Genomic DNA, 113017 nt, shown 5'->3' with positions numbered 1-113017 from the left:
CGCACACCTCGGTGATACTGACGTCCTGCCCGCCCCACCGACCGCGAGGAGCATCGATGCCGGACGTCACCCAGGTCGAGGTCGGGGACGCGACGCTGTTCGTGGAGGCGCGCCGCCTCGGACCCGACACGGAACTCGAGGGGCTCGGTGACCGCCTGCCCGACCTCTCCGCCGTCACCGAGGCCCTGTCCTCCTTCGCGGGGCAGATCGGCGAGGCGCTCCACCATGCGGCTCCGGACCGCGCGACCGTCGAGTTCGGCTGCCAGCTCGGCCTGGAGGCCGGCAGGCTGACGGCGCTCGTCGTCCAGGGCACCGCGAACGCGAGCCTGCGGGTGACGCTCGAATGGGAGAGGAAGACCCGCTGAATCCGGGGTGACTCCTCGCGTCGGTTCAGAGGCCGCCGGTGGCCGGCACCGCGTATCCGATGGCCGCCGGGGCGCCGCCGACCGCCGGGCGAGCGGGCGCGGCGGTGGCCACGGTGCCGGGCCGTCAGACGCGGGTGCCGCCCGCCGGGTCCGAGGAGAGCCGCTGGGCCGCGTAGATCGGCACGACCGAGAGCAGGACGAGCGCCGCGGCCACCACGCTCACCACCGGGGCCTGCTGAGGGCGGGTCATGTTGTTGAAGATCCACACCGGCAGGGTCTGGACGCCGGGGCCCGCGGTGAACGTGGTGACCACGATCTCGTCGAACGAGAGGGCGAAGGCGAGCAGACCGCCCGCGAGCAGCGCCGACCGCAGCAGCGGGAACGTGACGTCCCAGAAGGTGCGGAAGGTGTGTGCGCCGAGGTCCATGGCGGCCTCCTCGTACGAGCCGGGGAGTCTGCGGAGCCGGGCCACCACGTTGTTGAAGACCACCACGATGCAGAAGGTCGCGTGGCCCACCACCACGGTGAACATCCCGAGGCCCACGCCGAGGGGTTCGAGGACCGTGCCGAAGGCCGAGTTGAGGGCGATGCCGGTGACGATGCCGGGCAGCGCGATCGGCAGCACCACCGCGAACGAGACGGCCTCGCGCCCGAAGAACGAGTGGCGTTGCACGGCGAACGCGATGAGGGTGCCGAGCACCAGTGCCACCGCCGTCGCCGCGAGCCCCGCCTTCACCGACGTCCACAGGGCCGCGCGGGCGCCCTCGTTGTCCCAGGCCGCCGCCCACCAGTCGAGGGACCGCGAGCAGGTACACCACGATGACGGCGACCGGCACGGTGCCGAGCGCGGCGGCCAGCGGCAGGTTGAGGGTGACGTTGGAGTAGACGAGGTTGCCGATCAGCTGGGTCTTGCCGCCGACGATCTGCACCGTGATGTAGTCGCCGAGGCTCAGCGAGAAGGTGAAGACGGATCCGGCCGCCACCGCGGGCCACACCCTGGGCAGGACGACGGAGACGAAGGTGCGGCCCGCTCGCGCGCCGAGGTCGGCGGAGGCGTGCAGCAGGCTGTCGGGGAGCTGGACGAGCGCGGTGTGGATCGGCAGCGCCATGTACGGCAGCCACAGGTACGTCAGGACGAGCACCGTCGCCGTGAGCCCGTATCCCGGACCGCTCAGGCCGAACGGCTTCAGTGCCCAGTCCAGCGGGCCGCCCTCGGACAGGATCAGCCGCCACGCGTACACCTTGACGAGATAGCCCGCCCACAGCGGCATGAGCAGCGCGACCACGAACAGCGGCCGGCGTCGCGGACGGGCCACCCGGGCGGTGTAGAAGGCGAGCGGGAAGGCGATCACGGCACACAGCGCGGTCACCGCGAGGGCGACGCCGACGGTGCGCAGCGCGACGGTCCGGTAGACGGGGGACGTGACCAGTTCCTCGAAGTTCCGCGAGGACCAGACGCGTACGACCTCGGAGGTGAAGCTGTCGGTCGTCCAGAAGGCGGAGAGGAACAGCGCCGCCAGGGAGCCGAGGTAGGCGAGGACCAGCCAGAGCAGGGGTGCGGTGAGCAGGGCCGCGAGCCGCAGCCGGGGGCGGCGGTGCAGGAGTCCGGCGAGCCGCCGGGGGGGGGCCGGGGGCCGCGCGCCGCCCCCCCGCGCGGCCCCCCGGCGGGGGGGGGGGGGGGGGGGGGGGGGGCCCGCCGGCCCCGCGCGGGCGGGGGGCCCCGGCGCCCGGGCCGGGCGGCGCCACCGGTGCCGGTGGCGTGCGGGGAGGGGGAGAGCGTGGTCATGGCGCCGGGATCAGCCCTTGATCTCGTTCCAGGCCTGGACCCACTTCGCGTACGGGACGCAGCGCGCGTCCGTGCGCCCGTCGAGGCACTGCTCGATCGGCGTGGTCCAGAAGTGCACCTGCTTCCAGTAGGCCTCGTCGGTGGCGTGGAAGGTGGCGCAGTGGTTCTTGTCGGCGGTCTCGGCGCAGGACTTCGCGTTGGCCGGGGCCTCGCCGAAGTACTCGGCGACCTGGGCGTTGGTCTTCGGGGACACGATCCAGTCCAGCCACTTGTAGGCGCAGGTGGGGTGCTTCGCCTTGGCCGAGACCATCCAGGTGTCGGACCAGCCGGTGGAGCCCTCCTTCGGGAGGACCGCCTCGATCTTCGCTCCCTCGGCCTCGGCGAGGTTGGCGATGACCTGCCAGCTGGTGCCGACGACCGAGTCGCCGCTCTTGAAGGCGGAGATCTCCTTGAGGTAGTCGCTCCAGTACTCGCCGATGTGCTTGTTCTGCTCCTTGAGCAGGGCGACCGAGGCGTCGAACTGCTTCTGGTCGAGCGCGTACGGGTTCTGGATGCCCAGCTCCGGCTTGGTGGCCTTGAGGTACAGGGCGGCGTCCGCGAGGTAGATGGGGGAGTCGTAGGCGGTGACCTTCCCGGAGTGCGCCGAGGCCTTGTCGAAGACGGCGGACCAGGAGTCCGGGGCGGGCTTGACCTTCTCGGTGTCGTACATGAGGAGGTTGGCGCCGCGGCCGTGCGGGATGCCGTAGGCGACGCCCTTGACGGAGTTCCAGTCCTTGTTCTTGAGCCCGGCGAAGACGTCGGCGTAGTTCGGTACGAGCGCGGTGTTCACGGGAGCCGCGTCGCCGGAGGCGATGAGCCGCAGCGAGGCGTCGCCGGACGCGGAGACGGCGTCGTACGCACCGGTCTTCATCAGCGAGACCATCTCGTCGGAGGTCGCGGCGGTCTTGGTGTTCACCTGGCAGCCGGTCTGCTTCTCGAAGGCGCTGACCCAGTCGACCTTCGGGTCGTTGGAGCCGTCCTCGACGTACCCGGCCCAGGCGACGAGGTTGACCTCGCCCTCGGCCTCGCCGAGCGCGGTGGGCGCCTTCAGGTCCGGCGGGTTGAGGCCGCCGGACTTGCCGGACCCGGCCGGGTCCGCCGAGCCGCAGGCGGTGACGAGGAGCAGCCCCGAGACGGCGGCTGCGGTCAGGAGGGAGCGGTGCGGGCGCACGTGGTTCTCCGTTGCGTGAGGGGACCGGGGGTCCTGGGGAGAGGGGGGTCCGGGGCCTGTCCGGACGGTCGAGCCGGGCGGGGCTTTCCGGGCGGGCCCCAGGGGGTGTCAGGGCGTTTCGGGTACGCGCACGGCGTGGCTCGGGTGCCAGTGGAGGGCGACCCGGGCGCCGCGGAAGCCCGCGAGGTCGGCGGAGGAGGTCTCCAGGTTCTGCTGGACGGCGGTGAGCCGGCCGCCCGTGTCGAGGTCGACCAGGAAGCGGGTCGAGTCGCCGAGGTAGACGACCTCCGCGACCGTGCCGGCGGCGGAGACGAGGCCGGAAGCGGCGGGGACGTCGGGGTCGCCGACGATCCGGATCTTCTCCGGACGGATGCTGTACGTGCCCGGTGACCCGACGACCCGGCGGGCGGTGTCGCCGCTGAGCAGGTTCGAGGTGCCGACGAAGCCGGCGACGAACGGGCTGCCGGGGCGTTCGTAGATCTCGGCGGGGGTACCGACCTGCTCGATCCGGCCCTGGTGGAAGACCGCGATCCGGTCGCTCATGGTCAGGGCCTCCTCCTGGTCGTGGGTGACGAACACGAAGGTGATGCCGACCTCGCGCTGGATCTCCTTGAGCTCGACCTGCATCCGCTCGCGGAGCTTGAGGTCGAGCGCGCCGAGCGGTTCGTCGAGCAGCAGGACCCGGGGGCGGCCGACGAGCGCACGCGCCAGGGCGACGCGTTGGCGCTGGCCGCCGGAGAGCTCGGCGGGCCGCCGCCGGCCGAGCCCGTCGAGCCCGACGCGGGCGAGGAAGGCGCGGGCGCGCACCAGGCGCTCGGCGCGGGGCGTTCCGCGCACCTTGAGGCCGTAGGCGACGTTCTGTTCGACCGTCATGTGCGGGAAGAGCGCGTAGTCCTGGAAGACGGTGTGCACGTCCCGCTCGAAGGGCGCGAGGCGGGTGACGTCCCGGCCGGCCAGTTCGACGGTGCCGGCGCTGGGAGTCTCGAAGCCGGCGATGATCCGGAGCACGGTGGTCTTCCCGGAGCCCGAGGGGCCGAGCATCGAGAAGAACTCGCCGTCCGTGATCTCCAGGTCCACGCCGGCCACGGCCTCGGTCCGGCCGTAGGCCTTGCGCAGTCCCGTCAGCCGGATCGCCATTCCCTCCATGGGCGGGAACCTTTCTGGTGCGGTGGAGCGTTCGTCGGGCGTGGCCGTAAACATATGAAGTCATAGTTCAAATCTCAAGACCCCTTTAAGGTAAAGGCTGAGTCAACGCTCAAGCTCGACGCGCGAGGTGGTTAACCGTGAGACCGAACGGCATGCGGGACGGCGGGGACCGCGCGGCCCGGGCGGGCACCGCCCGCAAGGCCGCCTTCACCCCCGTCGACACCCGCGCGCGCGTGGACACCGTCGTCCGCCGCATCGCCGACGCCATCGAACTCGGGCTCCTCGCCGACGGAGAGCAACTGCCCGGCGAGACCGAGCTCGCCGGACAGCTCGGCGTCTCCACCGTGACCCTGCGCGAAGCGCTCATGGCCCTGCGGCAGCAGGGCCTCGTCACCACCCGCCGCGGACGCGGCGGCGGCAGCTTCGTCACCCTGCCCGACAGCCCGCCCGAGGAGCGGCTGCGCGCCCGCCTCGCCGACTGGTCCACCGAGGAGCTGCGCGACCTCGGCGACCACTGGGCCGCCGTCTCCGGCGCCGCCGCCCTGCTCGCGGCCCGCCGCACCCAGCCCGGCGACCTGCGCCCCCTCACCCGTACGGTCGACGAGCTGGCCGCCGCCGCGGACCCGGCCACCCGCGGCAGGCTCTACGGCCGGTTCCACGTCGAACTCGCCGCCGCCGCGCAGTCCGCGCGCCTCACCCGCGAGGAGATCGCCCTCCAGACGGACCTGGGCGCCCTGCTCTGCCTCGTCCTCGACGACCCCGCACATCTCGCCGTTCTGTCGGATCGTCACCGCGCCGTGATCTCCGCCGTGCAGGATGAGGCCGACGAGCGGGCCAGGACGCTCGCCGAGACATGCGTACGGGAGTCGGTGGAGCGGCTGATCGCGCTGCGCCTCGCCACCCCCGGCCGCGCCGCCGAGCCTCGGTCCGAGGAGGACACGCATGGCCAGGAGCACCGGGCTCGCGGGGCCCGCAGAGGCCACCACTGACACCACGCGCGCCGGGAACGGGACGGCCGGGCCCGGGAGAGCCGCCGCCCGGACGCCGGCCGCGCCCCCCGGCGCCGGCGGGCCCGCACCCGCGCCGGCCGGGCACGCGCACGACGGAGCCGCGACGCCCGACGCGGACCCCGTCGCCGAGGTCGTGCGCCGGGTCCGGGACGCGCTCGAACAGGTCTTCGCCGCCGTCGCCGAGACCGGGGCCGAGACGAGCGCCCTCCTCGCCGACGTGTCGGAGGCGGACCGCGCGCCCGTCGCCGCCGACCTGGCGGCCCTGCGCCCCGGTCTGCACGGCCGCCTGGCCGCCCTCCCGCTCGTCTCCGGCGTGGGCTTCGTCGCCGCGCCCGGCCTCCTCGCCGACGTCCCCGGCTGCCTCGAATGGTGGCAGCGCGGGCCCGGCGGAGCCGTACGCCCGCTCCTCCTCGACCTGGACCCGGAGCACTCCGCCTACTCCGACTACACCCACTGGGACTGGTACACCCTGCCCCGTGAGACCGGCCGGCGGGCCGTCGCCGGACCCTACGTCGACTACCTCTGCTCCGACGAGTACGGCCTGACCCTCTCCGCGCCCGTCACGCACTCCGGCCGGTTCGTCGGCGTGGCTGCCGCCGACGTCTACCTGCGCCACTTCGAGGCCGCCGTGCTGCCCGCACTCCAGCGGCTCCCCGTCCCGGCCCGGCTGGTCAACGCCCGCGGCCGGGTCGCCGCCTCCACCGACCCGGCCCACCTCGCCGGATCCCTGACCAGGGGACCGGACTTCGCCACCGTCCTCGCCGGACCCCAGGCCGAGCACCACGCCGACGGCCTCCGCCTCGTGCCCTGCGGCGGCGCCCCGCTGGTCCTGGTGACCGGCGCGGGGTGAGGGACGCGACGGGCTCCTCGCACCGCCCGGTCATCCGGTCGGTGCGAGGAGCCCGTCGCGTGCGCCGGCCGTCGAGTCCGTCGCCGGCGTCAGTCGTTCACGGCCGTCAGGAGCACCACCGAGTCCTCCAGGGCCGTCAGGCCGTGCCGTTCCTTCGGGATCATGCGGAGCGTGCCCGCCGGCAGCGCCTCCGTCCAGCCGGCCGTCGTCAGGTCCACCCGGCCGCGCAGCACCTGGATGCTCGCCGCGGGCGGCGCGTTGTGCTCGTCGAGGGACGTGCCCGACGTCAGGGCGATGACGCTCTGCCGGAGCGCCCCGTCGTGCAGCATCAGATGGGCGCTGCGCCCGTGCGGAGCCGTACGGGCCGCCGCCATGTGCTCGTCGGCGAGCGCGGTGAGGTCAAGCGTCATGTCTCTCCCTGCGGGGTTCTCTCCGGCGAGGTGTGCGGACGGATAACCCCAGCCTCCCCGTTGGCGTGCGGGACGCAACTCGGGGCCGCCGCTCGCGCCGACCCGGCCGCCACCAGGAGCCCGGCGGCGACGCACGCCAGCGCGGCGACCAGCGCGCCCGTCCAGCCGTGGACCGCGTACAGCCAGGAGCCGAGCAGGGAACCGAGCGCGCCGCCGCCGAAGGTGGCCAGCATGAAGACCGTGTTGACCCGTGCCGCCACCGCCTGGCCGATCGCGAAGATCCGCGCCTGCGCCGCCACCTGGGACGAGCTCACGCCGACCACCAGCAGGTTCGCACCGGCGGCCAGCGCCACGGGGGAGGCGGGAGCGAGGGCGGCCGCCCCGAGCCCCAGCCCCGCGCAGACGAGACCGCCGGCGTTGACCGTCCCCGGCCCGTACCGGTCGGCGAGCGGTCCCGCCGTCGCCGAGAGCAGCGCCGCGGGAAGCGTCAGCAGCCCGAAGAGGCCGGCCGTCCCCGGCCCGTAACCGAGCGGAGGGGCCGCCAGATGGAAGGCGAGCACGGCCCAGAAGACGCTGAACGCGGCGAACGCGCACACCCCGAGCGCGGCCGAGACCCGCAGCTCCCGATGGGTGACGAGGAGCCGGGGAAGACCGGCCAGGAGCCCGCCGTACGACGTGCCGCCCCGTGACCCCAGCCGCTCGGGCAGCCGGCGTGGCAGTACGAACAGCAGGGCCGCCGTCGCCGCAGCGGCGACGACGTAGGCCGCCCGCCAGCTGCCGGTCGCGTCGGCCACGGCGCCCGAGACCGTACGGGAGAGCGTCGAGCCGAGCGTCAGGCCGAGGCCGATGAGGCCCACGGCCCGGCCCCGGCGCGGCGGACCCGCCAGCACCGCCGCCACCGGGGTGAGGACCTGCGGCAGCACCGTCGTGGTGGAGAGCGCGAGCGTCGCGACGGTGAGGGTGACCACGTCGGGTGCCGCCGCGGCGACGAGCAGGGCCGCACTGGTCAGGGCGAGCAGCACGGTGGCGAGGCGGCGCAGCCGTGCCGTGTCGGCCAGTGGGACCAGCAGCAGGAGGCCGAGCGCGTAGCCGACCTGGGCGGCCGGGGCGATCAGCCCCGCCGTCCGCTCCGAGACCTCCAGGCCGCGTGCCACGGCGGCCAGCAGCGGCTGCGGGAAGTAGAGGTTGGCGACGGTGACGGCGCCGGCCAGCGCGAAGAGCGGCACGTTCAGCGGGCGGGCGGGTGCGGGCGGGGCGACGGAACTCGGCTCCACGGACTCTCTTCCGTACGGGGGAGGCGGACCGCTCCAGACTCCCGCCGCACCCCCCGTCGAACAAGATGCGATCATCGAACCGGCGTTGAGCCACACTCAACGATCGCTGGAGGGGCGATGCTCGAACGGTACGAACTGGAGGCGTTCCTGACGCTCGCCCAAGAGCTCCACTTCGGGCGCACCGCCGAACGCCTCGGCGTCTCCACCGGCCGCGTCAGCCAGACCGTCAAGAAGCTGGAGCGACGCGTCGGTACGCCCCTCTTCACCCGCACCAGCCGCAGCGTGAGCCTCACCCCCGTCGGCCGCACCCTGTACGAGGACCTCCTCCCCGCCCACCGGCAGCTCCTCGCCGCCCTGGAACGCGCCACCGCCTCCGCCCGCGGACTCCACGGCAGACTGCGCGCCGGCTTCGGACCCGCCTGGGGCGGCGAACTCCTCACCGCCGCCGCCGACATCCTCCTCGCCCGTCACCCCGACTGCGAGGTCACCGTCCGCGAGACCCCCTTCGACGGCGGGACCCGCTCCCTGCGGGACGGCACGCTCGACGTCCAGTTCGTCGCCTTCCCCGTCCGCGAGCCCGGCCTCACCTCCGGCCCCGTCCTCTTCGCCGACGACCGGGTGCTGCTGCTGCCCGCCGCCCACCCGCTCGCCGCCCGGCCGTCCCTCTGCCTGGACGACCTCGCGGGCCTCTCGCTGATCGCCCCCGAGGGCGACACCCCCGACTACTGGACCGACCACCACTACCCCCGCAGCACCCCTTCCGGCGCCCCCGTCGGGCGCGGTCCGGCCGCCGCCACCTGGCAGGAGCTCCTCTCCCACGTCTCCGCCGGCCGGGGCGCCTCCCCCGGCGCGGCACGCGGCGCCGCCTACCACCCCCGCCCCGGCATCGCCTACGTCCCCCTGCGCGACGCACCGCCCCTCGAATACGGCCTCGTCTGGTCCACCGCCGCCGAGTCCGAGCTGCTCAGGGCCTTCGTGACCGCGGTCGGCACGGCCGCCTCGGCCTGATATCGGCGGGAGACCTCTCAGGGCGCGTCGGACGGCAGCAGCGCCCCCGTCAGATGGTCGTACGCCACGTGCGCGTGGAGGCGGACGCCGGTGACGAGGGTGTCGTCGTCGGCGTAGAAGTGCGGGTTGTGGTTGGTGACGAGCCCGCGCCCACCCGGCAGCGGCACCGGCCGGCCCGCCCGGTCCAGGGTGGCGTCCTGGACGCCGAGCATCACGTACAGGCCGCCGAACCGGCTCACGAACTCGGAGACGTCGTCGTACCCGAGGGTCCCGCCGGTCTCCACCAGGCGTTCTTCGCCGACCACCCGGCGGAGGGTCGGCAGTGCGGCGGCCACCCAGGGACCGCTGTTGTGCACGGGGGGCACGGGCTGGAGGTAGTCGACGGAGGCCGTCGCCCCGTACGCGGCCGCCGAGTGTTCGGCCAGCGTCGTGAGCCGGCGCCGGAGCTCCGACATGTCCGACTCCACCGCGCAGCGGACCGTGCCCCACAGGGTCACCGTCTGGCCGACGATGTTGAAGCGCCCGACGTCCTCCACGTGCCCGATGGAGACGGTGACCGGGGCGAAGGCCGAGACCTGCCGGTACAGCTGGCCGACGCCCGTGAGCACCGCGCCGACCGCGGGCATCGGGTCGATCCCCTCCCAGGGCGTGGACCCGTGCGTCTGCTTGCCGGTGACGACGATGCGGACGAGGACGGAGGCGCCGTACTGATTGCCGATCCGGTACCCCACGTACCCCTTCGGATGCGGCGTCACGTGCAGGCCGAAGGCCATCGTCGGCACCGGGGCGGCGAACGCACCCGCGTCCACCATCGCCCGCGCCCCGCCGTCCTCGGTCACCGGAGGTCCCTCCTCGGCGGGCTGGAACACGAACAGGACGGTGCCCGGCAGCCGGTCGCGCACCCCCGCCAGGACCGTCGTCGCGCCGAGCAGCATCGCGGTGTGGCAGTCGTGACCGCAGGCGTGCGACACCGGGAACGGACCGCCCGGGTAGTCGGCGTCCACCACCTCGGAGGCGAAGTCCGCCCCGCACAGGTCCCGTACCGGAAGCGCGTCCATGTCCGCCCGGAGCGCCACGACCCGTTCACCCGCCGCCCCGCCGCGCAGCACCCCGACGACCCCGTGCCCGGCGATGCCCGTCCGCACCTCGTCGAGGCCGAGGCCCCGCAGCCGGTCCGCGACCAGCCGCGCCGTGTTCGCCTCGCGGTTGGACAGCTCCGGATGCCGGTGCAGATGCCGCCGCCAGGCGATCACCTGCTCCGCCACCACGTCCGCCCGCCGGTCCAGTTCGTCGTGGATCTCCTCGCTGTCCAAACGACGACTCCCTCTCGATACGGTCGACACCGTGGCCACTGGGACGCGTGCGCCACCAGCCTGCCACCGCACGGGATCGTCGGAGAGGAAGGGCACGACACGCGGACGCGCCCGGAGGGAGGGGGAGGGGGGCCGGTCTCGTCACGACCCGCAGCGGCGCGAGGAGACGACACATCCTCCGCCACTCTTAACGTATAGCGCACCGGGGGGCTTGCGGCAAGACCCCCGTGAGGCCGCACAATCTCTCCTCGTAGCCACGACCTGCGGAAACGGGAGACATGCACCTGCAGACCACCAGCGCCTTCGACCTGCCCGACAGCCTCGCTGCCAAGGCCGACCCGGCACTGATCGCCGGAGACGAGAAGCACTTCGCGGCCATCGAGGCCGCCCTGGAGCAGGCCGTCGCCGAACTGTCCGAGCGCCTCGACGCCGAGCGCAGGGCGCCCGGCGGAGCCGGGCAGGCGGCGATGGAGCGGGACCTGGAGATCCACCGGCTGACCGGCCGCCTGCGCGCACTGCGCCGCTTCGGGCTCGACCTGTGCCTCGGGCACGTCGTCGGCGCGGACGGCGAGCACCTCTACATCGGGCGCCTCGGCCTCACCGACAGCGAGGGACGGCGGCTGCTCGTCGACTGGCGTTCCCCCGCCGCCGAACCGTTCTTCGCGGCCACCCACGCCCACCCCATGGGTCTGCGGAGCCGCCGCAGGTACCGGTGGACCCGCGGCCGGATCGCCGACTACTGGGACGAGGTGTTCACCGCCGACGGCCTCGAACGACACGCCGCCCTGGACGACCAGTCCGCCTTCATCGCCGGCCTCGGCGGCCACCGGTCCGCCCGGATGCGCGATGTGCTCGCCACCATCCAGTCCGACCAGGACGCCGTCATCCGCGCGGGATCCCGCGGCGCGCTCGTCGTCGACGGCGGTCCCGGCACCGGCAAGACGGTCGTCGCCCTGCACCGCTCGGCCTACCTCCTGTACGCCGACCCGCGCCTCGGACACCGCCGCGGCGGAGTGCTCTTCGTCGGTCCCCACCAGCCCTACCTGAACTACGTCGCCGACGTCCTCCCCAGCCTCGGCGAGGAGGGCGTGCAGACCTGCACCGTGCGCGACCTCGTCGCCGAGGGGGCGCGGGCGTCGGTCGAGACCGACCCGGAGGTGGCCCGCCTGAAGTCCACCGTCGCCATGGTCGGGGCGATCGAGACGGCCGTACGGTTCTACGAGGAGCCCCCCACCGAGGGCATGACGGTCACCACGGCCTGGTCCGACGTGTGGCTGAGCGCCGACGACTGGGCCGAGGCGTTCCGGTCGGTCGAGCCCGGCACTCCGCACAACGAGGCCCGCGACCAGATCCTGGAGGAGCTGCTCGCGATCCTCACGGACAAGAACGACGCGGACGTCCCGCCCGAGCTGTTCCGCAAGTCCCTGCTCCTCGACCGGGAGCTGACCGGGACCCTCGACCGGGCCTGGCCGCTGCTCGAAGCGGCCGACCTCGTCGGCGACCTGTGGACCGTCCCCGCCTATCTGCGGCTGTGCGCCCCCTGGCTCGGCCCCGACGAGGTGCGCAGGCTGCGGCGCGCGGACCCCCGGGCCTGGACGGTGTCCGACCTGCCGCTCCTCGACGCGGCCCGGCAGCGGCTCGGCGACCCGGAGGCGTCGGCGCGCAAGCGCCGCCACCGGGCCTCCGTCGACGCCGAGCGCGCCCGCATGGCCGACGTCATCGACAACGTGCTCGCGGCCGACGACGACGGCGAGGGCGCCGTCACCATGCTGCGCGGACAGGACCTGAAGGACAGCCTGGTCGACGACGCCGCGCTGCCCGTCGCCGACCCGGAACCCCTCGCCGGCCCCTTCGCGCACATCGTCGTCGACGAGGCCCAGGAACTGACCGACGCCGAGTGGCAGATGCTGCTCCTGCGCTGCCCCTCCCGCAGCTTCACCGTCGTCGGAGACCGGGCCCAGACCCGGCACGGGTTCACGGAGTCGTGGCGGGAACGGCTGGAGCGCAACGGCTTCGACCGGATCGACGTGGCCTCCCTGAGCATCAACTACCGCACGCCGGAGGAGGTCATGAACGAGGCGGAGCCGGTCATCCGGGCCGCGATCCCCGACGCCAACGTGCCGACCTCCGTCCGCGGCAGCGGACTCCCCGTCGTCCGCGGATCCGTCTCCGAGCTGGACGCGATCCTCGACACCTGGCTGGCCGAGAACGCCGAGGGTGTCGCCTGCGTCATCGGCCATCCCGCCTTCCGCGAGACGTCCCGCGTCCGCTCCCTGACCCCGTCGCTCTCCAAGGGCCTCGAATTCGACCTCGTCGTCCTCGTCGACCCGGACGCCTTCGGCGACGGCGTCGAAGGAGCCGTCGACCGTTACGTCGCCATGACCCGCGCGACCCGGCAACTCGTCGTCCTCACCGGCTCCTGACACCGAAGGTCCCCGAACCCGGCTCCACCGCCCGCCGAGGCTTCCGGAAGGCGGCGGAGCCGTGCCACGGGGGACGCATCACCGTGCCATGGGTCAGGCCCCGCCATGCCACGGGTGACGCATCACCGTGCCACAGGTCAGACGCACCGCCGTGCCACAGGTCACGCACCGCCGTGCCACCGGACGGGCGGCACGACGCCGCCCGTCCGGTGGCTCCGGCGGGAATCAGGCCGCGTGCACCGCGTCCGGGGCGCTCCGCGCGATGATCGCGGCCGTGTCGACGCCCGGCGGCAGGGTGCCGAAGGCAAGGCCGCGGTCACCGTCGAGCCGCGAGGCGCAGAAGGCGTCGGCGACCGCCGGGTGGCCGTGGCGCACCAGCAGGGAGCCCTGGAGGACGAGGGCGAGCCGTTCGACGAGCCGCCGGGCCCCGTACGCCGCCGAGGCCTCGTCGCCCAGGCCTGCGAGCTCCTTGCGGAGGCCGGCGACGGCCGTGTCCAGGCGCCGGTCGGCGCCCGCGCCGCGGTCGACCTCCGCGAAGTAGGCCTCGACGGCCTGCGGCTGACGGGCCATGGCCCGCAGGACGTCCAGGGCGGCGACGTTGCCCGAGCCCTCCCAGATCGAGGGCAGCGGGGACTCGCGATAGAGCCTCGGCAGCCCCGAGTCCTCGACGTACCCGTTGCCGCCCAGGCATTCCAGGGCCTCGGCCGCGTGCGCGGGTGCCCGCTTGCAGACCCAGTACTTGGTGACCGCGAGGCCGAGCCGGCGCAGCTCCTCCTCCTCCGCGTCGCCGCGTGCCGCCCGGTCGACGGCCCCGGCGAGCCGCAGGGCCGCGACCGTCGCCGCCTCGGCCTCGACCGCCAGGTCGGCCAGGACGTTGCGCATCAGCGGCTGGTCGACCAGGCGCGCCCCGAACGCCTCGCGGTGCGTGGCGTGGTGCACGGCCTGGACGAGCCCGAGGCGCATGCCCGAGGCGGAGCTGATCGCGCAGTCGAGCCGCGTCATGTTGACCATCCGGATGATGGTGGCCACCCCGCGCCCCTCCTCGCCGACCAGCCGGCCGAGGGCGCCCTCGTACTCGATCTCGGAGGAGGCGTTCGACCGGTTGCCCAGCTTGTCCTTGAGCCGCTGGAGCCGGATCGCGTTGCGGCTGCCGTCCGGCAGGACCCGCGGCACCAGGAAGCAGGACAGGCCGCCGGGCGCCTGGGCGAGGGTGAGGAAGACGTCCGACATCGGCGCCGAGGTGAACCACTTGTGCCCGGTCAGCGCGTACAGGCCGGGCTCGCCCGTCGGAACCGCCCGCGTGGTGTTGGCCCGGACGTCCGATCCGCCCTGCTTCTCGGTCATCGACATCCCGGCGATGATCCCGCGCTTCTGCGTCGGCACCCGCAGCCCGAAGTCGTACGCGGAGGAGGTCAGCAGCGGCTCGTACACCTCGGCGAGTTCGGGCTGGGCGCGCAGCGCGGGCACCGCCGCGTACGTCATGGAGACGGGACACAGGTGGCCCGCGTCGGCCTGTCCCCACACGAACACCTTCGCCGCGCGCGCCACGTGCGCCCCGGGCCGGTCGTCGCGCCAGGGCGCGCCGTGCAGGCCGCTGCGGACGGCGACGTCCATCAGGTCGTGCCAGTGGGGGTGGAACTCGACCTCGTCGATCCGGTGCCCGTACCGGTCGTGGGTGTGCAGGACGGGGGAGTGGCGCTCGGCCAGCCGCCCCCACTCCTGGGCCTCCTCGCCGCCGGCCCGGCGTCCGAGGTCGCGGACCTCGGCCTCGGCCCATCCGGCGCCCTCCCGGCGCAGCGCCTCCAGGAGCGCGGGGTCGGCGGACACGTCGTAACCGGTCAGCGGCGGTACCTGGTTGGTGACCTCATGCGTGGTCGGCATCGGGAACTCCCAGAGCTCGCAGGGTGAAAGTGACGAGTGCGGGTACGGTGTCGGGCCCGACGGCCCCCTCCGCCAGCGGTCCGACGAGTGCCTCGGCGCCCGCCCCCACCAGGGCGGACGCGGTCAGGGCCGGGTCCTGCGGCGGCAGCTCGCCCGTGCGCACGCCTTCCGCGACGCGGGCGGCGAACACGTCGCGGAAGGCGCGCCGGAAGACGAGCCGTTCTGCGTCGACCGCCGGATCGACGGGCTCGGCCAGCAGCGCGTACGCGAGGCGCGGCGACTTCAGGGCCCGCTGCGCGAAGGTCTCGATGACGGCGACCACCCGCTCGGCCGCCGCTCGGTGCCCGGGGTTCCCGGCCGCCTCGGAGACGGCCGCGACCTCCCGGCGCACCACGGTGCGGAACAGCTCGACGGCGAGGTCGGCCTTGCTCGGGAAGTGCCGGTAGACGCTTCCCGTCGCGATCCCCGCCCGCGCCGCGACCGCCGCCATCGTGCATCCCGCGTACCCCTGCTCGGCCAGCAGCCCGAGCGCGGCCTCGACGACGGAGGCGCGCTGGGCGTCGAGCCGGGCTTGGACGGCGGGGGTGCGTCGGTAGGGCATGGAAGGAGTGAAGCAGTGATTCACTCCTTCATCAAGAGATCGCGTCGGTGTCCGCCGGACGTCGGACACCGGACACCGGACGTCATGGGCTGTTGCGGCGCTTGTAAGACCTCGACCGTCGTGAGCCGCGCCGGCGCTCACCGGACGTCGAACGCCGCACACCCCCACGGGTGGGGGCATGCGGCGCGGACGGTAGGGGAGGGCGGTGTCAGCCGGTGAAGACCTCGGTGAGGGACCAGACGGCAAGTGCGGCCATGCAGACGCCGCCGATGCGCTGGACGGTCTTGAGCGGTACGCGCTTGGCGATGAAGCGGCCGGCCACGAGGGCGAGGGCGGAGACGCTCACGAGGGCGGCGAGGGAGCCGACGGCCGTCGACCAGGTGCCGTTCGTGGCGGCGAGGTTGGCGGTGGTGATCTGGGTCAGGTCGCCCCACTCGCTGATGAAGACGGCCATGAAGGCGGTGGAGAAGACGGGCCAGAAGCCGGTGACCGTCCGGCCGCCCGCGTCGGCGTCCTCGTCGTCGGCCCCGCCGCGCAGCAGCATGAAGGCGCCGAAGCCGAACATCAGGGCCGAGACGAGCTTCACGGACCAGCCGGGGAGCAGCCCCAGCAGGCTGCCGGCGCCCACGGCGATGGCGACGTGCGCCAGGAAGGCGGTGGAGGTGCCGATCCACACGTACAGCGGACGCATGCGCGTGCCCATGGCGAGCGACGCGAACATCGTCTTGTCGGGAAGCTCGGCGAGGAAGATCAGCCCGAAGGCGGTGAGGATCGCCAAGGGGTCGAGGTGCATACCGGGGCTCTCTGCTCGGTCCGGGCCCATGGACTTCGCACGGCGCCTCGGGCGACGGGAGGACCACTCGGCCCGGCATGACGGACCGCGCCCACGGGTACGCGGACGCGGCTGTTGCCTGGCCGAAGGTCTCGCCCGTCCGCGTGTCGCACGCGGACCCGGTCACCGGGAGCCCGGGGGCTCCAGTGTGTCGACGACCGGTTCGCGGGGCTACTCCCCTTCGCTGCCACCCAGTGTAACGGACCGGGCCGCGAGGGCCCGCCCCCCTTCCCGGACGTCCAGGCGGTACAGAAGGGAGTAGACACTGTCTACTCGATCTTGGTAGACAGTGTCCATGGACGACGAAACAGGTACGAACCGAGAGCCGGAGACGGCCGACACCGAGGACGGGCTGCGCGGGCGGCTCGTCCGCGTGGGCGTCGAGCTGGTGAACACCGAAGGGGCCCAGGCCCTGTCGCTGCGCGAGATCGCCCGACGCGCCGGCGTCTCCCACGGGGCGCCCCGCCGCCACTTCCCGACCCACCTCGACCTCCTGTCGGCCATCGCCCGCCAGGGCTTCGCCGAACTCGCGGCCCGCGTCACCGCCGAGGACCGGGAGACCGCCGAGCCGCGCGCACGGATCGGGGCCCTCGCCCGCGTGTACCTCGACTACGCCGCGACCCGGCGCGGGATGTACGAACTGATGTTCCGGCACGACCTCCTGGAGAGCGGCCGGCTGGGGCTGCGCGAGACGAGCCTGCCGCTCTTCGCCCACCTCACCGGGCTCGTCGCCCGCGTCCGGCCCGGCGTCGACGCCGCCGTCGTCGCCGGCGCGCTCTGGGCCAACCTGCACGGCATCGCCCAGCTCTGGCACTGGGGCAGCCTCCGGCTCGCCACCGGCGGCGACGACCCGGCGCCCTTCGTCGAGGCCGCCCTCGACGCCCACCTCGGGCCCTCGGAGCCGACGCCGTGACCCGGCCGCGGACCCCGGTCCTCACCTGCAGCATCGTCGGCGCCGTCGTCGTCGCCCTCGACGGGACCGTCCTCACGGTCGCCCAACCCGCCCTCCAGCGCGACCTGCACGCCGACGTCGGCCAGGTCCAGTGGACCAGCACCGGCTACCTCGTGGCCGTCGCGAGCCTGCTGGTCTTCGCGGGCCGCCTCGGCGACCGGTACGGCCACCGCCGGGTCTTCGCCCTCGGCGCCCTCGGCTTCGCCGCCGCGTCGGCCGGCATCGCCCTGGCACCCGGGATCGGCGCGGTGATCCTGCTGCGCGTCCTCCAGGGCGTGTGCGGCGCGTTCCTCCAGCCCGCCACCCTCGGCATGCTGCGCACCGCCTTCCCGCCCGAGCGGCTCGCGACCCCCATCGCCGTGCGCACCGCCGCCATCGGGCTCGCCGCCGCGGCCGGGCCGCTCGTCGGCGGCGCACTCGTCTCCGCGTACGGCTGGCGCTCCGTCTTCCTGCTCGGCGTCCCCCCTACCCTCGCGATCGGCCTCATCGCCCTGACGACCCGCGAACCGCACCCCGTGCCGCCCCCGACCCCCGGCACACCGCGGCTCCCGCATCCTGAGCGGCCGCGCACCGGCCGCACCGCGGACGGCCTCTCCGCGCTCGACCCGGTGGGCGCGCTGCTGCTCGCCGCGGCCCTGGGGCTGCTCGTCCACGGGCTCGTGGAGGCGGCCCGCCCCGGCGGAGCCGGGACCGCCGCGCTCGCCTGCCTGGCGAGCGGCGCGGCGGGCGTCGCCTTCGCGCGGCACGAACGGCGGACCGCGCGGCCGCTCCTCGCGCCCGAACTCCTCGGGAGCGGGCCCGTCGTCGCCGGTCTCGGCGTGCTCCTCGCCGCCTCGGCGGCCCTCTTCGGATCCCTCTTCGTGGCGACGTACTTCCTCCAGGACGTGCAGCGGCTCGACCCCCTCCACTGCGCGCTGCGCGTGCTGCCCCTCGCCGTCCTCATGGTGCTCGGCGCCCCCCTCTGCCCCGCGCTCAAGCGCCGCTTCGGACCCCGGCGCACCGCGACCGCGGGCGCGGCGCTGCTCACGCTGGGGGTCATGCTGCTCTCCCGGCTGGACGAGACCGCGGGCGCCGGCGCCGTCGGATGCGCCTCCGCCCTCCTCGGGGCCGGGTTCGTCACGCTGATGGTCACCGCGACCTCCGTCGTCGTCCACCACGCACCGGAGGCCCACGCCGGAGTCGCGGGCGGCCTCCAGCAGACCGTGATGAACGTCGGACCGGCGCTCGGCGTCGCCACCGCGACCCTGCTCCTCGCGCTGGTTCCGCAGGGCGGATTCGTCCCGGCCCGGGGGATCGCCCTTCCGGCCCTGGCGGCGATCGCGGCCCTCGCCCTTCCCGCCGCGCTCGCCCTGCCGGGCGCCGGGCGCCGGGAGGAGCCCGGGACACGCCCGGGGGCGGAGTCACCCGGGCCGGGGGAACGGACCTGCGTACGATCATGAGATGCCCGCTGCTGGTCACCGGCGCCCCCTCGGCGCGGCGGCGCGCACCCAGTTCCATCTCGGTCGCGCCCTGCCCTTCCTGATCCTGCTCCTGGCCGCCGTCGCCGACCTCTTCACCCCCGACAGGGAGCGCTTCGAACGCCTGCTCGTCGCCGCGCCCGCGCTCGCCGCCGTCACCTGGAGCGTGCGCGGGACGGTCGGCATCGGACTGCTCGCCATGGCGGCGCGCGGGCTGCTCAGCCTCAGCCGGGACGAGGCCGTCGTCCCCGAACTGCTCGCCAGCGAGGTCGTGCTCGCCGCCGTCACCGCCGCCGCGGCCTGGGTCAGCCACGTCCGCATGCGCTACGAACGGGATCTGCGCGAGGTCACCGCCGTGGCGGAGGTCGTGCAGCGGGTCGTCCTGCGTCCGCTCCCGGAGCGCCTCGGCCGCTTCGAGCTGCACCTGCTGTACCTGGCGGCCGCGGCCAAGGCCAGGATCGGCGGCGACTTCTACGAGGCCGTACGCGTTCCGGGCGCCGTCCGGGTCATGCTCGGCGACGTCCAGGGCAAGGGCCTCAGCGCCGTGGAGACCGCCTCCGTCCTGCTCGGAGCCTTCCGCGCCACCGTCAACGACGCCCCGGACCTGGCCACCCTCGCCGACCGCCTCGACGAGGGCCTCGCCCGCTACGGGGGCTGGGACCCGGACTCCGACGCCGCCGAGCGTTTCGCCACCGTCGTCCTCGTGGAACTCCCCGACGACCGCGACGTCGCCCTGCTCCTCAGCTGCGGCCACCCCGCCCCACTGCTCCAGCACGGGACCGCGGTCGAGCCGGTCGCCTTCGCCGACCCCTCCGTCCCCGTCAACCTCGCGGGCCTCGCCGAGCACCACCACCGGATCGAGGAGGTCCCGTTCGGCCCGGGGGACCGCCTGCTCCTCTACACCGACGGCGTGAGCGAGACCCGGGACCGGACCGGCACCTTCTACCCGCTGGAGACGCGCATGCGCGGCTGGGTGCGGGAACCGGCCACCGCACTGCCCGAACTCCTGCACCGCGATCTCGCCGCCTACGGCACCGACGGCCTCGACGACGACGTGGCCGCCGTGCTCGTCGTCCGCGCGCCGGAGCCCGGCTGACCGTCTCCACACCTCCGGGTGCCCGCAAACATCGAGTTCTGGGCGGCTTGTGTCGCTCGCGTCCGGTTCCGTGATCTGTGCGCTGTTCGTGCGCTCTGGTCGCTCTGTGTCCGATGAGTGAGGCTTGCGGGCGTCCGCATGGCCTTCAGCTGGCCGGTCTTCCTCTGGGCGTACACTGTCCTGGCACGCAAGGGCTACCACGTCGTCGCCTACACGCCCCGCGGGCTCGGCCACGCCGGGCTCCCCTCCACCCTTCCTCTCCCACACCTGGCACGAGAGCCTCTTCCCGGTCAACCAGGTCCTGACGGCCTTCCAGGGCCTGGAGGTCCCCAAGCGCCTCAACCTCTGGATCGGCGACCACGCCGCGCCCGAGGGCGCGGGCCTCGTCGGCACGCGGCCCGGCCAGGTCAACCGGCCGCTCGCGGAGGCGTACGCCTGGCTCGACCACCACCTCAAGGGCGAGGCGAACGGGGTGGCCGAGTGGGACGAGGTCTGCAGCGAGGTGATGTTCACCTACGTGACGGAGCCGGTCCTGGGTCCCGGGACGGGCGAACCGACCGGGGAGAACCGCGTCGTCGAGCCCGCGGTCCGCGAGAGCCGCGCCGACTGGGGAGGGGTCACCACCCGCGTCGAGACGTTCGCCCTCACCGGGGACGGGGCGGGCGGCGCCGACGGAGCGCTCGTCCCCGGCGGCGGGGTGACGCCTCCCGAGGGCGTCGGCTGGCGACGCTCGTTCGTCGCGGGCGTGGACACCGAGGCCACCGCCACGGACCTGCCGCTCATGACCACCGGTCAGGCGGAGTGCGCCGGCAACCCCAAGATCGACCGTCGGCACTCCGTGGCATGGACCACCCCTCCGCTCGCCGCCCCCGACGGGGACGGCCCGGTCGGTCGCCGGGTCCGGGGCATCCCGCGCCTGCGTCTGACGGTCCGCTCGACCACCACGTCGGCGTGCCTCGTCGCCCACCTCCTGGACGTGGCCGAGGACGAGACCGCGCGGATCGTCACCCACGAACCGCTGAACGTGTACGACCTGACGCCCGAACAGGACACCACCGTGACCTGGGAGCTCCAGGCGGCCGCGTACGACATCCCCGCCGGTCACCGGCTGATGCTGGTCGTCGACAGCAAGGACCCGCTGTACGGAGACGCCTCCGTCACGTGGACGCAGACCGCCGTGGGCTCGCCCGAGGACGGGCCGTCGTTCCTGGAACTGCCCCTGGGCTGAGCCCGCAGGGCCGTACGAAGGGCGGGGCGCGCACCGGGCAGGGTGCGCGCCCCGCCCGCCTGTCACGCCACCGGCGGCAGCTCCAGGTGCTCCCGCAGCGTCGTCCCCGTGTACGCGGTCCGGTACACGCCCCGCTCCTGGAGTTCGGGCACGAGGAGGTCGACGATGTCGTCGAGTCCGTCCGGGACCAGGTACGGCGAGATGTTGAAGCCGTCGAGGGCGCCGTGCCGGGCGAACCGGGCGAACGTGTCGGCGAGTCCGGCCGGGGTCCCGACGTGCCCGCGCTGCGGACCGAGCTCGATGACGGTCTCGCGCAGCGACCAGCCGTTGGCCCCGGCCTTCGCCCGCCATTCGGCCACCACGGCCCGCGGGTCCTCCACCCACCGGGTGCCGAACCTGCCGGTGTCCCCGGCGACCGCCGGGTCCTCGGCGGGCAGCGGCCCGTCGGCGTCCCGGTCCGACAGGTCGATGCCCCACAGCCGGCTCGCGAGGCCGAGGGCCACCGCGGGCGTGACCTGTTCGAGGCGCACCCACCGGGCCTTCTCCTCCGCCTCCTTCTCGGTCGCCCCGATGACGATCTCCGTGCCCGGCAGGATGCGCAGCGCGTCCTCGGGCCGCCCCGCCGCCCGCAGCCGGCCGCGGACGTCCTCGGCGAAGGCCAGGGCGTCGTCGAAGTCCGTGCCGTGCGCCGAGAAGATCACGTCCGCGTGGCGCGCCGCGAAGTCCCTGCCCTCGCCCGAGTCACCCGCCTGGAAGATCACCGGGTGGCCCTGGGCGCTGCGCGGCAGGGTCGGAGCCAGGTCGACGTCGACGTGTGCTCCCCGTGACCGTACGCGTCTCACCGCGCCCGGCACCGACCACGAGCGGGCGTCCGCGGACTCCGCCACGGCGCCGTCGGCCCAGCCGTCCCACACGGCGCGCGCGACGCCCAGGAACTCCTCCGCGCGCCGGTAGCGGTCGGCGTGGTCGAGGTAGCCGCCGCGCCGGAAGTTCTCCCCGGTCCAGGCGTTGTGGGTGGTCACTACGTTCCAGCCGGCCCTGCCGCCGGAGAGCAGATCGAGCCCGGCCAGCCGCCGCGCGAGGTCGCCCGGCTCGTTGTAGGTGGTGTTGGAGGTGGAGACGAGCCCGATCCGCTCGGTCGCGGCCGCCAGGGCCGACAGCTGGGTGATCGAGTCGGGGCGGCCCGCCACGTCCAGCTCGTGGATGCCGCCGCCCCCGGACTCGCGCAGCCGCAGCCCGTCCCCGAGGAAGAAGGCGTCGAAGAGCCCGCGTTCGGCGGTTCGCGCGACCCGCAGGAAGGACGCCGGATCGATCTGGGAACCACTGGAGGGATCCGACCAGATCGTCCAGTGGTTGACCCCCTGGAAGAAGACCCCGAAGTGCAGCCGGGCGTCGGGGCGGGGGACGTCGTCGCGATCGGCGCGGGTCATCGGGTCTCCTCCGGGGCGAGTGCGGCGGCGCCGTCGGTCGTGAAGCGGCTGAGGGGCCGGGGGAGGCCCAGAGAGGCGCGCAGGGTCGTGCCCGGCAGCGGCCTGGCCGCGAGCCGCCGGACGAACAGTTCGGGCAGGACCAGCCGGGAGAGCACCGCCAGGTCCTCGTCGAGGACGAGCGGATGGAGCCGTACGCCGTCGACGTGACCGGCGAGCTCCGCCAGGAGCGACACCAGGCCGTCGGCCGGACCGGAGTAGCGCAGCCGGTCCGGGTGTTCGACCCACGGGGCGGAGCGCTCCAGGCCGGCGATCCGCTCCCGTGCGGTCTCGCGCGGAGTGTCCAGAGCCACCTCGATCTCGGCGAAGGCGAGCGGCGCGCCGGAGGACGCCGCCGCCTCGCGCACCTCGGCCGGGCCGGCACCGCCGACCAGGGCCACATCGCTCAGCCCGGGCGGGACGAGCCCCCGGCGGGCCAGCACCACGGGGCGTCCCTGCGGCGGCCGGGGCACGATCGACGGGCCCTTCACGGAGTACGTCTCGCCGGCGAAGTCGACGGCGTGGAGCCGGGACCGGTCCAGGTAGCGGCTGGTGGCCACCGACCGGATCACCGCGTCGTCCTCCCACGAGTCCCACAGATCCCGCACGACCCGCAGCCCGTCGTGGGTCTCACGGGTCAGCGCGCTCGTCCCTTCGACGGCGGGGCGGCCCCAGGCGCGGGCGGCGCGGGAATCCGCCTCGACCCCCACCACCCACCCGGCACGGCCGGCCGAGACGTGGTCGAGCGAGGCGAGCTGCGAGGAGACGTGGAACGGCTCCGCGTACGTCGTCGCGAGGACCGGAGCCACGCCGAGGACGCTCGTCGAAGCGGCCACGAACGCGGCCCGTTCCACGGAGCCGATCCGGCCCGCGGGACCGTCGTCGTCGCCGGAAGCCGGCGGCAGGATCGAGTCGTCCAGGGTGACCAGGGTGAAGCCGGCGTTCTCGGCGACGGCCGCGACCCGGGCGAGCCGCCGAGGGTTCAGCAGATCGGCGGGGGCGTGCGCGGCACGGCGCCACGCGGCCGGATGAGCGCCCTCGCCGTCGATCTCGACGGCCAGGCGCAGGGCGGGGCGGGGCATGGAGGTCCTTCCGGAAGTCGGGGGCGCGCGACGGCACGACAGCGGTGCGGGGCACGGCTGTGCGCGGCCGGTCGGCGGGACGTCACGGGACGCGCGGACCCACGCGGAGCGGGGTCAGGCGCGAGGGGAAGGACAGATGGCCGAGGCGGTACGGCAGAAGTCGACGTGACGACGGCAGACCAGGCCGGTGGCGGCCCGGGCGGGGGTGTGCGGCGACACGGCGACCACTGCGAGCACGTGCGCCTCCCCCCGGTGGTGGACCCGTCCGGGCACGGACGGCGACTCCTCACCATAGGCAGGCCGCCTTCCGAACTGTCAAGGTCCTCCCGGCCGTCGGACACCCTGTCGGCGTGCCCCGAGGTCGGGACGTCAGGAGGCGCGGACGCGGGGCGAGTTGAACGCCCGTCCGGAAGGACGAGGGGCCGTCCGGTCCGTCCGTCCGACCGGGGCGGGGAGCGCGCCGGGCGTCGCGGGACAGGCCCGATCGGAGGGACACCCCGCGGGGCCGGATCCCGACTCAGACTCCGGTCTGATCCGATGTGGCCCCGTGGGCGGACGCGCGGGCCCGTCCGCCCCGCCTACCGTGCCCGCATGACCCGAAGCTCCCGGGCGGCCGCGGCCGCCGTTCTCGCCTGCTCGCTCGCTTTATCCGCCGGGGCCGCCACCGCGGCCACCGCCCCCGACACCACGGCCCCCACGGCGGCCGCGCCGTCGGCCCGGGCCGTCGTCCTCCCGGCGCCCACCGGTCCGTACGCCGTCGGCAGCACGGTCCTGCCGCTGGTCGACCGGTCCCGCACCGACCCGTGGGTACCCACCGCCGACGGGCGGGCGCTCATGGTCACGCTCCACTACCCGGCCGCGCGCTCCGGCGGCGGCAGGCCGGCTCCGTACGCGACCAGGGAGGAGGCACGCCTGCTGGCCGAGCAGCTCGGGCCGGGCGTCGACGGCGACGTGCTCGCCCGGACGCGCACCCACAGCAGGTCCGACGCGCGCCCGGCTCCCGGACGGCGCCCGCTGGTCCTGCTCTCGCCGGGCTTCGGCGTCTCGCGCTGGACGCTCACCCATCTCGCCGAGGACCTCGCCTCCCGCGGCTACGTCGTCGCCTCCGTCGACCACGCCTACGAGTCCTTCGGAATCAGCCTCCCCGGCGGCCGGACCCTCACCTGCGTCGCCTGCACGGCCCTCGACGAGGGCGGGGTGCACGGAAGCGTCGTGACCACGACCCGCGCCGCCGACATGCGGTACGTCCTGGACCGGCTCACCGGCCCGAGGCCCGCCTGGCGTCACGCCGACGTGATCGACGCGAGCCGCGTCGGCATGGCCGGCCACTCCATCGGCGGGGCGAGCGCGGCCACCGCGATGGTCGCCGACCCGCGCGTCGACGCAGGCGTCAACATGGACGGCGCGTTCTGGGAGGACCTTCCGGCGGAGGGCCTGCGGGGCCGTCCGTTCATGATGCTCGGCACCCACGACGAGACGCACGTGCCCGGCGGGACCGACACCACCTGGGACCGGACGTGGCCGGCGCTCGACGGTTGGAAGCGCTGGGTCACGGTGGCCGGATCGGAGCACTTCACCTTCTCGGACGGGCCCGTGATCTCCCGTCACTTCGGCCTGCCCCAGGCCCCGCTGCCCACCGACCGCGCCGTCGCCGTGACCCGGACCTACGTGGCAGCCTTCTTCGACCGGCACCTGCGCGGACTCCCGCGCCCCGTCCTCGACGGCCCGTCGCCGGAGAACCCGGAGGTCCACTTCCAGCACCGCTGACCGTCGGACGCGGGTGCGCGGGGCGTCCCCGGTGCGCGAGGGCGGCACCGGGGACGCCCACGGGACACGGAGACGGCGGGCGTACGGCCCGTACCCCGGGAGAGGGAACGGGCCCGGTGCCGATGAGCGGGTACGCGCGGTCTCAGGAGCGGTACGGTCCCGGACCGGAGGAGCGGGTACGCGCCCGGTCTCAGGAACGGTAGGGAGTGTTCGCTTCCGCCCAGTCCGCCAGCGCCCGCGCGCACTCGGCCACCGACTCGCGCCAGCTGCGGGCGGCGCCGTCGCCGGCCTCGTCGCTGACGTGCTTCACGATGCGCAGCGGCACTCCGGCGAGCGCGGCGGCCGTGGCCAGCGCGTACCCCTCCATGTCCACCAGCGCCGCCCGCTCCGCCAGCCGCACGCGGGCGGCCTCGTCCGCGATGAACGCGTCCCCGGTGGCGAGCACCACGTCGCCGCCGTCCGGCAGCGTCAGGGGCGCGCCGTACGTCTCGCCGGTCAGGGTGGCGAGCAGCTCACCGTCGAGGTCGTGCTGCACCACGGTGCCGACGACGTGCGTCCCGGTCCAGCCCGTCCGCAGCGCCCCGGCCGTGCCCAGGTTCACGATGCCGTCGGGCCGGGGCCCCCGGCCCAGTACGGTCGCGAGGGCGGTCGCCGCGTTCACCTTGCCCATGCCGGTCAGCAGCACCGGCAGATCCGTGTCGAGGAACTGCGCCTCCTCCTTGACCGCGACGACGAGCAGCGGACGGTCGGCCGTGATCTCTCCCAAAAGTTCCATGGACGCCACGCTAGTTCGCCCGTCCGGCTTTCGTACAACCGGGCGTGGGCGGTGACCGGGCGCCACGCACGCGCGTACCACCTTCAGACGGGCAACAGGCGGCCGATCAGCGCGCCGAGCTGCCGGGCGTTGCGGCAGGGGCGCATCTCGACGAGTCCGGCGTAGGCGGGGGCCACCGAGTCGCCCGTGCCCCACAGCGAGGGCTGCTCGGGGTTGAGCCAGTGGACCCGCCGGGCACGGTCGGCGACGAGGCGGAGCGCCGCGAGGTTGGGGTCGGCGCCGTTGGTTCGGGCGTCGCCGAGAACGAACACCACGGTGCGGGGGCCGACGGCCTCCGCGTACCGCTCGGCGAACTCGCCGAGCGACGTGCCGTAGTCGCTCTGCCCGTGCCAGCCCGTCAGCCGGGCCTCGGCGAGGATCCGCTCCCCGAGCGCCGCGGGGTCCGTCGAACCCCGGGCGATCAGGTCCGTCACCTCGTCCACCCGGTTGACGAACGCGAAGACCCGGACCCGGCTGAACTGGTCGTGCAAGGCCTGCACCAGCAACATCGTGAACTGGGCGAAGCCCGCCACCGACCCCGAGACGTCGCACAGCAGGACCAGCTCGGGACGCCGGGGACGGCGGCGCCGCAGCACGGGCCGCACCGGAACGCCGCCGGTCGACAGCGAGCCGCGCAGCGTCCGCCGCAGATCGATCTCGCCGCGCGCGGCACGGCGCCGCCGTGCCGCGAGCCGGGTGGCCAGCTTCCGCGCGAGCGGCCCCACCGTACGGCGCAACTCGTCCAGCTGCTCCCGCCCGGCCAGCAGGAAGTCCACGCGGTCCGCCGTGCCCGCGACCGCCCGCCGCGCGACCCGGTCGCGGCCCTGCCGCTCGGCGACGCGCCGCCGCGCCTCGGTCCGCACCCGCTCCCGGAAGGCCTCGATGCGGCGCCGGATCTCGTCGTCGACCAGCCGGTCGGTGAACTCGGGGTCCTCCGCGCCGTGAGGCGCCCGCAGCCGGTCGCGGACCCGGGCGAGCAGCGTCTCGGGACGCAGTCGGGAGAGGGTCTGGTACGAGGACCAGCCGTCCGACTCCGGACCGGAGCCGAAGCCCCCGAAACCGCCCACCGCCTCGGCCGCGAGCCGGTCGAGGGCGGCGCCGTCACCGGTGGCCAGGGCCTCGGCGAGCCGGTCCCGCAGCGCCACGAGATCCGCCGGGGTCCCCGCGTACGCCTCGGCCTTCCCCGGGGCGCCACCGCCGAGCGGGAAGTACAGGTCGAAGACCCGGTCGAACACCGGGCGCTGCGGCGCGCCGTGCAGCAGCGTCGCCGCCAGCGCCTCGCGGACCCGCTCCCGGTCCGTGAAGCCGACCGCCTCGAGCGCCCGTCCCGCGTCGACCGTCTCGCCGGTGCCGATCCCGAATCCGTGCGCGCGCAGCGCGGCGACGAGTCCGGCCAGGCGTTCCGCCGTCGCCCCGGCGGGGGTCGCCGTGCTCACACCGCGTCCAGGTCGAGCTTGGCCGCCGCCTTCACGATGTCCTCCTGGTGCTTCAGGAGGACCCCCAGGGTCTCCCGTACGACCCGCTCGTCCAGCCGTTCGGCGCCCAGCGCGAGCAGCGTGCGGGCCCAGTCGATGGTCTCCGACACCGACGGGGCCTTCCGCAGGTCCATCTCCCGCAGCGCGCCGACGACCCGCACGACGGACGCGGCGAGCGCGGTGTCCAGACCGGGCACCTTGAGGCCGACGATCCTGCGCTCCAGCTCCTCCTCGGGGAAGCCGATGTGGAGGAAGAGGCAGCGCCGTCGCAGCGCCTCGGACAGCTCGCGGCTCGCGTTCGAGGTGAGGACGGTGAACGGCCGCCGCGTCGCCGTGATCGTGCCGAGTTCCGGGACCGTCACCTGGAAGTCGCCGAGTACTTCGAGGAGCAGTCCCTCCACCTCGACGTCGGCCTTGTCGGTCTCGTCGATGAGGAGCACCGTCGGCTCCTCGGAGCGGATCGCGGTGAGCAGGGGGCGGGGGAGCAGGAACTCCTCGCCGAAGATGTCCGTCCGCGTCTCGTCCCAGGACTCGCCGCGGCCCGCCGTGATCCGCAGCAGTTGCTTGGCGTGGTTCCACTCGTAGAGCGCGCGGGACTCGTCGACGCCCTCGTAGCACTGCAGCCGCACCAGACGGGCGCCCGTCACCGCGGTCACGGCCTTGGCGAGCTCCGTCTTGCCGACCCCGGCGGGGCCCTCGACGAGCAGGGGCTTGCCGAGCCGGTCGGCGAGGAAGACGGTGGTGGCGACGGCCGGCGACGCCAGATAGCCGGTGGTGGCGAGCCGTTCGGCGACGTCGTCGACAGAGGCGAAGAATCCGGTCGTCGTGGCGGTGGTCATGGCTGTCCCCCCGGGGAGCGGAATGGCGTACTGGCCAGTAGCATCAGTCGTACTTGATCAGATCGGGCACCGCCGCACAACCGTCCGGCGCCGGCTCCGTGCCGTGCGCGGGGCGCCACCCGCTGGTGCAATGGGGGGACCGGGTTCGCCGTCCGGGGGACCGGGCGGGCGGTGGAGGTGTCGTGGCGGAACAGGACGAGGCCCTCCTGACCGGGGTGCGTGCCCTGGAGCAGGCGATCGGCGAGATCGGCTCGACCCTCGACGAGACGACCACCTGCCGCGAACTCGCCTCCTTCCTCGCCCGCCACCTGGACGCCACCTCCGTCACGGTCGACCTCCTCGCCCGACCCGGAGGTCCGCTCCGCCGCGCCGCGGCCACCTCGCCCGCCGGCGAGGGGCCGGCCGTCGCGGCGGGCGGCACGGGGACGGCCGCCGGACCGGACGGCGACGGGCCGGGCGGGACGGGAACAACCACCGGATCGGACGGCGCCGGGCCGGGCTCCGGGACCGCCCACGCCGCCGTGGGTTCCCGGGCCGGGGCGGGTGCGGTCGCCGCCGGCGGCTCCGGGGCCGCGGGTGACGGCCTCGCCCTGCCGCTCGCCGTCCACGACGAGGAGCCGATCGGGACGGTCACCGTCACGAGGGCGGGCGGCGCCCCGTTCACCGCCGGTGAGGTGGCGCTGCTCCGCCACACCACCCGGCTCGCCGCCCGCCACCTCGGGCACGCGCGCCGGCTCGCCGCCACGGAGGACACCGCGCTGCACCTCCAGCGCGCCCTCGTCGCGGAACCGGGCCGGCCGCACCCCAACCTGGAGATCGCCGGCGGCTACCTCCCCGCCGGGCACCGGACCCTGGTGGGCGGTGACTGGTTCGAGACCGTACGGCTCCACTTCGGAAGGAGCCTGCTCGTCGTCGGCGACGTGATGGGCCACGGCCTCGCCGCGGCCGTGGACATGAACGCCTACCGCACGGCCCTCCGCGAGGTCGCCGCGACGGACCTGCCGCCGCACCGGGTGCTGCGGCACCTGGACTCGGTGGTCGCCGAGGACGACGCCCGCCGCCCGGCCACGTGCCTCCTGGTCCGGGTGGACCCGGCCCGCGGCAGCGCGACCTTCGCGAGCGCGGGGCACCTGCCGCCCGTCGTCTTCGCCGCCGACGGCTCCGCGGAGCTCGTCGACCTCCCGGTGGGCCCGCCGCTCGGCACCGGGGTCGGCGGATACGAACCCGCCACGCGGCCCCTCGTCCCGGGCGACACCCTGCTGGTCTTCACCGACGGTCTCGTCGAGCGGCGTGACGAGGACATCGACGTCTCCCTCGCCCGTCTCGCCGCCCTCCGGCTGCCGGCCGGGTCCGGCCCCCGCGAGGTCGTGGACGAGGTCCTCCGGCGTCTCGGCGCGCACGGGGCGGAGGACGACGTGGCGGTCCTCGCGGCCCGCGTCCGCGCACGCCCCACATCGTGACAGAAAGTCACTCCTTCCCCACGAATCGCGGTGACGCAGGGTCACACCGCCCTCGTCGGGGACCTGTTTCGCCCCTCGGCGGGATTGTTCTCGCAGGACGCTTGTGCACGGCCCCGGCGCCCGGCACGCTCCTCGTATGAACACGGCCCGGCATGCCAGTGAACGTCTGATGAGCTGGTCTTCGCTGACCCCCGGCCGCGCCCATTGCGGCGCCGAGCTCGGACTGGGCACCGCGACGGAGGAAATCGTCCACTTCCACGGTGAGCACGAGGCCGACGTCCATCTCACCCGCGCCATGGTCGCCAAACTCCGCCCGGCCCTCCTGGGGTCGAGCGCGGTGCGCCTGCGCGCGGGATCGGGGTGGGTGACGGTCCGTCTGGACATGGGATCCGACATCGACCTGCTCGCCACCCTGGTGAGCGCGGCCCTCCAGGCCAACGGCGTTCCCGACGTCGCCCCGGACGGCTGCACCCGCACCCTCCCGGTCCTCGGCGCGCGCTGACCTCGTCGCCCAGGCGCCGGCGGAGGGCGCCCGCGAACCCCGGGTTCGTAGGCCCGCCACCGGAGGCGCCCGCCGACGGCGGTGGGGTACGCAAACCCACGCGACCCGGGCTACGTACGCCCACGCGACCCGGGCTATGTACGCCCACGCGACCCGGGCTACGTACGCCCACGCGGCCCGGGGGCGGGCGCCCGCAAGGCCGGAGGACCTGTTCGCGGTCCTACGACGGGACCGGGAAGAGCATGCACGTGCTCGTCGCGTGGGCGAGGAGCCGGTCCTCGGCGTCGTACAACCCCGCCTCCGCGAGCGCGGTCCGGCGGCCCTGGGAGATCACCGTGCCGATGGCGCGGATCTTGCCGGTGTCCATCGTGACGGGGCGGAGAAAGCGGGTCGACAGGTCGAGCGAGGTGTACGCCGTGCCCCGCGGGAGCGTGGTGTGGACCGCGCAGCCCGCGGCCGAGTCGAGCAGCGTCGCGTACACCCCGCCGTGCACGCTGCCGATCGGGTTGTAGTGCTCCTCGCCGGGTTCGAGCGCGAACACCGCGCGGCCGGGCCCGACCTCCTCCAGGGTGAAGCCGAGAAGCGCGGCGATCGGCGGCCCGGGGAGCCGGCCCGCGATCATCTCCCGCAGGAAGTCGATGCCCGCCATCGACATCGCGGCGCGCGCGGTGGCCCCGGCGTCCTCCCACTCGACCGTTCGTGACCGCCCCATCACCACTCCGCTCCACCGATCATCTGACTCTGTACGGCGAAGCTAGCTCCCCCGTCCGCTGACTGTCAACGACAGAGCCAGGTGGCTACAGTGGGCGGATGAACTGGCTGGAGACGGATACGGAGAACTGCCCGGTCCGCCGCACCCTGGACGTCGTAGGCGAGAAGTGGAGCCTGCTCATCCTGCGCGAGGCGTTCAACGGAGTCCGGCGCTACGACGAGTTCCGCCACCACCTCGGCCTCTCCGAGGCCGTCCTCGCCGACCGCCTTCGCAAGCTCGTGGCCGCGGGCCTCCTGCGCAGCGAGCCCTACCGCGAACCCGGCGCCCGCACCCGCCACGAGTACCGGCTCACCCGCAAGGGCGTCGACCTCTGGCCCGTACTCCTCGCCCTCAAGCAGTGGGGCGACACGCACGCGGGCGAGCCCGACGGGCCCGTCCTCGACATCAGGCACGGCGCCTGCGGCTCCCCCGTCCGTGTCGTCGTCCAGTGCGACGGCGACGAGCAGGCCGTCCTCACGCCCCGCGACGTCACCGTCCGCCCGGGCCCCGCGGCCCGCCCCCGCCGAGCCGTCTGACGCCTCCCGAGCGCCGGCCACGACGCCGTCCGGGGCGCCCGCCCGCCGCCCGCCGCCGGGCGAGCACGCCGCGCAGCGGCTCCCCTCCGCCACCCGTTCGGCGGCACCCCCGCGATGGGGTGCCGCCCGGCCGGGTACCTGACGTGGCATGTCCTCCCCCCCCGGTCCGCCGCCCGGCGGTGCCCCCGCCGAGAACGGCCACTGGTTCCAGCGGCTCCACGCGCGCGTCGTCGCCTCGCCCGTCGGGCTGGCGTGGAACCGCGGCCGCGCGATGGAGCTCATGCACCGTGCCATGGGCTTCGCGGCACTCAGCCTGCTCACGCTCGTCCCCCTGCTGATCGTGATCGCCGCGGCGGACCTCGCGAGCGGCCAGGGCTTCGCCCGCTGGCTCGTCCAGGGCCTCGGCGTCTCCGAGGTCTCCCAGGAGGAGGTCGAGCGGCTCTTCGGCCAGCCGGGTCAGGCCCTGCAACGCACCACGGCCTTCGGCCTCGCCGCCCTCGCCGCCTTCGGCGTCACCTTCGGATCCGCCGTACAGACCGGCTACGAGCGGGTCTGGGACCTCCCCACCGCCCGCTGGCACACCATGTGGCGGCACGTCGTCTGGCTCGCCGTCCTCGTCGCGTCCCTGCTGCTCTTCGTCGCGTTCCCCGCCCCCGAGAACGCCCCGGCCGGCGTCACCACCGTCGTCGCCCTCGGCGACCTCGTCGGCACCTTCCTCTTCTTCTGGTGGTCCCAGCGGTTCCTGCTCTGCGGCCGGATCCGCTGGCGCGCCCTGGCGCCCGGGGCCGCCCTCATCGCCCTCGGCCTCCTCGGGCTGCGGGTCTTCTCGCAGCTCGTCTTCTCCCCGCTGATCGCCTCGAACGCGGTGACGTACGGGCAGTTCGGCACCGTCCTCGTGCTCCAGTCCTGGCTCGTCGGCGTCGGCTTCGTCGTGTACGGAGGCGCCCTCGCCGGGCGCCTCATCCACGAATCGCTGCTGCGTCGCCGACTGCGGATCTCCCTGTGACCCCTACTGGTCCCGGCGCCGCACCGCGAGCACCGTCACCGCCGCCGCGCCCAGCACCCACAGCGCGTACACCAGCCACGCGCCGCCCGCCGACCACGGGAAGGGCTCGTCGGCGGGCGGTCCCGCGTCCGCGAGCCGCTCCCAGGCGTGCAGCGGTGTCGCGTGGGCGAGCGCCGCGGTCAGGTGACGCCGGTCGGAGAGCACCGCGGGCAGCAGGAGGAGCAGGACCACGGCGCCGACGATCGAGGACGCGCTCTTCCGCAGCAGTGCGCCCAGCGCCATACCGGCCACCGCGCACACCGGGGCGAGGAGGGCCGAGGCCACGACGATCCGTGGCGCTCCCGGGTGGGTGATCGGCAGCCCGATGTCCCGGGCCGACAGCACGGCCTGCGTCGACCAGAACGAGGCGCCCGCGACCACCGCACCGAACCCGGTCTGCACCACCGCCACGACCAGCAGCTTCGCCGCCATGAGCGAGCCCCGTGCAGGCACCGCCGTGAACGTCGTGCGGATCAGCCCGCTGCCGTACTCGCCGACCACCGCCACCGCCCCCGTGGTGGCGGAGGCGAGGATCAGCAGCAGCGCCGCGTTGTACGTGAAGGCGTCCCACAGCGCCATGTCGTTCGCCACGAACTCGGCCCGGCCGCCCGCGTCGTACTGGAGCCAGTAGCGGTAGTGGTCCCACGCGGTGCCGAGGTTGAAGGCGACCACCGCCAGGGCGCCGAGGAACAGCGACCAGCCCGTCGACCTCAGCGACCACAGCTTCAGCCACTCCGACGCCACCAGGTCGCGGAAGCGGGCGGGGGGCTCCGTCACGGAGGCCGGGGGGAGGGCGAGGGTCGTCATCGGGCGTCTCCTGCCAGGTACTCGACGCTGTCGGCGGTCAGTTCCATGAACGCCTCCTCGAGGGAGGCCGTACGGGTGGTCAGCTGGTCGAGCGGCACCCGGTGCTCCAGGGCCAGCCGGCCGATGCGGGCCGCCGAGAGCCCGGTGACCGTCAGCAGTCCGGCGTCCTCCACGACCTCCGCTCCCTCGCCGAGCAGCAGTGCCGCCAGGGCCGCCCGGTCGGGCGAGCCGACGGACACACTCAGCCGTCTGCCCCGTGCGGCGAACTCCGTCAGGCTCTCCGCCGCGATCAGCGCACCCCGGCCTATCACCACCAACTCGTCGGCCGTGTGCTCCATCTCGGTCATCAGGTGGCTCGACACGAAGACCGTGCGGCCCTCCGAGGCGAGGCGCCTGAACAGGCCCCGCACCCACTTCACGCCCTCCGGGTCGAGGCCGTTCAGCGGTTCGTCGAACAGCAGCACCGGCGGGTCGCCGAGCAGTGCGCCCGCGATGCCGAGCCGCTGCCGCATGCCCAGGGAGTACCCGCCGATCCGGCGCCTGGCCGCGCCGGCCAGCCCGACCTCCTCCAGGACCTCGTCGACCCGGGAGAGCGGGACGCGGTTGCTGCGCGCCAGGACCGCCAGATGCGCCCGGGCGGTCCGTCCGCCGTGTGCGTCACCGGCGTCGAGCAGCGCGCCGACGTGTCGCAGACCCCGCGGCCGGTCGGTGAAGGGACGCCCGCCGACCGTCACCGACCCGCTCGTCGGCGCGTGCAGGCCCAGGATCATCCGCAACGTGGTGCTCTTGCCGGAGCCGTTGGGCCCGAGGAAGCCGGTGACCCGGCCGGGCCGGACGGTGAACGTGAGCGTGTCGACAGCGGTCGTGGCGCCGTAGCGCTTGGTGAGTTCCCTGACTTCGATCATGTGCACCACCGTGCCGCCCGGGACCCGTGCGGGGCATCGGACCGGAGCGGACAGTCGGCGGCCGGCCCTGTCACCCCAGGTCGTACGACCCCGGTCCGATGCCCGTGGCAGGGGCCGCCGTCTACGATCACCGCATGTCCGTCACCCCGTCAGCACCGTTCTACAAGAGGGTCACACCCGGCGGGTGGGCCGCCGTCGCCTGGGGTGCGGGCATCGCCTTCACGGCACTCCTCCGGATGACCGTGCCGGGCCAGGAGGGGCCGGAGGTCCTGCCCGGCTTCGTCATCCTGCGCTGGGACGGCCTCGCCATGCTGACCGTCGCCACCCTTCTCACCCTGCGCGGCAGCGCCCTGCTCGCCCGCCGTCCGACCGCTGCCCTCCACCACCTCCTCGTCGCGTCGGTGATCGCCTCCACCCCCCTCGGCGTCACCGCCATCCCCTTCGCGCAGTACCTCGCGGTCGACGTCGCGCTCTACGCCATCGCCGCCGCACGCCCCCGCCCCGAGGCCTGGCGGGCCCTCCTGCTGGCCCTCGGGCTGCTCGTCGTCTACGTGAGCGTGCGCCTGCTCGCCGGCTGGAGCGCCGGCACCACCAGCGCCCTGGCGGTCGCCCTGACCGCCCTCGTGGCCTGGCTCCTGGGCCGCTCGGAGGGACAGGCCCGGGAGTACGCGGAACGGAGCCGCGCGCAGGCCGCCGAACAGGCCGTCAGCGCCGAACGCCTGCGGATAGCCCGCGAGATGCACGACACGGTCGCCCACAGCATCGGGATCGTCGCCCTCCAGGCCGGGGCAGCCCGCCGCGTCATCGCGACCCAGCCGGAAGCCGCCCGGCAGGCCCTCACCGAGATCGAGACGGCGAGCCGCGAGACCCTCGCCGGCCTGCGACGGATGGTCGGCGCCCTGCGTACGGCGGACGCGGAGGCGCCGGCCGGGACGCCCCGCGCCCTCCCCTCCGAGGCGCGGTCCGAGGCGCTGTCCGAGGCCGGCCCGGACACCGCCGGCCGCACCGCCGCCGTCACCGGACTCCGTGGACTTCCCGAGATGCCCGGCCTCGCCGCCCTCGACCGGCTCGCCGAACTCACCGGGAACGCCGGCGTCCGGGTCGCCGTCCGCAGGGTCGGAGCCCCGGGCCCCCTGCCTCCTGACATCGACCTCTCCGCCTTCCGCATCGTCCAGGAGTCCGTCACCAACGTCGTGCGGCACTCCGGCGCCGACTCCTGCACGGTCACCGTCGACCGCCGCGACCCCGGGTCCCTCGCCGTCACCGTCGAGGACCACGGCCCCGGCACCGGTCGCCCGCGCGCGAGCGCCGGCCCGGGCTCCGGCTACGGCCTGACCGGCATGAGGGAGCGCGTCGCGGTGCTGCACGGAGAGTTCGGCGCGGGCCCCCGTCCCGGCGGGGGATTCCGCGTCACCGCCCGCATCCCCCTCCCCACAGGAGCCACCACCCGATGAGCGAGACCACAGCGGAGCGGCCCGTCCGGGTCGTCCTCGCCGACGACCAGCCCCTGGTGCGCACCGCGCTCCGGATGGTCATCACCGACACGACCGACCTCGTCGTCGCCGGCGAGGCGGCGAACGGCGCCGAGGCCGTGCGCCTCGTCGAGGAGACCGGTGCCGACGTCGTCGTGATGGACCTGCGCATGCCCGGCACCGACGGCATCGAGGCCACCCGGCTCATCACCGCCGGCACGACGGGCGCCCGGGTCGTCGTCCTCACCACCTTCGACGACGACGACCACGTCTACGGAGCGCTCCACGCGGGTGCGTCCGGCTTCCTCGTCAAGGACATGGCCCTCGACGACATCCTCGCCGCCGTCCGGGTCGTCGCCTCCGGCGACGCCCTCATCGCGCCCAGCGTCACCCGCCGCCTCATCAAGGAGTTCACCGGCCGCCCGCGGACCACGCCCGCGCCGCGCCGCGGCGTCGAGGGCATCACCGACCGCGAGCGCGAGGTCCTCACCCTCGTCGGACGGGGCCTGTCCAACACGGAGGTCGCCACCCGACTCCACATCAGCGTCGCCACCGCGAAGACCTACGTCACCCGGCTGCTGGCCAAGCTGGACGCACGCGACCGCGTGCAGCTGGTGATCATCGCGTACGAGGCGGGTCTGGTCTCCACCGGCTGACCGGCCCTGGGCGGCGGACGGAACGATCACACGATCCGGTGATCCGCGCGCGAGCGGCCGGGCGCCGCTCCGGGGAACGCTTGGATGGAGGCGATCCCACCAGCCCGTCGAGAGAGAGCCGCCCATGGCGAACACCTGGCTGCCGCCCGTCGAGTACATCGCGACCCTGCCGAGAGCGACGGCGTACGCCTGCCTCTACTTCACGGACACCGCCGGCCGCCCGTTCCAGCTGCGGGCCAGCGACCGCACCGCGCGGTGGCAGTGGCCCGGCGGGAACATGGATCCGGGGGAGACCCCCTGGGAGACGGCGGTGCGCGAGTGCCGGGAGGAGACCGGGATGACCTTCACGGGGGAACCGCGCCTGCTCGGCACCCACTTCGTCATGGACCGGGGCGAGGACTGGCCCGCCAACCACATCGGCTTCGTCTTCGACGGCGGGAAGCTGACGGACGACCAGATCGCCGCCGTCGTCCTCGACCCCGGCGAGCACAGCGAGTACAGCCTGCGCACCCTGGACGAGTGGGAGCGGGAGATGGAACCGGCGGAGTTCGCCCGCCTCGCCGAGATCGACCGGGCCCGCAGGACCGGCTCGACGGTGTACGTCGAGACCGGTCCCGCCGCGGACTGACCAGGGCCACCAGGGACCGTGGACCGACCACGGCCATCAGGGACCGTGGACTGACCAGGGCCACCAGGGGTACGACGGCGGGACCGCCCTTCCGGGCGGTCCCGCCGTGCCGTCGTCTCAGGACCGGCAGCCGACCGGATGCGCGATGTCGATCACGAAGCGCTCGGGGGAGTGCAGCGTGAACGTCTTGTAGGCGGGCTTGTCGTCGAAGGCGGCGCCGATGGAGACCACGCCCTCGAAGTCGCCGGTCAGGGCGACCCCCTTGAGCGTGGGCAGGTGGATCTTCAGCAGCCGGGGCCCCTGGTAGACGGACCGTCCGGCGTCGTCGTGGGCGGCGGCGGGGGAGAGCGTGATCGACAGGAAGTACTTCCCGGCGAGCGGGACCCTGTTGCCCGAGCCGTCGTAGTGGAGCGCGCCGACCTGACGCACGGTGACGGGGGGCATGGCGCCCCGGACGTCGATCACGAGCCGGTCGAAGGTCGCGTGGCCGCCCCAGCGGGCGTTGACGACCAGGGACGTCGTCGGCGTCGTGGAGGCACGGGACGGGGCGTTCGAGGCGCCTGCCGGGATCGTGGCGCCGATTCCGGCGGTCAGGAGGATTCCCGCGGCCACGGCCGCGAGGGTGTGACGGTGCTGCATGACGTCCCCCAATTTCTCCTGCTCGGGGACAGTGGTGTCACTGGCAGAGACATCCACCACCAGCGTACGGTTCCGCCTGTTCTGAGGTAAAAGTGCGTTATGTGCTGGAGTGCGACGGCCGACCTCTGGGCGGGCCTCGGGATCGCCGCGGTCGGCGTGGCCTCGCTCGCCTCCGTACGCCGCCCCTCCGACGCGCCCCTCGCCGCCCTGCCCCTGCTCCTGGGTGCCCATCAGATCGTCGAGGCCGCCGTCTGGCACGACGGGGGCGGCACCGGACCCGCCGCCCTCGCCTGGGCCGTGATCGCCCTCCCCCTGCTGCCCCTCTGGGTGCCGGCGGCCGTCATGGCGGCCGCCCGCCCCGCCGACCGGCCGCGACTGCGCGCGCCGCTCCTCGCGGGCGCGGCGACCGCGGCCTTCCTCGCGTACCGCCTGGCCACCCGTCCCGTCTCCGCCGGGATCCGCGGCCACACCCTCGGCTACGCCGTCGACCTGCCGTACGCGCCCCTCGTCCTCGCCGGCTACCTCCTCGCCACCGTCGGCGCGCTGCTGCTGGCCCGCGACCGGATCCTCCGGGTCCTCGGAATCGTGACGGGATCAGGGGCGGTCGTCTGCGCCGTCCTCTGGAGCGAGGCGTTCGTCTCCACGTGGTGCGCCCTCGCCGCCGTCGCCTCGCTCCTGCTGCTCTTCTGGATCCGACGGCGGCCGACCGTAACCCATCGGCCTCTCAGCAGTTGACCCGAGCATGAAGAAGCGCAGCATGCTCGCCATCGCCTCCCTCGCCGCAGGCGTCGTCACCGCTCTCGTCACCCCGCCGCCGCAGGCGAACGCCGCCGAGAGCCCGCTGGGCGGCGCCACCGGTCTCCTCCAGGAGGACCAGGGAGCCGCCACCGTCCTCCACGACACCGTCCAGGGTGCCGAAGGCGCCCTCCAGGGCGAGGCCCCCGGCGGCCTGCTCTGACCCCGATCCCCAGGTGGCGACCGGTGCCCCGCGACCCCCGTGGACCGCGGGGCACCGGCACGCCGTGACCCGGGAGGAGGCAGCCCGTGCGCGCGGCGTGCGCGAGTAATGACAGGATGTCCCCATGAGCGACAACGTTTACTTCGACATCACCATCAACGACGAGCCCGCCGGCCGGATCGTCTTCAAGCTGTACGACGACGTCGTCCCGAAGACGGCGACGAACTTCCGCGAGCTCGCGACCGGCGTGCACGGCTTCGGCTACGCCGGCTCCCCGTTCCACCGCGTCATCCCGCAGTTCATGCTGCAGGGCGGCGACTTCACCAACGGCAACGGCACCGGCGGCAAGAGCATCTACGGCGAGAAGTTCGCGGACGAGAACTTCACGCTGAAGCACGACCGCCCGTTCCTGCTCTCGATGGCGAACGCCGGCCGCAACACCAACGGCTCGCAGTTCTTCATCACCACGATCGTCACCGACTGGCTCGACGGCAAGCACGTCGTCTTCGGCGAGGTCGTCGAGGGCCAGGACCTCGTCAAGAAGATCGAGGGCCTGGGCACCCCGTCCGGCGCCACCAAGGCGAAGGTCGCGATCGCCGAGTCCGGCATCGTGAAGGCCTGATCGCCTTCCCGAGCTGAGCCGAGGGCGCCCCGCGCCCTCGCTCGTCCCACCGGCCGGGGCGGGGAGCGCCGTCCACCGGACGCGCCTCCCCGCCTCCGCCGTGTCTCCCGAAGCCGGGTGCCGTGCCCACCGGTCCCTCAGGCGAAAGCGGGCGCGTTCCGCTCCGCCCACGCCGCGAACGGCCGCGCCGCCCTGCCGAGCACGCGCTCCACGTCGGGGCTCACCCGCTGCTCCTCCGCGCTGGGCCGGCCCCACACCGACAGCATCCCGTCGACGGCCTGCTCCGGCAGGAACCGCACCAGCTGCGCACGTGCCTCGTCCGCGCTCTGCGCCACGAACTCCACCGGCGCGTCCAGCGCGTCGGCGAGGGCCCGCGCCTGCTCGCGCGGAGTCACGGCGGCCGGGCCGGTGAGCACGTAGGTACGCCCCCCGTGGGCCGGATCCCGCAGGGCCGCCGCCGCCACCGCGGCGATGTCCGACGGGTCCACGACCGGCAGCGCCACATCGGCGAACGGGGCCGCGACCGTACGGGCGGAGCGCACCCCCTCGGCCCAGAGGTACGCGTTGGAGGCGAAGCCGGTCGGCCGCAGCACCGTCCAGTCGAGTCCCGACCCGCGCACCGCCGACTCGAAGGCCCGCAGCACCGCGTGCGACGCGGAATCGGGCCGGGTCCCCGCCAGTTGCGAGGACTGGAGCACGATCCTCCGCACCCGGCAGGCCACCGCCGCGGCAACGATCCCGTCCGGGCTCAGCTCCTCGCCGAGGCCCGCGACGAGCAGGTACACGGCCTCCGCGCCCTCGAACAACTCCTTCAGACCGTCGACATCGGCCAGGTCACCCGGCCGGTGCGCCACCCCGGCGGGCAGGTCCCCGGCCGGCCGGCGGCTCACCGCCGTGACCTCCTCGCCGGCCGCGGCCAGCAGCTCCACCAGCGGTCGTCCGACGTTTCCGGTCGCTCCGGTCACCACGATCACAGCAGTCCCCTCCAGGGAGTCGGGGGCGGAGCGGATGCGCTCCGCCGTCCTCGTGACCTCATCCTGGAAGGCGAACTGGCCACCTTCTGGCCAGTTTCACGAGCGGGATGCCGGAAGCCTCAGTTCCCTTCGCCGAAACGGCGCTCGAACTTGGCGATCCGGCCTTCCGAGTCCACGGTCCGCGCCGTGCCGGTATAGAACGGGTGGCTCTCCGACGAGATCTCGACGTCGATCACCGGGTACGTCTCGCCGTCGTCCCACTCGATCGTCCGGTCGCTCGTCGCCGTGGACCGGGTGAGGAAGGCGTACCCGGCCGAGCGGTCGCGGAAGACCACAGGGCCGTACTCGGGCTGCTTGTCCTGCTGCACGTGTCCTCCTCGGGCTTGCCGCCCAGACCTGTCCGGGCCCTCTCGGCACGGCACTCCTCCAGCCTCCCCGTGCCGACGACGACCGACCAGCGCCACGGGCCCGACCGGGTGAACGGTCGTGAGGTCCTCAGACGTGGTCGGCCCAGCGGGCCGCGAGCAGCAGCGCGATGTCGTCGGGGCGCGAGGTGGCCTGGCGGGCCTCCCTGATCAGCCGGTCGGCCGCCTCCGAGAGCGGCAGTGAACCGGTCGCGGCGAGAGCCTCGCGCAAGTGCTCGATCCCCTCGTCGATGTCCCGGCCGGGCCGCTCGACCAGACCGTCCGTGAACAGCGCGAGCACCGCGCCGGGATCGAGCCGCAGCCGCGTCACGGGGTACGAGGCACGGTCGTCGACCCCGAGGACCACCCCGCCCGCCAGCTCCACCAGCTCCGTCACCCCGTCCGGCCGCAGGAGCAGCGGCTGCGGATGCCCGGCCCGCACCGCCCGCACGTCGCCCGTCTCCGGATCGAGCAGTACGTAGCAACAGCTCGCGAACTGCCCGGGGTCCAGGTCGATCAGCAGCCGGTTGGTCCCCCGCATCACGTCCTGCGGACGGTGCCCGCCCAGCGCGAACGCCCGTACGGCGCTGCGCAACTGACCCATCGTGGCGGCGGCCGCCACACCGTGGCCCTGCACGTCCCCGATGACCAGGGCGAGCTGCCCGTGCCCCGTCTCGATCACGTCGTACCAGTCGCCCCCGACGTCCATGCCCTGGGTGCCCGGCAGGTAGCGGCCCACCGTGTCCACCCCGTCCCGGACCGGCAGCCGGTGCGGGAGCAGCGCGTCCTGAAGCCCCCGCGCCACCGCCGACTCCGTGTCGTACCGCTGGGCCCGCTCCAGGGCCTGCGCGATCAGGCCCGCGAGTGCCGTGAGCACGGTCCGCTCCTCGGGGCTGAACCCGCGTGGCCGGTCGAAGCCGAGGATGCAGGAACCCACCGGTCGCCCGGAGGCGATCAGCGGCAGGAACGCCCGGGCTCCCGAGTGCGCGTCCATCGGCAGGTCCGGATACGCGCGGCCCAGCTGCTCCATCGACTCGAAGAACAGCGGCCGGCCCGTGGTCAGCGTCTCCACCCCCGGCAGCCGGGTGTCCAGGGCCACGCCGTCGAAGGGCTCCAGGAACCCCGGCGGGAACCCCGTCTCCCAGGCCAGGTAGAGGCGCCGGTCGCTCAGCAGATAGATGGCCAGCTGCCGTCCGCCGAACGCCGGCAGCAGCTCCTCCGTCACCACCGCCGCCACCTGGCGCGCCGTCACCGCCTCGGTCAGCGCGATCGCCAGGGCGACCGGCCGGTAGAGGGCCGCAGCCCGGTCGCCGGGCGCGGCGAGCCCGTCGTCCGCCCGCCGGCCGCCGCGGGTCCTGGCGCCGAGGCCCGCCGGGTCCTCCTCGGGGACCAGCACCATGGTGACCCCGTCCCGCCCCGGATGGAGCGACACGGACAGCCACCGGCCGCGCTCCGGTCGGGCCAGGAAACGCACCGGTTCGCCGGAGAGCAGCGCGGCACGGAGCTGTTCCTCGTGGAAGGGGAGGCCGAACCAGGGCAGGGCCTCCCACAGCGGCCGTCCGGCCAGCGCGCCGCGCGGGCGGCCGAGCAGCCGTTCGGTCCGTTCGTTGACGTACGTGATGCGGCCGAGCCGGTCGATCGCCAGGATCGCCCGCGGCAGCCGGTCGGTCGCGTCCGAACCCACGAGGCCCGTCCCGAGGTCGACCAGGGTGCCCGTGAGATGGCCACCGCCGGCGCCGACCGGACGGATCGCGTCCGCCGCGCCCGAGACCGCACCGTCCGGTGGGGGCGGGCCGGTCCCGCTCGTCGTGGTCCTCCGCGCCCGCGTGGTCACCTCGAGCAGGTGCAGGCCGCCGTCCGGCCCCTTCAGCCGGAGCCTGCGGACCGCGGGCCGTCCGTCGACGCCCGTCGCCTGCCGGGCCGCCGCCCAGAGCGCGTACCCGTCCTCCGGTTCGAGCAGGGACGTCAGCACGTCGATCGAGCAGGGGGAGCCGATCTCCGCCCCGAGGATCCCGAGCAGCCCCCGGTCGAGCGTGACCGTGCCCGTGTCGAGGTCCCAGTCGAAGGAACCGAAGCGGACGGGCGGGCCGGAGCCGATGGACAGCTGCACGCACACCGGATCGCCGGGCCACTCGATCACGGAGCCCCCGCGGGCCAGGGCGGACAGGGACTCACCCAGGCGGAGCGCGCCGCGGGTCATCCGGTTCCGGTCCTGGGCGTTCACGGGAACCCCCGGACTGGGCGGCCTCAGTGCCACGAGCACCCCGAACCGCTCACGCCCGGCGACGACCGGGGCGTACAGCGAGGAGAAGGGGAACGGCAGGCTGGCCACCAGCTGGGGAAACCGGCGCATGGCCTCCTCGACGTCGGCGAGGTGCACGGGCTGCCCCGAGCGGTGGACCTCCGCCACCGGAAACGGCCGGTTCGCGTGCATGCGCCACCACGGGCGGAACAAAGGCCCCGGAAGTCCCACGAGCACTGCCAGCCGCAGCAGCCCCGGAGATCCGGAGCGCAGATACACGCCGCCCGCGTACCCCCCGACCTCCTCGACGGCGCGCAGCGCCTCCTCCGCCAGCGTCCAGGTGAGCGCGGAGGAAGAAGGCCCGTCGGCAGTTCCCATCCCGGACGGAGGTCCGGTGCCGCCCGCCGGGCCGGGGCCGGACGTGCCGTGCGAGGTCACACAGTCAGGATGCCCCCGACGCGAAGGGCTCCGCATCCCGGACCCGGGGCCCGCGTTCCGGGCGGCGATGTTGACCGAAAGCTTCCGCGCCGTCACACTCGGTCGTCGACCGCCGCCGCCGGCGCGCGGCGCCACCACCCGCGACCAGGGGGCACGATGACGGACCGGCTTCTTCCGTACGACGTTCAGGGCGGGGGTCCCGCGCGGGCCCTCGTGCTGCACAACTGGTTCGGCGACCGCACCAGCTTCGACTCCCTCCGAGCCCACCTGAACGACGCCACCGGCACCTACGCCTTCGTCGACTGCCGCGGCTACGGAGAGGCCCTCGACCACGCGGGCGCGTACACGATGGAGGAGGTCGCGTCCGACGCGCTGGCGGTGGCCGACGACCTCGGATGGGAGTCCTTCTCCGTCATCGGCCACTCGATGGGCGGGAAGGCGGCCCAGCTGATGCTGCTCGACGCCCCCGACCGCGTCCGGTCGATCGTCGGCATCTCACCCGTCTCGGCGGCGGGCTTCCCCCTCGACGGCGAGACCTGGGAGCTCTTCGCCGGCGCGGCAGAGGAGCCCGCCAACCGCCGGGCGATCATCGACAACACCACCGGCGGCCGCTACGACGACGCCTGGCTCGCCGCACTCGTCGACCGGTCGGTCGGCCGCTCCTCCGCGACGGCCTTCCGCGCCTACCTGGACTCCTGGTCCCGCATCGACTTCCACGAGCGCGTCCGCGACAACCCCACCCCCGTCCTGCTCGTGGTCGGCGCCCACGACCCGGCGCTCGGCACCGAGGCGATGGAGTCCACCTGGCTGCGCTGGTACCCCAACGCGCGCCTCGAAGTCCTGAAGGACGCCGGCCACTACGCCCCCGAGGAGACGCCGGGGCCCCTCGCCGAGGCCATCGAGGCGTTCCTCGCCGCATGACGCCCTGAGCCCCCGCCCGGCGGGGGCTCGCCGGTGTTCCTCGCCCAACGGGGGGCTCGCCGGTGTTCTCGGAAGTCTTCGCACGGCGTGCGGGACGTCATCCGAACGTCGACGGATCCGACGACTTTCGAGGACAGCGGTCGGGCTGTGCCGTACGCGATCATCGTGGTCACGACGCCACGGGACGGTCTCCGGGAGACCGCCCACGATCAGCAGGAGCACACCCGATGGGCCTCGCGCAGTCTCAGCACCGCTTCCTCGTCAGGCAGAAGGTGACGCTCATGGCGAACCGCTACCTGGTGCACACCGTCGGACCCGACGGCGAGGAGGCGGAACTCGTCGCGTTCGCCCACCAGAAGAGAATGGCGTTCAAGGAGCACGTCACCTTCTACACCGACGAGTCCCGGAGCCAGGTCCTGTTCACGTTCAAGGCCCGCCAGGTCTTCGACGTCGGCGCGACCTACGACGTGCACGGTGCCTCGGGGACCCGGCTCGGGAGCTTCCGCAAGGACTTCGCGGCCTCCCTGCTGCGCAGCACCTGGCACCTGAGTGGGGAGGACGCGGCGGGCGAGGCCACCGGACGGGAGCGGCACCAGGGGGTGGCGCTGTTGCGGCGGGTCTGGGAGTTCCTGCCCTTCACGGAGCTGGTCCCGTTCGCCGTGCCGTACCACTTCGACTTCACCGCGGCCGGACGGTCCGTCATGTCCGTCGACAAGCGGTTCGGTCTGCGGGACCGGTACGTGCTGGAGATAGCCGATCCGGAGCTCGACCGGCGGCTCGCGATAGCCCAGGCCGTCGCCCTGGACGCCCTGCAGTCCCGCTGACCCACCTGCGGGGCGGCCCCGCGACGACCTCCGGTCCCGCCTGGCCCCGGGGCCGCCCCGCCCCGGGGCCGCTGACTCACTTGCGGGTGCTGCCTCACGGCGGCCTCCGGTCCCGCCTGGCCTCCGGGGCCGCTGACTCACTTGCGGGTGCTGCTCCGCGGCGGCCTCCCGGCCCGCCTGGCCCCCGGCCGCCGACCCACCTGCGGGGGCGGCCTCGCGACGGCCTCATGCCCGACTGACCCCCGTGGACGCCGGCACCCGTCGTCCGCCCGGGACGCGTCTACCCTGGAAGGAGGGGCAGGGACGGGCGCGCCGCTCCTTCCCGGGCCCGGGCCGCGCAGGCGGAAGGGCGGTGGACCATGTTCTTCGGGGATCGCACCGACGCGGGCAGGCAGCTCGCCGCCCGGCTCCACCACCTCAAGGGCCATGACGTCGTGGTCCTCGGGCTCCCGCGGGGCGGGGTGCCGGTCGCCGCGGAGGTGGCCGACGCCCTCGACGCGCCGCTCGACATCTGTCTCGTACGGAAGCTGGGGGTGCCCCAGCAGCCGGAGCTCGCGATGGGCGCCCTGGGCGAGGGCGGTGTGCGCGTGCTCAACGAGCGGGTGATCCGGCAGACAGGGGTCGGCGACCGCGCGCTCGCGGCGGTGGAGGAGCGTGAGCACGCCGTGCTGGAGGAGCGCGCCGACCGCTACCGGGGCAGCAGGGCGTCCGTACCGCTCGAAGGGCGGACCGTGGTCGTCGTGGACGACGGGCTGGCCACGGGTGCCACGGCACTGGCGGCCTGCCGGGTGGTCCGCGCCCGGGGAGCGGCCCGGATCGTGCTGGCCGTCCCGGTGGCTCCGCGCGGCTGGACGGCACGGCTCGGCGGCGAGGCGGACGAGACGGTGAGCGTCCACGCGCCGGAGGTCTTCTACGCGATCGGACAGTTCTACCGGGACTTCGAGCAGACCGCGGACGCCGAGGTCATCGCCTGTCTGGACCGGAGCAGGGCCGCGCGGGGCCCGGTGGTGCGGGGCTCGGACGCCTGGATCGACGTCGGCGGCGCCACGCTCACGGGGCGGCTCGCCGTGCCCGACGGCGCCAAGGGCATCGTGCTGTTCGCCCACGGGAGCGGAAGCAGCCGGCACAGCCCCCGGAACCGGGCGGTGGCAGACTCACTCAACCGGGCGGGCCTCGGGACCCTGCTGTTCGACCTGCTCACGGAGGGCGAGGCGGGCGACCGGGCGCGGGTCTTCGACACGCCGCTGCTGGCCGGCCGGCTGGCGCTCGCGACGGAGTGGTTGGCCGGGCAGCCGGTGAGCACCGGCCTTCCGCTGGGCTACTTCGGTGCCAGTACGGGGGCGGCGGCCGCGCTGTGGGCGGCCGCCGACCCCGGGTGCGCCGTGAGGGCCGTCGTCTCACGCGGTGGCCGGCCGGACCTCGCGGGGGACCGGTTGGCCGGGGTGCGTGCCCCGACGCTCCTGGTGGTGGGCGGCGAGGACGCGCTGGTCCTCGACCTGAACCGGCGGGCCGGGTCACTGCTGCGCTGCGAGAGCCGGTTGACGGTGGTGGAGGGCGCCACGCACCTCTTCGAGGAGCCCGGCGCCCTGGAGGAGGTGGCGGAGCTCGCCACCTCCTGGTTCACCGAGCACTTCAGGGATCAGTAGGCGCTGTTGACGTTGTCGATGGAGCCGTAGCGGTCGGCCGCGTAGTTGCAGGCGGCGGTGATGTTGGCGACCGGGTCGAAGAGGTCCATGGACGTGCCGGGCACGTGGTAGGCGAGGAAGGTCGGCTCGATGACCTGGAGCAGACCCTTCGAGGGCGTTCCGGCGGCCGCGTTGGAGTCCCAGAGGTTGATCGCCTGGGGGTTGCCGGAGGACTCGCGCATGACGTTGCGGAGGATGCCGTCGTACGTGCCCGGGATGCCCCGCTGGGCCATGATGGCCAGCGACTCCCGGATCCAGCCGTCGAGGTTGTCGGCGTAGTTGGTGGCGGCGGCCGGGGCCGCCTGGGCCGGGGCGGCGGCGGGAGCGGCGGCGGGAACGGCCTGTGCCGCGGAGGCGCCCGTGGGGGCGGCGGGGGCGGACCGGTGCTCGGAGCGGCTCGCCCGCTCGGGCGTGGTGCTCTTCTTCTTCGCCGGCGTGGGAGCGACCTTCGCGGAGTCCCGACGAAGCGTCAGTTCAAGGCCCGGGTGAATAAGTGACGGGTTGTCACCCACAGCGCTCCTGTTGGCCCGGTAAAGGCTCTTCCAGCCGCCCTGAATTCCCTTCTTCTGGGCGATCAGGGAAAGCGAGTCGCCGCTGACCACGGTGTAGGTGCGGGCCGCGGCGGGCGCGGCGGGCGCGGCGGGAGCCGTGACGGACGCCGGTGCGGCGGCGGGAGCGGCGACGGCGCGGGCGGTGAATTCCGGGGCTCCGGAAACGGGCGCGGCGCCGGCCGCGGCGGGGGCGATCAGCGGGAGGGCGAGGGCGACCCCGCCCGTGCCCGCCAGTGCGATTCCCTGGGAGACGGGGCGGCGTCGGGGGCGGCGGTGCTTACCGTGAGCAGGCATGACGGATTCCTCTCCGGCGCCTGCGGGGTGAGCTGTCGGGTTCGGACGGGAGGTGTCCGGCCGCGCGCACGCGGCTGCACCCCGAGCCGTTCCGGATTTCCGGGCCGGCGTATTCGTGGGTCCCCCGCTCCTGCCGTCGGGTGAAAAGGGAGGTATTTCGAGCGGTGGCAGGATTAGGCGATCCGCTCGAATGGAGGTGACCGTAGGCCAGTAATGCCGCGGATAACAAGAGGGCGTCGACCCGTGGCGCGGTGAAAAGATCACGGAATTCGATGAATTCAAGATCGGCCGGTCCTCCGGCCTCTTGAACTTCCGTCTGTCCCATGGCTCGCGGGATGTGGATCACCGCGTCGGCTCCGGGAGAGTGAGTCGCGTCACCAGGTGTTCAATGTCCGAATATGCACCGTAATTCTGTTAATAGGAAAATAGTAGGAAAAGGCCGCGTCGGCACGGGTGCACTTAAGGGCAAAAGTCGCAAAACCGACATTCATCCTGAAAGATGGAGCCACCCCGACCGAGGAGCCGCCGCATGACGCCCGTGATCTCCCTGCCCAGCCCCGACACCGTCGACCGCGAGGCCGCCGCGCTGTACGACAGCGCCACCTGGCAGCGGATCGTCACCGACTGGACCGCCGACGCCCCCCTCGCCCCCGACAGCCCCCTCGCTCCCGACGGCCCCCTCACTCTTGGCGGCCCGCCGCCCGGGGCCGCGACCTGGCGGGACCTGCTCACCGTGCCGGTGGAGAGACTCGTGGCCGACGCGCTCGACGCGCTGCCACCGCCCCTCCCCGCCGAGCGTCGTCTGCCGGGCCGCATCGGAGCCGTACTCCCGGACCGGCTGCACGCCTGGCGCCGCATCGGCAGCGCCGAGCTGCGCCCGTCGGTCCACCTCGGCTACGCCCGTCTCGTGCTGACGGACTGGGGCTGGCAGAACGCCCCGTACAAGCTGCGCGACCGGCGGGGAGCCCGCTGCGTCTGCGGCGCCCTGCTCGCCGCCCACCGCCTCGGCCACGGCGGCGCGGACACCATGAACGAGGCGGCGGCGTGGATCATGACCGAGCTCAGGTCGCGGGGATGGCACGACCTGATCGGACCCTGGAACCGTGCCCCCGGCCGTACGGCCGATGACGCCGTGGCCCTCCTCGACGCCACCATCCGGCGGGCCGCGCAGGCCGGCCGATGACGCCCCGGGTACGGCCCGCGGAGCGGCTCAGCCGGTGACGCTGGGCGCCCCGGTCTCGATGTGGCCGGTGTACCGGCGGGACCAGGTCCCGTCGATGTCGGCGAGGACGGTGAAGTCGTACCAGCCGCCCTGGTGGGCCACCGCGTTGAAGAAGTCCTCACGGCTGGAGTTCGCCGGCACCGTGTACGTCCACGGCCCGTCCGAGCGGTAGCCGTTCGACCGGATGGTGAAGGTGACCGGACCGCCCGAGGTGTTGGTCATCGTGAACCACAGCGCCGTCCTGCCCGTGCCCGGCTCGGTCGCGAACCGGGCCGCCACCTCCACGGCCTTGCCCGCCTTGGAGGCGTCGCCGATGAAGCGCCGCAGGAAGCGGTTGGGTCCCATCATCGAGATGTCGTACTTGCCGGAGCCCGAGCCGAGGCCGATGTTGAAGTAGTCCGACGCCGTGCCGCCCGGGTCGACGGTGTACTGCCAGGCGGCCGTGTCGCGGTACTGGTGCGGATGGATCGAGAAGTGGGCCGCGCGCTTGGCCTCCGCGCCCTGGTTCGTCATCGAGAACCAGGCGAGGATCTTGCCCGCGGCGCCGAACTCGAACCGGTCGAGATTGCCGTTCACCTGGTACGGCACGGCGCGTGCCGGGCGGGTGCCGGACTCCTGGGCGGGCAGGGCGTTGTTCTGCGGTGCCGGGTTCGGCAGCGGACCGCAGGTGGCCTGACCGATCACCCCGGCCGTGGAGGGAAGGCCGGCCGGCACGCCGTAGACCGGGTGGGCGAAGTCGAAGACCCCGGTCAGATCACCCGTCACCTTCCTGCGCCAGGCACTGATGTTGGGGCAGGTGGCCGGTGTCCCGAGGGCCGCCGTCCAGGTCTCCATGAAGCGCAGGACGGAGGTGTGGTCGAAGACCTCGGAGCTCACCCAGCCGCCCCGGGTCCACGGGGACATGACAATCATCGGGACGCGGAAGCCCAGGCCGATCGGCGCGCCGTCCAGGTACTCGCCCGGCGTTCCCGGCGGGGCGACCGGCGGCGGCACGTGGTCGAAGAAGCCGTCGTTCTCGTCGTAGTTGAGGAAGAGCACCGTCGAGTCGAAGACCTCCGCGTCGGCGGCCAGGGCCCGGTAGACGAGGTCGACGAAGTGCGCGCCGTCCCCGGGCGGCGCGTAGGGGTGCTCCGAGAACGCCTCGCTCGCGACCACCCACGACACCTGCGGCAGTGTGCCCGCCACGACGTCGGCACGGATCGCCGCGGCGATGTCGTCCGGGGTGGAGCCGGTGACCTTGGGGACCGAGCCCATGCCCCGGTCGTACAGCGGGTCCCCGGGCCGCGCGTCGGTGAACCGCTTGAAGTACGCGAGGCCGTTGTCGCCGTAGTTGTCCTGGGCGTTCTGGTAGACCTTCCAGCTCACTCCGGCGCGCTGGAGCGCCTCGGCGTACGTCTCCCAGGTCAGGCCCGACTCGTCGCCGCCGTCCTTGCTGGAGGCGTCGATCCTCCCGCTCCAGAGGAAGGTGCGGTTGGGGCCGGTGGCGCTGAGCGCCGAGCAGAAGTAGGCGTCGCAGACCGTGTAGTGGTCGGCGAGCGCGTGGTGGAAGGGGATGTCCCCGCGGTCCAGGTGGCCGAGGGTCCGGGTGTTGCCGACGCCCGTGACCCAGTTGTCGAGACGCCCCCTGTTCCAGGCGGCGTGCTGCGAGGTCCAGCTGTGCGGCAGGTCGCCGTTGCACTGTGCGAGGGTCTCGCCGTCGACGCCGCCGGCGGGCGGGGTGTCGCTCAGCTTCCAGGGGTAGTGCCGCCCGCCCCAGTTGGGCTGGTTGAACATGCCCCAGCCGCCCGGCAGGTTGCCCGCGGCGCGGTCGCCGAAGCCGCGGACGCCGCGCAGGGTGCCGAAGTAGTGGTCGAAGCTGCGGTTCTCCTGCATGAGGATCACCACGTGCTTGACGTCGGTGAGGGTGCCGGTGGCCGCCGCGGCGGCGGCGGACGCCCGCACCGGCGGCAGTGCCGCACCCGCCACGAGCCCCGCGCCGATACCGACGAATCCCCTGCGGCTGATGGGAATCATGCCCCGCCTCTCGTGTCACGGCGCGCCCCGGTGGGCACGTCGGAGACATGATGGAGGAGGAGAGCTTAAAGGTATACGGCTGTGCCGTAATTAACGGGTTAACAGTCCGAGGCCAGGAAATCCCCGGGCTTGATTGGTCCACCCGTGGACCAATGGCGTCAGACGGTGATCACCTTCACGCCGGCCTCGGTGAGCTGGGTGATCGTCTCCGGCGTGATGCCGGTGTCCGTCACCAGGACGTCGATCCGGTCCAGACCACAGATCCGGGCGAACGCGCGGCGGCCCATCTTCGAGGAGTCGGTCACCACGACGACCCGGCTGGCACGCTCCGCGAAGAGCCGGCTGATGCTCGCCTCGTCCTCCTGGTGGGCCATCACGCCGAGCGTGGCGTCGACGCCGTCGACCCCCAGCACCACCACGTCGAGCACGACCTCGTTGAGCACCCCGACGGTCAGTGGCCCGACCAGCTCGTACGTCTGGGGGCGCGCCACCCCTCCGGTGGCGACGATCTTGATCTGCGGCCGCACCGCGAGCTCGCCCGCGATGTTGAGGGCGTTGGTCACCACGGTCAGGGCGGGGCTTCCGGACGCCGCTCCCGGGGAGGCGGGCGCCTCGGCCCGGCCGCTCGCGAACCGCAGCGCCAGGGCGCGGGCCACCTCCGTCGTCGTCGTGCCCCCGTTGAGTCCGACCACGTCGCCCGGGGCGACGAGATCGGCCGCGGCCTCCGCGATCCGGCGCTTCTCCGGCGCGTGCCGCGTCGACTTGTACCGCAGTGGCAGTTCGTGCGACACGCCGTGCGCCACCGCCCCGCCCCGCGTCCGTACCAGCAACTGCTGCTCGGCGAGCTCGTCGAGGTCTCGGCGGATCGTGGCGGCGGAGACGTCCAGCGCGGTCGCCGCCTCCTCCACCTCCACCTTTCCCGAGGCCGCCAGCAGCTCAAGGAGCGTGTTCCACCGCTCGTGCTTGGACATGCGTCCCTCCCTCCCGCTCGTGCGCGCGTCCGATTCTATCCGCCGAGGCGTGCGGGATCTGGAAAGGTAGTGCATCTTTCTGCTTGAATATCCTCGACTTCGAGCAACTTCACTCATCATTGCGCATGCTTCTTGCAAGGAGAGTCGTATGACCACCACCCGCACCGCCGTGGAGATCGCCTCCCAGCCGACGACCTGGCGCCAGGTCGCCCGTACCCTGCCGCAGCACTCCGCGGCCCTGCCGCGACGGGGGGAGCGGGTCGCCGTGATCGGCTGCGGCACCTCCTGGTTCATGGCCCTGGCCTACGCGGAACTGCGCGAGTCCGGCGGCCACGGCGAGACCGACGCCTTCGCGGCCTCGGAGTTCCCCTACGGCCGCCGCTACGACCGGGTCGTGGCGATCACCCGCTCCGGCACCACCAGCGAGGTCCTCGCCGTCCTGACCCGCCTGCGCGGCACCGTGCCCACCGGCGCGGTCACGGCCGACCCCACGACCCCGGTGATGGACCTCGCCGACGAGGTCGCCGTCCTCGACTTCGCCGACGAGGAGTCCGTCGTCCAGACCCGTTTCGCGACCACGGCCCTCGCCCTGTTCCGCGCGCACCTGGAAGCGGAGGAGGCGCTGCCCGACGGCGTCGCCACCGTCGAGGAGGCGGCGCGGGACGCCGAGCGGGCCCTCGCGTCGCCCCTCGCCGAAGAGATCCTCACCGCCGAGCAGTTCACCTTCCTCGGCAGCGGCTGGACCTACGGACTCGCGCTGGAGGCAGGCCTGAAGATGCGCGAGGCGGCCGGCGCCTGGACGGAGGCGTACCCCGCCATGGAGTACCGCCACGGCCCCATCAGCATCACCGGGCCGGGCCGGGTGGCCTGGGGTTTCGGGGAACTGCCCGCCGGGCTCGCGGACGACGTGCGCAAGGTCGGCGGCACCCTCGCCGAGAGCGACCTCGACCCGATGGCCGAGCTGATCCGGGCCCAGCGCCTCGCGGTGGCCGTCGCCGAGGCCCAGGGCCTCGACCCGGACACCCCCCGCAACCTGACCCGTTCCGTGGTCCTCTCCGACGTCCGTGCCTGACCGCCGCACCATGACCGTTCACACCCCGGGAGCAGGACCATGCCGCTGACGCCCACCGACGAGATCGTCCGCCGCGCCCGCGCCGCGGGCACGGGCGTGGGGGCGTTCAACGTCCTCCAGCTCGAACACGCCCAGGCCATCGTGGCCGGCGCCGCGAGCGCCGACCGGCCGGTCGTCCTCCAGATCAGCGAGAACACCGTCCGCTACCACGGCGCCCTGGAACCGGTCGCGCTCGCCTCCCTGGCGATCGCCCGCGCCGCCAAGACCCCGGTCGCCGTCCACCTCGACCACGCCGAGAACCTCGACCTCGTCCGCGAGGCCGTCGGGCTCGGCCTGGGCTCCGTCATGTTCGACGCCTCGAAGCTCCCCTACGCGGAGAACGTCGCGGCGACCCGCGAGGTCGTGGAGCACTGCCACCGGCACGGCGTCTGGGTCGAGGCCGAACTCGGCGAGGTCGGCGGCAAGGGCGGCGCCCACACCCCGGGGGTCCGGACCGACCCGGAAGAAGCCCGCGCCTTCGTCGCGGCGACCGGCGTCGACGCCCTCGCCGTCGCGGTCGGCAGCGCCCACCAGATGCTGACCAGGGACGCGGTCCTGGACTTCGACCTGATCGCCCGCCTGCGGGCCGCCGTCGACACCCCGCTCGTCCTGCACGGGTCCTCAGGGGTGCCGGACCGGGACCTCGTCGCCGCGATCGCCGCCGGCATGACCAAGGTGAACGTCTCCACCCACCTCAACAAGGCCTTCACCCAGGCCGTCCGCACCCACCTCGCCGACCATCCCACCGCGGTGGACCCGCGTCACTACCTCACCCCGGCACGCGCCGCCGTGGCCCACGAGGTGGCCCACCTCCTGACGGTCCTGTCACCGTCCTGACGCCCACCGCGCGGACCCCGCCTACGCGCGGCCGATCGGCTCCGCCACGAACAGCGGGATCTCGCGGTCGGCCCTGCGCTGGTAGTCGGCGTAGTCGGGGAACGCGTCGACGGCCCGCGCCCACCACACCCGGCGCTCCTCGCCGGTGACCAGCCGGGCCTTCATGTCCCACACGTCGGGGCCGTCGCGCAGCTCGACGAGGGGCGAGGCGACCACGTTGTGGAACCAGACGGGGTGGTCCACCGCCCCGCCGTTCGACGCGACGAGCGCGTAGGCGCCCTCGTGCTCCACCCGCATGAGGGGGGTCTTGCGGAGCTTGCCGCTCCTGGCGCCGAGGTTCGTCACCAGGACGACGGGAAGACCGCGCAGGGTCGTGCCCTTCGTCCCGCCGGAGGACTCGTACAGTTCGACCTGGTTCCGTACCCACGCCGTCGGGCTGGGCTCGTACTCGCCTTCGAGGGGCATGCGTGTCCTTTCGGAGGGCGCACGGCGGCGCCGGCGATGCGTCCTCCGGACGTTATCCGACGCCCCGGGGACCCCTGAGGATTTCCGGCCGCAAACCTCGCCCCGGCTTCACGGGACCGGAGGGGAACGAGAGGATTCTCGTGACGACCGTCCCGTCCCGGCCCCTCCAGGAGCATCAGGTGCACCCCCTCACGTACGACGACATCACGACCGCGGCCGACCGGATCGGCGGCCACGTCCGCCCCGTGACGGTCGCGGGCCCGGACGAGGGCGCCGAGCCGTACGAGCTCCACCTCGCGCTGGAACTCATGCAGCACACGGGCTCCTTCAAGGCGCGCGGCGCGCAGAACTTCCTCCTCGCGCACCGCGAGGCCGGTACCCTCCCCGACACCGGCGTCACCATCGCGTCCGGGGGCAACGCCGGCCTCGCCTGCGCCTGGGCGGCCCGCCGACAGGGGGTCCCCGCCACGGTCTTCCTGCCGACCACCGCCCCGAAGGTGAAGGCCGACAAGCTCCTCTCGTACGGGGCCGAGGTGCGCCTGGTCGGGACCGAGTACGCCGAAGCGCTCGCCGCCTGCGAGGCGTTCGCCGCCGAGACCGGCGCGCTGGCCTCCCACGCGTACGACCACCCGCTCATCGCCGCCGGGGCCGGCACCCTCCTGGACGAGATCCTCCGCGCGGTGCCGGACCTGGACACCGTCGTCGTGTCGGTCGGCGGCGGCGGACTGTTCGCCGGCGTCGCCACCGCCGCCCGGCACCACGGCGTCCGTACGGTCGCCGTCGAACCCGAGAACTGCCGTGCCCTCGCCGCCGCCCTGCGTGCCGGGCACCCCGTCGACGTCACCGTCGACTCGGTCGCCGCCGACTCCCTCGGCGCGCGCCGCGCCTCCGCCACCGCCCTGCGCGCCGCCCAGGAGGAAGGCGTCCGCTCCGTCCTCGTCACCGACACCGCGATCACCCGGGCCCGCCGGACCCTGTGGGACGACCGGCGCCTCGCCGTCGAACACGCGGCCGCGACCGCGCTCGCCGCACTCGCCGCGAAGGACGGGCCGACGACCGGCGCCTACCGCCCCGAGCCGGGCGAGAAGGTCTGTGTCGTCCTGTGCGGAGCCAACACCGATCCGTCCGATCTCACCGGTTCGCCCGCCGGCGCCTGACAGGGCCGCCACCGGCGCGGACCGACCCGTGGCGCGGGGGCGGCACGGCGTGCGTCAGGATGGAGGCATGACCGAAATTCGCACCCCTCGTCTTCTCCTCCGGCTCTGGAGCGACGACGACCTCGTCCCCCTGTCCGAGATCAACGCGGACGGCGAGGTGATGCGGTGGGTCGGCGACGGCTCGGTGCGGGACCTGGACGAGACCGCCGAGGACATCGAGCGGTTCGACGAGGAGTGGGACGACGAGGGCTTCGGCGTCTTCGCCGTGGAGCTCCTCGGCTCCGGCGAACTGATCGGGCTCGCGGGTCTGTCCGTGCCGGACGTGCCGGAACTGATGTCCGAGGTGCAGATCAGCTGGCGGCTCGGCCGGCAGTTCTGGGGGCAGGGGTACGCCTCGGAGGCCGCCCACGCGGTCCTGGAGTTCGCACTCCAGGACCGGGGGCTCGACCGGGTCGTCGCCGTCGCCCACATCAGCGACCGGGCGTCCGAGAACGTCATCGGCAAGCTCGGCATGACCGCCGAGCGTGAGATGAACCACCCGGTCTTCGACGTGCCCCTGCGCGTCTACGCCATCGACCTCACCGAGTACCAGGCCTGATCCCGGGAGGCCGGTCCGGCTAGTGGCGTTCGGGCAGGTCCCGCTCCGCCGGACGGTCGGTCAGCGCGGGGCCGGTGGGCGACTCGGTGGCGCGTGCGGACGCCGCGGGAGCGGGCTTCTTGCCGCAGAACGCGGCCTCCAGCGTCCCGCCGAGCGCCGTGTTGGCGACGCCGTGGTTGGAGGTGTTGGCCATGGCCGACAGCGCGCGCCGGCCGTCACGGGTCGCGAAGGTGTACGTGTAGAAGCCCTGCACGGTACCGGTGTGACCGAACACCTGGGTGCCGCACGACAGGTCGTAACGGCGCAGGCCGAGTCCGTAGAAACGGGTGTTGGTGGCGTCCGTCGGCGTGACCGTGGTCATCGCCTCCATCATCGCGGGGGAGAGCAGCCGCCCCCGCATCAGGGCGATCGTGAAGGTGTTCAGGTCCGCGGGGCTGGAGAGGACGGCCCCGGCGGTCTGCGCCCACGACACCGTCTGCTCCGTGGAGTCGACGAGCGGGTCGCCGGCCGCGTCCGGGTGCAGGTAGCCGCGTACGTGCAGGCCCTTGATCCGCGCGTCGGGGTGGACGTACGAGGTGTCACGCAGCTTCAGCGGCTTGAAGATGCGCTTCTTGTACGCCTCCGCCACCGGCCGCCCCGTCATCTTCTCGATGAGCATGCCGATGACGACGAAGTTGGCGTTCGAGTACTTGTACGACACGCCCGGCTCGGTCGTGCGGGGCCCGCTCAGCGACAGGTCGACGAGCTCCTGGTAGCTGAACACCCGGTTCCGTACGGCCTCGAAACCCGGGACGGTGTCGTTGAACATCGCGTCGGTGTAGTCCGAGAGACCGCTGCGGTGGGTGAGCAGGTGACGGACCGTGATGCGGTCGTCGGGGAGCAGGCCCGGCAGGTAGGAGTTCACGGACGCGTCGAGCTCCACCTTGCCCTCGTCGACCAGCTGCAGCAGGACGACGGTGGTGAACGTCTTGCTGACGCTGCCGATCCGGAAGCGCGAGCGGATGTCCATGGGCGCGCCCGACACCCGGTCCTGGACGCCGGCGGTCCGGCTCTGGACGCCGCCGGGGCCGACGTACCGGGCCATCGCGCCCGGTGCGCCGTTGGTCATCGCCGCGGCCAGCGCGGCGGACACCCCCTCCATGTCGGGTGCCGGAACGGCGGCCGCCGCCGTACGGACGGGCGCCGCGGCGGAGGCGGGGGCGGCGGCGAACGCGGGGGCGGCCGGGGCGAGGCCTGCGGCGAGCGCGGCGACCAGGGTGGTGCTGACGGCCAGACGTCGGCGTGACGACAGGGGCACGGGATTCCTCGGATTCCTTCGGAGCGGTCATTCGGCATGGATCATGAGTGCCAACGACCGGGATCGGTTCCTGACGCGGGCCGACGGGTTTCGGAGGTCACCGTTCCGGACCTGTCTCCGTCGCACCCCGCGCACCCCGGCTTGGGCAGACGCCCAACCCGGCTCCGGCAGGTCTGGGCTCCTGCGGACAGACAAGCGCGCCGCCCGGCTCGATCATGGCGCTGGTCACGCTCGCGAGGACGCGCAACGTGCCGGATCCGTAAAGGAGTTCCTATGTCAGGGAAATGGGGCCGCGCACTGGGCGGCCTGCTGTTGGCCGTCGTGACGGCCTTGTACGCCGCACCGGGAACCGCCGGCGCGGCCGAGGAGGTGGCCGGCACGATTCCGTCGGTCGGCACCGACTGGGGTTCGCCCGGCCCCTACGAGGTGGACGTCGACATCGAGGTCGTCCACACCTTCTACCACCCGCGGAACATGGGGCAGCACGGCGAACTGCACCCCGTGATCATCTGGGGCAACGGCACCGGAGCCGTCCCCGGCATCTACAGCTCGCTGCTGCGGCACTGGGCGAGCCAGGGCTTCATCGTCGCCGCCGCCAACACCCCCACCTCGAACTTCGCCCTCGGCATGCGAGCCGGGATCGACGTCCTCGAACACCGGAACGCGGACAGCGCGAGCCGGTTCCACGGGAAGGTCGACCTCGAACACATCGCCTCCGCCGGCCACTCGCAGGGCGGCGCGGCGGCGATCAACGCCGCGATCGACCCGCGCGTCGACACCGCCGTCCCCCTCCAGCCCGGGCCGCTCGCCGACCCCGACCTGATGGACGAACCCGTCTTCTACCTCGCCGGGCAGAACGACCTGACCGTGTGGCCTGCCCTCGTCAAGGCCTTCCACCGGGACTCCGACCACGTGCCCTCCGTGTACGGCGAGATCCGCGGCGCCGGCCACCTCGACTCCATCGGGGACGGCGGCGACTTCCGCGCCCCGACCACCGCCTGGCTGCGCTTCTGGCTCCTCGGCGACGAGAACGCCCGCGGGATGTTCTTCGGCCCCGGCTGCACCTACTGCACCGACGGCGACCTGTTCTCGGGCTGGGACCGCAACACGAAGGCCCTGCAGATCCCGGGCACCACGCCCTGACCATCCGACTGCCTGACTGCCTGACTGCCTGACTGCCTGACTGCCTGACTGCCTGACCGGCCGACCGACAGGTCGACCCGCCCGCCCCGCCCCGCCCCGCCCCGTAGCCGTGGGCGCGGGCGGGCCCCGGTCGGGCGAATGTCGATGCCGGGGCGTGGCCCGGCGGGCCGCGGGTGGTACGTCGTACGCCATGCAACCAGGCACACCACCGACGGTGACCCCCTTCCTCCGCACGGCCGCCGCCTACGCGTGGCGCGTGCTCGTCGTCGGTCTGCTCGTCTACAGCCTGTTCGCGGTGCTCGGCCGCTTCCACGAGATCGGCGTGGCCGTCTTCCTGGGCCTGGTCGGCACCGCGCTGCTGCGCCCCGTCGCCGACGTGGTCGCCCGGGGACTGCCCCGCCCCCTGGCGGTCGCCCTCACGCTGCTCGGGAGCATCGCGCTGGTCCTCGGGGTGCTCGCCCTGGTGGGCGAGGCCGTGGCGGGCGAGCGGACGACGCTGGTGCGCGAGTTCCGGGTGGGCATCGGCCGGATCGAGGACTGGCTGGAGCGGCCGCCGTTCCGGCTCGACCCGGGGGCGCTCTCCGACCTCCAGTCCCGGATCGGCGCGTTCCTGTCCAGCCACAGGTCGACCCTGGTCAGCACGGCACTGAGCGGGGCCGGCCACGTCGTCGCCGTCCTCACGACGCTCGCCCTCGCACTCTTCTGCGCGGTGTTCTTCGTCCACTCGGGGGACCGCCAGTGGCGGTGGTTCCGGGACCAGTTGCCGAGGTCGGTCCGCGGCCGGGTGGACATCGGAGGGCGCGCGGCCTGGCGCACCTTCACCGGATACACCCACGGCATCGTGCTGGTCGCCGCCACCAACGCGGTCCTCGTCGGCCTCGCCCTGTGGCTCCTCGGAGTCCCCCTCGCGGTGCCGCTGGCCCTCCTGGAGTTCCTCGCCGCCTTCGTCCCGCTCATCGGCTCGCCCGTCGCCCTCGCCGTCGCGGCCGTCGTGGCGCTCGCCTCCCAGGGGCCCCTGGTGGCGGCCGTCGTGGCCGCCCTCATCGTGGTGATCGGCCAGATCGAGGGGCATCTGCTGCACCCGCTCGTCATGAGCTGGGCCGTGCGGCTGCACCCGCTCGTGGTGGCCATCTCGGTCATCGCCGGATCGATCGCCGCCGGCATGGTCGGCGCCGTGGTGGCCGTCCCGCTGGTCTCGGTCGTCTGGTCCGTCCACACGGCGTTGCGCGAGGCCAGGGCGTCGACGGGCGCCTGAGCACGGGGCCGGGCACATCTCGCGCGCACTTGTCGGAGGCCGCCCCTGGGCTGTGCTCCGTTCGCGATCCGTGAGGGGGGTCCTCGAGGTCGCCCGTCCCACCACGCGCACACGAGGTGATGCACCATGACTTCCGCGCCCCGGACGACGAGCCGACTCCGGACACCGGCCCGTTCCAGGTCGACCTGCGAGGACTCGTCGACCTGCTGTCCCACCCTCTCCGCACCAGCCCCGGGTGTACGTCCGCGAGCTCCTGCAGAACGCCGTCGACGCCGTCACCGCCCGCCGGGCCCTCGACCCGGTCTCCGAGATCCGCATCCGGCTGCGCGCCGCCGACGGCGCCGTGTCCATCGAGGACAGCGGCATCGGTCTGAATCGGCACACACGAAGGCCCGGAGGCGGCGGACCTCACCGGGAGGGCGCAGGGCGTGCTCGACGCGCTCACCTAGCGCGGGGGGAAGCGGCAAGGGCGGGCGGCTCGAAAGCGCCCTTGTCGCTTCCCGGGACGATCAAGTAGCGTCACCCGTATGAACACCGGACCGGCGACTCGCCATGCACAGACGGGCTATCCGGTGGAGGGCTGATCGCCCCCGGGGTGCACGCGAAGCACCCTCTCGGTTCGGCACGCGGACCTCCCAGTGCGCAGGCACTTCGAGTCCCCTTCCGTGTCGAACCACAGCGAGGCCGACCACATGACCGTCACGTTCAACCACACCATCATCGCGTCCAAGGACCGCCACGAATCGGCGAGGTTCTACCGCGACCTGCTGGAACTCCCCGAGGCACCTTCCTGGGGCCCGTTCATCAACATCCAGCTCACCGACGGCGTCCTTATCCAGTTCGCCGAGCCCCCGGTGGACATCCAGATGCAGCACTACGCGTTCCTGATCGACGACGAGCTCTTCGACCGCGCGTACCAGCGGCTCCGCGACGGCGACATCGAGCACTGGGCCGACCCCCAGATGCGCCGTCCGGGCGAGACGAACACCGAGCACGGCGGCCGGGGCGTCTACTTCAAGGACCCCGCCGGGCACGCGATCGAACTGATCACCCGGCCGTACCTGTAGGCCGGCCATCGGACGGGGTGTCGTCGTGACCCGCACGACACCCCGGCCGGACCGTGCGACGTGGTCCGGTGCGTAGGCTCTTGTCCGTGCCTCCCTCTCGTCTGCTCCGCGTCGCCGTTCTCGTACTGGAGGGCGCGAAGCCGCTCGACGTGGGCATTCCCGCGCAGGTGTTCACCACCCGCGCGAGCATGCCCTGCGAGGTCAGGGTGTGCGGAGCGGAACCCGGCGTCGTGGCCGGCGGGGACGGCCTGGCCTATCAGGTCGCCCACGGCCTCGACGCACTCGCCTGGGCCGACATCGTCTTCGTGCCCGGCTACCGGTTCCCCGACCGGGAGGACCCGCCGGCGGCCGTCGTCGGGGCGCTGATCGCGGCGCACGCGCGCGGGGCACGGCTCGCCGCCATCTCGACGGGTGCCTTCGCGCTGGCCGCCACCGGACTGCTCGACGGCAGGCGGGCCACCACCCACTGGCACTACACACGGGCGCTCGCGGCGAAACGCCCCCTCGTCAGGGTCGACGAGAACGTGCTCTTCGTCGACGAGGGGAGCGTCCTCACCTCCGCGGGCGCCGCCTCGGGCATCGACCTGTGCCTCCACATCCTGCGCGGGGAGTTCGGGGTGGCCGCGTCGAACCACGCGGCCCGCCGGCTCGTCGCGGCCCCCTACCGCAGCGGCGGCCAGGCCCAGTACGTGCCGCGCAGCGTCCCCGAGCCGCTCGGCGAGCGGTTCGCCGCCACCCGTGAGTGGGCCCTGCACCACCTGGGCGAGCCCCTCACCCTGGAGATCCTCGCCCGGCACGCGGCGGTTTCCGCGCGCACGTTCTCGCGGCGGTTCGCCGAGGACACCGGGTACACGCCCATGCAGTGGGTCATGCGGGCCCGCATCGACATGGCCCGTGAGCTGCTGGAACGGTCCGAACGCGGAGTCGAGCAGATCGCCGCCGACACGGGCCTCGGCACCGGTGCGAATCTGCGGCTGCACTTCCAGCGGATCCTCGGCACCACACCGAGCGAGTACCGGCGGACGTTCGCCCGGGGCGAGTAGCGGGGCGAGTAGCGGGGCGAGTGGCGGGGCGAGTGGCGGGGCGAGGAGCGAGGCGGGTCGTAAGGCGAGTGGCGCGATCGGTGCGGCCGGCGGACCGCCGGGCGGGCGGCCACGAGGACCTTGGCGCGATACTTGCGGACCGTGGCGATCACGCCGCTGTCAGGAGCGACGACGTCGGACGAGCATGGTGGCGAACGCGAAGGACCGAAGGGACACTGTCATGACTCGCATCGCCATCAACGGATTCGGCCGCATCGGACGCAACGTGCTGCGCGCGCTGCTCGAGCGCGGGAGCGACCTCGAGGTCGTCGCCATCAACGACCTCACGGAGCCCGCCACCCTCGCCCGGCTCCTCGCCTTCGACACCACCTCCGGGCGTCTCGGCCGTCCCGTGAGCGTCGACGGCGACACCCTCGTGGTCGACGGCCGCCGCATCAAGGTGCTGGCGGAGCGCGAGCCGGCGGACCTGCCCTGGGCCGAGCTCGGCGTCGACATCGTCCTGGAGGCGACCGGCCGCTTCACCTCCGCCAAGGCCGCCGGCGCGCACCTCGACGCGGGCGCCAAGCGCGTGCTCGTCAGCGCGCCCGCCGACGGTGCCGACGTCACCCTCGCGTACGGCGTCAACACCGACGCCTACGACCCGGCCGTCCACACGATCGTCTCGAACGCGTCGTGCACCACCAACGCGCTCGCGCCGCTGGCCGCGGTCCTCGACGACCTCGCCGGCATCGAGCACGGCTTCATGACGACGGTCCACGCCTACACCCAGGAGCAGAACCTCCAGGACGGCCCGCACCGCGACCCCCGCCGCGCCCGCGCCGCCGGCGTCAACATCGTCCCCACCACCACCGGCGCCGCCAAGGCCATCGGCCTCGTGCTCCCGAACCTCGACGGCAAGCTCTCGGGCGACTCGATCCGCGTGCCCGTCCCGGTCGGCTCGATCGTCGAGCTCAACACCACGGTCGCCCGTGACGTCACCCTCGACGAGGTCCTCGCGGCCTACCGCACCGCCGCGGAGGGCCCGCTCGCCGGTGTCCTGGAGTACTCGGAGGACGCGCTCGTCTCCGCCGACATCGTCGGCAACCCGCACTCCTCCATCTTCGACTCCGCGCTCACCCGCGTCGAAGGCCGCCACATCAAGGTCGTCGCCTGGTACGACAACGAGTGGGGCTTCTCCCACCGCGTCATCGACACCCTGCAGCTCCTCGCCTCCCGCTGACGCACGCCTCACCCCCGCCGAGCGCTCCGCCCGCCCCACCCGGGTCGGCCGGAGCGCTCGCGTGCGTGCCCTGGCCCCTGAGGGTCACGCCACTCGACGGGCACGCGTACGGACGCCAGGCTCGACGGGGTCACGAAGCCGCCGGCACCGGGCGCGACTCGGAACACGGCGCGCACACGGGTGTCGGTGAGATCCGCGTCGGCGCCTTCGAGCACGCGTCGGGACGACTCCTCGTCCGGGTATCTCGTCCGGAGTGCCTCCAGGAGCCCGGGGACTCCGGGATGTCCGGCAGCGGTACGCCGCCGCCGAGCCCCCCCCCGCAGCACATGCGGATCGATCCGTGCCCCGGATGAGGGCGAGCGCCAGAGCCAGAGCCGAGGAGCAACCCCTCCCTGCCCGTCTGCAAATTTCTGATTGATTGACGCAAGCAAGAGAAAGATCTGTCGTAACCGAGGCGGGTGCTCCTCAAGGGGCGCCCGCCTCGGTCATGCCCGGACTCGTGCTCGTGCCGGGGGCGTTGTTCCGCTGACTGGCCACAGGTGAAAGGGTGTTGAGGCGCGGGCGCGATGCCCGTTCTGCCGTGTTCGTGCGGTGCGAGCCACCCATCGATGCTCTCGACTGTCAGGCAATTACGAAATCAGCGCGATATCTTGCGTTCACTTGTTGGGGGTGGTTGAGTGTGCCGCGCCCCACAACGCACCGGCGGTGGGGCGACCTCCACGTACTTGCCCGAAGGGGACCACCCATGAGAAGTGCTCGGTTCCGCCGTACCCGTCGCGCCAGCGCGGTCGCTCTCGTCTCCGCGGTGACGCTGACCGCGCTCGCCGCGTGTGGCACGAGCAGCAGTGACAACGGCGGCGGCGGTTCCGAAGGCGGCGGCTCGTCCGACCCCGGTGCCCCGCTGGACCCGAAGACCAAGGTGACGCTCACCATCGACTGCATGCCGCCGGCGGCGAAGGCGGCCGAGCTGAAGGAGTGGAAGGAGGACGTCGCCGAGTTCAACGAGACGTATCCGAACGTCACCATCGAGGGGCGTTCCACGCCCGGACAGTGTCTGGAGCCGCCGCGGTTCACGGCGATGCTCAAGGCCAAGTCGCAACCCGACGTCTTCTACACGTACTTCACCGACCTGCCGCAGGTGCTCGACAACGACGGGGCCGCGGACATCAGCGCGTACGTCACGGACAAGACCGTCCCCTTGCTGAAGGACATCGACCCGAACGTCCTCGGCTCGCTCAAGCACGACGGGAAGCTGTACGGCCTGCCCACGAGCAACTACACGATGGGCCTGCTGGTCAACCGCAAGCTCTTCGAGGACGCCGGGCTCGATCCCGACGCCCCGCCGCGCACCTGGGACGAGGTGCGCGCCGCCGCCAAGAAGATCGCGGGCCTCGGCAACGGCATCGCGGGTTTCGGCGAGTACAGCGCGGGCAACACGGGCGGCTGGCACTTCACCGCCCAGATGTACAGCGTGGGCGGCGAGGTCGTCGACGCGAGCGGCAAGAAGGCCGCGTTCAACAACGACCTCGGCAAGCAGGTCGCGAAGAACCTCCACGCCATGCGCTGGGAGGACGACAGCATGGGCAAGACCCAGCTGCTCCAGTGGGGCGACCTCCAGAAGCAGATCGCCACGGACAAGCTCGGCATGTTCCTCGCCGCGCCCGACGACATCGCGTACATGGTGCAGCAACTGGGCGCGAAGTACGAGAACTTCGGCATGGGCCCGATCCCCGGCGCGAAGAACACGCTCGCCGGCGGCAACAACTACATGATCAAGAAGGGCATCTCGGGTGACAAGATCAAGGCCGCGATCGCCTGGCTCAACTTCAAGAACCTCAGCGTCGGCAAGGGGCAGTTCGCGTGGGCCCGCACCAAGGCCGACGGCCTTCCGGTCGGCGTGCCGCAGCCCAACTTCTGGCTGGGCGAGTCGAAGACCAAGGACGACGCGGCACGCGTCGAGAACGCGACCATGCCCGTCGCCAACTTCAAGGCCTTCATGGACAACCCCGTCGCCGGCAAGGCCGAACCGCCGAAGGCGCAGGAGATCTACAAGGTCCTGGACAACGTGATGTCCGGCCTCCTCACCAACAAGGACGCCGACATCGACAAGCTGCTCGCCACCGCGGAGACACAGGTCAACCAGGTCCTCGCCCGCCAGTGACCCCTTCCCGGCGGAGGCGGGCCGGAGGCGTCCTCCCCGTCCCGGACCCGCCCCCGCCGGGTTTCCGTCCTGGGCCCGCCCCTCGCCGGGCACCCGTCCCGCGAACGGACCCGCCCCCGCCGGGCTTGCGCCCCGCAACGGACAGCCCCCGCCGGGCTTCCCACCCGCACCCGGCCCCGCCCGCACCCGGGGCCCCACCCGCACCCGGCCCGCCCGCCGGGGCACCGCAATCCGGCAGACCAGCACCAAGGAGCGACGATGTCGGCGCCCAGCCTGACCCCGAGCAAGGCGGGAACTTCCCGTCACTCCCCGCCGCGCGCGGCGGGACCCGTACCACCCGGTGGCCGGTTCGCCAGGAACCTGAAGCGCAACCTGACGGCCCACGGGTTTCTCATCGGCGCCGTCGTCTGCTTCGCGGTGTTCTCCTGGTACCCCATGGTCCGTGAGGTCCTCCTGGCCTTCCAGAAGACCGAGAGCGGACAGACCACCTGGGTCGGCCTGGAGAACCTCGCCACCGTCTTCGACGACCCCGCCTTCTGGCAGGCCTGGCGCAACACCCTCCTCTTCACCGTGCTGGCCCTGGTATTCGGCTTCGCGGTCCCGTTCGTCGTGGCCGTCGTCATCAACGAGTTCTCTCACGGCCAGGGCTACCTCCGGCTGCTCGTCTACCTCCCGGTGATGCTGCCGCCGGTCGCCTCCGTACTCCTCTTCAAGTACCTCTACGACCCCGGTTACGGCCTGCTCAACGAGCTGCTGCGCTTCCTGCACCTGCCCGAGCAGCAGTGGCTCCAGGACCCGGACCTCTCGATGCTCTCGGTCGTCATCGCCTCGACCTGGATGAACATGGGCGGTGCGGCCCTCATCTACCTCGCCGCGCTCCAGGGCATCCCCGGTGAGCTGTACGAGGCGGCGGAGCTCGACGGCGCCGGACTGTTCCGCAAGATCTGGCACGTCACCATCCCGCAGACCCGCCTCATCCTGTCGCTCATGCTGCTCATGCAGATCATCGCGACCATGCAGGTCTTCGTCGAACCGTTCCTGCTCACCGGCGGCGCCGGCCCCGAGGGATCCACCACGACCGTCGTCTACCTGATCTACCAGTACGCCTTCAACTTCAACAACTACGGTGCCGCGGCGGCACTCGGCCTGCTCCTCCTCGTGCTCCTGGCCGGATTCTCGGCCGTGTACGTGAAGCTCAGCCGCGCCGAGGACGAGTAGGACCGGGGAGACCACGCATGTCCACACGCACACTCATCTCGCCCGCGCAGCTCGCCAAGCCCCGCGTCAAGGCGCTCTACCGGGCGACCTTCGCGCTCGTCGTCGGCGGCTTCAGCCTGGTCTTCCTCGGCCCGCTGTACTGGATGGTGTCGAGCGGGTTCAAGGACACCCAGGAGGTCGTGCGCACCCCGCCGACCCTGGTCCCGGGCTCCTTCGCCCCCGAGAACTACAGCCGTGCCTGGGAGGTCATGGACCTCTCCACCCTGCTCTTCAACACCCTCTACTACGCCTTCGGCGCCCTCGCCTTCCAGCTGGTGCTGGACGTCGCCGCCGCGTACTCGCTCTCCAGGCTGCGCCCGGTGTTCGGCAAGGCGATCCTCGGCGGGATGCTCGTCACGCTGATGATCCCGGCCACCGTCCTGGTCGTACCGCAGTACCTGACCGTGCTCGACGTGCCCGTGGTGGAGCGGAACCTGCTGAACACGCCGTGGGCGATCTGGCTGCCCGCGGTCACCAACGCCTTCAACATCTTCCTGCTCAAGCGGTTCTTCGACTCCATCCCGAAGGAGCTGCTCGACGCCGCGGCCATGGACGGCGCGAGCCCCCTGCGGATCCTGCGCTCCATCGTGCTGCCGATCTCCCGGCCGATCCTCGGCGTGGTCTCGATCTTCGCGGTCGTCGGCGTCTGGAAGGACTTCCTCTGGCCGATGCTGACGCTGCCGGACCCGTCCAAGCAGACGCTGAACGTGGGGATCTACTCGCTCTCCACGGGCGTGCCGGTGAACGTCCTCATCGCGGCCCTCACCATCGCGTCGGTGCCGACGCTGCTCATCTTCCTGGTGTTCCAGCGCAACATCATGAGCGGCCTCACCGCCGGCGGCCTCAAGGGCTGAACCGGCGGGCCCCGGCCCGGGTCATGGATCCGAACCGCGGCGCCGGCCCCCTCCGCGTACCCCTCACCACCAAGCCTTCGCCGTCGGCCCGTCCGACGCCCCGCAGCTACCGGGCCGGCGGCGAAGACCCCGACCTGCCCGAAAGGACCGTCACGTGGCAGCCCCTCACTCGCCCCGCACCGACGACTGGTGGCGCGACGCCGTCATCTACCAGGTGTACCCCCGCAGCTTCGCCGACGGCGACGGCGACGGCACCGGGGACCTCGCGGGAGTCCGGGCGAGACTGCCCTACCTCGCCGAACTCGGCGTCGACGCCGTCTGGTTCACCCCCTGGTACCTGTCCCCGCTGGTGGACGGCGGCTACGACGTCGCCGACTACCGCACCATCGACCCCTCCTTCGGCACTCTCGACGAAGCCGAGAAGCTGATCTCGGAGGCCGCCGCACTCGGCATCAGGGTCATCGTCGACATCGTCCCCAACCACGTCTCCGACCAGCACGCCTGGTTCCGCGCCGCCCTCGCCGCCGGGCCGGGCAGTCCCGAACGGGCGCGGTTCCACTTCCGCCCAGGCAGAGGGGAGAACGGCGAACTCCCGCCCAACAGCTGGCCCTCGCAGTTCTCCGGCCAGACCTGGACCCGCGTGCCCGACGGGGAGTGGTACCTCCACCTCTTCACCCCCGAGCAGCCCGACCTCAACTGGGCCCACCCCGAGGTCCGCGAGGAACACGAGGAGGTCCTCCGCTTCTGGTTCGAACGCGGCGTCGCGGGTGTACGGATCGACTCGGCCGCACTCCTCGCCAAGGACCCGGCGCTCGGCGACTTCGTCGAGGGCGTCGACCCCCATCCGTACATCGACCAGGACGAACTGCACGACATCTACCGCTCCTGGCGGGCGATAGCCGACGAGTACGGTGGCGTCTTCGTCGGCGAGGTCTGGCTGCCGGACTCCGAGCGCTTCGCCCGCTACCTGCGCCCCGACGAACTCCACACGGCCTTCAACTTCAACTTCCTCGCCTGCCCCTGGGACCCGGACCGGCTGCGCCGCACCATCGACGACACCCTCGCCGAACACGCCCCGGTCGGCGCCCCCGCGACCTGGGTCCTCTGCAACCACGACGTCACCCGCACCGCGACCCGCTACGGCCGCACCGACACCGCGTTCGACTTCGCGACGAAGCGCTTCGGCATTCCCACCGACCTCGCGCTCGGCACCCGCAGGGCGCGCGCCGCAGCCCTGCTCACCCTCGCCCTGCCCGGCTCCGTCTACCTCTACCAGGGCGAGGAGCTGGGGCTGCCCGAGGCCGACATCCCGCTCGACCGCATCCAGGACCCGATGCACTTCCGCTCCGGCGGCACGGACCCCGGCCGGGACGGGTGCCGCGTCCCGCTGCCCTGGACGGCCGACGCCCCGCACGCCGGCTTCGGGGCGACGGCCGAGCCGTGGCTGCCCCAGCCCGACGGATGGAGCCACTACGCGGTCGACCGCCAGAGCACCGACCCGGAGTCGATGCTCGCGCTCTACCGGGAAGCACTCCTGCTGCGCAGGTCCGCCGCGGGCTTCGGCGACGGCCGGCTGACCTGGCTGCCCGCCGCCGACGGCGTCCTCGCCTTCGCGCGGACGCGCGGACTGGTCTGCGTGGTCAGCCTCGCGGGCGAGCCCGTGGCCCTCCCTCCGTACGAACGGCTGCTCCTCGCGAGCGGCCCGCTCACGCCGGACGGCATGCTGCCGCCTGACACGGCGGTCTGGCTGCGGGTCTGACCGCACGGCGGGACCGAACCGGTCGGTCGTGTGCCCGCCGTCGTCCGAGGGCAGCGGGCGCAGGGCTCCGTCAGAGAAGAGCTAGCTCTTAAGTCAAGCCAAAAGAAAAGTGGTGTGCGGTTATTGACGGGGTTCACCGAGCGCGGGCATGGTGCGGGAGAGCGCTCTCCCACCTTCCCTCTCCCGCCCAAGGAGCCCCCTCATGCCCTCAGTCGCCCTGCCCGTCGCCACCGTGGTGGCCTCGGCGCTGCTGGCGCTCCTGCCGGTCCGGCAAGCACAGGCCGCCCCCACCCTGCTGTCGCAGGGCAAGCCGGTCACCGCCTCCAGCACGGAGCACTACGGCACCCCCGCAGCCGACGCCGTCGACGGGAACCTCACCACCCGGTGGTCGAGCAGCGCCTCCGACGACCAGTGGCTGCGGGTGGACCTCGGAGCCCCGGTCCCGGTCAGCCAGGTCGTGCTGCGCTGGGAGGCCGCGTACGCCAAGGCGTACCGCATCGAGCTGTCCACCGACGGCACCACCTGGGCCACCGCGTACAGCACGGACCGCGGCACCGGCGGCACGGAGACCGTCGCCGTCTCCGGCACCGCCCGCTACGTGCGGATGCACGGCGTGACCCGCGCGACCGGATACGGCTACTCGCTCTGGGAGTTCCAGGTGTACGGGGAGCCCGGCGGCACCACCCCGACGCCCACGGGCGCCGTCCGCGTCACCGGGACCCAGGGCGCCTGGCAGCTGACGGTGGGCGGCCAGCCGTACACGGTCAAGGGCCTGACCTGGGGCCCCTCCGTCGCCGACGCCCCCAAGTACCTCCCCGACGTCAAGTCCATGGGCGTCAACACCATCCGCACCTGGGGCACCGACGGTTCGACCAAGCCGCTCCTCGACACCGCCGCGGCCCAGGGCGTCAAGGTCGTCAACGGCTTCTGGCTCCAGCCCGGCGGCGGCCCCGGCTCCGGCGGCTGCGTCGACTACGTCGCCGACACCGCGTACAAGTCCACGATGCTCGACGAGTTCGCCCGGTGGGTGGAGGCGTACAAGAGCCACCCCGCGACCCTCATGTGGAACGTCGGCAACGAGTCCGTCCTCGGACTCCAGAACTGCTACAGCGGGACCGCGCTCGAGAACCAGCGCAACGCCTACACCGGCTTCGTCAACGACGTGGCCCGGAAGATCCACTCGATCGACCCCGACCACCCGGTGACCTCGACCGACGCGTGGACCGGTGCCTGGCCCTACTACAAGCGCAACGCCCCGGACCTCGACCTCTACTCGATGAACTCCTACGACAACCTCTGCAAGGTGCGCCAGGACTGGATCGACGGCGGATACACCAAGCCCTACCTCATCACCGAGACGGGCCCGGCCGGCGAATGGGAGGTCCCGAACGACGTCAACGGCGTCCCCGACGAGCCGACCGACGAGCAGAAGGCCGCCGGCTACACCGCCGTCTGGAACTGCGTCACCGGGCACCGCGGCGTCGCGCTCGGCGCCACGATGTTCCACTACGGCACCGAACACGACTTCGGCGGCGTCTGGTTCAACCTGCTGCCCGACGGCCTGAAGCGGCTGTCGTACTACGCGGTGAAGAAGGCGTACACCGGCTCCGTCGCCGGCGACAACACCCCGCCGGTGATCAGCGGCATGACCGTCTCCCCGGCCACCGCCGCCCCGGCCGGACGGGAGTTCACCGTCCGCGCCGACATCCGCGACCCCGACGGCGACCCGATCACCCCCAGGATCTTCCTCAGCGGCAACTACGCCAACGGCGACAAGCGGCTCGTCGAGGCGCGGTGGCGCGCCGACGGCGCCGGCTCCTTCGCGGTCACCGCCCCCGAGAAGCTCGGCGTCTGGAAGGTCTACGTCCAGGCCGAGGACGGCCACGGCAACGCCGGCATCGAGACCCGGTCCGTCCGCGTCGTCGCCCCGCCGGTCGCGGGCACGAACCTGGCCCTCGACCGCCCCACCACCGCCTCCTCGTACCAGACCGGCTACGGCGACTGCCCCTGCCCGCCGTCCCGCGCCACCGACGGCCGCGCCGACACCCGCTGGGCCAGTGACTGGAGCGACCCCCAGTGGATCCAGGTCGACCTCGGGTCCGCCAAGAGCATCCGCACCGTGCAACTGGTCTGGGACCCCGCGTACGCCCGGTCCTACGAGGTCCAGGTCTCCGACGACGGGACCACCTGGCGCACGGTCCACACCACGACCACGGGCGACGGTGACGTCGACACCGTCGCCCTCGCCACCACCGGCCGGCACGTACGGCTCCAGCTGACGGCACGAGGCACCGGGTGGGGCTACTCGCTCCACGAGTTCGGCGTCTACGGCTGACCACCACCGCAACGCCCACCGACCCCCCCACGGGCAGGAGATCCCCATGAGAGCGAGTCCCAAGAGGCTCCCCGCACTGCTCCTCGGCACCGCGCTCGTCGCCACCCTCCTCGGCGTCGGCACCTTCGCCTCCGCCTCCGACCCCACGGCCGACACCCCTCCGCCGGCCGCCGCGCACGCCGGGCACCTGATGGCCGCGTCGCTCCAGGCGTCCGGAGACGACCCGGACGGCGACGGGTACATCCCCGCCGTACCGCAGGTCACCGGAGTGACACCGTCGACCGCGACCCCGCCGGCCCGGTACTTCCACGAGTTCCAGGCCAACTGCGCCGTCACGCACACCGCCCCCGACGACCCCGTCGTCTACCCCGGCCAGCCGGGCCGGTCGCACGACCACACGTTCATGGGCAACACCTCCACGAACGCGCACAGCGTCACCGCCACCCTCTACGGCGGAGCCACCGCCTGCAAGGCACCCGCCGACGCCTCCGCCTACTGGATGCCCACGCTGTTCGACGGGGACCGGAAGATCCTTCCCGTCGGCCCCCAGGTCATCTACTACAAGACCGGCGTCACCGACTACACGAGCGTGCGGCCCTTCCCGAAGGGCCTCCGGTTCGTCGTCGGCAACCCGATGCAGTCCGCCCAGCAGTTCCGCGAGCACAAGGGCTTCGTCGAGGGCTGGGAATGCGGTGACAGCTTCTTCAACGTCGACTTCCCGGCGAACTGCCCGAACCGGCCCGACGTCCAGCTGAACCTGCGCATGCAGGCGCCCAGTTGCTGGAACGGCCTGTACCTGGACACGCCCGATCACCAGAGCCACATGGCGTACCCGGTCGTCAAGCCCGGCACGAACGACAACATGTGTCCGGCGTCCCACCCGGTCGCCCTGCCGATGATCGAGTTCAAGATGGCCTTCCCGGTCAACGGCGACATGAGCCGGGTGCGCCTGGCCAGCGGCCGCGGCTACTCCTTCCACTACGACTTCTTCAACGCGTGGGAGGAGCGCACGCTCAAGGCGATGGTCGACCACTGCATCGTGGGCGGCCTCCAGTGCAACGCGCGGGGCTACGACGAGACGCACCCCGAACGCGGCGCGGCCCTGAACGAGCAGTACCGGCTGCCCTGACCCGTCCGCACACCCACCCGGCACCGGCCACCCCGCTCACCCGGGGCGGCCGGTGCCTCCGACCCGTGTTCCGGCGACCGAAAGCCGACGATGCCCGACGACAAGCCCGACGACATGAGTCACGACACGCCCGACGGTATGAATCATGACAAGCCCGACGACATGGCGCGCGACACGCCCTGCGACATCAGTCACGACACGCCCGACGGCGTGAATCACGACACGCCCTGCGACACGACGCGCCACACGCCCTGCGACATGCCGGACGACGTGCTCGACCCGCTGGTCGGAAAGCTGGACCTGGATCGCAAGGTCCGCCTCCTGACCGGCGCCACCACCTGGCGCACCGCCGCCGACGCGGAGATCGGCCTGCGGGAGATGGTCTTCTCCGACGGCCCCGCGGGAGTGCGGGGAGAGGTCTGGGACGAGCGCCGCACCTCCTTCCTGCTGCCGTCGGCGTCCGCCCTCGGCGCGACCTGGGACGAAGCCCTCCTGCGGCGCCTCGGTGGCCTGCTCGCCGTCGAAGCCGTCCGCCGGGGCGTCGACGTCGTCCTGGCGCCGACCCTCAACCTGCACCGCACCCCCCTCGGCGGCCGTCACTTCGAGTGCTTCTCGGAGGACCCCGAGCTGACCGGCCGCATCGGCGCGGCGCTGATCCGCGGCCTCCAGGAGCACGGCGTGGCCGCCACCGCCAAGCACTTCGTGGCCAACGACTCCGAGACCGACCGGCTCACCGTGGACGTGCGGATGTCCGAACGGGCGCTGCGCGAGGTGTACCTGGCGCCGTTCGCCGCAGCCGTCGACGCCGGGGCGTGGGCGGTCATGGCCGGCTACAACAGCGTCGGCGGCACGACGATGACGGCCCATCCGCTCCTCGCCGAGCCCCTCAAGGGGGAGTGGGGCTTCGACGGAGTCGCGGTCTCCGACTGGGCCGCCGTCCGCACCACCGAGGAACCCGCGCGGGCGGCCCTCGACGTCGCCATGCCCGGCCCCGCGAGTCCCTGGGCGACGGACCTGGCGGAGGCGGTCCGCGCCGGCCGCGTCCCCGAGAGCGCCGTCGACGAGAAGGTCCGGCGGCTGCTACGGCTCGCCGCCCGGGTCGGCGCGCTCGGCGACGCCCCGCGCCGCCGCCCGAAGCCGTCCGGCGAGAGTCCACGCCGGTTGCTGCGCCGCGCGGTCGCCGCCGGAGCGGTACTGCTCCGCAACGACGGCGTCCTGCCCCTCGACCCCACCGGCCTCGGCACGGTCGCCGTGATCGGCGGGCACGCCGCCGCGCCCCGCGTCCAGGGCGGCGGCAGCGCCGGCGTCTTCCCGTCCGCGGTGGTCACCCCGCTCGCCGGCATCCGCGCCTGTCTGCGCGGGCGCGGACGCGTCACCTACGCCGCGGGTCCCCCGACGGACGCCCCGCCGGAACCGCTCGACCCCGTCCGGTGCACGGACCCGCGTTCCGGAGAGCCGGGACTGCTGCTGCGCTGCCTGGACGCCGAAGGGCGGGAACTGAGCGCCGAGCGCCGCCTGTCGGGGCGGCTGCTCGAACCGGACCTCGCGCCGGGCACCCGCACCGTGGAGGTACGGGCGCTGCTCCGCCCCGACGCCACCGGGGCCTGGACCTTCGGGATCGGCGGCTTCGGCCGGATGACGATCGAGGTCGACGGGCACGTGATCCTCGACGGCACCCACCCGCGCGAGACCGACGACCCGGCGATCGTGCACGTCACCCCACCCCTGCACACCGCCACCAGCCATCTGGAACGGGGCCGCCACGCCCATCTCGTCGCCCGCCGCGAACTGGTGCCCGGCTCCGGCAGGGCGACCGTCGTGGCCGCGGCACCTTCCCCGCGCGACCCGGACCAGGCGCTCGCCGAGGCCGTGGCGGCGGCCCGCGAGGCGGACGCGGTGATCGTCGTCGTCGGGACGACCGAGCACGACGAGACGGAGGGCCGCGACCGCACGTCCCTGTCCCTGGGCAACGCTCAGAACGAGCTGGTCCGGGCGGTCGCCGCCGCCAACCCCCGCACCGTGGCCGTCGTGAACAGCGGCGGACCCGTCGAACTGCCCTGGCGCGACGAGGTCGCGGCGCTGCTCCTCGCCTGGTTCCCCGGCCAGGAGGCCGGCGCCGGACTCGCCGACGTCCTCTTCGGCCGCCGCGAACCGGGCGGCAGGCTCCCCACGACGTGGGCCGCCACGCTCGCCGGGGCACCCGTCACGGGCACGCGTCCCGCCGACGGTCGCCTCGACTACGCGGAGGGCCTGCACATCGGTCACCGCGCCTGGCTGCGGGCCGGGACGCGGCCGGCCTACTGGTTCGGGCACGGCCTCGGCTACACGACCTGGGAGTACGGGAAGGTGGACGCGCCCGCCCGGATCGACGCGGGCTCGCCCTTCACCGTACGGGTGGGGGTGCGCAACACCGGGGCGCGCCCCGGGCGCGAGGTCGTCCAGGTCTACCTGTCGCGGCCCCACTCGACGGTCGAGCGCCCCGTGCGCTGGTTCGCCGGCCACGCGGCGGTCCACGTGGAGGCGGGCGAGGCGGCGGTCGCCGAGGTCGTGGTGGAGCCGAGGACGCTGCGGCACTGGTCGCCGGAGGAAGGCGCGTGGCGTGTCGAGCCGGGGACGTACCGGCTGATGGTGGGCCGCTCGGCGGGGGCGGTGGAACACGCCACGGACGTGACGGTGGAACCCGTTCGGGAGGAGCGGAATGCGTGAGGACCGGACGGTGTGTTCCGCATTCCGGTCGGCCGTCGTGAACGACCCGATCACCGGCCGTCGTCCGAATGCCGAATTACCGTTCCCCGTACGCGGTGAATTCCCCGACGGGCAACCGCGAATGCCCTTCCGTGAATACCGGACCAAGGCCCGTACCGTCCCGGGGCACTTCCCGGCGTCCGCCCTTCGTGCCGGGGAAAGCGGCAGGTTAGAGTACGGGAGTGATCAGGCGGGGACCGACGCTGGAGGACGTGGCGCGGGAGGCGGGCGTCTCCAGGGCGACGGTCTCGCGGGTCGTGAACGGGGTGCGCAACGTCGACCCCGCGATCCAGGACGTGGTCCGGCAGGCCATCCGGCGCACCGGCTACACCCCGAACACCGCCGCGAGGAGCCTGGTCACGGGCCGCGACCCGGATCCCGCCTCGCGCACCGAGACCGTGGCGCTCGTGGTCTGCGGGGCCGGGGACGCGTTCGCCGCGAGGGTGTTCGCCGATCCCTTCTTCGGGCGTGTCGTCAGCGGCGCCGTGACGTATCTGCGCGGGCGCGGCGCGCATCCCGTGCTGATGTTCGCGGAGTCGGCGGCGGCCAGGCGGCAGGTGGTGGACCATCTGCGCCGGGGCAGCGCGGACGGGGCCCTCGTCGTCTCCACCCAGGCCGACGACCCGCTGCCGTCGATGCTCGATGCCGCGGGCGTCCCCCTCGTGCTGTTCGCGCGTCCGCCGGAGGGGACCGAGGTCGACCACGTCGACGTCGACCACCACCAAGGCGGGCGGCTGGCCGCCGACCACCTGCTGGCCCGGGGCTGCCGCCGCCTCGCGACGATCCGCGCGCCCCGGGACCTCCCGGCCGGCGAGGCCCGCCTCGCCGGGTTCCGCGACGCCCTGGAGCGCGCCGGGCGCACCGCGCCCGCCGTCGTGGAGGGCGGCTTCACCGTCGAGAGCGGTGCGGCGGCGATGCGCCGCCTCCTGGCGGAGCACCCGCGGGTGGACGGTGTCTTCGCGGCCAACGACCTGATGGCGCAAGGGGCGTGCGAGGTGCTGCGCGAACGGGGCCTGAGCGTGCCCGGGGACGTGGCGGTGGTGGGCTTCGACGACTCCAGTGTCGCCGTGACCTGCCGGCCGCCGCTGACCACGGTGCGCCAGCCGGTGGAGCGGATGGCGGCGGCGATGGGGGAGCTGCTCGTCGGGCGGCTCCAGGGAGCGCGGACCGGGCCGGCGCACCGGGTGTTCGCCCCCGAACTCGTCGTGCGGGAATCGGCCTGACCGGCTCGCGCGACGAACCTGGCGGTGTCGCGCCGACGCCATTCACACGCTGCTGAATTCCTCTTTCCGCAATACGTACGAAACTGTTCCGCAGCGCTTCGCGATGGGCTACTTTCGGCCACACACCCCCCTTGCGGTCCTTCTACTCCGGGCGGATTTCCATGAGTCGCGCCATCGTGCTGCGAGATGTGAGCAAGAAATACGGCGGTTCCCTGGTGGTGCGGCGGGTGTCCCTCACCGTCGAACCGGGCGAGTTCCTGGTACTGCTCGGCCCCTCCGGATGCGGCAAGTCCACCGTCCTGCGGATGATCGCCGGACTGGAGGAGATCACCGAAGGCGACCTGTTCCTCGACGGCGAGCACGCGAACGACGTGCCGCCCCGGGAGAGGGACATCGCCATGGTGTTCCAGAACTTCGCCCTCTACCCGTCCATGACCTCGCGGGAGAACATCGGCTTCCCCCTGAAACTGAGGGACCCGTCGGCGGACCACGACCCCCAGGTGGAGTCCACCGCCCGGATGCTCGCTATCGAGGACCTGCTCGACCGGATGCCCGGGCAGCTGTCCGGCGGGGAGCGCCAGCGGGTGGCGATGGGCCGGGCGATCTCCCGGCGCCCGTCGGTCTTCCTCCTCGACGAGCCGCTGTCCAGCCTCGACGCCAAGCTCCGGGGCCACCTGCGGGCCGAGATCGCCCGTCTCACCGACGAACTGGGCGTCACCACGGTCTACGTGACGCACGATCAGTCCGAGGCGATGTCGCTGGGCGACCGGGTGGCCGTCATGCGCGACGGCGTCCTCCAGCAGGTCAGTCCGCCCCAGGAGCTGTACGCCCGGCCCGCCAACGTCTTCGTCGCCGCGTTCCTCGGCACCCCGCGCATCAACCTCCTCGACGCGGTCGTCCACGCCCCCCTCGACGGCCCGATGAGCCTGGAACTGGGGCGCCAGCGCCTCGTCCTTCCCCTGCCGCTGAGCGTCGACCACCAGCTCCTGCGGATCCAGCAGGGGCGACCGATCATCGTCGGACTGCGCTCCGAGGCGGTGCGGATCGCGGCCCCGAGCCAGGCGCGACCCGGCGAGGCGTCGCTGGTCGGGATCGTCGAGCACGCCGAATACCAGGGCCACGAGGTGCTCGTGCACCTGGACACCGGCTCGCGACCCGCCGTCGTGGCGGACCTGGAGGCCCCGCGTACCCGGTCCGGCGGGCGGCGGGCGAGCGGACGCGGGAAACGGGGCTTCGCCGGCATCAGGGCGCGCGCGACGGCCCTCGGTGTCGGCCGGGCGGCCCCGGGGGGCCGTACGACCGCGGTCCTCACCGCCGAGCCGGTCCCCGCCGCCGCCCCCCACTCCGCCCACGAGCGGCGTACGGCAGGCCGCAGCGACCTCGTCCTGCGGACCGGACCCCACGTCCGCGTCCGCGCCGGCGCGCAGGTCCCGCTCCTCGTCGACCTCGCCCAGCTGTACGTCTTCGACCACCAGGGCAACCGCATCTGCCCGGCCCCGGACACGCTTCCGGGCCTGGACCAGTAGACGGGGGGAGCCCCCTGGGCCCACTGGGTCCTGCCCGGGGAGACCTCCCCGGCCCCTGACACGCTTCCGGATCCGGAAGCGTGTCGGCGGGAAGGGCCCTGGGTTCTGTCGCCACATGTCACGCCCACATCAGCAGTGAGGCGAGGGTGACAACTGCTTGGTAGGACTGGGCGGTCTTGTCGTACCGGGTGGCGATGCCCCACTGCTTGAGGCGGTCGAAGCACCGTTCTACGGCGTTGCGGTGCTTGTGGACCTCGCGGTCGAAGGCCGGTGGGCGGCCTCCGTGGTCGCCTTGCCCGGCCCGAGGCGGGCACCCGGATCGCTTCCATCACCGCGGTGAGTCGAAGTCCTGCCGGACCCGAAGGCCGGAGGCCCCCTTGCGGAGCCACGGAAAAGGTGACGAGGCGCAGTGGGGGCTTGAGGTCCCGTGCGGTCAGGCGGCGTGCCGAGGGGGCTGGTTGCGTATGCCGGCGGGGCGGGTGGCGAACGCCACCCGCCGGTGGGCCCGCCGCAGCATCCTGCGGACCAGGAAGGGGTGGACGAGGCGCACGGGGGCGAAGTAGAGACGGCCGGCCGCGTTGTGGAGCCGTACGGCGGTGGCCAGGGTCACGGAGTCCTCGTCGACCAGGACCGAGGAGCGGAAGTCCAGGTGGCCGGCGTCCTTGCCGACCAGCAGTTCGCGGTCGCCGGAGCCTCGCACGGGGAACGGCAGCACGTGTCGCCAGGCCCGCGGGTCGCGGTCCATGCCGGGGGAGAGCGGCAGGCGCCAGGCATCGGTGAAGTCGGGCCGCGGCAGGGCCTCGTGGAGCAGGCGGGCCCCGGCGGGGACGGGGGTGGCCGTCGGCCGGGCCCAGAAGAGGCGGTTGACGAGGAGCGCGCGGGGTGTCCGGCGGGCCGCGGGGTGCGGCAGGGCGCCGAGCGCGGCTCGCTCGGCGTTGTCGAAGATCTCCTCGATCATCGCGTCGTGCACGGGTCGGATCGCCAGCTTCCACATGACGAACCCCCTCGTTCTCATGGTCAGTTCGAGGGTGTGGGTCATCCGGCAGCGGTCGGGCCCGAGCGGTTCGACGTCGATCCGGTGAAAGCCCCGGCCGAGCCCCTCGTCGGTGGTGTCGAAGCGGACGGACCGCCCCGGCTCGTGCGCGGTGACCCGGTAGCGGACCCGGCCGTGGCCGCCGTCGGCGCCGACGGCGAGGGGCCGGTCGAGGACCATGGCCGGCCAGACGGGGGTGGGGAAGAGCGGGTCGTCCGGCGCGGCGAGGCGGTCGACGAGGGCTCCGACCGTTTCGGCCGGGGCCTGGACGATCCTCTGGTGGACGTTGCGAACCGTGCGTGCGCCGGGCATGCGACACCTCCATACGGGAGCGTATGTTCCGACCGTACGGTACCGTACGGAAGCATGCACGAGGATCGCGCCCCCGAGGAACGCAGCCCCGCTCGCCGGGCCTCCGCCCGCAAGCGCCTGGCCGCCGACGACTGGGCCGACGCCGCCCTCGCCGCGCTCGGCGAGCGCGGCCTCGCCGCCGTCGCGGTGGAGCCCCTCGCGGCCCGCCTGGGCACCACCAAGGGCAGCTTCTACTGGCACTTCGCCAACCGGGACGCGCTCGTCGTCGCGGCCCTCGCCCGCTGGGAGGAGCAGTCCACCGAGCGGATCATCACCGCCATGGAGGCCGCCGAGCCCGATCCCGCGGCCCGCCTCGCCGCTCTGCTGCGCGGCGCGACCGCCGCGTCCGCCAAGGACGCCCTGGAGGTGCGGCTGCTCGCCGCCGCGGACCACCCCGAGGTCGCGGCCGCGCTCGCCCGCGTCACGGAACGCCGCGTCGGTTACCTCGCCCACCTCTTCGAACTGCTCGGCTTCCCCCCGGCCGAGGCTCGCGGCCGCGGCTTCTTCGCCTACACCAGCTACCTGGGGCACGCCCAGCTCGCCCATGCGGCCCCGGGCGCCCTCCCCGCCGACGGCGACTACCTGACGGTGGCGACGGAGGCCCTGCTCAGGCGCTGAACCGGGCCGCGCGCCGCGCCTCGTACCGCAGGGCCGCCGCCGTGATCACGGCACCGGGCCCCACCCACAGGCCCACCGAGGCCGGCGGACCTGTGACGGAGGTCCTGCGTGGAGCGGCTGAAGGCGGCTGCACCGCTGGTGGGGGAGTGACCGGAGGGCTGCTCCCCCACAGGGCCTCTGACGAGCGCGACCACTGGATCCTGTCCCTCGGATCGGGCCGGAACCGACCGGCACCGCGCCGCCGGCCTCGTCAGGTGGGGAAGGAGAAGTAGAGCGCTTCGCTGTAGAAGGACGCGAAGTGCTTCTGCCAGTCGGCTCGGAGCGAGGCCAGCCAGTCGTCGTTCCGGCCGGCGATCGCCGCCTCGGCCTTGGCGACGGCGTCGGGGATGTCCTCGGAGACCAGACGCCGCACGCTCGCTGCCGGATCGTCACCGGACATCGAGACGACCTCGCCGGTCTCGAGGATGAAGTGTTCCGCCTGCTGTTTCTCGAGGTGGGCCGTGGTCCTGGCAACGCATTCGGCGTACTCGGTGTCGTCTTCCAGACCCTTGCCGACGGCGTGCAGGAGGCCGCGGAGCAGGGCCGCCCCGGCGGCGTAGTCCGCGGCGATGCCGATCGGAGGGTTCCAGATCATGGACGGGACGATCGTCGTTCCGCGTCCCACCATGAGCTTGTGCGCGAGGGGGACGTCCCCGTTGTGCTCGGATATGCATCGGACCTGCTTGGGGATCTCCGCCTCGTTCGGCATCGAGTCCGCAGAGTAGAGATATGAACGGTTCGCCATGGCGGCGACGCTAACACCGGGGGCCGACAACGCCGGCGCCGTCGGACTCCTGACGCGCGGTCAGGACGCGCCGATGGCCTCGGGCCGGGCGGGGTGGGCGTCGGTCGAAGCAGCCGTCGCCCTCGCCTCACTGCTGAGGTGGGCGTGACCTGTGACGACAGAACCTAGTGGGCGGCGCGTTCCCTCAGTGTCTCGCGCCACGCCGGTGCCGTCTCCTCGGCGTCCGGCGGCGCGAGGCGGCCGCCGCGGGCGAAGAAGTCCGCGAGGGGGAGGATCGCCGCGCCGACCGTGACGGCGTCGGGGCCGAGGGTGCCGAGGCCGATCCGGACGCGGGAGGCGGGGAAGGTGAGGGCGTACTCGCGCGCGTACTCCTCGACCGTGTCCAGGAAGCGGGTGCCGAGCTGCAGTCCGGCCCAGCCGCCGACGAGGATCCGTTCGGGCTGGAAGAGGTTGACGAGGTCGGCGAAGCCGGCGCCGAGGTACTCGGCCGTCTCGTCCAGGACGGCGAGCGCGGTGGCGTCGGGGCGGGCGCCGGGGTCGGCGGGATAGGCGGCGGCGAGCATCGAGGTGAGGGCGGTCTCCTCGTCCGCCCCGGGCGGTGGCGTCCCGCCCGCCTCGCGCCACCGTTCGAGCAGGGCCTCGGCGCCCGCGTACGCCTCCAGGCAGCCCCGGGCGCCGCAGCGGCAGCGGCGGCCCCGGACCCGTACCGTGAGGTGCCCCCACTCCACGGCCCGGCCGGGCCGCAGGTCGTCCGAGACGACCGAGGCGCCGACGCCCGAGCCGAAGAGCACGACCACGGCGTTGCGGACGCCCCGCCCGGCGCCGAACCACATCTCGGCCTGGCCGAGGGTCCTGGCGCCGTTGTCGATGACGTACGGCACCGTGTCGGGCAGGTCCACGGCGGCGCGGAGGAGCCGTTCCAGCGGGACGGCGTCCCAGCCGATCGTCTGGCCGTGCACCACGGCCCGGCCGTCGGCGTCGCGCACGACGATGCCGGGTACGCCGACTCCGATGCCGAGCAGCCGCTCGGGGGCGACGCCGGCCCGCCGGACGACCTCCTCGACGCCGTCGCGGACGTGGCCGACGACGACGCCGACGTCGTAGCGGTCGACCCGGCGGGGGCCCTCGGGGTCCAGGGGGTGTTCCACGCGGGCGAGTTCGGTGAGCGCCATGTCGAAGAGCTCGACGCGGACGCGGGTCTCGCCGACGTCCACGCCGATCATGTAGGCGCTCGCCTGGCGGACGCGCAGGAGGGTGCGCGGGCGCCCGCCGGCCGAGTCGACGCTGCCGGCCTCCTCGACGAGGCCGTCCGCGACCAGTTCGGCGACCACGTTGCTGACCGAGCCCGAGCTCAGTCCGGTGGCGGGGCCCAGCGAGAAGCGGCTCATCGGCCCGTCGAAATACAACCGTTGCAGTACCGCGGTGCGGTTCTCCCGCCGCAGGTCACGCACGGTCCGGCCGCTGCGTACGCTCACCGAGCACCCTCTTCCCTTGGATCGGATTCGCAACATACCCCTGGCGGACCTCTTGACGCCACCTTCGCTTGAGGTTTAACTCACATCCTAAATTAAGTCGGGAGAGGGCTTCGGAGGTTGAACGCGGGACGTCGCGCTCCCTCCTCCCCGACTTCCCACGACCCCTAGAAAGGCCCCTGGGACCATGCGCAGAATCAGAGCCGCCGCCGTCGGTGCCGTCACCCTCTCCCTCGTCCTCTCGGCGGCCGCCTGCGGCGGCGGCACCACGGACGGTGCCGGCTCCGACTCCCAGCCCAGGACCCTCACCTACTGGGCCTCCAACCAGGGCGCCAGCCTGGAGGTCGACAAGAAGGTCCTCCAGCCCGAGCTCGACAAGTTCGAGAAGGAGACCGGCATCAAGGTGAAGCTGGAGGTCGTCCCCTGGTCGGACCTCCTCAACCGCATCCTCACCGCCACCACCTCCGGCCAGGGCCCCGACGTCCTCAACATCGGCAACACCTGGAGCGCCTCCCTCCAGGCCAGCGGCGCCCTGCTGCCCTGGGACGCGCAGAACTTCGAGAAGATCGGCGGAAAGGACCGCTTCGTCGACTCCGCCCTCGGCTCCACCGGCGTCCAGGGCCAGGACCCGGCCGCCGTCCCGCTGTACTCCATGGCGTACGCGCTCTACTACAACAAGAAGATGTTCAAGGACGCCGGCATAGAGAAGCCCCCGGCCACCTGGGACGAGCTGATCGCCACCGGCAAGAGGATCACCGCGGGCGGCGGCTCCGGCATCGGCGTCGAGGGCTCCAACCTCTCCAACAACATCCACCAGGTCTTCGTCCTCGGCAAGCAGCACGGCGCCGACTTCTTCACCCCCGACGGCAAGGCCGACTTCACCTCCGACGGCGCCGTCGCCGCCGTCAAGCAGTACGTCGACCTGATGGCCGCCCAGAAGATCGTCGCCCCCGGCAACGCCGAGTACGCGCAGAACCAGTCCCTCAGCGACTTCGCCAAGAACAAGACCGCCATGGTCCTCTGGCAGACCGCCTCCGCCACCTTCAAGGCCCAGGGCATGAGCGACGACGAGTGGGGGGTCGCCCCCGCGCCCGTCCCGTCCGGCGCCCCCGGCACCGGCAAGGCCACCAACTCCATGGTCGCCGGCATCAACCTGGCCGTCTTCAAGAACACCAAGAACATCGACGGCGCCATGAAGTTCGTGAACTTCATGACCGGCGACGCCGAGCAGAAGATCCTCAACACGGCCTACGGCTCCATCCCGCCCGTGAAGACCGCCCAGCAGGACCCCGCCTTCAACAGCCCCGCGCTCGCCGTCCTGCGCGACACGCTCGCCACCAGCGCCGCCGCCCTCCCGCAGGTCCCCGAGGAGTCGCAGTTCGAGACCGTCGTCGGCACCGCGGTCAAGGAGCTCTTCGCCGACGCCGCCGCCGGCCGGGCCGTCACCACCGAGTCCGTCCGGGCCAAGCTCGAAAAGGCCCAGCAGCAGATGCCCAAGAAGTGAGTCCGGACGCCACCATGACCACCACCGCCCTCGAGAAGACCGGCGGACGGAGCGGACAGCGGCACACCCCCGGGACGGCGCCCCGCAGGCGCCGCCCCGGGCGGCTCCGGGCCCTCGGCCTCCCGTACCTGCTCCTCCTGCCGGCCCTGCTCCTCGAACTCCTGGTCCACCTCGTGCCGATGGTCATCGGCATCGTGATGAGCTTCCGGGAACTCACCCAGTTCTTCATCCGCGACTGGACCACCGCCCCCTGGGCCGGCCTGGACAACTACGCCGTCTCCGTCGACTTCGACGCCCCCGTCGGCGAGGCGCTGCTCGCCTCGTTCCTCACGACCTGCCTCTTCACCCTGTGCTCGGTCGGCCTCTGCTGGCTGCTCGGCACCGCGGCCGCGATCTTCATGCAGGAGACCTTCCGGGGCCGCGGCTTCCTGCGGGCGCTCTTCCTCGTCCCGTACGCCCTGCCGGTCTACGCGGCGGTCATCACCTGGGCGTTCATGTTCCAGCGGGACAACGGCCTGGTGAACCACGTGCTGCACGACCAGCTCGGCATCGGCGACAGCCCGGCCTTCTGGCTCATCGGCGACAACGCCTTCGTCACCCTGCTCGTCGTCTCCGTCTGGAAGGGCTGGCCCTTCGCCTTCCTCATCATGATGGCCGGGCTCCAGAACATCCCCAAGGAGATCTACGAGGCCGCGGCCCTCGACGGCGCCGGCGTCCGGCAGCAGATCCGCCGCATCACCCTGCCGTCGCTCCGCCCGGTCAACCAGGTCCTGATCCTCGTGCTCTTCCTGTGGACCTTCAACGACTTCAACACCCCCTTCGTCCTCTTCGGCAAGGCGGCACCCGAATCCGCCGACCTGATCTCCCTGCACATCTACCAGTCCTCGTTCCAGACCTGGAACTTCGGCACCGGCTCGGCGATGTCCGTCCTGCTGCTGCTCTTCCTCCTGGTCGTCACGGGCGGCTACCTGCTCCTCACCACCCGGGGAAGGAAGACGAGCGATGTCTGAGACCGCACGGAGGCGGCCGCGCTCCCCGATGGCCGCGCCCCGCTCCTTCCTGTGGAGCCGCCGGATCTTCCTGACCCTGCTCACCGGCTTCGTCCTCCTGCCGGTGTACGTGATGGTCTCCAGCTCCCTCAAGCCGCTGGAGGACGTGTCGGGGAAGTTCCAGTGGATCCCCTCCGGGCTCACCCTGCGGCCGTACTTCGACATCTGGGAGACCGTCCCGCTCGCCGACTACTTCGTGAACTCGGTGGTCGTGGCGGGGATCGCGACGGTCTGCTCCGTCACCATCGCGGTCTTCGCGGCCTACGCCGTCAGCCGCTACTCGTTCCGCGGCAAGCGCGTCTTCACGGTCACCGTCCTGTCCACGCAGATGTTCCCCGGCATCCTCTTCCTGCTGCCGCTGTTCCTCATCTACGTCAACATCGGCAACGCCACCGGCATCGCCCTCTTCGGCTCGCGAGGAGGTCTGATCCTCACGTATCTCACCTTCTCGCTGCCGTTCTCGGTCTGGATGCTCATCGGCTACTTCGACGCCGTCCCGCGCGACCTCGACGAGGCCGCCAAGGTGGACGGCTGCGGCCCCCTCGGCGCGCTCTTCCGCGTCATCGTCCCCGCCGCCGTCCCCGGCATCGTCGCCGTCGCCGTCTACGCCTTCATGACCGCCTGGGGCGAGGTCCTCTTCGCCTCCGTCATGACCAACGACACCACCCGCACCCTCGCCGTCGGCCTCCAGGGCTACGCCACCCAGAACGACGTGTACTGGAACCAGGTGATGGCCGCCTCCCTCGTGGTCAGCGTCCCCGTCGTCGCCGGCTTCCTCCTGCTCCAGCGCTACCTCGTCACCGGCCTCACCGCGGGCGCGGTCAAGTGACGCCCTCCACCGGCGCCACCACCCCTGAAAGGACTCCCGTGTCTGAACCGCTCGACCTCGCCGCCTTCCCGCCCTCCTTCACCTGGGGCACGGCCACGTCCGCGTACCAGATCGAGGGCGCCGTCGCCGAGGACGGCCGCGGCCCCTCCATCTGGGACACCTTCTCCCACACCCCCGGCGCCGTCGACAACGACGACCACGGCGACGTCGCCTGCGACCACTACCACCGCTGGCCCGAGGACGTCGCCCTGATGAAGGAGCTCGGGACGGACGCCTACCGGCTGTCCGTCGCCTGGCCCCGCGTGGTCCCCGGCGGCGACGGCCCCGTCAACGCGGCCGGACTCGACTTCTACGACCGGCTCGTCGACGGACTCCTCGACGCCGGCATCACGCCCTCCGTCACCCTCTACCACTGGGACCTGCCGCAGGCACTCCAGGACCGCGGCGGCTGGACCGTCCGCGAGACGGCCGAGCACCTCGCCGCCTACGCCGGCGTCGTCGCCGAACGCCTCGGCGACCGCGTCACCCAGTGGGCCACCCTCAACGAGCCCCTCTGCTCGGGCTGGATCGGGCACCTCGAAGGACGCATGGCCCCCGGTCTCACCGACCTCACGGCCGCCGTCCGCGCCTCGTACCACCTCCTGCTCGCCCACGGCCTCACCACGCAGGCGGTCCGCGCCGCCGCCCCCGGCGCGCGCATGGGCCTGGTCACCAACCACTCCACCGTCACGCCGGCCTCCACCCGGCCCGAGGACATCGCCGCGGCGACCCGGATGGACGGCCACACCAACCGCTGGTGGCTCGACCCCGTGTACGGGCGGGGCTTCCCCGCCGACATGCGCGAGCTGTACGGGGTCGAACTCCCCGAACGGCCCGGGGACCCGGAGACCATCGCGACCCCGCTCGACTGGCACGGCCTGAACTACTACTTCCCGGCCACCGTCGCCGACGACCCCGCCGGCCCCGTCCCGTACGCCACCGAGGTACGGCTGCCCGACGTGCCCCGCACGGGCATGGACTGGCAGATCGACGCGGGCGGCCTGGAGGCGTTCCTGCTGCGGCTCACCGAGGACTACGGCGTACGGAAGCTGTACGTCACCGAGAACGGCTCGGCGTTCCCCGACACGGTGGGCCCCGACGGCAGCGTCCACGACCCGGACCGCACCCGCTACTTGGAGCAGCACCTCGCCGCCTGCGCCTCGGCCCTGCGCAAGGGCGCCCCGCTCGCCGGCTACTACGCCTGGTCCCTGCTCGACAACTTCGAGTGGGCCTACGGCTACGACAAGCGCTTCGGCCTCGTCCACGTCGACTACGCGACGCAGCGGCGCACGGTGAAGACGAGCGGCCGACGGTACGCGGACATCGTCCGGGCCCACCGGGAGGCGACCTCCGGCTGACCGGCGGCGCCGTCCGGCCATCCGAGAGCCGCCCCCGGCACCGCCGGGGGCGGCCTTCGGCATGCCCGTGTCCCGCCGGTCGCCCGCCCGCGTCCCCCGGCCGCACGCCCGTGTCCCCCTGGCCGGGGGCAGGCGGATCGCCGCACGCGCACGGCGGTCGGTGTCGAGGCCATCGATTGCGGGGGGATGCAACTCGCTTGCGTGACTTGCGCTAGTCTTGCGTTCATGACGCGACGACTTGCTCAAGTGGCGAAGAAGGTGGGGGTCAGCGAGGCGACGGTCAGCCGTGTCCTCAATGGCAAGCCCGGGGTCTCCGAAGCGACACGGCAGTCCGTGCTCACCGCCCTGGACGTCCTCGGATACGAGCGGCCCACGCAGCTGCGCGGCGAGCGCGCCCGGCTCGTCGGCCTGGTCCTCCCGGAGCTCCAGAACCCGATCTTCCCGGCGTTCGCGGAGGTCATCGGCGGCGCGCTGGCGCAGCAGGGGCTGACGCCCGTCCTGTGCACGCAGACCAAGGGCGGCGTCTCCGAGGCCGACTACGTGGAGCTCCTGCTCCAGCAGCAGGTCTCCGGCGTGGTCTTCGCCGGCGGTCTCTTCGCCCAGGCCGCCGCGCCGCACGACCACTACCACCAGCTGGCGGAGCGGAACATCCCGGTCGTCCTGATCAACGCGGCGATCGAGGGGCTGAACTTCCCCTGCGTCTCCTGCGACGACGCCGTCGCCGTCGAGCAGGCCTGGCGCCACCTCGCGTCCCTCGGCCACGAGCGGATCGGCCTGGTCCTCGGGCCCGGCGACCACATCCCCTCGCGCCGCAAGCTCGAGGCGGCCCGGGGCGTGGTGGCGGCCGCGGGCCAGGAGCTGACCGACGAGTTCGTCGAGCGGTCGATCTTCTCCCTCGAAGGCGGACAGGCCTCCGCCGCACGGCTCCTGGAGCGCGGGGTCACCGGCATCGTCTGTGCGAGCGACCCGCTGGCCCTCGGGGCCATCCGGGCCGCGCGCCGGCGGGGGCTCTCGGTGCCCAAGGACGTGTCGGTCGTCGGCTTCGACGACTCGGCCTTCATGAACTGCACCGAGCCGCCGCTGTCGACCGTCCGCCAGCCCATCGAGGCCATGGGCCGCGCGGTCGTCGAGCTGCTCTGCGCCCAGATCCAGGGCACGCAGACGCACCCCGGCGAGCTGCTCTTCGAGCCGGAACTCGTCGTGCGCGGCTCGACCGCGCAGGCGCCCACCGGCTGATCCGGCCCTTCCCGCCGCCTCTCCCGAACCTCCCTCACCCTCCCCGCCGGCACCGGCACCGAGGACGCCCCCGCGGCGCCCGGTGCCGGTGCTTTTTTGCGTCCGGAAGTTCCCCGGCCGTTGACAAAGTCGTGACCCGGTAGAAACCTGTCACCTCGGCGACGCAAAAGATTGACTGAATCACTCAAAACTCATGTCATGCGTCGCACTTCACTGTCGGAGTCATGCCGGGTTCCCGCCGAACGCCCCTGTCGCTCTCCTCTCCGCAGGTAGGCGCACCGCGCGGCCCGGTTCATGGAAAGGTCACCATGAGAGGCACACACCTGAGCCGGCGGCTCACGGCCGGCGCGCTGACCGCCGGGCTGCTCGCCATCGGGCTGCTACCCGCCCCCGCGCACGCCGCGGCGACGGCGGAACCCAACCTGGCGCTCGGCCGGGCGGTGACGGCCGGCGGCGCCCACGGCGCCTACCCCGCCCGCAACGTCACGGACGGCAGCCGGCAGTCCTACTGGGAAGGGCCGGCGGGCTCCTTCCCCCAGTGGGTGCAGATCGACCTCGGCGCCGCCGTGGGCGTCGACCGGGTCGCGCTGAAACTGCCCACCGGCTGGGAGGCGCGCTCCGAGGCGGTCGGCGTGCTCGGCAGCACCGACGGCACCACCTTCACCACCCTCTCCGCCCCCAGGGCCCGCGCCTTCGACCCCGCCGCGGCCAACGCGGTGGCCATCGACCTCACCGCGGCCACCACCCGGTACCTCCGGATCCAGGTCGACTCCAACACGGGCTGGAACGCGGCCCAGTTGTCCGAGGTCGAGGTCTACGGCGACGGCGGCCCCGTCGACCCGCCCGTCGAAGGGACCGACCTGGCCCGCGGCAAGCCGATCGAAGCGACCTCCACCACCCAGAACTACGTCGCCACCCACGCCAACGACGGCGACCTCGCCACCTACTGGGAGTCCGCCGGGTTCCCGGCCGACCTGACCGTGCGGCTCGGCGCCGACGCCGACATCAGCGGCGTGGTCGTGAAGCTCGACCCCGCCCAGGTGTGGGGACCGCGCACCCAGTCCTTCCAGGTCCTCGGCCGTCCCCAGGGAGCCACCGGCTTCACCTCCCTCAAGGCCCGTGCCGACTACGCCTTCAGCCCGTCGTCCGGCGGGAACACCGTCGTCGTCCCCGTCACCGGCCGGTACGCGGACCTCAGGCTCGCCTTCTCCTCCAACACCGGCGCCCCCGGCGCCCAGGTCGCCGAGGTCCAGGTCCTCGGCACGGCGGCCCCCCATCCCGACCTGGTCCTCACCGACCTGACCTGGACCCCGTCCACTCCGTCGGAGGCGGACGCCGTGACGGTGAACGCCACGGTCCGCAACTCCGGCAGCGCGCCCGCGGCCGCCACCACGGTGAACGTCAGCGTCGAGGGCGCCGTGGCAGGCTCCGCTCCGGTGGTCTCCCTCCCCGCCGGAGCCTCCACCACCGTCCCGGTCGCCGTCGGACGGCGCCCGATGGGGGCGTACACCGTCTCCGCCGTCATCGACCCGACGGACACGGTCGCCGAGCAGGACAACGGCAACAACAGCCGTACCGCCGCCACGAAGCTGACCGTCGCCCAGAGCCCCGGCCCCGACCTGAAGGTCACCGGCATCTCCGCCAACCCGTCGGCGCCCCCCGTCGGGGCGGCCGTCTCCTTCACCGTCGCGGTCCAGAACCGCGGCACCGCCACCGTCCCGGCCGGCGCGGTCACCCGCCTCTCCGCCGGCACCACCACCCTCCAGGGCGCCACCCCGGCCATCGCCGCCGGAGCCACCGCCACCGTCGCCGTCACCGGAACCTGGACGGCCACCAGCGGCGGCGTCACCCTCACCGCCACGGCCGACGCCACCGGCACGGTCGCCGAGACCGACGAGAACAACAACGTCCTCTCGCGTTCGCTCGTCGTCGGACGCGGCGCCGCCGTGCCGTACACGGAGTACGAGGCGGAGGACGCCCGCTACCAGGGCACGCTCCTCACCACCGACCAGAAGCGGACCTTCGGACACACCGACTTCGCCACCGAGTCGTCCGGCAGGCGGTCGGTGCGCCTCACGGCCACCGGCCAGTTCGTCGAGTTCACCTCCACCAACCCCGCCAACTCGATCGTCGTCCGCAACTCGATCCCCGACGCCCCGGCCGGCGGCGGTGCCGAGGCCACGATCAGCCTCTACGTCAACGACACCTTCCTGCGGAAGCTGACCCTCTCCTCCAAGCACAGCTGGCTCTACGGCACCACCGACAGCCCCGAGGGCCTGACCAACACCCCGCAGGGCGACGCGCGGCGGCTCTTCGACGAGTCCCACGCCCTCCTCGCCCAGACCTACCCGGTGGGCACGAGGTTCCGGCTCCAGCGCGACGCCGGTGACACGGCCGCCTTCCACGTCCTCGACCTCGTGGACCTGGAGCAGGTGGCGCCCGCCGCCGCACAGCCGGCCGGATGCGTCTCCATCACCGCCTACGGGGCCGTTCCCAACGACGGCATCGACGACACCGACGCCATCCAGCGGGCCGTCACCGCCGACCAGAAGGGCGAGATCGGCTGCGTGTGGATCCCCGCCGGGCAGTGGCGCCAGGAGCAGAAGATCCTCACCGACGACCCGCTGAACCGCGGCGAGTTCAACCAGGTCGGCATCCGTGACGTGACCGTCCGCGGCGCCGGCATGTGGCACTCGCAGCTCTACACCACCACCCCGCCCCACCAGGCCGGCGGCATCAACCACCCGCATGAGGGCAACTTCGGCTTCGACATCGACCACAACACCCAGATCTCCGACCTCGCCATCTTCGGCTCCGGCACCATCCGCGGCGGCGACGGCAACGCCGAGGGAGGCGTCGGCCTCAATGGCCGGTTCGGCAAGGGCACGAAGATCAGCAACGTGTGGATCGAGCACGCGAACGTCGGCGTGTGGGCCGGCCGCGACTACTCCAACATCCCCGAGCTGTGGGGACCCGGCGACGGCCTCGAGTTCACCGGCATGCGCATCCGCAACACCTACGCCGACGGCATCAACTTCGCGAACGGCACCCGCAACTCCACCGTCTACAACTCGTCCTTCCGCAACACCGGCGACGACGCGCTGGCCGTCTGGTCGAGCAAGTACGTCAAGGACACGTCGGTGGACATCGGCCACGACAACCACTTCCGCAACAACACCATCCAGCTGCCCTGGCGCGCCAACGGCATCGCGGTGTACGGCGGTCACGGGAACACCATCGAGAACAACATCATCTCCGACACCATGAACTACCCGGGGATCATGCTGGCGACCGACCACGACCCGCTGCCCTTCACCGGGCAGACCCTCATCGCCAACAACGCCCTGCACCGCACCGGCGGAGCGTTCTGGAACGAGGACCAGGAGTTCGGCGCCATCACGCTCTTCGCACAGGGCCAGGACATCCCGGGCGTCACCATCCGTGACACCGACATCCTCGACTCGACCTACGACGGCATCCAGTTCAAGACCGGTGGCGGAGCGATGCCCGACGTGCGGATCACGGGTGTCCGCATCGACGGGTCCAGGAACGGCTCCGGCGTCCTCGCGATGAGCGGCGCGCGCGGCAGCGCGACGCTGACCGACGTGGTCATCACGAACTCGGCCGAGGGTGACGTCCTCGTCGAGCCCGGGTCGCAGTTCGTCGTCAACAGGGCCGGCTGAGCCCCGTGCACACCATCCGAGAGCGAGGACCGATGAGATTCCGCGACCGCCGGTCACGGTGCCTGAGCGCCGTGATCGCGACCAGCCTCCTGGCGCTGGGAGGCCCCCTCACGGCCGCCCACGCCGCCGGGGGCCCCAACATCGCCCTGGGCGACCCCACGTCGTCGAGCACCGCGCACGCCGAGTACGGCGCCGCGAACATCACCGACGGCAACCAGGGGACGTACTGGCAGAGCGCCGGCACCGCCTTCCCGCAGTGGGTGCAGACCGACCTCGGCGCCACCCAGCGCGTGGACGAGATCGTCCTCAGGCTCCCCGCCGGCTGGGAGAGCCGCACGCAGACCCTCTCCGTGCAGGGCAGCGCCGACGGGACCGCCTTCACCACCCTGAAGAGCTCCGCCGCCTACACCTTCAGCCCCGGAGCCGGGAACACCGTCACGGTCGCCTTCCCCGCGACGCAGACGCGGTTCGTCCGCGTCGCGGTGACCGCGAACACCGGCTGGCAGGCGGCCCAGCTCTCCGAGCTGGAAGTCCACGCCGCCGACGGCTCCTCGGCCAACCTGGCGGCCGGCCGCACCCTGACCGCCAGCAGCCACACCCAGGTCTACGCGGCGCCCCAGGCGAACGACGGAAACCGGGCCACCTACTGGGAGAGCGCCAACAACGCCCTGCCCCAGTGGCTCCAGGCCGACCTCGGCTCCGCCGTCCGCGTCGACCGGGTCGTCCTGCGACTGCCCGAGACCTGGGGTGCCCGCAGCCAGACCCTGAAGATCCAGGGCAGCACCGACGGCACCGCGTTCACCGACCTCACGGCCGCCCGGTCCTACGCCTTCGACGCGAGCAACGGCCGCTCCGCCACCCTCGCGTTCGACGCCGCCACCACCCGCTTCGTACGGGTCCTGGTGACCGCGAACACCGTCCAGCCCGCCGCCCAGATATCCGAACTGGAGATCTACGGCCCCGCCACCGGCGACACCCAGGCCCCCTCCGCACCGTCCGGCCTGGCCTACACCGAACCCGCCACCGGACAGATCCGACTCACCTGGAACCCGGCCGGCGACGACACCGCCGTCACCGGCTACGACGTCTACGCCAACGGCGCCCTCCTCACCAGCGTCCCCGGCGACACCACCACGTTCACCGACAACCGGCCGGCCAACCAGACCGTGTCCTACTCCGTGCGCGCCAAGGACGCGGCGGGCAACCAGTCGGCCGACAGCAACACGGTCACCCGCACCGGAGACGCCGGGGACACCCAGGCGCCGACCGCGCCCGCGAACCTCGCCCTCACCGAACCCGCCAGCGACCGGATCAAGCTGACCTGGACCGCGGCCAGCGACGACACCGGCGTCACCGGCTACGACGTGTACGCCAACGGGACCCTGCGCACCACCGTCGCGGGCGGCCTCACCACGTACACCGACACCCAGCCCGCCTCGACCACCGTCACCTACCGCGTCCGGGCCAGGGACGCGGCCGGCAACCAGTCCGTCGACAGCAACGCCGTCACCCGCAACGGCAGCGGCGGCACCGGCTCCGACCTGGCCGTGGCCAAGCCGATCAGCGCCTCCTCCACCGTCCACACCTTCGCCGCCGAGAACGCCAACGACAACAACGTGGCGACGTACTGGGAAGGCGCCGGCGGCAGCTACCCGCACACGCTCACCGTCAAGCTGGGCGCCAACGCCGACCTCGACCGGCTCGTGCTGCGGCTCAATCCGGACACCGCCTGGGCGGCCCGCTCGCAGACCATCGAGGTCCTCGGCCGCGAACAGAACGCCACCGCCTTCACGACCCTGGCGGCGGCGAAGAGCCACACCTTCGACCCGGCGAGCGGCAACACCGTCACCGTCCCGGTCTCCGGGCGCGTCGCCGACGTCCGGCTGAAGTTCACCGCCAACACCGGCGCCCCGGCCGGTCAGCTCGCCGACTTCCAGGTCATCGGCGTCCCGGCGCCCAACCCCGACCTGGAGGTCACCGGCCTCACCGTGTCGCCCGCAGCCCCGGTGGAGTCCGACCCGATCACCGTGTCGGCCACCGTGCGCAACAGCGGCCCGGCCGCGGCGCCGGCCAGCACCGTCGCCCTGCGCCTCGGCGGCACCAAGGTCGCCACCGCACAGGTCGGCGCCCTGGCCGCCGGCGACCGGACCACCGTCAGCGCCTCCATCGGCGCCCGGGACGCGGGCACGTACCAGCTGAGCGCGGTCGCCGACGAGGCGAACGCCGTCATCGAGCAGAACGAGTCCAACAACACCCACACCAGCCCCACGGCCCTGGTCGTCAAGCCGGTCGGCGGCTCCGACCTGGTCACCGCCTCGGTCACGACCACACCGTCGAGCCCCGCCGCGGGCGACACCGTCACCTTCAGGGCGACCGTGCGGAACCAGGGCACCGAGGCGAGCGCCGCGGGCAGCCACGGCGTCACCCTGACCGTCCTCGACTCCCGGGGCGGGGCGGTCAAGACCCTCGCGGCGACCCACAGCGGCGCCCTCGCCCCCGGCGCCACGGCCCAGGTGACCCTCGGACCGTGGACCGCCGCCAACGGCTCGTACACCGTGCGGACCGTACTCGCCGACGACGCCGACGAACCGCCGGTCAAGCGGACGAACAACACCTCCACCCAGCCGCTGTTCGTCGGACGCGGCGCGCACATGCCCTACGACATGCACGAGGCGGAGGACGGCACGGCCGGCGGGGGAGCCACCGTCGTCGGACCCAACCGCACCGTCGGCGACATCGCCGGCGAGGCGTCCGGCCGCAAGGCCGTCAGCCTGGACGCGACCGGAGAGTACGTCGAGTTCACCACCCGCGCCGCGACCAACACCCTCGTCACCCGCTTCTCCATCCCGGACGCCCCGGGCGGCGGCGGCATCGACTCCACGATCGACGTGTACGTCGACGGCGTCTTCAAGAAGGCGCTCCCGCTGACCTCCAAGTACGCCTGGCTGTACGGCAACGAGACCGCCCCCGGAAACTCCCCGGGCTCCGGGGCCCCGCGCCACGTCTACGACGAGGCGCACCTCCTCCTCGGCGAGACCGTCCCGGCGGGTTCGAGGATCCGGCTCCAGAAGGACGCGGCCAACACCTCCACGTACGCGATCGACTTCGTGAACCTGGAGCAGGTCGCCCCGGCCGCGAACCCCGACCCGGCCACGTACACCGTGCCGGCCGGGACCACGCACCAGGACGTCCAGAACGCCCTCGACAAGGTCCGCATGGACACCACCGGCACCCTCGTCGGCGTCTACCTGCCGCCGGGCGACTACCAGACGTCGAGCAAGTTCCAGGTCTACGGCAAGGCGGTCGAGGTCGTCGGCGCCGGACCGTGGTACACGAAGTTCCACGCGCCCTCGACCCAGGACAACACCGACGTCGGCTTCCGCGCCGAGGCCACGGCGAAGGGCTCCCTCTTCAAGGGATTCGCCTACTTCGGCAACTACACCTCGCGGATCGACGGCCCGGGCAAGGTGTTCGACTTCGCCAACGTCTCCGACGTCGTCATCGACGACATCTGGAACGAGCACATGGTGTGCCTCTACTGGGGCGCCAACACCGACCGGACGACCATCAAGAACTCCCGCATCCGCAACCTGTTCGCCGACGGCGTCAACATGACCAACGGCTCCACCGACAACCTCGTCACCAACAACGACGCCCGGGCGACGGGCGACGACAGCTTCGCGCTGTTCTCCGCGATCGACGCCGGCGGCGCCGACATGAAGAACAACGTCTACGAGAACCTCACCACCACCCTGACGTGGCGGGCGGCGGGCGTGGCCGTCTACGGCGGCTACGACAACACCTTCCGCAACATCCACATCGCCGACACGCTCGTCTACTCCGGCATCACCATCTCGTCCCTCGACTTCGGCTACCCGATGAACGGCTTCGGGACCGGGCCCACCACCTTCGAGAACATCTCGGTCGTCCGGGCCGGCGGCCACTTCTGGGGCTCGCAGACCTTCCCCGGCATCTGGGTCTTCTCCGCCTCGAAGGTCTTCCAGGGCATCAGGGTCAACCACGTCGACATCGTCGACCCCACCTACAGCGGGGTGATGTTCCAGACGAACTACGTCGGCGGACAACCCCAGTACCCGATCAAGGACACGGTCTTCACCGACGTCTCGGTCACCGGCGCCCGCAAGAGCGGTGACGCCTACGACGCCAAGTCGGGCTTCGGCCTCTGGGCCAACGAGATGCCCGAGTCCGGCCAGGGCCCGGCCGTCGGCGAAGTGACGTTCAACGGCCTCGAACTGAACGGCAACGCCGTCGACGTGCGCAACACCACGTCCACCTTCCGGATCCACATGAACCCGTGATCCCGGGCGGCCTCCGGGCCGCTCCCGACCCGCGACCGGCGCGGGCCCCCACCGGGGTCCGCGCCGCTCGTATGGAACAGGCCTGGTCAGAGCGGGTGTCCGCAGGATGGGCCATGTACGGGGGAGACCGCGTGAAGGACGTTCGCATCCGACCGTCCCGCCACCCCCGCCGACAGCCGGCGACCGCCTTCACAAGCCGCGCCTCCAGCACGCGCCGATGACGCGGCGGTCCGGGGCCGGGCACGGGCCGTCAGCGTTCCCGGCGGAAGTCGAGCATGCAGAAGACCTTGTCGTAGCGGCGCTCGCCGACCGCGACGAAGTCGGGCAGCCGGCCGTACTCCCGAAACCCCAGCGACCGGTACAGGTGCAGCGCGTCGGCGTTGTCGCCGCGGACGTCGAGGGTCAGGACCTCCACGCCCGCCCGCCCGCTCGGCGTCGGCGACGAGGGCGGCGGTGAGGGCGCGGCCGACCCCACGGCCGTGGGCCGTGCGCGCTCCCTCACGGGAGTGGTTCCCGGGGGCCAGTGAGCGCAGTGCGGCGCGGTCGGCGGGGGGACGGCGGAGCACCGGCACGAAGCTGTGCGCTGCCCGTACCACCCGCGAAGACGGAGGTTCCCGCTCCCATGACCCATGCACACCTCAGGCCGTCGGGCCGGCGTCGGAGAGCCGGCGGGAGGGCCGGGGCGCTCGCCGCGTGCGGACTCGCCCTCGTCCTCGCGCTGCCCGGCACCGCGCTGGCCGCGCCCGGCGACCTGGACCCGACGTTCGGGCCCGACGGCCGGGTGACCACGCCCCTCCCGGGGTACGCCGAGGGCCACGACATCGCGCGGCAGGCCGACGGGAAGCTCGTCATGGCCGGTCTGAGCAGCGAGGCGGGCTTCGCGCTCACCCGCTACCTGCCGGGCGGCGGCCTCGACACCACCTTCGGCGGCGACGGCACGGTCACCAGCGACTTCGGCGGCGGCAGCCACACGGCCAACGCGGTGGCCGTCCAGCCGTCGGACGGCAAGATCGTCGTCGCGGGCACCACCGAGGTCATCGCCGAGGAGGGCGGCGGATGCTGCTTCTTCTCCGTGGCCCGGTACAACACCGACGGCACCCCGGACACCGGCTTCGGCGACAACGGCCTCGTGCGCGTCGAGGAGTTCGGCGGCTCGGCGGACGGCACGGACGTCGCCGTACAGCCCGACGGCGCGATCATCGCTGCCGGCAAGAGCGGCGGCGGCGGCTTCACTCTGGTCCGCCTCACCGACGAGGGCGACCTCGACCCGAGCCTGGGCGGTGACGGCACGGTGATCGCCGGCTTCACCCCCGCCTCGCCCCAGGACGCCGGCGGCGTCGCACGCTCCCTGGCGCTCCAGCCCGACGGGAAGATCCTCCTGACCGGCTACGTCGGCAACACGGCCTTCGACATCGGCGTGGCCCGCTACCTGCCGGGCGGCGCCCTCGACACCACCTTCAGCGGCGACGGCATGGTGACGGCGGACTTCGGGGGCACCGAGTTCGGCAACGCCGTGGCGGTCCAGACGGACGGCAGGATCCTCGTCGCCGGGAGCGGCGGGGCCGGCTTCGCGCTCCTCCGCTACAACGCCAACGGCACCGCCGACACCGGCTTCGCCACCGGAGGGCGTACGTCGGTGGCCTTCCCCGGCGACGGCGGAACCGCCTACGCCATGGCACTGCAGACCAACGGCAAGATCGTCCTCGCCGGCCGGGCCGACGACCCGAACAGCGCCGAGGCCAACGACTTCGGCCTCGTCCGGTTCCACACCAACGGCACCGTGGACACCGGGTTCGGCGGTGACGGCTTCGTGGTCACCGGCTTCAACGACTTCGACGAGGCCCGCGCCGTGCTCGTCCAGCCCGACGGCAAGATCGTCGCGGCAGGCCACGGAGCGGGCTTCACCTTCGCGCTCGCCCGCTATCTCGGCGGGGACGGCACGCCGCCCCCGGCGCCGAGCGCGGACCTCGTGGTGACACAGGCCCCCACCGCCCCCGTCAGCATCGGCGACCGGGTCACCTACACCGTGACCGTCGCCAACTCCACGGCCTCCACCGCCACCGCCACCGGCGTCACCCTCTCCGACACGCTCTCCGGCGCCGGTGTCACCCTCACCTCGGCCACCTCGCCGCAGGGCACCTGCACCACCACGGCGACGACGGCCTCGTGCGCCCTCGGCTCCCTGGCCCCGGGCACGAGCGCGACGGTCACGGTGACGGCCGAGCCCCGGTCCACCGGCACGATCACGCACACGGCCACCGCCACGGGGAGCCCGCAGGACCCCGCGGGGTCCGACAACACGGCCGTCGCCACCACTTCGGTCAACAACGCGCGCGGCTGCACCGTCATCGGCACCAGCGGCGTCGACACCCTGACGGGCGGCTACGCGAACGACGTGATCTGCGCCCTCGGCGGCAACGACACCGTCCGCGCCGGCTACGGCAACGACACGGTCCACGGCGGCTACGGCAACGACAACATCGACGGCGGCTTCGGCGACGACACCCTGAACGGCGGCCCGGGCAACGACACCCTGACCGGCTACTACGGCAACGACCGCCTCACCACCACCGACGGCGTACCGGGCAACGACACCGCCAACGGCGGCCTCGGCACCGACACCTGCACCACCGACGCGGGCGACGCCCGCATCAGCTGCCCCTGACCCCGCCCGTCCCACGAGAGCCGTCGCCGTCTCCACGGCGGCGGCTCTCGCCACGCCCTACCCGGTCCCCTCCATGCCGTCCCCGAGCCACGGGCGGAGCTTCTCCGGGTTGCGGACCGCCCAGATGTGCGTCACGCGGCCGTCGTCGAGGCCGAACGCGGCGACCGTCACGGTCGTGCCGGCGTGCTGCGCGACCAGGCCCGGCCGCCCGTTGACCGTGCGTTCGAGGAGTGTCAGTCCGGGGGCCTTGTCGGCGATGTGGATCAGGTACTGGGCGATGCGCTCGCCTCCCTCGACCGGGCGGAGGACGGTGCCGACCAGGCCTCCTCCGTCGGCGGTCATCGAGGCGGCGGGGTCGAGGAGGCCGACGAGGGCCCTGATGTCCTTCGCCTCCCAGGCCACCTTGAAGTCCCGTACCAGAGCGGCCTGTCCGGCCGGCGGAGCGGCCGATGCCCTGGCGTCGCGGACCCGCCGCCGGGCCGAGGACGCCAGCTGCCGGCAGGCGGCGGGTGTCCGGCCCACGATCTCGGCGACCTCGGGGAAGGGGTAGCGGAAGACGTCGTGCAGGACGAACGCCACGCGTTCGGCCGGGGTCATCGACTCCAGGACGACCAGGAAGGCCATGTGCACCGACTCGTCCAGGGTGACCCGGTCGGCGGGGTCGGCCGGCTCGGCCCCGCCGCTTCCGCTCCGCCCGCTGAACCACTCCGTGCGGTCGGGTAGGGGTTCGGGCAGCCACGCCCCGACGTAGCGCTCGCGCCGGGCGCGGGCCGAGCCGAGCACGTCCAGGCAGACGCGGCCGGCCACCGTGGTCAGCCAGGCGCCCGGTGACTCGACCGCCTCCTGCTGCGGCCGCGTCAGCGCGTACCAGCGGGTGTACGTCTCCTGTACGGCGTCCTCGGCCTCGGCCAGCGAACCGAGCAGCCGGTAGGCCAGATCGGTCAGGTGGCGCCGCTCGCCGAGGATCTCCCTCAGCTGCGGCTCGCGCCGGTCCTGAGCCTGCTCCACTGGGGTACCCATGGTCGCGACCGCTCCCTCGTTCTTCTCGTCCGTTCCCGCTCCTGGTATGTCACATGATCATCCCATCGGAGGACGTGACCGACGTCTCCCTCACACTTTGCGGGCCTGCTTCGTCGAACCATCGAGAACGCGACGATCCACCGCCGCGAGGCAGAAAAGAGGACCGCACGATGGCCACCGACACGACGGCAGCACAGCGCAGCCACACGTTCCTGCAGGTCTCGATCGCCCTGCAGACCCTGACCCTGTTCCTCCAGGCGGTCTCCGCGGGACTGCTGCTGTCCACCTCGTACGGCGAGCTGCTCCACGCGGTCGGCGCCCGTGTGACGTACGGCGCGACGATGCTCTACGTACTCGCCGCGGTCCTGGAGTGGCGGCCGGGCGGCGGGTCGCCCCGCCCCATCCTGTTCGCCTCGGTCTTCCTCGTGCTCTCCTCGGCGCAGGTGGTGTTGGGCATCGCGCACATGCCGTCGCTCCATGTCCCCCTGGGCGTCCTCATGTTCGGCCTCAGCGTGCTGGCGCTCGGGCGGAGGGTGACCGGCGGGCCGGCGGGTCGCGCCGCACTGCGTGCGTAACGGCCGCCACGGCGGTCGAGCGGCCGCCACCGCAACAGGTCGGGACGACCGGCGAACGCCGAGTGGTCCCGCCGCGGGGGAGGGGGGACGCTGGAAGGGAGCGCGGCCGGGTGCCGCGCGCACCGAACGGCGTGCCCTCCCGGTCGGGAAAGGTCGCGTCATGCGCATGCTGCTGAAGGTTCAGATGGACACCCCGACCTCCAACGAGGCCATCAGGCAGGGCAACCTGCTGAAGATCATGGAGGGCGCCCTGGAATCACTCAAGCCGGAGGCCGCCTACTTCACCGTCGAGGACGGCTGTCGCACGGGCTACCTCTTCTTCGACATGGTGGACCCTTCCCAGATGCCGAAGATCAGCGAACCCTTCTTCATGGAAATCGGCGCCAGGATCCACTACTCGCCGGTCATGAACGTGGAGGACCTGCGCAAGGGCCTGACCGCCCTCATGCCCGGCTGAGCGACCGCGACCGGCGCCCTCACGCCGGGGCGCTCGTCCTCCGGGCCGGTCAGGTCGGCCGAGTCCCCGCGGCCGTCCGGCGACCAGCCGAAGCGTCGCCGGACGGCGACGCCCTGCGGGCCGCGGGCCGCCGCCTGGCAGGGGGTCACCGCAGGGAACGCAGCAGCTCCATGACGGGGCCCGCCACCGCTTGGTGGCGCGGCTCCCGCAGGTCGAGGACGGGGGTGGGGACGGAGTGGGCGTGGGAGGTGAGGAGGGTCATGAGGTGCCACAGGGCGTCGGAGCGGGGCGGGAGGGGGAGTCCGTGGCCGGCGGGGGTGATGACCGTGGCGGGGGTGACGCCGGCGAGGAGGTGGGTGCGGGGCCAGTCGACGACGAAGGAGCCGCCGTCGGGGGCGGCGCGGAGGACCACGTCCCGGGTGTGGTTGAGGACGGCGAGGTAGTTCATCGGCACGGTGAGCCGGCGGGCCGCGTCGAACGGGGGAGAGCCGTCCGCCGGACGGATGCGCAGCACGGTGTCCAGGACCGGGCCGTGGACCTGGAAGGTGGTGGTGCCGCTCATCCGGAGGAACCGGGCGCGCACCAGGTGGCCGCCGCGGCGCGACCAGCCACGGCGGACGGACCCGAACGCGCCGTCCCCGCCCGGCAGGTCGCCGGTGAGGAGCCGGCTCTCCTCTCCCGGCTCGGACGGCGGGGAGGGTTCCTCGGGGAAGGCGCGGAACCGGTCGGCCAGGGCCGTGTACCGCGCGGCCGTCTCCGGGTCGAGGCGCCGGAGCCGGATCGTGTCGCCGTCCAGCTCGACGCCGCCGGCGGCCCGGGACAGGTGCATCTGCTCCAGCTGGCGGCCGGAGCGGCGCGTCACGTCGGTCGTCCGGCCCTCCAGGTCGACCACCCGGCACGTCCGTGTGCCCGCGAGCAGGGCGCTGCGCGGCCAGAGCGGGGTGACCTTCGGGCGGACGGGCGGGGCGGACCTCCCGGTGGGGCTCCGGCGGGTCTTCGTACGGGGGTCCGCTGCGGCCGGCGCGTCGGGTGCCGTCGGGTCGACCAGTACGGCGAGGCGGCCGGCGGTCACCGCCGACAGGCACAGAGGCGGTACCGGCCACTCGTCCGTGATCTCGAACTCGCCGGTCGCCGCGGCGCCTTCGTCCCGTCCGTCCCCGCCGGTGTCCCGCACCCGCAGTCTGAGCCTGACCAGCGGGGTGAACTCGGCGGGGGCGTAGTCGCCCCCGCAGGTGGTGAACGTCGCCTCGTCGTCGGGTGCGTACCGGACGAGTGACGCCTCCAGGACGTCCGCCCGCACGAGTCTGGCCTCCGGCACGTCCGGGCCGGAGCGCGGCGCCCACAGCACGAAGGTGTCGTCCGCGTAGGCGGCGGTCGTGTCCTTCGGACGGTCCCGGCGCGTGATGCGGGGGAACTCCTGCCGGGCGCTCCGGTGGGCCGTGAACGGAATGGCGGCCGAGAGGACCACCCCGACGGCGAGCGGGATCCAGGCCCGGTCGTCGCCCTCGGTCCATGCGACGCAGGCGACGACGAGGGCCAGCGGACCCGGGAAGAGACAGAGGGTGGCGAAGAGGAGATGGCCGACGAACACCCCGGTGTAGCTGCGCATGGCCCCCGCTTCCGCCCCCGTGTGGAGTAGGCACCGTATCCGGCCCGGCCCCGCCGCGGCACCCCTCGGCCGCGCGGGGTGCCGCTGGGGCCCGGTCCGGTGAGGGACCGGGCCCGCGGGGTCACGACGCGGCGGGGACGGTGTCCTCGAAGGCGGTGCCGGCGGAGCGGTAGGCGGCGACCTTGGCGGCCACCTGGGCGGGGGTGAGGACCTGGTCCTTGACGTGCAGGACGTAGTCCACCTTCTGGTCGTAGGAGCGCGGGGTGGTGGAGGGCTGGCCGGCGAGGTCGATCAGCCACTGGTTGAAGTTGATGGACATGGGACGCTCGGGGAGGTAGCGGGCGTCGTGGCGGCCGAACTCCCGGCCGTCGACGTAGTAGACGATCGCCGTGGCGTCGATGGTGACGACCAGGTCGTGCCAGCCGTCGTAGGAGGTACGGGACTCGGAGTGCTGGTTGACGGCCTCCCAGGGGTCGGGCCGGTAGGTCTCCCAGGAGGTGGTGTACAGGATGTTCGCGGGCTCGCCCCAGCCGCCGTTGGGCAGGTACTCGAAGTCGTACTCGGCGTAGTCGTCGGCCATCGGGGCCTTGAGGTCGTTGATGGTGAAGAAGGTCTGGACGACGCGGTCGCCGTCGGGGCCGGAGAGCGGCGCGTCGGAGAAGCGGACGCGCGCCGCGTAGGTGCCGTTCCTGAACTTCGTGGCCCGGGTGAGGATCTCGGTGTGCCGGGTGGACTCGCCGGTGCCGGCGGTGGAGGTCCGGAGGTTCATGATCGAGTTCGTGCTTTCCTTCGCGAAGGTGACGTTCTCGGGCGCCCAGGTGGCGCCCGGCACGCCGGGGCCGCCCGCGTTGGAGCGCACGCTCCACCCGTGGGCCCCCACGGCCGGGTCGGTGTGTCCGGTGTAGTCGAAGTCGTCGAAGAGCGTGGCTCCGGTGGGCGGCGGAGTGGTCGGGTCGGTCGGCGTCGGCGTCGGTGTCGGCTCCGCGCCGGCGGGCGCGGTGCCCCAGACGGGGACGCCGGCCACGCTCGCGGTGACCTTGGACCAGGAGGCGTACGTGGTCTGGGCCGGTCCGAACGAGTAGTCGTCGCTCTGGTTCAGCGGCTGCCAGTCGGAGCGGTGGAAGCGCAGCTGCATGTCGCCGGTGTCCGCGCCGGGGGCGAGCGAACCGGCGCCGGCGGTGAAGCCGACCTCCAGGTAGCGGTCGGCGGTCGCGGTGGGCCGGGCGAGGGTGCCGAAGGTGCCGGTGAGGTTCGCGCAGCCCTTCACGGCCCAGGAGCAGGCGTAGGTGTACGAGGCTCCCGCGTCGGCCTTGAAGTAGTAGCGCACCTTGACCTGGCTCAGCGGGACGGAGGCCGTGCCGGTGTTGACCACCTTCAGCCAGGGCTCGACCTGGTCGCTGCCGGTGGCACTCTGCCGGTACTGGACGGTGACGGCCTCACCGGCCGCCGCCGCGGGCAGCGCGGTGAGTGCGGTGGCGCCGAGCCCGGTCACCGCGGTGACCGCGAGTGCGGCACGGATCCGCAGCTTCCTGTTCCTCGACGGGTCGCTCATGAGGACTCCTCCTTGGGTCGGGTCCGGCCGGAGGCCGGGGTCGTGGGGGAAAGGCGGCGCGGCACCCCGAGGGCGTCGAGCCGGGTCCGGTGGTGGCGCAGGCGCTCGCGGAAGCCGGGCCAGTCGTGGCGGCCGGTCCAGACGACCTCGGCGAGCGCGCAGAGCCGGGGGAAGGTGAGGTATTCGGCGTGCGCGGCGGTGGGCACGTACTCGGTCCACAGCTGGGCCTGGGAGCCCAGCACCCGTGCGGCCTCCTCGGCGCTCCAGTCGGCGGGTGCCGGGTCGTTGCCGTGGACGGCCCGCAGGTCGACGACCTCGCCGGCCTGGCCGGGCGGCTCCTCGGCGCCGGCCGACTGCGGGTAGTCGAGGTAGGTCGTCCGGTGGGGCGCCATGACGACCTGGTGTCCGCGGCGGACGGCCGTCCGTCCGTGGTCGGCGTCCCGCCAGGGCATGACGGTGAAGTACGACGGGAGGTCGGCGCCGTTCTCGGTCCAGCTGAGCGGGTGGCGCCCGGCGTCCACGAGGTGGCGTCCGACCCGTTCCATGAACCAGCCGTGCAGGGCGTCGGGCCCCGGCAGCCCCTCGGCGGCGACCCTGCGACGGGCGTCGGGGGAGGCGTGCCACTCGGTGGTGGGGCACTCCTCGCCGCCGATGTGGACGTAGGGGGACGGGAAGACGTCCATCACCTCGTCCAGGACGGTGCGGCAGAAGTCGAGGGCCCCGTCGTGGACGCCGAGGATGGTGTCGCACACGCCCCACCGGTCCCAGACCTCGTAGGTGCGGCCCGGATGGTTGCCGATCTCGGGGTAGGCGGCGAGGGCGGCGCGGACGTGACCGGGCATCTCGATCTCGGGCACGACGGTGACGCCGCGCTCCGCCGCGTACGCGACGAGACCGGTGAGTTCGGCACGGGTGTACGCCCCGCCGTGCGGCAGACCGCCGACCTCGGTGAGCCGGGGGAGGGCGGCGACCGGCATCCGCCAGCCCTGGTCGTCGGTGAGGTGCAGGTGCAGGACGTTGAGCTTGTGCAGGGCGAGGAGGTCGACGTACCGCCTGAGGTAGGAGACGGGGCGGAAGCGGCGGGCGACGTCGAGCATGGAACCGCGCCAGGGGAAGCGGGGGACGTCGGTGATCTGCGCGCAGGGGATCGACCAGGCGACGCCGGACACGGGCTCCGGACGCAGGGCCTCCACGGGCAGGAGCTGGCGGAGGGTCTGGACGCCGGCCAGGAGGCCGCGGGAACGGGCGGCCCGCAGCAGCACCCCTTCGGTGCCGACGGTGAGTCCGTATCCCTCGTCGCCGAGCCCGGTCAGGGCGCGGTCGAGGGCCAGGACGACGGAGCCGTCGGGGCGTGCGGGCAGCGCCAGGCCGGTGGCCGGGGCGAGGAGGCCGCGCAGCAGGTCGGCCGCGGCTTCGGCGCCGGGGGTGACCTTGAGCGTGGTCGCGGCGTCGAAGGTGAACCGGCCGGGGAGCACGGAGAGATGGGTGGGTTCGGGGACGAGTGGGGGCAGGGGCATCGCGGGGCGTTATCCCTTCACGGCTCCGCCGGTCATTCCGGCGGCGACCCGGCCCTGCAGGACCAGGAAGAGGACGAGGACGGGCAGGGCGAAGAGGGTGGAGGCGGCCATGGTGGCGCCCCAGTCCGTGCCGAAGACGTTGGAGAAGGACGAGAGCCAGACGGGCAGGGTGCGGTCGTCCTGGTTCTTGATGATGAGCATGTTGGCGAAGGCGAACTCGTTCCAGGCGGTGATGAACCCGAACAGCGAGGTGGCGAGGAGTCCCGGCGCGAGCAGCGGGAGGGTGACCCGTCGGAAGGCTCCGGCGCGGGTGCAGCCGTCGACCTGCGCGGCCTCCTCGAGCTCCGCCGGGACGCCCGCCAGGAAGGAGCGGAGGGTGACGACGGTGAACGGCAGGGTGATCATGAAGTAGATCAGGCTCAGGGTCGCGAGCCGGTCGAGCAGGTCGGCGTCCCGGGCGATGACGTACATCGGGATCAACAGCGCCTCCCAGGGCGCCACCTGGGCGAGGAACACCATCAGCAGGAAGCCGCGCCGGCCGCGCCAGCGCAGCCGCGCCACGGCGAAGGCGGCGGCGAGCGCGACGAGCAGGGCGAGCAGGACGCATCCGGCGGTGACGAGCAGGCTGTTGCGCCAGAAGGTCCAGAAGCCGTCCGCCGCCACGGCGTTGCGGAAGTGTTCCAGGGTGACGGCTCCGGGCAGGAAGCGCGGGGTCTCGGACTGGATGTCGCGGGTGGGCCGGAAGGCGGTGAGGACCATCCAGTACACCGGGAAGACGGCGAGGACGAAGACGAGCGCCGCCGCGGTGTTCAGGGGGAGTCGGCGCAGGGCGCGCGGGGTCACCGTTCGGCCTCCTGTCGGAGCAGCTGGCGGAAGTAGGCGATGAGCACGGCCACGAGGAGGAGGACGGTGAGGGTCGAGACGGCCGCGCCGAGGTCGTAGCGGTGCAGGGACTGGGCGACCCGGTAGGCGTAGACGGGCAGGGTGGTGGTGGCCTCGCCGGGCCCGCCCTTGGTGACGGCCCAGATCTGGGCGAAGCAGCGGAAGACCCAGATGACCTCCAGGCACAGCACGAGCCCGAAGATCGGTCGCAGGAGGGGCAGCGTGACCGACCGGAAGATCCGCCGGCCGTCGGCACCGTCGAGGCGGGCCGACTCGTACAGCTCGGCCGGCACGGTGAGCAGCGCCGAGTGGAGGGTGATCGCGGCGAACGGCACCGACTGCCAGACCACCAGGAGGACCAGGACCGTGAAGGCGGCGGGCCCGTCGGCCAGCCACGAGTAACCCTCGAAGGATGCGAACCCCAGCCGGACGAGCACCCAGTTGACCACCCCGAGCCGTGAGGCGAAGAGCCACTGGAAGACGGTCGTGGTGGCGATGACCGGGCTCGCCCAGGCGAGGACGAGCCCGCTCGTCACCAGGATCCGCATCCGTCGGCCCAGCCGCTGCATCATCAGCGCGACCAGCGTGCCGATCACCATGATCAGTGTGACGTTGACCAGCGTCCACCAGAAGGTGCGCCGGACCACCTCCCAGAACTCGGGGTCGGTCAGCACGGTCCGGTAGTTGCGGAATCCGACGAACGTCGCGCCGCCGCGGATGAGTTCGCCCATGCCGTACTCCTGGAAGGAGATCAGCAGGTTGCGGACCAGGGGGTATCCGAGGAGGAGGACACCGCCGACGACGGTGGGGGCGATCAGGAGGTAGGGCCGGAGGTCCGGCCCGTGACGTCGTCTCACGAGCCGAGGGTCCGGGTGATGCTCGCGGAGGCGGTCGCCGCGGCGCGCGCCGGGTCGGTGCCGGTGAGCACGGCGGTCATGTACTGCTTGATCGGGTTGGTGGCCTCGACGGCGGCCCACTGCGGGGAGTTCGGCGTGGCACGGCCCCGGGCCGCGCCGGAGGCCATGGCGGCCGTCCCCTCGTCGTCCTGGATGACGTGCGCGAGGGAGGTGCGGTTGGGGACGTAGCTCATGGTCTTCGCCATGTCCGTCTGCCACTTCTCGCCGGCCAGCGCCTTGACCACCTCGTAGGCGGCGTCGGGGTGGGTCGAGGCCTCCGGGACGATGAGGTCCGAGCCGCCGGTGAAGACCGCTCCGGGCTTCTCCGCCGTTCTGCCGGGTACGGGGAAGAAGCCGAGCTTCCCCTTGAGCGCGGGGTTGATCTCCTCGACGATCTTCGCTCCGCCCGGTACGGCGACGATCTGGGCGACGTCGCCCTTCGCGAAGACCTCGGCCTGCGGGGGCTTGGCCTCGTCGGAGTCCTTGGGGCCCTTCCCCAGGGCCTGCAGCCGCCGGTAGAAGTCCATGCCGGCCAGGGCCTGCGGGGTGTCGAGCGCGCCCTTCCAGGCGGTGCCGTCCTGGACGGCGAGGTCGCCGCCGGCCTCCCAGACGAAGCCGGACAGGGTGTACCAGTTCTGGCCGGGGAGGTAGATGCCCTGGGTCGCCCCCCGGTTGAGCTTCGCGGTGACGGCGAGCCATTCGGCCTGTGTCTTCGGGGGAGCGGTGACGCCGGCCCGGGCGAAGAGGTCCTTGTGGTAGATGACGACACGGTTGGCCGCGTACCAGGGGATGCCGTACTGCCTGCCGTCGACCTTGCCGGGCTCCGCGAGGCCGGGGAGCCAGTCGGCTCCGTTCAACTCGCCCGTCCTGTCCGTGAGATCCCGTACGCCGCCGCTCGCCGCGTACTGCGCGACCTGGGTGTTGCCGACCTCGATGACGTCCGGCGCGTCCTTGCTGGCGAGGGCGGCCGTGACCTTCTCGCCGATGCCGTCCCATTCCTGGATCTGGATGTCGAGGTCGATGTCCGGGTGCTCGGCCTCGAAGCCGGTGCGGAAGCGGGTGAGGAACGCGTCCGTGACGCTGTCCTTCATGATCCAGACGGTGACCTTCCCGGGTCCGCCGGAGGCGGCCGGGTCGGTCCCGCCGCTGCAGGCGGTGGCGGCCAGGGCGACGGCCGCGGCGAGGGCGAGGCGGCCGGCGAAGGGGCCGGCGAGGGGACGAGTCTTCAAGGGGCACCTCGAAAGTGGTTGACCAATTGGTCAAGTGGTCAGGTGTGTGACCAGAAGGTGGCATGGACCAATGGAGTCGTCAATCCCCCTGAAAACATGTGCTGTTCACCCGGTGACAGGTCAGATCGCCCGGCTAGTATCGGACTTACCAGTTGACCAGTCAGGAGAGTGGCATGAAGGACGGCTCCTCCAGCGGAGTGCTGAAGCGGGAGCGGGTACGGGAGCACCTGCTGGGCCTGATCGAAGGCCTCGGCCCGGGCGACCCGATCCCCTCCGAGCGGACCCTCTGTGCCGCGCTGGGCGTCTCGCGCCCCACCCTGCGCGCGGCCGTCGACGAACTCGTCGCCACCGGCCTGCTGGTCCGCGAGCACGGCCGGGGCATGTTCGTCGCCCCCGCCAAGATCACCCAGCAACTCGCCCCGGACGACGCGGCCTTCGCCGTCCCCCGGGCCTCCGGCGACTGGTCCAGCACCGTCCTGGAATCCGCCACCGTCCGGGCCGGCGCCCGCATCGGGCGCAAGCTCCGCCTGTCACCCGCCGCCGAACTGCTCTACGTCGCCCGCCTCCGCCTGGTCGACGGCGCCCCCATGGCCATCGAGCACCTGCACATCCCCGCCGACCTCGTCGGCGCCGCGCTCAGCCCCGAGGAACTCGAAGCGGGCGACCTCTACGACCACCTGCGGGAGCACCACCGCGTCCACGTCCAGGAGGCCACCCAGTCGATCGAACCCACCGTCGTCAGCGAGGACGAGGCCGCGCTCCTGGACGTCCCCGTCCTCTCGCCCGCCCTGCTCATCGAGCGGCTCACCCTCGACACCGCCGGCCGGCCCGTCGAGTACGTCCACTCGGTCTACCGGGGCGACCGCTACCGGATCGTCTCCCGGCTCGACTTCACCCGCGACGGCCTCGTGACCTCGTCGACCGAGGGCGATGCATACTGACCGGCGGGAGGCAGGCGCACCGGGGAGGGCACGCGATGGAACTGAAGCGGGAGCGGGTACGGGAGCACCTGCTGGCCGTGATCGACGGCCGTCGCCCCGGCGACGCCATCCCCTCCGAGCGGACCCTCTGCGCCGCGCTGGGCGTCTCGCGCCCCACCCTGCGCGCGGCCGTCGACGAACTCGTCGCCACCGGCCTGCTGGTCCGCGAGCACGGCCGGGGCATGTTCGTCGCCCCCGCCAAGATCACCCAGGAGCTGGTCGCCGAGGACCACGCGGCGAGCGCTCCCCGCAGCCCCGGCAGCTGGACGAGCACGGTCCTCGGACTCCGCACCGTACGGGCCGGCGCGCGCATCGGCCGCAGGCTCGCCATCTCACCGGCGGCGGAACTCGTGCACGTCACCCGCCTCCGGTACGTCGACGGCGCACCGATCGCCCTGGAACAGCTCCACGTCCCGGCCGACCTGGTCCCCGGCCTCACCGTCGCCGACATGGAGGGCGGCTTCTACGCCCATCTGCGCGAACGGCGAGGCGTCCGGACCGCCCACGCCGTCCAGTCCATCGAGCCGACCGTGCTGAGCGAGGAGGAGGCGGCCCTCCTGGAGGTGCCCGTCCTCTCACCCGCGCTGCTCTTCGACCGGACGACCTCCGACACGACCGGTCGGCCGGTCGAGTACGTCCGCTCCCTCTACCGCGGCGACCGCTACCGCGTGGTCACCCGGCTCTCCCTGACCGACACCGCCCCCGACCACCCGGCGGCGGACGCCGCCCGGGGCGGGGCGTGGTGGGGCACCGTGGAGTGACACCGGAGTCCCGGAGAGGCGCGGGGCGCGTCAGGAGACGGACCTGCCGAAGAACTCCAGTTCCGCGACGGCCACCTGCCTGCGGGGGTCGGCCCGCCACGCCGTGGCGAGGACGAGGCGCACCGACAGCGCGTCGCGCACCCGGAGGTCGACACGCTGGGTGCCGCCGTCGTTGATGCGGTGGTGCGAGACGTGGGTCTCGCCCGAGGAGTCCTTCACGACGAGGTCGAAGGTCCGCGGGGTCGCCTGCCCGTCCGCCTGCGTGGTGTTCTTCGAGCTGCCGGGAGTGATCAGGAGGCTCAGCAGGTCGGTCGGCTCGGCGAACCCGGCCTCCAGGTACTGCCCGGCCGAGTCGCCCGCGTATCCCGTGCCCCACCAGGTGTTGGAGTAACCGTCCCCGGCCAGCTTCGGGTTCCGCTGCGGTGCGGAGTGCGAGGCCGTCCAGGAGACGGGGTGGACCGGGACCCGGGTGGCGAAGTGGTCCTGTACCGCGCGGGCGGCCGGCGGGCCGCCGACGATCCCGCCGACCACCACCGCCACGACCGCCATGGCGACCAGGGCCCGGACGATCCACCGGCTCCGGTCCCGGGCGAGCCCGGGCCGCCGGCCCGCGTAGGGGCCCTCGGCGTCGGACAGCCGCTCGGGAACCATGGGGGTCGCGCAGAAACGGCAGAAGTGGCGTCCCGGCGTGTTGGCGAGCGAGCACGCCGGGCACGGGGTTCCGCCCTGCACGGGCACGGCCGCCTCGGCGGCCCGGACCGCCGGTCGCGCCGCCTCCGGACGTGCGGGCAGCACCGGCGCGGCGACGGACGGCTCAGCGGGCCGGTTCCCGGGGACGGGGACCAGAAGCGCGCGGACGGCCGTGTCCGACGGCCTGTCCGCCGCGGACCGGGCCTCCGGTACGGGAGCGGGCGAGGACGCGGGAGCGGGGGCGGGCGAGGACGCCGGTGCGGATGCGGATGCGGCGGATGCCGGTGCGACAGCCTGTGTCCGCGTCCCGGGCTGTGCCTGCGCCTGCGCCTGTTCCCCGGCCTCCGCCGGTGCCTGGACCTCCGGCGACACCGCGACGGCCGGCAGCGGAGCCGTGACCTCCTCGGCTCCGACGGGCGGACCGACCCGGGGGCCGGTGCTCGCGGCGCCCGCCGCGTCCGTGCCCGAGGACACCGTGCCTACGGCGCTCGCCTCCGGAGCCGTACGCACACCGTCGGCTCGCGCCCCCTCCGGCGTGTCGCCCACCGGGGCGGGGGCGGCCGGGGCGGTGGTGCCCCCCTCCGGCCGACCCGCGCCGTCCCGCGGAGCCGTGCCGGACGCGGAGCCGGCCCGGCCGTCGCCGGCGTCGGACGGGACCGCCGGGGACGGCCGGCCCGCGGCGGGCGTGTCGGCGGTGGCCGGTGCCGCGGCCGGAGTGTCCCAGCGCAGGAACGCTCCGCAACTGTCGCAGAACGACTGGTCCGTCGTCCGCACCGGGCTCGCGCAGTCCGGGCAGGGACGGGTCAGGGGCGCGTCACTCATGGGGGTCAAGCTCCTTCGGAGGTACGGGAAGCGGTCACCGAGACCGTGAACGGCAGGTGGGCGGGGCGGGCGGCGGCCACGACCGCGCGCAGCCGGTGCGGGTCGACGGACGCCGGGTCGGTGACCCGGAGGACGACGTGCAGCCCGGCCGCGGGGGCACCGGGGAACGGCCCCAGGGGAGCGGCGGACCAGCTCGCGCCGCCGCTCTCGGTGATCTCCGCCGGGACGCCGAACGCCAGCCGGACGGCCGCGGCCAGCCCCTGCCGGGTGCCGCGGACCCGGTGGAGCGCGACGGCCGTGGCGACGGCGTGCCGGCGCAGCGGCAGCGGCTCGGTGCCGTCGACCTCCGCGCCGACCCAGGTCGCGAGGTAGTCCACGAAGTCGGCCGGGGCCAGCGCGGGCGAGAAGTACGCCTCCAGCGAGTCCAGGACGTTGAAGAGCGGAGCGAGGACGACGTCGAGCCCGGTCACGAACCGCTGGCCGAAGTCGTCCTCCGCGTAGACGGCGGGCAGCGCGGCCCCCAGCGGGTACGGGGTCGCGAGCCCGGGCACCGTGCCCCGGGCGGACCCGGTCACCGCGCCTCGATCACGCGGACGCGGTGGTCGAACGGGAAGAGCAGCGCGGAGGGCGCGAGCTCGATCCGGTCGGTCGTGTCACCCCGCCTGCCGGTCAGCGGATCCGCCGGATGCAGCAGGACCTCGTCCACCAGCTCCACGCCCGGGACCCGCTGGAGCGCCGCGAACACCTCGCCGGCGCGCAGCGGGCGCCCGAACGGCCACCCCTCGCCGTGCGCCCCGCCGGTCAGCGGGTCCAGGTACGCGTACAGGGCGTCCAGCGCCTCCGCGCGGACCCGCTCCGCCTCCGCAGCCCGGAAGGAGTGCAGCGTCGCCACCACCGTCACGCCCTGGTAGAACGGCGGCCCGACGGCCAGCCGGGTGCCCAGCGGACGCCGCTCGTCGAGGAAGCCCGTCACCCGTGACAGCAGCTCCTCGCCCGGCACGAGCTGCTCGAAGCGGAGCCGTCCGCCCCGGTCCGGCACCGCCTGCGGCACCACCAGGACGCGCACCGCGTTCTCACCGGCCTCGGCCGCGTCCGCCGCGA

95 protein-coding genes, 5 pseudogenes and 1 riboswitch (1 of these 101 running past the window's edge) are annotated in these 113017 nt (G+C 73.1%); of the genes and pseudogenes, 57 read left to right on the top strand and 43 right to left on the bottom strand.

What is annotated here, in order from left to right; translation table 11 throughout:
- The first annotated feature begins 56 nt into the window (after window positions 1-56).
- On the top strand, window positions 57-365 hold the full coding sequence (locus tag AC067A_RS08500) for a CU044_2847 family protein (RefSeq protein ID WP_478616308.1): 309 nt from the start codon (window positions 57-59) through the stop codon (window positions 363-365).
- 124 nt (window positions 366-489) lie between these two features.
- On the opposite strand, the pseudogene AC067A_RS08495 reads toward AC067A_RS08500, so the two are convergent.
- The 4 genes and pseudogenes from AC067A_RS08495 to AC067A_RS08480 form a co-directional block, all read right to left on the bottom strand.
- A pseudogene (locus tag AC067A_RS08495) lies at window positions 490-1203 on the bottom strand (ABC transporter permease); the annotation flags it as partial.
- Window positions 1157-1966 (bottom strand): annotated as a pseudogene (locus tag AC067A_RS08490) (ABC transporter permease); the annotation flags it as partial. The pseudogenes AC067A_RS08490 and AC067A_RS08495, both read right to left, overlap by 47 nt.
- Before the next feature lie 195 nt (window positions 1967-2161).
- Complete coding sequence (locus AC067A_RS08485; RefSeq protein ID WP_478616305.1) at window positions 2162-3361, bottom strand: ABC transporter substrate-binding protein; 1200 nt, start codon at window positions 3359-3361, stop codon at window positions 2162-2164.
- 108 nt (window positions 3362-3469) lie between these two features.
- Entirely contained in the window at window positions 3470-4507 is a 1038-nt protein-coding gene (locus AC067A_RS08480) for an ABC transporter ATP-binding protein (RefSeq protein ID WP_478616302.1), read from the bottom strand.
- A gap of 152 nt (window positions 4508-4659) precedes the next feature.
- Here AC067A_RS08480 and AC067A_RS08475 point away from each other — a divergent pair, with 152 nt between their 5' ends.
- Entirely contained in the window at window positions 4660-5496 is an 837-nt protein-coding gene (locus AC067A_RS08475; RefSeq protein WP_478616704.1) for a FadR/GntR family transcriptional regulator, read from the top strand.
- Complete coding sequence (locus AC067A_RS08470; protein ID WP_478616299.1) at window positions 5450-6367, top strand: cache domain-containing protein; 918 nt, start codon at window positions 5450-5452, stop codon at window positions 6365-6367. The genes AC067A_RS08475 and AC067A_RS08470 overlap by 47 nt, the downstream gene beginning before the upstream one ends.
- Before the next feature lie 89 nt (window positions 6368-6456).
- Here AC067A_RS08470 and AC067A_RS08465 read toward each other — a convergent pair whose 3' ends face one another.
- Together AC067A_RS08465 and AC067A_RS08460 are read right to left on the bottom strand one after the other, a co-directional pair.
- Entirely contained in the window at window positions 6457-6777 is a 321-nt protein-coding gene (locus tag AC067A_RS08465; RefSeq protein ID WP_478616297.1) for a cupin domain-containing protein, read from the bottom strand.
- Window positions 6774-8051: an MFS transporter gene (locus tag AC067A_RS08460; protein WP_478616295.1), complete on the bottom strand. Its 1278-nt coding sequence runs from the start codon at window positions 8049-8051 to the stop codon at window positions 6774-6776. The genes AC067A_RS08465 and AC067A_RS08460 overlap by 4 nt, the downstream gene beginning before the upstream one ends.
- A 117-nt stretch (window positions 8052-8168) precedes the next feature.
- Between AC067A_RS08460 and AC067A_RS08455 the strand changes: the two genes are divergently transcribed.
- Window positions 8169-9059: a LysR family transcriptional regulator gene (locus AC067A_RS08455; RefSeq protein WP_478616292.1), complete on the top strand. Its 891-nt coding sequence runs from the start codon at window positions 8169-8171 to the stop codon at window positions 9057-9059.
- Window positions 9060-9076: 17 nt separating this feature from the next.
- On the opposite strand, the gene AC067A_RS08450 is transcribed toward AC067A_RS08455, so the two are convergent.
- The gene (locus tag AC067A_RS08450) at window positions 9077-10372 is read right to left on the bottom strand and encodes a M20 metallopeptidase family protein (protein WP_478616289.1); all 1296 of its coding nucleotides are present in this window, start codon (window positions 10370-10372) and stop codon (window positions 9077-9079) included.
- A gap of 278 nt (window positions 10373-10650) precedes the next feature.
- On the opposite strand from AC067A_RS08450, the gene helR reads away from it, so the two are divergent.
- The gene (helR, locus tag AC067A_RS08445; RefSeq protein WP_478616287.1) at window positions 10651-12795 is read left to right on the top strand and encodes an RNA polymerase recycling motor ATPase HelR; all 2145 of its coding nucleotides are present in this window, start codon (window positions 10651-10653) and stop codon (window positions 12793-12795) included.
- A 225-nt stretch (window positions 12796-13020) separates the two neighbouring features.
- Here the strand turns inward: helR and AC067A_RS08440 are convergent, their stop codons facing one another.
- The 3 genes from AC067A_RS08440 to AC067A_RS08430 form a co-directional block, all read right to left on the bottom strand.
- Entirely contained in the window at window positions 13021-14676 is a 1656-nt protein-coding gene (locus AC067A_RS08440; protein WP_478616284.1) for an acyl-CoA dehydrogenase family protein, read from the bottom strand.
- Window positions 14660-15277, bottom strand: coding sequence for a TetR family transcriptional regulator (locus AC067A_RS08435; protein ID WP_478616282.1), 618 nt, complete (start codon window positions 15275-15277; stop codon window positions 14660-14662). The genes AC067A_RS08440 and AC067A_RS08435 overlap by 17 nt, the downstream gene beginning before the upstream one ends.
- 208 nt (window positions 15278-15485) lie before the next feature.
- Window positions 15486-16070, bottom strand: coding sequence for a TMEM165/GDT1 family protein (locus tag AC067A_RS08430; RefSeq protein ID WP_478616280.1), 585 nt, complete (start codon window positions 16068-16070; stop codon window positions 15486-15488).
- Window positions 16071-16404: 334 nt separating this feature from the next.
- Here AC067A_RS08430 and AC067A_RS08425 point away from each other — a divergent pair, with 334 nt between their 5' ends.
- From AC067A_RS08425 to AC067A_RS08410, 4 genes are all read left to right on the top strand, one after another.
- Entirely contained in the window at window positions 16405-17022 is a 618-nt protein-coding gene (locus AC067A_RS08425) for a TetR/AcrR family transcriptional regulator (RefSeq protein WP_478616277.1), read from the top strand.
- Window positions 17019-18500 (top strand): MFS transporter, encoded by a 1482-nt coding sequence (locus AC067A_RS08420; protein WP_478616275.1) that lies wholly within the window; start codon window positions 17019-17021, stop codon window positions 18498-18500. Before AC067A_RS08425 ends, AC067A_RS08420 begins: the two co-directional genes overlap by 4 nt.
- Before the next feature lies 1 nt (window position 18501).
- A complete protein-coding gene (locus AC067A_RS08415; RefSeq protein ID WP_478616272.1) occupies window positions 18502-19614 on the top strand; it encodes a PP2C family protein-serine/threonine phosphatase in 1113 nt (370 codons plus the stop codon).
- A gap of 124 nt (window positions 19615-19738) precedes the next feature.
- On the top strand, window positions 19739-20842 hold the full coding sequence (locus AC067A_RS08410; RefSeq protein ID WP_478616269.1) for a CocE/NonD family hydrolase C-terminal non-catalytic domain-containing protein: 1104 nt from the start codon (window positions 19739-19741) through the stop codon (window positions 20840-20842).
- Window positions 20843-20904: 62 nt separating this feature from the next.
- Here the strand turns inward: AC067A_RS08410 and AC067A_RS08405 are convergent, their stop codons facing one another.
- The 3 genes from AC067A_RS08405 to AC067A_RS08395 form a co-directional block, all read right to left on the bottom strand.
- Window positions 20905-22272 carry an NtaA/DmoA family FMN-dependent monooxygenase gene (locus tag AC067A_RS08405; RefSeq protein ID WP_478616266.1) on the bottom strand — a complete coding sequence of 456 codons (1368 nt, stop codon included), beginning with the start codon at window positions 22270-22272 and terminating at the stop codon, window positions 20905-20907.
- Window positions 22269-23390: an LLM class flavin-dependent oxidoreductase gene (locus AC067A_RS08400; protein WP_478616264.1), complete on the bottom strand. Its 1122-nt coding sequence runs from the start codon at window positions 23388-23390 to the stop codon at window positions 22269-22271. Before AC067A_RS08400 ends, AC067A_RS08405 begins: the two co-directional genes overlap by 4 nt.
- Before the next feature lie 114 nt (window positions 23391-23504).
- Window positions 23505-23627: a putative leader peptide gene (locus AC067A_RS08395; protein ID WP_478616261.1), complete on the bottom strand. Its 123-nt coding sequence runs from the start codon at window positions 23625-23627 to the stop codon at window positions 23505-23507.
- Between the two features lie 354 nt (window positions 23628-23981).
- On the opposite strand from AC067A_RS08395, the gene AC067A_RS08390 reads away from it, so the two are divergent.
- A complete protein-coding gene (locus AC067A_RS08390; protein WP_478616258.1) occupies window positions 23982-25157 on the top strand; it encodes an alpha/beta hydrolase family protein in 1176 nt (391 codons plus the stop codon).
- 190 nt (window positions 25158-25347) lie between these two features.
- Here the strand turns inward: AC067A_RS08390 and AC067A_RS08385 are convergent, their stop codons facing one another.
- The 3 genes from AC067A_RS08385 to AC067A_RS08375 form a co-directional block, all read right to left on the bottom strand.
- The gene (locus tag AC067A_RS08385; protein ID WP_478616255.1) at window positions 25348-25932 is read right to left on the bottom strand and encodes a nucleosidase; all 585 of its coding nucleotides are present in this window, start codon (window positions 25930-25932) and stop codon (window positions 25348-25350) included.
- 83 nt (window positions 25933-26015) lie between these two features.
- The gene (locus AC067A_RS08380; protein WP_478616253.1) at window positions 26016-27407 is read right to left on the bottom strand and encodes a VWA domain-containing protein; all 1392 of its coding nucleotides are present in this window, start codon (window positions 27405-27407) and stop codon (window positions 26016-26018) included.
- Window positions 27404-28285, bottom strand: a complete 882-nt coding sequence (locus AC067A_RS08375; protein WP_478616250.1) for an AAA family ATPase — start codon at window positions 28283-28285, stop codon at window positions 27404-27406. Before AC067A_RS08375 ends, AC067A_RS08380 begins: the two co-directional genes overlap by 4 nt.
- 182 nt (window positions 28286-28467) lie before the next feature.
- Between AC067A_RS08375 and AC067A_RS08370 the strand changes: the two genes are divergently transcribed.
- On the top strand, window positions 28468-29745 hold the full coding sequence (locus tag AC067A_RS08370) for a PP2C family protein-serine/threonine phosphatase (RefSeq protein WP_478616248.1): 1278 nt from the start codon (window positions 28468-28470) through the stop codon (window positions 29743-29745).
- Between the two features lie 169 nt (window positions 29746-29914).
- Window positions 29915-30247, top strand: coding sequence for a luciferase domain-containing protein (locus AC067A_RS08365; protein ID WP_478616246.1), 333 nt, complete (start codon window positions 29915-29917; stop codon window positions 30245-30247).
- Between the two features lie 220 nt (window positions 30248-30467).
- Here the strand turns inward: AC067A_RS08365 and AC067A_RS08360 are convergent, their stop codons facing one another.
- Entirely contained in the window at window positions 30468-30959 is a 492-nt protein-coding gene (locus tag AC067A_RS08360) for a PaaI family thioesterase (RefSeq protein ID WP_478616243.1), read from the bottom strand.
- A 98-nt stretch (window positions 30960-31057) separates the two neighbouring features.
- Between AC067A_RS08360 and AC067A_RS08355 the strand changes: the two genes are divergently transcribed.
- Both AC067A_RS08355 and AC067A_RS08350 read left to right on the top strand, forming a co-directional pair.
- The gene (locus AC067A_RS08355; RefSeq protein WP_478616240.1) at window positions 31058-31534 is read left to right on the top strand and encodes a winged helix-turn-helix transcriptional regulator; all 477 of its coding nucleotides are present in this window, start codon (window positions 31058-31060) and stop codon (window positions 31532-31534) included.
- Window positions 31535-31682: 148 nt separating this feature from the next.
- A complete protein-coding gene (locus AC067A_RS08350; RefSeq protein WP_478616237.1) occupies window positions 31683-32540 on the top strand; it encodes a YhjD/YihY/BrkB family envelope integrity protein in 858 nt (285 codons plus the stop codon).
- A 3-nt stretch (window positions 32541-32543) separates the two neighbouring features.
- Here the strand turns inward: AC067A_RS08350 and AC067A_RS08345 are convergent, their stop codons facing one another.
- Together AC067A_RS08345 and AC067A_RS08340 are read right to left on the bottom strand one after the other, a co-directional pair.
- Window positions 32544-33386 carry an ABC transporter permease gene (locus AC067A_RS08345; protein ID WP_478616234.1) on the bottom strand — a complete coding sequence of 281 codons (843 nt, stop codon included), beginning with the start codon at window positions 33384-33386 and terminating at the stop codon, window positions 32544-32546.
- Window positions 33383-34291 carry an ABC transporter ATP-binding protein gene (locus AC067A_RS08340; RefSeq protein WP_478616231.1) on the bottom strand — a complete coding sequence of 303 codons (909 nt, stop codon included), beginning with the start codon at window positions 34289-34291 and terminating at the stop codon, window positions 33383-33385. The genes AC067A_RS08345 and AC067A_RS08340 overlap by 4 nt, the downstream gene beginning before the upstream one ends.
- A 134-nt stretch (window positions 34292-34425) precedes the next feature.
- Here AC067A_RS08340 and AC067A_RS08335 point away from each other — a divergent pair, with 134 nt between their 5' ends.
- The 3 genes from AC067A_RS08335 to AC067A_RS08325 all read left to right on the top strand — a co-directional run bounded on the left by AC067A_RS08335 (window position 34426) and on the right by AC067A_RS08325 (window position 37047).
- On the top strand, window positions 34426-35745 hold the full coding sequence (locus AC067A_RS08335) for a sensor histidine kinase (protein ID WP_478616229.1): 1320 nt from the start codon (window positions 34426-34428) through the stop codon (window positions 35743-35745).
- The gene (locus AC067A_RS08330; RefSeq protein ID WP_478616227.1) at window positions 35742-36419 is read left to right on the top strand and encodes a response regulator; all 678 of its coding nucleotides are present in this window, start codon (window positions 35742-35744) and stop codon (window positions 36417-36419) included. Before AC067A_RS08335 ends, AC067A_RS08330 begins: the two co-directional genes overlap by 4 nt.
- Window positions 36420-36543: 124 nt before the next feature.
- Window positions 36544-37047, top strand: a complete 504-nt coding sequence (locus AC067A_RS08325) for an NUDIX domain-containing protein (protein ID WP_478616224.1) — start codon at window positions 36544-36546, stop codon at window positions 37045-37047.
- Window positions 37048-37164: 117 nt separating this feature from the next.
- Here AC067A_RS08325 and AC067A_RS08320 read toward each other — a convergent pair whose 3' ends face one another.
- Window positions 37165-37686 (bottom strand): AMIN-like domain-containing (lipo)protein, encoded by a 522-nt coding sequence (locus AC067A_RS08320; RefSeq protein WP_478616701.1) that lies wholly within the window; start codon window positions 37684-37686, stop codon window positions 37165-37167.
- 99 nt (window positions 37687-37785) lie between these two features.
- Here AC067A_RS08320 and AC067A_RS08315 point away from each other — a divergent pair, with 99 nt between their 5' ends.
- The 3 genes from AC067A_RS08315 (at window position 37786) to AC067A_RS08305 (ending at window position 39266) form a co-directional block, all read left to right on the top strand.
- Window positions 37786-38421, top strand: a complete 636-nt coding sequence (locus AC067A_RS08315; RefSeq protein WP_478616222.1) for a DUF6629 family protein — start codon at window positions 37786-37788, stop codon at window positions 38419-38421.
- 7 nt (window positions 38422-38428) lie between these two features.
- Window positions 38429-38644, top strand: a complete 216-nt coding sequence (locus tag AC067A_RS08310; RefSeq protein ID WP_478616219.1) for a hypothetical protein — start codon at window positions 38429-38431, stop codon at window positions 38642-38644.
- 124 nt (window positions 38645-38768) lie between these two features.
- Window positions 38769-39266, top strand: a complete 498-nt coding sequence (locus tag AC067A_RS08305; RefSeq protein WP_478616216.1) for a peptidylprolyl isomerase — start codon at window positions 38769-38771, stop codon at window positions 39264-39266.
- A 137-nt stretch (window positions 39267-39403) separates the two neighbouring features.
- Here the strand turns inward: AC067A_RS08305 and AC067A_RS08300 are convergent, their stop codons facing one another.
- From AC067A_RS08300 to AC067A_RS08290, 3 genes are all read right to left on the bottom strand, one after another.
- Window positions 39404-40240, bottom strand: a complete 837-nt coding sequence (locus AC067A_RS08300) for an SDR family oxidoreductase (RefSeq protein WP_478616213.1) — start codon at window positions 40238-40240, stop codon at window positions 39404-39406.
- Window positions 40241-40359: 119 nt separating this feature from the next.
- Window positions 40360-40608, bottom strand: a complete 249-nt coding sequence (locus AC067A_RS08295) for a type B 50S ribosomal protein L31 (protein ID WP_478616210.1) — start codon at window positions 40606-40608, stop codon at window positions 40360-40362.
- A 127-nt stretch (window positions 40609-40735) separates the two neighbouring features.
- A complete protein-coding gene (locus AC067A_RS08290) occupies window positions 40736-43324 on the bottom strand; it encodes a SpoIIE family protein phosphatase (protein WP_478616207.1) in 2589 nt (862 codons plus the stop codon).
- A 156-nt stretch (window positions 43325-43480) separates the two neighbouring features.
- On the opposite strand from AC067A_RS08290, the gene AC067A_RS08285 reads away from it, so the two are divergent.
- From AC067A_RS08285 to AC067A_RS08275, 3 genes are all read left to right on the top strand, one after another.
- Entirely contained in the window at window positions 43481-44245 is a 765-nt protein-coding gene (locus AC067A_RS08285; RefSeq protein WP_478616204.1) for an alpha/beta fold hydrolase, read from the top strand.
- A gap of 227 nt (window positions 44246-44472) precedes the next feature.
- Window positions 44473-45069 (top strand): LURP-one-related family protein, encoded by a 597-nt coding sequence (locus AC067A_RS08280; protein WP_478616201.1) that lies wholly within the window; start codon window positions 44473-44475, stop codon window positions 45067-45069.
- A gap of 359 nt (window positions 45070-45428) precedes the next feature.
- Window positions 45429-46715 carry a phosphoribosyltransferase family protein gene (locus AC067A_RS08275; RefSeq protein ID WP_478616198.1) on the top strand — a complete coding sequence of 429 codons (1287 nt, stop codon included), beginning with the start codon at window positions 45429-45431 and terminating at the stop codon, window positions 46713-46715.
- On the opposite strand, the gene AC067A_RS08270 is transcribed toward AC067A_RS08275, so the two are convergent.
- Window positions 46709-47599: a LysM peptidoglycan-binding domain-containing protein gene (locus AC067A_RS08270; protein WP_478616195.1), complete on the bottom strand. Its 891-nt coding sequence runs from the start codon at window positions 47597-47599 to the stop codon at window positions 46709-46711. The genes AC067A_RS08275 and AC067A_RS08270 overlap by 7 nt on opposite strands.
- A 4-nt stretch (window positions 47600-47603) precedes the next feature.
- Window positions 47604-47760: riboswitch (cyclic di-AMP (ydaO/yuaA leader) on the bottom strand.
- Between the two features lie 368 nt (window positions 47761-48128).
- Between AC067A_RS08270 and AC067A_RS08265 the strand changes: the two genes are divergently transcribed.
- Window positions 48129-48782, top strand: coding sequence for a DUF6197 family protein (locus AC067A_RS08265; RefSeq protein ID WP_478616192.1), 654 nt, complete (start codon window positions 48129-48131; stop codon window positions 48780-48782).
- A 27-nt stretch (window positions 48783-48809) separates the two neighbouring features.
- Here the strand turns inward: AC067A_RS08265 and AC067A_RS08260 are convergent, their stop codons facing one another.
- Window positions 48810-50834, bottom strand: coding sequence for a phosphocholine-specific phospholipase C (locus tag AC067A_RS08260; RefSeq protein WP_478616189.1), 2025 nt, complete (start codon window positions 50832-50834; stop codon window positions 48810-48812).
- A gap of 158 nt (window positions 50835-50992) precedes the next feature.
- Window positions 50993-51805, bottom strand: coding sequence for a DeoR/GlpR family DNA-binding transcription regulator (locus AC067A_RS08255; protein ID WP_478616186.1), 813 nt, complete (start codon window positions 51803-51805; stop codon window positions 50993-50995).
- A 148-nt stretch (window positions 51806-51953) separates the two neighbouring features.
- Here AC067A_RS08255 and AC067A_RS08250 point away from each other — a divergent pair, with 148 nt between their 5' ends.
- Both AC067A_RS08250 and AC067A_RS08245 read left to right on the top strand, forming a co-directional pair.
- On the top strand, window positions 51954-52877 hold the full coding sequence (locus AC067A_RS08250; protein ID WP_478616183.1) for an SIS domain-containing protein: 924 nt from the start codon (window positions 51954-51956) through the stop codon (window positions 52875-52877).
- Between the two features lie 39 nt (window positions 52878-52916).
- Entirely contained in the window at window positions 52917-53753 is an 837-nt protein-coding gene (locus AC067A_RS08245; RefSeq protein ID WP_478616181.1) for a class II fructose-bisphosphate aldolase, read from the top strand.
- A 21-nt stretch (window positions 53754-53774) separates the two neighbouring features.
- Here AC067A_RS08245 and AC067A_RS08240 read toward each other — a convergent pair whose 3' ends face one another.
- Window positions 53775-54218, bottom strand: a complete 444-nt coding sequence (locus tag AC067A_RS08240) for a nitroreductase family deazaflavin-dependent oxidoreductase (RefSeq protein WP_478616179.1) — start codon at window positions 54216-54218, stop codon at window positions 53775-53777.
- A gap of 179 nt (window positions 54219-54397) precedes the next feature.
- On the opposite strand from AC067A_RS08240, the gene AC067A_RS08235 reads away from it, so the two are divergent.
- Both AC067A_RS08235 and AC067A_RS08230 read left to right on the top strand, forming a co-directional pair.
- Complete coding sequence (locus AC067A_RS08235; protein WP_478616700.1) at window positions 54398-55375, top strand: serine/threonine dehydratase; 978 nt, start codon at window positions 54398-54400, stop codon at window positions 55373-55375.
- Between the two features lie 67 nt (window positions 55376-55442).
- A complete protein-coding gene (locus tag AC067A_RS08230; RefSeq protein ID WP_478616177.1) occupies window positions 55443-55973 on the top strand; it encodes a GNAT family N-acetyltransferase in 531 nt (176 codons plus the stop codon).
- A 19-nt stretch (window positions 55974-55992) separates the two neighbouring features.
- On the opposite strand, the gene AC067A_RS08225 is transcribed toward AC067A_RS08230, so the two are convergent.
- Entirely contained in the window at window positions 55993-57270 is a 1278-nt protein-coding gene (locus AC067A_RS08225) for a serine hydrolase domain-containing protein (RefSeq protein ID WP_478616174.1), read from the bottom strand.
- Between the two features lie 273 nt (window positions 57271-57543).
- On the opposite strand from AC067A_RS08225, the gene AC067A_RS08220 reads away from it, so the two are divergent.
- The 15 genes and pseudogenes from AC067A_RS08220 (at window position 57544) to AC067A_RS08150 (ending at window position 77986) form a co-directional block, all read left to right on the top strand.
- The gene (locus AC067A_RS08220) at window positions 57544-58413 is read left to right on the top strand and encodes a poly(ethylene terephthalate) hydrolase family protein (RefSeq protein ID WP_478616171.1); all 870 of its coding nucleotides are present in this window, start codon (window positions 57544-57546) and stop codon (window positions 58411-58413) included.
- Between the two features lie 190 nt (window positions 58414-58603).
- Entirely contained in the window at window positions 58604-59668 is a 1065-nt protein-coding gene (locus AC067A_RS08215) for an AI-2E family transporter (protein WP_478616168.1), read from the top strand.
- A 119-nt stretch (window positions 59669-59787) separates the two neighbouring features.
- Window positions 59788-60041, top strand: a pseudogene (locus AC067A_RS08210) (HSP90 family protein); the annotation flags it as partial.
- 319 nt (window positions 60042-60360) lie between these two features.
- A complete protein-coding gene (locus AC067A_RS08205; RefSeq protein WP_478616698.1) occupies window positions 60361-60735 on the top strand; it encodes a VOC family protein in 375 nt (124 codons plus the stop codon).
- Between the two features lie 86 nt (window positions 60736-60821).
- Window positions 60822-61778, top strand: a complete 957-nt coding sequence (locus AC067A_RS08200) for a GlxA family transcriptional regulator (RefSeq protein ID WP_478616165.1) — start codon at window positions 60822-60824, stop codon at window positions 61776-61778.
- 220 nt (window positions 61779-61998) lie between these two features.
- Window positions 61999-62997 (top strand): type I glyceraldehyde-3-phosphate dehydrogenase, encoded by a 999-nt coding sequence (gap, locus tag AC067A_RS08195; protein WP_478616162.1) that lies wholly within the window; start codon window positions 61999-62001, stop codon window positions 62995-62997.
- Window positions 62998-63742: 745 nt separating this feature from the next.
- Window positions 63743-65158, top strand: coding sequence for an extracellular solute-binding protein (locus AC067A_RS08190; RefSeq protein WP_478616160.1), 1416 nt, complete (start codon window positions 63743-63745; stop codon window positions 65156-65158).
- A gap of 258 nt (window positions 65159-65416) precedes the next feature.
- Complete coding sequence (locus AC067A_RS08185; protein WP_478616157.1) at window positions 65417-66376, top strand: carbohydrate ABC transporter permease; 960 nt, start codon at window positions 65417-65419, stop codon at window positions 66374-66376.
- 17 nt (window positions 66377-66393) lie between these two features.
- Window positions 66394-67269, top strand: coding sequence for a carbohydrate ABC transporter permease (locus AC067A_RS08180; protein ID WP_478616155.1), 876 nt, complete (start codon window positions 66394-66396; stop codon window positions 67267-67269).
- A 154-nt stretch (window positions 67270-67423) separates the two neighbouring features.
- Complete coding sequence (locus AC067A_RS08175; protein WP_478616152.1) at window positions 67424-69028, top strand: glycoside hydrolase family 13 protein; 1605 nt, start codon at window positions 67424-67426, stop codon at window positions 69026-69028.
- Window positions 69029-69230: 202 nt separating this feature from the next.
- Window positions 69231-71363 carry a discoidin domain-containing protein gene (locus AC067A_RS08170; RefSeq protein ID WP_478616150.1) on the top strand — a complete coding sequence of 711 codons (2133 nt, stop codon included), beginning with the start codon at window positions 69231-69233 and terminating at the stop codon, window positions 71361-71363.
- A gap of 46 nt (window positions 71364-71409) precedes the next feature.
- Entirely contained in the window at window positions 71410-72492 is a 1083-nt protein-coding gene (locus AC067A_RS08165) for a DUF1996 domain-containing protein (RefSeq protein ID WP_478616147.1), read from the top strand.
- A gap of 258 nt (window positions 72493-72750) precedes the next feature.
- Window positions 72751-75198 (top strand): beta-glucosidase, encoded by a 2448-nt coding sequence (locus AC067A_RS08160; RefSeq protein ID WP_478616696.1) that lies wholly within the window; start codon window positions 72751-72753, stop codon window positions 75196-75198.
- A gap of 221 nt (window positions 75199-75419) precedes the next feature.
- Window positions 75420-76460, top strand: coding sequence for a LacI family DNA-binding transcriptional regulator (locus tag AC067A_RS08155; RefSeq protein WP_478616144.1), 1041 nt, complete (start codon window positions 75420-75422; stop codon window positions 76458-76460).
- 161 nt (window positions 76461-76621) lie between these two features.
- Window positions 76622-77986, top strand: coding sequence for an ABC transporter ATP-binding protein (locus tag AC067A_RS08150; RefSeq protein ID WP_478616141.1), 1365 nt, complete (start codon window positions 76622-76624; stop codon window positions 77984-77986).
- Between the two features lie 118 nt (window positions 77987-78104).
- Here AC067A_RS08150 and AC067A_RS08145 read toward each other — a convergent pair.
- Window positions 78105-78278: pseudogene (locus AC067A_RS08145) on the bottom strand (IS5/IS1182 family transposase); the annotation flags it as partial.
- Window positions 78279-78419: 141 nt separating this feature from the next.
- Window positions 78420-79331, bottom strand: a complete 912-nt coding sequence (locus AC067A_RS08140) for a DUF2867 domain-containing protein (protein ID WP_478616138.1) — start codon at window positions 79329-79331, stop codon at window positions 78420-78422.
- A gap of 54 nt (window positions 79332-79385) precedes the next feature.
- Between AC067A_RS08140 and AC067A_RS08135 the strand changes: the two genes are divergently transcribed.
- Window positions 79386-79988 carry a TetR/AcrR family transcriptional regulator gene (locus tag AC067A_RS08135; RefSeq protein ID WP_478616135.1) on the top strand — a complete coding sequence of 201 codons (603 nt, stop codon included), beginning with the start codon at window positions 79386-79388 and terminating at the stop codon, window positions 79986-79988.
- A gap of 250 nt (window positions 79989-80238) precedes the next feature.
- Here AC067A_RS08135 and AC067A_RS08130 read toward each other — a convergent pair whose 3' ends face one another.
- The gene (locus AC067A_RS08130) at window positions 80239-80772 is read right to left on the bottom strand and encodes a DUF7822 domain-containing protein (RefSeq protein WP_478616132.1); all 534 of its coding nucleotides are present in this window, start codon (window positions 80770-80772) and stop codon (window positions 80239-80241) included.
- Between AC067A_RS08130 and AC067A_RS08125 the strand changes: the two genes are divergently transcribed.
- Window positions 80771-80920 carry a hypothetical protein gene (locus tag AC067A_RS08125; RefSeq protein WP_478616129.1) on the top strand — a complete coding sequence of 50 codons (150 nt, stop codon included), beginning with the start codon at window positions 80771-80773 and terminating at the stop codon, window positions 80918-80920. The two genes, AC067A_RS08130 and AC067A_RS08125, sit on opposite strands and share 2 nt — an antisense overlap.
- Window positions 80921-80936: 16 nt before the next feature.
- Here AC067A_RS08125 and AC067A_RS08120 read toward each other — a convergent pair whose 3' ends face one another.
- Window positions 80937-82247, bottom strand: coding sequence for an ROK family transcriptional regulator (locus tag AC067A_RS08120; RefSeq protein WP_478616126.1), 1311 nt, complete (start codon window positions 82245-82247; stop codon window positions 80937-80939).
- Between the two features lie 184 nt (window positions 82248-82431).
- On the opposite strand from AC067A_RS08120, the gene AC067A_RS08115 reads away from it, so the two are divergent.
- The 7 genes from AC067A_RS08115 (at window position 82432) to AC067A_RS08085 (ending at window position 96261) form a co-directional block, all read left to right on the top strand.
- Complete coding sequence (locus AC067A_RS08115; RefSeq protein WP_478616123.1) at window positions 82432-83748, top strand: ABC transporter substrate-binding protein; 1317 nt, start codon at window positions 82432-82434, stop codon at window positions 83746-83748.
- A 14-nt stretch (window positions 83749-83762) separates the two neighbouring features.
- Complete coding sequence (locus AC067A_RS08110; RefSeq protein WP_478616120.1) at window positions 83763-84758, top strand: carbohydrate ABC transporter permease; 996 nt, start codon at window positions 83763-83765, stop codon at window positions 84756-84758.
- Between the two features lie 28 nt (window positions 84759-84786).
- Window positions 84787-85626 carry a carbohydrate ABC transporter permease gene (locus AC067A_RS08105; RefSeq protein WP_033202671.1) on the top strand — a complete coding sequence of 280 codons (840 nt, stop codon included), beginning with the start codon at window positions 84787-84789 and terminating at the stop codon, window positions 85624-85626.
- Window positions 85627-85664: 38 nt separating this feature from the next.
- Window positions 85665-87023, top strand: coding sequence for a GH1 family beta-glucosidase (locus tag AC067A_RS08100; protein WP_478616117.1), 1359 nt, complete (start codon window positions 85665-85667; stop codon window positions 87021-87023).
- 225 nt (window positions 87024-87248) lie between these two features.
- Window positions 87249-88259, top strand: a complete 1011-nt coding sequence (locus AC067A_RS08095; RefSeq protein WP_478616114.1) for a LacI family DNA-binding transcriptional regulator — start codon at window positions 87249-87251, stop codon at window positions 88257-88259.
- A gap of 308 nt (window positions 88260-88567) precedes the next feature.
- Window positions 88568-91942, top strand: coding sequence for a CARDB domain-containing protein (locus AC067A_RS08090; RefSeq protein WP_478616111.1), 3375 nt, complete (start codon window positions 88568-88570; stop codon window positions 91940-91942).
- A 32-nt stretch (window positions 91943-91974) separates the two neighbouring features.
- The gene (locus AC067A_RS08085; protein WP_478616109.1) at window positions 91975-96261 is read left to right on the top strand and encodes a discoidin domain-containing protein; all 4287 of its coding nucleotides are present in this window, start codon (window positions 91975-91977) and stop codon (window positions 96259-96261) included.
- A gap of 250 nt (window positions 96262-96511) precedes the next feature.
- On the opposite strand, the pseudogene AC067A_RS08080 reads toward AC067A_RS08085, so the two are convergent.
- Window positions 96512-96746, bottom strand: a pseudogene (locus AC067A_RS08080) (N-acetyltransferase family protein); the annotation flags it as partial.
- Between the two features lie 137 nt (window positions 96747-96883).
- On the opposite strand from AC067A_RS08080, the gene AC067A_RS08075 reads away from it, so the two are divergent.
- Complete coding sequence (locus AC067A_RS08075; protein ID WP_478616106.1) at window positions 96884-98926, top strand: calcium-binding protein; 2043 nt, start codon at window positions 96884-96886, stop codon at window positions 98924-98926.
- Between the two features lie 57 nt (window positions 98927-98983).
- Here the strand turns inward: AC067A_RS08075 and sigJ are convergent, their stop codons facing one another.
- Complete coding sequence (sigJ, locus tag AC067A_RS08070) at window positions 98984-99946, bottom strand: RNA polymerase sigma factor SigJ (RefSeq protein WP_478616104.1); 963 nt, start codon at window positions 99944-99946, stop codon at window positions 98984-98986.
- Between the two features lie 170 nt (window positions 99947-100116).
- Between sigJ and AC067A_RS08065 the strand changes: the two genes are divergently transcribed.
- Together AC067A_RS08065 and AC067A_RS08060 are read left to right on the top strand one after the other, a co-directional pair.
- Window positions 100117-100521: a hypothetical protein gene (locus tag AC067A_RS08065; RefSeq protein ID WP_478616102.1), complete on the top strand. Its 405-nt coding sequence runs from the start codon at window positions 100117-100119 to the stop codon at window positions 100519-100521.
- 166 nt (window positions 100522-100687) lie between these two features.
- Window positions 100688-100978 carry a hypothetical protein gene (locus AC067A_RS08060; RefSeq protein ID WP_478616099.1) on the top strand — a complete coding sequence of 97 codons (291 nt, stop codon included), beginning with the start codon at window positions 100688-100690 and terminating at the stop codon, window positions 100976-100978.
- Between the two features lie 145 nt (window positions 100979-101123).
- Here the strand turns inward: AC067A_RS08060 and AC067A_RS08055 are convergent, their stop codons facing one another.
- The 6 genes from AC067A_RS08055 to AC067A_RS08030 form a co-directional block, all read right to left on the bottom strand.
- The gene (locus AC067A_RS08055; protein ID WP_478616096.1) at window positions 101124-102587 is read right to left on the bottom strand and encodes a hypothetical protein; all 1464 of its coding nucleotides are present in this window, start codon (window positions 102585-102587) and stop codon (window positions 101124-101126) included.
- 121 nt (window positions 102588-102708) lie between these two features.
- Complete coding sequence (locus AC067A_RS08050) at window positions 102709-104139, bottom strand: cellulose binding domain-containing protein (protein ID WP_478616094.1); 1431 nt, start codon at window positions 104137-104139, stop codon at window positions 102709-102711.
- Window positions 104136-105656: a beta-N-acetylhexosaminidase gene (locus AC067A_RS08045; protein ID WP_478616091.1), complete on the bottom strand. Its 1521-nt coding sequence runs from the start codon at window positions 105654-105656 to the stop codon at window positions 104136-104138. Before AC067A_RS08045 ends, AC067A_RS08050 begins: the two co-directional genes overlap by 4 nt.
- Before the next feature lie 9 nt (window positions 105657-105665).
- Window positions 105666-106499: a carbohydrate ABC transporter permease gene (locus tag AC067A_RS08040; RefSeq protein ID WP_478616088.1), complete on the bottom strand. Its 834-nt coding sequence runs from the start codon at window positions 106497-106499 to the stop codon at window positions 105666-105668.
- A complete protein-coding gene (locus AC067A_RS08035; protein WP_478616085.1) occupies window positions 106496-107395 on the bottom strand; it encodes a carbohydrate ABC transporter permease in 900 nt (299 codons plus the stop codon). Before AC067A_RS08035 ends, AC067A_RS08040 begins: the two co-directional genes overlap by 4 nt.
- Entirely contained in the window at window positions 107392-108663 is a 1272-nt protein-coding gene (locus AC067A_RS08030; protein ID WP_478616082.1) for an extracellular solute-binding protein, read from the bottom strand. The genes AC067A_RS08035 and AC067A_RS08030 overlap by 4 nt, the downstream gene beginning before the upstream one ends.
- 173 nt (window positions 108664-108836) lie before the next feature.
- Between AC067A_RS08030 and AC067A_RS08025 the strand changes: the two genes are divergently transcribed.
- Both AC067A_RS08025 and AC067A_RS08020 read left to right on the top strand, forming a co-directional pair.
- Window positions 108837-109604 carry a GntR family transcriptional regulator gene (locus AC067A_RS08025; protein ID WP_478616079.1) on the top strand — a complete coding sequence of 256 codons (768 nt, stop codon included), beginning with the start codon at window positions 108837-108839 and terminating at the stop codon, window positions 109602-109604.
- Between the two features lie 35 nt (window positions 109605-109639).
- A complete protein-coding gene (locus AC067A_RS08020) occupies window positions 109640-110404 on the top strand; it encodes a GntR family transcriptional regulator (RefSeq protein ID WP_478616076.1) in 765 nt (254 codons plus the stop codon).
- 30 nt (window positions 110405-110434) lie between these two features.
- Here AC067A_RS08020 and AC067A_RS08015 read toward each other — a convergent pair whose 3' ends face one another.
- The 3 genes in view from AC067A_RS08015 to AC067A_RS08005 are tightly spaced (at most 5 nt apart) and all read right to left on the bottom strand, a layout consistent with a single transcriptional unit that may run on beyond the window.
- On the bottom strand, window positions 110435-111916 hold the full coding sequence (locus tag AC067A_RS08015; protein WP_478616074.1) for an NADase-type glycan-binding domain-containing protein: 1482 nt from the start codon (window positions 111914-111916) through the stop codon (window positions 110435-110437).
- Window positions 111917-111921: 5 nt separating this feature from the next.
- Window positions 111922-112491 (bottom strand): phage tail protein, encoded by a 570-nt coding sequence (locus tag AC067A_RS08010; RefSeq protein WP_478616071.1) that lies wholly within the window; start codon window positions 112489-112491, stop codon window positions 111922-111924.
- Window positions 112488-113017: the final stretch of a putative baseplate assembly protein gene (locus AC067A_RS08005; protein ID WP_478616068.1), read on the bottom strand. It continues 1456 nt past the right edge of the window; the window shows 530 of its 1986 coding nt (coding positions 1457-1986); the start codon falls outside the window, past its right edge — the gene reads right to left on this strand; it ends in the stop codon at window positions 112488-112490. Before AC067A_RS08005 ends, AC067A_RS08010 begins: the two co-directional genes overlap by 4 nt.

Source organism: Streptomyces sp. NPDC043176 (assembly GCF_056436715.1).
Note: the sequence above shows the minus strand (reverse complement) of the source record. Positions and strands in the feature narration are given on the sequence as shown.

What these genes read in the sequence shown, in the direction of transcription:
- AC067A_RS08500 (WP_478616308.1), top strand. Translation starts at nt 57, where the DNA reads ATGCCGGACGTCACCCAGGTCGAGGTCGGGGACGCGACGCTGTTCGTG.
- AC067A_RS08480 (WP_478616302.1), bottom strand. Translation starts at nt 4,507, where the DNA reads ATGGAGGGAATGGCGATCCGGCTGACGGGACTGCGCAAGGCCTACGGC.
- AC067A_RS08475 (WP_478616704.1), top strand. Translation starts at nt 4,660, where the DNA reads ATGCGGGACGGCGGGGACCGCGCGGCCCGGGCGGGCACCGCCCGCAAG.
- AC067A_RS08470 (WP_478616299.1), top strand. Translation starts at nt 5,450, where the DNA reads ATGGCCAGGAGCACCGGGCTCGCGGGGCCCGCAGAGGCCACCACTGAC.
- AC067A_RS08465 (WP_478616297.1), bottom strand. Translation starts at nt 6,777, where the DNA reads ATGACGCTTGACCTCACCGCGCTCGCCGACGAGCACATGGCGGCGGCC.
- AC067A_RS08455 (WP_478616292.1), top strand. Translation starts at nt 8,169, where the DNA reads ATGCTCGAACGGTACGAACTGGAGGCGTTCCTGACGCTCGCCCAAGAG.
- helR (WP_478616287.1), top strand. Translation starts at nt 10,651, where the DNA reads ATGCACCTGCAGACCACCAGCGCCTTCGACCTGCCCGACAGCCTCGCT.
- AC067A_RS08440 (WP_478616284.1), bottom strand. Translation starts at nt 14,676, where the DNA reads ATGCCGACCACGCATGAGGTCACCAACCAGGTACCGCCGCTGACCGGT.
- AC067A_RS08435 (WP_478616282.1), bottom strand. Translation starts at nt 15,277, where the DNA reads ATGCCCTACCGACGCACCCCCGCCGTCCAAGCCCGGCTCGACGCCCAG.
- AC067A_RS08430 (WP_478616280.1), bottom strand. Translation starts at nt 16,070, where the DNA reads ATGCACCTCGACCCCTTGGCGATCCTCACCGCCTTCGGGCTGATCTTC.
- AC067A_RS08425 (WP_478616277.1), top strand. Translation starts at nt 16,405, where the DNA reads ATGGACGACGAAACAGGTACGAACCGAGAGCCGGAGACGGCCGACACC.
- AC067A_RS08415 (WP_478616272.1), top strand. Translation starts at nt 18,502, where the DNA reads ATGCCCGCTGCTGGTCACCGGCGCCCCCTCGGCGCGGCGGCGCGCACC.
- AC067A_RS08405 (WP_478616266.1), bottom strand. Translation starts at nt 22,272, where the DNA reads ATGACCCGCGCCGATCGCGACGACGTCCCCCGCCCCGACGCCCGGCTG.
- AC067A_RS08400 (WP_478616264.1), bottom strand. Translation starts at nt 23,390, where the DNA reads ATGCCCCGCCCCGCCCTGCGCCTGGCCGTCGAGATCGACGGCGAGGGC.
- AC067A_RS08390 (WP_478616258.1), top strand. Translation starts at nt 23,982, where the DNA reads ATGACCCGAAGCTCCCGGGCGGCCGCGGCCGCCGTTCTCGCCTGCTCG.
- AC067A_RS08385 (WP_478616255.1), bottom strand. Translation starts at nt 25,932, where the DNA reads ATGGAACTTTTGGGAGAGATCACGGCCGACCGTCCGCTGCTCGTCGTC.
- AC067A_RS08375 (WP_478616250.1), bottom strand. Translation starts at nt 28,285, where the DNA reads ATGACCACCGCCACGACGACCGGATTCTTCGCCTCTGTCGACGACGTC.
- AC067A_RS08365 (WP_478616246.1), top strand. Translation starts at nt 29,915, where the DNA reads ATGAGCTGGTCTTCGCTGACCCCCGGCCGCGCCCATTGCGGCGCCGAG.
- AC067A_RS08360 (WP_478616243.1), bottom strand. Translation starts at nt 30,959, where the DNA reads ATGGGGCGGTCACGAACGGTCGAGTGGGAGGACGCCGGGGCCACCGCG.
- AC067A_RS08355 (WP_478616240.1), top strand. Translation starts at nt 31,058, where the DNA reads ATGAACTGGCTGGAGACGGATACGGAGAACTGCCCGGTCCGCCGCACC.
- AC067A_RS08350 (WP_478616237.1), top strand. Translation starts at nt 31,683, where the DNA reads ATGTCCTCCCCCCCCGGTCCGCCGCCCGGCGGTGCCCCCGCCGAGAAC.
- AC067A_RS08345 (WP_478616234.1), bottom strand. Translation starts at nt 33,386, where the DNA reads ATGACGACCCTCGCCCTCCCCCCGGCCTCCGTGACGGAGCCCCCCGCC.
- AC067A_RS08340 (WP_478616231.1), bottom strand. Translation starts at nt 34,291, where the DNA reads ATGATCGAAGTCAGGGAACTCACCAAGCGCTACGGCGCCACGACCGCT.
- AC067A_RS08335 (WP_478616229.1), top strand. Translation starts at nt 34,426, where the DNA reads ATGTCCGTCACCCCGTCAGCACCGTTCTACAAGAGGGTCACACCCGGC.
- AC067A_RS08330 (WP_478616227.1), top strand. Translation starts at nt 35,742, where the DNA reads ATGAGCGAGACCACAGCGGAGCGGCCCGTCCGGGTCGTCCTCGCCGAC.
- AC067A_RS08325 (WP_478616224.1), top strand. Translation starts at nt 36,544, where the DNA reads ATGGCGAACACCTGGCTGCCGCCCGTCGAGTACATCGCGACCCTGCCG.
- AC067A_RS08320 (WP_478616701.1), bottom strand. Translation starts at nt 37,686, where the DNA reads ATGCAGCACCGTCACACCCTCGCGGCCGTGGCCGCGGGAATCCTCCTG.
- AC067A_RS08315 (WP_478616222.1), top strand. Translation starts at nt 37,786, where the DNA reads ATGTGCTGGAGTGCGACGGCCGACCTCTGGGCGGGCCTCGGGATCGCC.
- AC067A_RS08310 (WP_478616219.1), top strand. Translation starts at nt 38,429, where the DNA reads ATGAAGAAGCGCAGCATGCTCGCCATCGCCTCCCTCGCCGCAGGCGTC.
- AC067A_RS08305 (WP_478616216.1), top strand. Translation starts at nt 38,769, where the DNA reads ATGAGCGACAACGTTTACTTCGACATCACCATCAACGACGAGCCCGCC.
- AC067A_RS08285 (WP_478616204.1), top strand. Translation starts at nt 43,481, where the DNA reads ATGACGGACCGGCTTCTTCCGTACGACGTTCAGGGCGGGGGTCCCGCG.
- AC067A_RS08280 (WP_478616201.1), top strand. Translation starts at nt 44,473, where the DNA reads ATGGGCCTCGCGCAGTCTCAGCACCGCTTCCTCGTCAGGCAGAAGGTG.
- AC067A_RS08275 (WP_478616198.1), top strand. Translation starts at nt 45,429, where the DNA reads ATGTTCTTCGGGGATCGCACCGACGCGGGCAGGCAGCTCGCCGCCCGG.
- AC067A_RS08270 (WP_478616195.1), bottom strand. Translation starts at nt 47,599, where the DNA reads ATGCCTGCTCACGGTAAGCACCGCCGCCCCCGACGCCGCCCCGTCTCC.
- AC067A_RS08265 (WP_478616192.1), top strand. Translation starts at nt 48,129, where the DNA reads ATGACGCCCGTGATCTCCCTGCCCAGCCCCGACACCGTCGACCGCGAG.
- AC067A_RS08260 (WP_478616189.1), bottom strand. Translation starts at nt 50,834, where the DNA reads ATGATTCCCATCAGCCGCAGGGGATTCGTCGGTATCGGCGCGGGGCTC.
- AC067A_RS08255 (WP_478616186.1), bottom strand. Translation starts at nt 51,805, where the DNA reads ATGTCCAAGCACGAGCGGTGGAACACGCTCCTTGAGCTGCTGGCGGCC.
- AC067A_RS08250 (WP_478616183.1), top strand. Translation starts at nt 51,954, where the DNA reads ATGACCACCACCCGCACCGCCGTGGAGATCGCCTCCCAGCCGACGACC.
- AC067A_RS08245 (WP_478616181.1), top strand. Translation starts at nt 52,917, where the DNA reads ATGCCGCTGACGCCCACCGACGAGATCGTCCGCCGCGCCCGCGCCGCG.
- AC067A_RS08240 (WP_478616179.1), bottom strand. Translation starts at nt 54,218, where the DNA reads ATGCCCCTCGAAGGCGAGTACGAGCCCAGCCCGACGGCGTGGGTACGG.
- AC067A_RS08230 (WP_478616177.1), top strand. Translation starts at nt 55,443, where the DNA reads ATGACCGAAATTCGCACCCCTCGTCTTCTCCTCCGGCTCTGGAGCGAC.
- AC067A_RS08220 (WP_478616171.1), top strand. Translation starts at nt 57,544, where the DNA reads ATGTCAGGGAAATGGGGCCGCGCACTGGGCGGCCTGCTGTTGGCCGTC.
- AC067A_RS08215 (WP_478616168.1), top strand. Translation starts at nt 58,604, where the DNA reads ATGCAACCAGGCACACCACCGACGGTGACCCCCTTCCTCCGCACGGCC.
- AC067A_RS08205 (WP_478616698.1), top strand. Translation starts at nt 60,361, where the DNA reads ATGACCGTCACGTTCAACCACACCATCATCGCGTCCAAGGACCGCCAC.
- gap (WP_478616162.1), top strand. Translation starts at nt 61,999, where the DNA reads ATGACTCGCATCGCCATCAACGGATTCGGCCGCATCGGACGCAACGTG.
- AC067A_RS08190 (WP_478616160.1), top strand. Translation starts at nt 63,743, where the DNA reads ATGAGAAGTGCTCGGTTCCGCCGTACCCGTCGCGCCAGCGCGGTCGCT.
- AC067A_RS08185 (WP_478616157.1), top strand. Translation starts at nt 65,417, where the DNA reads ATGTCGGCGCCCAGCCTGACCCCGAGCAAGGCGGGAACTTCCCGTCAC.
- AC067A_RS08180 (WP_478616155.1), top strand. Translation starts at nt 66,394, where the DNA reads ATGTCCACACGCACACTCATCTCGCCCGCGCAGCTCGCCAAGCCCCGC.
- AC067A_RS08170 (WP_478616150.1), top strand. Translation starts at nt 69,231, where the DNA reads ATGCCCTCAGTCGCCCTGCCCGTCGCCACCGTGGTGGCCTCGGCGCTG.
- AC067A_RS08165 (WP_478616147.1), top strand. Translation starts at nt 71,410, where the DNA reads ATGAGAGCGAGTCCCAAGAGGCTCCCCGCACTGCTCCTCGGCACCGCG.
- AC067A_RS08160 (WP_478616696.1), top strand. Translation starts at nt 72,751, where the DNA reads ATGCCGGACGACGTGCTCGACCCGCTGGTCGGAAAGCTGGACCTGGAT.
- AC067A_RS08150 (WP_478616141.1), top strand. Translation starts at nt 76,622, where the DNA reads ATGAGTCGCGCCATCGTGCTGCGAGATGTGAGCAAGAAATACGGCGGT.
- AC067A_RS08140 (WP_478616138.1), bottom strand. Translation starts at nt 79,331, where the DNA reads ATGCCCGGCGCACGCACGGTTCGCAACGTCCACCAGAGGATCGTCCAG.
- AC067A_RS08135 (WP_478616135.1), top strand. Translation starts at nt 79,386, where the DNA reads ATGCACGAGGATCGCGCCCCCGAGGAACGCAGCCCCGCTCGCCGGGCC.
- AC067A_RS08125 (WP_478616129.1), top strand. Translation starts at nt 80,771, where the DNA reads ATGGCGGCGACGCTAACACCGGGGGCCGACAACGCCGGCGCCGTCGGA.
- AC067A_RS08130 (WP_478616132.1), bottom strand. Translation starts at nt 80,772, where the DNA reads ATGGCGAACCGTTCATATCTCTACTCTGCGGACTCGATGCCGAACGAG.
- AC067A_RS08115 (WP_478616123.1), top strand. Translation starts at nt 82,432, where the DNA reads ATGCGCAGAATCAGAGCCGCCGCCGTCGGTGCCGTCACCCTCTCCCTC.
- AC067A_RS08110 (WP_478616120.1), top strand. Translation starts at nt 83,763, where the DNA reads ATGACCACCACCGCCCTCGAGAAGACCGGCGGACGGAGCGGACAGCGG.
- AC067A_RS08105 (WP_033202671.1), top strand. Translation starts at nt 84,787, where the DNA reads ATGGCCGCGCCCCGCTCCTTCCTGTGGAGCCGCCGGATCTTCCTGACC.
- AC067A_RS08095 (WP_478616114.1), top strand. Translation starts at nt 87,249, where the DNA reads ATGACGCGACGACTTGCTCAAGTGGCGAAGAAGGTGGGGGTCAGCGAG.
- AC067A_RS08090 (WP_478616111.1), top strand. Translation starts at nt 88,568, where the DNA reads ATGAGAGGCACACACCTGAGCCGGCGGCTCACGGCCGGCGCGCTGACC.
- AC067A_RS08085 (WP_478616109.1), top strand. Translation starts at nt 91,975, where the DNA reads ATGAGATTCCGCGACCGCCGGTCACGGTGCCTGAGCGCCGTGATCGCG.
- AC067A_RS08075 (WP_478616106.1), top strand. Translation starts at nt 96,884, where the DNA reads ATGACCCATGCACACCTCAGGCCGTCGGGCCGGCGTCGGAGAGCCGGC.
- sigJ (WP_478616104.1), bottom strand. Translation starts at nt 99,946, where the DNA reads ATGGGTACCCCAGTGGAGCAGGCTCAGGACCGGCGCGAGCCGCAGCTG.
- AC067A_RS08065 (WP_478616102.1), top strand. Translation starts at nt 100,117, where the DNA reads ATGGCCACCGACACGACGGCAGCACAGCGCAGCCACACGTTCCTGCAG.
- AC067A_RS08060 (WP_478616099.1), top strand. Translation starts at nt 100,688, where the DNA reads ATGCTGCTGAAGGTTCAGATGGACACCCCGACCTCCAACGAGGCCATC.
- AC067A_RS08055 (WP_478616096.1), bottom strand. Translation starts at nt 102,587, where the DNA reads ATGCGCAGCTACACCGGGGTGTTCGTCGGCCATCTCCTCTTCGCCACC.
- AC067A_RS08050 (WP_478616094.1), bottom strand. Translation starts at nt 104,139, where the DNA reads ATGAGCGACCCGTCGAGGAACAGGAAGCTGCGGATCCGTGCCGCACTC.
- AC067A_RS08045 (WP_478616091.1), bottom strand. Translation starts at nt 105,656, where the DNA reads ATGCCCCTGCCCCCACTCGTCCCCGAACCCACCCATCTCTCCGTGCTC.
- AC067A_RS08025 (WP_478616079.1), top strand. Translation starts at nt 108,837, where the DNA reads ATGAAGGACGGCTCCTCCAGCGGAGTGCTGAAGCGGGAGCGGGTACGG.
- AC067A_RS08020 (WP_478616076.1), top strand. Translation starts at nt 109,640, where the DNA reads ATGGAACTGAAGCGGGAGCGGGTACGGGAGCACCTGCTGGCCGTGATC.
- AC067A_RS08015 (WP_478616074.1), bottom strand. Translation starts at nt 111,916, where the DNA reads ATGAGTGACGCGCCCCTGACCCGTCCCTGCCCGGACTGCGCGAGCCCG.